This window comes from Rhodococcus sp. CH91 (genome assembly GCF_022554085.1).
Taxonomy (GTDB): domain Bacteria; phylum Actinomycetota; class Actinomycetes; order Mycobacteriales; family Mycobacteriaceae; genus Rhodococcus.
This window is the reverse complement of sequence record NZ_JAKFYR010000001.1, coordinates 459,673-574,199: the sequence shown is the minus strand read 5'-3', so window position 1 is coordinate 574,199 and position 114,527 is coordinate 459,673. Positions and strand designations below refer to the sequence as shown.

The window sequence follows — 114,527 nt, the reverse complement described above, 5'->3', positions numbered from 1 at the left end:
GGATCGCGATCCGCGCCGTAGGCGGCAGGCTATCGAGGACGACGGTCGACGGCACGAACATCGACTCGGACGAAGCCACGTGGACACCGTTCACCCACACGTGCGCGAGTGTCGCGAGTCCGTCGAAGGTCAGGCGCCACGGCCCGCAACCGGACACGTCGACGTCGGTGACGAACCACCAATCGCCGCCGTCGGGTGAGGACGCCCGCGCGGCGGCCGCACCCTCCGCGTCGCGGATCGCACCGGCTGCCGTGCCGGGTATCCGTACCGGCAGCCAGTGCTCGTCACCGGGAAGGCCGTCGGGATGATCGACCGAGGCGGGATCGACGCGGACACAACGCCAGCGGGCATCGTCGAGCAGATTCATGTGCCTCGGTCCCGTCAGCGCAGGCCGGTGGCACGGACGACGGTCGCCATCGAGTCCTCCCACGCGGCGGCCATCGCGACCAGCTGGTCGCCGGGGTCGACGTCACGTCCCCGCGCCGCGCGCGCCATACGGAACTGCACGTTCTTCGCACCCTCGGCGACCGCACGGAATCCGACCGATGCCGCCCCTGCGCCGGGATATCCGTGGCCGTCCATGTAGAGACTCACATCGGCGGCGAGTTCGGCGGTGGCACCGCACTGGCGGAGCACTCCGAACGTCCACGGGTGGAAGACATCCATGCCACCCGCACGGATCCGTTCGACGTCGGTGAGCACGCGGGTCCCGAGTTCGCGGACCGGATTGGACACGGCGCGCATGCGCAGATGCCGCAGCACGATCGTGTCGAAGGCGTCGCACTGCGGCGGTGCCGCCTCGAGGCGCACCTGCTCGACATAGGGCGGCCAGACGGGCACCGCCTCGTCGAGACCGAACACTCCGCGGAAGTCCTCACCGGTGAGCACGTGGTAGCCGCTGTTGTGGAAGTACTCGAGCGCTCCGGCGTCCCGGTCGATCAGGTTCGGCACGATCGTGGTCTTGGAGTGCTTCTCGCGATAACCGGTTCCCGCGGTATCGGGCAGCCAGTAGGCGTCGACTTCGATCGTGGACAACAACCCGGCAGCCGCATTGTCCTCCAGATGACTCACGGGCCGACGCCATACGTTCATCTCGGCCACGTCGATCCTGTACAGGGCCAGCAGGTCCTCGGGGCGGAACTTGAGGAAGGTCCATTGCGTCCCGTCGAATCGGGCCGAGAACGCACACGCTGCGGCGGGAAGGGGATCGTGGCCGAGCGAGTGCAGCACCTCGACCCACAGGTCGACGTAGCAATTGGTCTCGGTCCAGATCCGATCGGCGGCGTGCACGGCATGCGGCGTGTACCCGTCGACGCGGACGTCGATGAGCCGATCGGTCACGGGAACAGCCTGTCTCGCACCTGCCCCGGCCAGAGGTCGACATCGAGACCGTGGGTTCGCAAGAGCGCCAGCGCGATCCGTTCCATACCGAATCCGACACACGCACTGTGGGCGACCTGCCCGTCGACGGTGGTGATCCCGAAGGTCTCGCCGAAATGTTCGCGGTGGCAGTTGCACGAGACGACTGCGGTGCCCTCGTCGAGGTCGCCGTAGAGACGCACCGTCAACTCGGTCTTCAGGTTCTCGGTGCGTTGATTGACCGCCAGCATCCGGCCGGCGCGCCCGAAGAAGGGATCGTTGGCGGGTACTGCGGTCGCGTCGAGACCGAGCGAGCCGAGTACCTCGAGACCACGTTCGACCCACGAGTCACGATGCTGCGCAGCGTCTGCTTCCGTGCCGATGCGGACGAACTCGTGCATCCGGAACGCCTGCATGCGCGCCGGATCCACCGCCGGCTCGTGCCGGAAGCAGTAGCCGTAGACGTCGAGCAGCTCTCCCCCCTCGCGCAGGGCACCGGCGTACCGCGAATAGGCGGGATGGCATGCGGCGGAGACGAGCACTGTGTCGGCAGGTTCGAGCCACGAGTCCCACGCTTCGCCTCGGGAACGTGCCGCGAGCAGTTCGGCATGTTCGGCGTTGCTGCCGGCGAAGGTGTTGACCGCACCGGTGAGGTGCGGGAAGGAGGCGATGTAATCGGTGCGCTCGAAGCTCGTCCTCGGAAAGACCGGCGGGAAGCGAAGTTTCGTCGCGTCGCTGCCCGGACCGGCGGCGACCACGACGCGGTCGACGCCCTCCACGATGTTCTCGAAGGTGCCCGACCGTCCGTAGAGCCCGGGGACACCCGTCTCCACCAGGAGGTCGGCGTCGAGCAGCTGCTGCCGGAAGTCGGCACGTGCGCGGTCGAGTTCGGAGGTGGTGCCCGTCGTAGCGGTGGTTGTCACAGCGTTCCTCGGTAGGCGATCGACAACTGGGCGGAGTTGTTCATGATGCGGTCGTTGTTCACCATCACGGCGGCGCCGTGCGCGTCGCGGAGGTGGCGGCCGAGAGAGTACTGCGAGTCCTCCCGGTACCCGGCGATGCCGCAGATGAGCATCGCACGGTTCACCAGATCCACGACCAGCGTCGAGGCGGTCACCTTGAGATTGTTCATCGCAAGCGAGAAGCCCATACCGGAGAGTGCCTCGGAGCGGTCCGTCCCGTCCAGGGTCGAGGTCGCGGCGTCGAAACGCGCGGCGGATGCGGCGACGACGTCTGCGAACTGCTGATGCACCGCGGCTGCTTCGGCGAGTCGCAGCGCGCCGGGCGGGGTGATGCCAGGACTGCGACGCGCCGCCGACCGCACGAACGAACGCGCCTTCTCCATCGCCGCGTCGGCGATTCCGAGCCACACCGCGGACCACACGCAGTGCGAGACCGGAAGCATGGTGCGCGACGAGATCTCGGCGTAGGGCGTGCCGACGACGAGATCGGCCGAGGTGGTGGCGGTGAGGACGAAACCGGGACTGCACGTTCCCCGCAGGCCGAGGGTGTCCCACTTCCCGGTGGGCTCGAGCGACAGCTCGCCGCGTCGGCACACGACGAGAACCTGGTCGCTGGGCGGGCTGTCGGGGGTGCGACGGGCCGTCACGAGGATCACGTCGGCGTACTCGCCGTACGAGATGACGGGAGCGTTCTTGGTGAGCGACACCGTGTCCCCGTCCCGGGCCACGGCACAGACGCTGCTGCGTACATCACCGCCGGTGCCGAGTTCGGTGGTCGCCGACGCGATCAGGTAATCCTGTGCCACTGCTTCCGCGACGAACGCGGCGACTCCCGGAGTGGAATGGCGGACCAGCGACAGGATCTGCGTCTGGTGCATCGCGAAGATCATCGCGGTCGAGGCGCAGTACCGGCCGAGGATGCGCGCGACGTCGCACAGCTCGCCGAGGGTCGCGCCCTCACCACCCTGCTCGACGGGCACGGCACAGTTGAGCAGATTGTGGGCACGCAGCGCGTCGACGGCCTCGTGCGGGAACCGGCCCTGCCGGTCCACGTCCGCGGCGGCGGGCCCGGCGCTCTCATGTCCGACGATCTCGGCCCGGACGAGCAATGGCGGCTCGGCGTCCTCCACGACGGACAGTGGCGCGGACACCGGACTCACGCGACGCCCAGTTCCGTCAATGCCGAACGGATGGCTCCGACGCTCCCGAAGGTACTCTTGCGCAGCAGTTCGTCCGGGAACTCGATGTCGAAGGCGTCCTCGAGAGCGAGCATGACGTTCACGCTCGCGTGGGAGGTCAGGCCGAGTTCGTAGAGATCGGCGGCGGGGTCGAGGCCTGCCGGGTCGACCGCCAGCTTGGCGTGCTCGCCGAGGACCTTGCGAATCACCTGCTCCGTCATGGCTGTACTCCACTTTCTGCTTCTCCGACGCGGGTCGCCACGACCGTCGCGATGGCGTATTCGGGCTCGTGGGATATCGAGACCTGGAGGTCGGTCAACTGTTCATCTCGTGCCAGGGCAGCCGCGTTACCGGTCAGTTCCACGGTGCATCCGCCCCAGTTCTCGCGGTGGATCTCGATGCTCCGCCACGGCACTGCGTGGTCCCGCGGACGCAGGACCTTCATCACGGCTTCCTTCCCCGCGAAGCGCGCCGCGAGTCGTTGCGCGCGCCCCGGGCCGGTGCACACCGACAGTTCGTGTTCGGTGAACAGACGCCGAAGGTAACGGTCGCCGAACCGGTCGATGCTGCGAGCGACCTCGCGTACGGTGACGACGTCGCAGCCGATGCGTGTCGTCGCGAGACGGGGGCCGCTGCCGTCGACGTTCATGAGTTACTCCTCGGGATGCGGTGCACACGGTAGCTGCCGGCGGACCGATCTACACCTGCCGAATATCTCCGGCCTGTGGAACATCCCGGAAATCACCCCGGTTTTCACCCGATTCCCGCTGTGGATGCAGACGCGAAAGGCTCCGACCTCGACGGTCGGAGCCTTTTCGTCGCTCGTGGGGGTTACGCCGATGTCGGCGCAGGCTGCCTGTTGTTGTTCTTCTTCTTTTTCGTGCCCTTCACCTGCGGCGCCGGTTCCTTCCGTCCGTCGTCCTTCGCCTCGTCACCGGCCTTCGCCGACGCGGTCACCGGGGTGAGCTCCTGCGCGTAGTAGAAGTGCGGGCGCCGATGCCCGAGGAAGGAACCGCACCACGACAGGACCGCGATGTACCGGTTGCGGAAACCGACCAGGTAGACGAGGTGGACGGCGAGCCACAGCACCCATGCGATGAAGCCGGTGAGCTCGATCTTCCCGACCCGTGTGATCGCGCGGAAGCGGTTGATGATCGCCATGCTGCCCTTGTCCTTGTACTGGAAAGGGGTGCCCATCGCGATCTTGCCGGTGATCATCTTCGCGACATGGCGGCCACCCTGCATCGCGAAAGGCGACTGGGCGGGCAGGTTGTCGAGCGTGACCATGTCGCCGATCGCGAAGATGTCGTCGCTGCGTCCGACGGTGAAGTCCGGGTCGACGAGCAGGCGACCACCGCGAACCGTCTCGCAGCCGGTGCGCTCGGCGAGCACGTCGGCGAAGTCGTTGGCCTGGATGCCGGCCGACCAGATGATGGTCTCCGCGGTGAGCCGGCGGGTCTCCTCGGTCGTCGGCGTGGTGAGCGTGGCACCGTGCTCGTCGATGTCGGTGACCATCGTTCCGAGGACGACGTCGACGCCACTCTTCTCGAGCGACGTCTTCGAGTACTCGCTGAGTTTGCCGCCGAACGGAGGCAGCACCTTGTCGGCGCCCTCGACGAGGGTGACGGTGACGTCGTCCGCGCGGATGTTGCCGATGGACTCGGCGAAGTACCGCTGTGCGAGTTCCTTGATCTGACCTGCGAGCTCGACGCCCGTCGGGCCGGCACCCACGACGATGAAGCTGAGCAGGTTCTTGCGCCGCTCCGGGTCCGTGGTGACGTGAGCTTCCTCGAAGCACCGCACGATCTGGCGGCGCAGCCGCTCGGCGTCCTCGACCGTCTTGAGCGCGAACGTCAGGTCGGCGAACTCGTCGCGTCCGAAGTACGCCTGGCGCGCGCCGGTCGCGGCGACGAGGTACTTGTAGCCGAGACGGAGGCGTTCGCCACCGGCCTCGTAGACGACGATGTTCTCGTCGGGGAGCACGTCGACGACCCGGCCGAGGCGGACGTCGGCGTGGGGGTACTCGGCGAGGATCGCGCGCACCGAGGGGGCGATCTCGCCGGGCGAGAGGACACCGGTTGCGACCTGGTAGAGCAGGGGCTGGAAGAGGTGCTCGGTGGTCTCCGAGATGAGGACGAAGGGCGTGCCCGCCTTGGCGAGCTTCTTCGCTGTTGCCAGCGCCCCGAATCCGGAGCCGACGATCACCACGTCCGTCCGATCCATCCGGGTCGTCCCTGTGTCCGCACCGTCCATGCTGCGTAAACCTCCACGCGATAGCTGTCATCTCGGTCGATGTATGACCACCAACGTAAGGACGACATGCTCTCGATATCCAGTAACCTGGGATATTCGAAAAACTGTTATCTGTTCTGCTCATGAATACAGATGGCATGTCGTCCCTGGAGGAGCGATGGATTTCCGTCAGCTGCGCTACTTCTTCGCCGTCGGCGAGGAGGGCAGCTTCTCTCGTGCTGCCCAGCGATGCTTCATCTCGCAGTCGGCCATCAGCCATCAGATCGCGAAGCTCGAGCAGGAGCTGGGAACCTCACTCTTCGACCGCACCACCCGCTCGGTCAAGCTCACCTCCGCCGGCCGGCGGTTGATGCCGATCGCCGCGGAAGTGCTCAGCCTCGAGGCCAAGGCCCTCGAAGTGGCCCACGAACCGCGGGAGAGCATCCGGATCACCGCGAACATGAGCTTCGCCTCGCAGAGCCTCGATGCGATCTCGAGCGTGCGCGAACGTCACCCCAAGCTCGACGTCGAGTTCGTCATCAAGGACTTCACCGACCGCGTGAATGCGGTGGCGTCGGGAGAGGCCGACCTCGCTCTGATCCGTGGAGAGGTCGACCGTCCCGGTCTGGAAGCGATACGGCTGGGCATCGAAGAACTGGTGATCGTCACCTCGAGCCAGCATCCACTGTCGGCATTCTCGACCGTCGACCTCAGCGACCTCGCCCACTATCCACTTCTGTTACCACCACGCGGCAACCAGGTACTGCTGCACCGAGTCGTCGAGGACGCCTTCGTCGAGGTCGGTCGCCGCGTGCAGCTCGGCCCGCCGATCGCCAGCGATCACACGGCCACCCTCGAAGTCCTCACCAACCCCCGGGCATGGACCGTGCTGTATGCCGGAACCGCAGCCGAGACACCCCGCAAGGGCCTCGAGTTCATGCGCGAGATCCACCACCGCCTGCAGGTGCCGGTGTGCGGGGTGGTGCGGAGCAACAGCACCCCCAGCCCCGAACTCGAATTCCTCATGCACGCACTCGCGCACTCGATCGTGCCTCCCACCGACAGCGCGCCGTGACCGCATGCTGTCGCTACGCCGCGATCGGGCCGGGCCTCAACGCGAGGTGAGGCCAGTCGGCGATGTCACGCCGCATCTGCCGGTCGTGCGTCGCCAGAGCCACCGCTGCATCGGTCGCTCCCAACGCGTCGGTGAGTTCGTCCACCAAGGTGATCGACAGGTGGTTGGTGGGCTCGTCGAGCAGCAGCACGTGCGGCCTCGCGGCGAGAACCATCGCCAGGTCGAGCCGCCGCTGCTGGCCCATCGACAGGTCGCGCACACGCTTGTCCAGATCCCGTTCCGTGAACAGGCCCAGTTCGTCGAGGTCGACGGCGTCTTCCCCGGAAACGAGACCCGCGACGACGAGCGAGCCCACATGCGCGTCGTAGACGTCGCGGACCCTTCCCGCCGAAGGCGCGGGAGATTCCTGGGCGAGCCGGCCGATCCGCACCTCGGGATCGCTCTCCCTGGTTCCGGAGGTCGCCTCGACCTCGCCGGCGAGTACTGCGAGCAGTGTCGACTTGCCCGCCCCGTTGGGGCCGGTGATCACGAGGCGCGAGCCCGCGCCCACGGCGAGTGTGACCGGCCTGAGGAGCCGGCCTCGCACCGTGACGTCCTCGACGCGCACGAGAGGCGTGTCCGGATCGATCCCGTCCGCGTCCGCGCCGAGGACCGGCATCGAGAAATGGAGCGGCGGAACGGGTACCGAGAGGGCGTGCTCGTCCAGTGCGTCCTGCCGCCGGCGGACCGATCGGACGAGCGCAGGGGCACGGGTGGCCCGCTGGTGCTTTCCGGTGCCCTTGTCCGGCCGCCATCCCGTCACGAGACGGTCCTGCGCCGATTCGAGATCGGCGGCCAGACGTGCTCGGTCGGCCTGCTCGCGTGCGTATTCGTCGACCCACCGCGCATATTCGGCTTCGCGGCCCGTGCGGAAACCGCGATAGCCACCGCCGTACAGACGCGGACGGCCGTCGCGGCTGGGATTCAGATCGAGAATCGAGGTGGCGACGTCCGTCAGCAACGCCCGGTCGTGGCTGACGAGAACCACTCCGCTGCGGGTGTGTTGCAGACGTTCGGTGAGATAGTCGAGACCGGACGCATCGAGATGGTTCGTCGGCTCGTCGAGCAGCAGGAAATCGTGCTCGGCACCGAGCAACGCGGCCAAGCGCACCCGGTAGCGCTGCCCGACCGACATCTCGTCCAGCAACCAGGACCGGTCGGTGACCGCACCGAGCGCTTCGAGAGCGGTGTCGACGCGACGATCGGCACCCCATGCACCGAGCCGTTCCGCGACCTCGAGAGCTGCCGCATATGCCTCGGCTGCGCCCGGACGCTCGTCGGCGAGCAACTCCGTGCTTTCGTCCAGCGCGGTCAGAGCCGTACGTACGGCCGTGAGTTCGATGTCGATGAGATCGCCGACGGTGCGCCCTTCGGCTGTGGTCATCTCCTGCTCGGCGATGCCGAGGGAACCGAAGCGCCGCACGGTCCCCGAGTCCGGTTCGAGCCGGCCGGCGAGCACGTGCAGCAGCGTGGACTTGCCCCGTCCGTTCTCGCCGACGATGCCGAGACGTGAGCCGGGCGTGACGGTGAGATCGACGCCCTGGAGGACGGGATGTCCGCCGCGGGCGAGGTGCACGTCCACGACGCCGAGCTGGGCGTGGGAACGGTGGGGCAGGGAAATACCGGCAGTCATTCTTCCTCCGGGTGGAGGCGCACTCGTCCCGACGTCAGGGATGGGAGGGAGGCGCTCGCCGACGGACGGCCGATGGGCCGACCGCATTCGGTACGGCTCGCACCGCTACCTCGGATCACGTCCGAGGAGCGGAGCTCGTCAGTTGAAGATGAGTGCCTGGATCACGCTGTCCAGGGTACCGAGCGCATGATTACCGTCAATCGATTTTCGCGTGCGCGGACGTCATCGCGATCGATCGGCGCACAGGATCGTCGACCGGAACCTACGGGACGGCCGGTCCTGGGGCTTCCGTCGTTGCACGCGCATCAGCGGTGAGGAAATCCCGCAGAGATGTCGCCGGGCGCCCGGTCACCATTTCCACGGTGCCGGTCACCCTGTCTTCCTGACCGGCGCGGATGCGGGCATCGAGTCCCGCGAGCATGCGGGCGAATTCCGGAGCCAGACCGGTGTCGACGAGTCGTTGCACCATCTGTTCCGTTGTCAGGTCGATATGTTCGACAGGTCGGCCGTGCACGTCGCTCACCACCGCCGCTGCATCGGCATACGAGAGAGCTTCGGGGCCGGTGAGGATCAGTTCCCCCTCGATGGGGTCCTCCGCTGTGAGTGCTTCGACTGCCACCGCGGCAATATCGGCCGCATCGATGAATCCGAGACGGCCGGCACCGGTTGCCGTGATGATCTGCCCCGATGTGCGGATGCCCTCGGCCAGGGGATGATCTCCAACGAAGTTCTGCATGAACCACGAGGGCCGAAGAACCGTCCATCGGGGGACAAGTTCCGATACGAGCGAATGGATCTCGCCGAGCCCCGGGTCTCCCTTACCGACAGCAGAGGACCCGAGTTGCACCACCCGCTGCACTCCCCGGTCCACTGCCGACTCGAGGAAGGGGCGTACCAGGGGTGCCGGGTCTGCGACACCGACGGGCGCGACGAGATACACCGCGTCGATGCCGTCCAGAGTGGCGTCGAATGTCGAGACGTCGCCCCAGTCGAACCGCACTGCACCGTCCGCGGGCACCGGGTGGCGACTGGCGGTTCGCACGCGCAGGCCCCGGTCCCGAAGGCCTGCTGCTACATGCGTTCCGGTGTTGCCGGTGGCTCCGGTGACCAGATAGTGCTGCTCATGGTCGGTACTCATATGTCGTCCTTTCACAGAGGACGCTCCTCGAGAGGTCTCAGCGGAGCAACGATCTCGACGGGATGACCGTCGAATCAAGAGAGTGATAGATCACTCACCAAGGGAGAGGGAGCAGGGCTCGCGATCACGCACCGGGCCCGTCGGGTCAGCCCCGGACGAGACGCCGCTCCCGCTCGTCCGAGGAGGAGGGCAGAATCTTCGCGGCTCGGAGCGCGTTGTCGTATTGACTCCACGCAAGGTACTTCCGGATCTCGACGTCGCTGAGCCCACGTGCGCCCAGGTTGTCGACCTGCCGTCGATAGCATTCACGCACGGCTTCGCCGATGGGTTCGATACTCGAGGCGGCCGTCGCATGGAGCAACACCATCGCTGCATCCGGATCGCCGTCCAGGCCCGCACCTTCGGGAGCGAGGAGAGCATCGATCACCTCGCCGGGGGCGGCGTCGCGGAACACACGGTCGATCGCAGCGTCGATCCGGGATTTGACCTCCTCGAGCACCGCGACGAAGAGCGCTTCCTTGCTGGCGAACAACCGGTAGAGATATGCCTGCGAAATCCCTGCCGCGTGCGCGATTTCGGTGGTGTTGGCACCCCAGAATCCACGTTCGGCGAAGATGCGGATCGCCTCGCGCAGCACATCGCCTCGACGCTCGTCCGAGGTGCTGAGAGTGCGGGACCGTCCAGGCATGTGAGTAATTTACCGCTCACACTTTCGACGTGTCAATCGGATCCTTTCGACGGGGTACAGCAACTCGGGCCGACGAGCCGAGAGACTCGATCCTTCCGGCCGTCACTCGTGCAAGGATGCAGGGTGCAGCAGTCGACGAGGCCGCAGGAGGCGCGCATGGAGCACATCGAATCGTCGTTCACCGGTGGTGGAGCCGTTCCGATCGTGTACGACGTGTGGTCGCCGGACGCCCCCACGGGCGTGCTGATCCTCAGTCACGGCCTCGGCGAGCACGCGCGTCGTTACGACCATGTCGCCGAACGGCTCACCGGTCTCGGCCTGGTCGTGTACGCCCCCGATCACCGTGGCCACGGACGTTCCGGCGGCAAGCGTGTGCATGCGCGGGAGATGCGCGAGTTCACCGACGACCTCGACACCCTGATCGACCTGGCGACCCACGACCATCCCGGCTTGCCGGTGTTCATGCTCGGACACTCGATGGGCGGTGCGATCGCTCTCGCCTACGCGCTCGATCATCAGGACAGGCTCACGGCACTCGTGTTGTCCGGACCGGCTGTGAACGTCACGTCCGGCACCCCCAAGCCGATGGTGGAGATCGGCAAGCTGCTCGGACGTTTCCTGCCGGGTGTGCCGGTGCAGAAACTCGACAGCAAGGCGGTGTCGCGCGATCCGGTGGTGGTAGCGGAGTACGAGGCGGACCCACTCGTGCACCACGGCCCCATCCCCGCCGGACTCGCGCGGGTGCTGGTGCTCAACGAACAGAGTCTCGAACAACGCCTTCCGAAGTTGACCCTGCCCGTGCTCGTCATGCACGGAACCGATGACGCCCTCGCCCACCCGGCCGGAGCGCAACTCGTCGCCGATCGGGGCGGTTCGGAGGACTTGACGCTGAAGTTGTACGAGGGTTTGTTCCACGAGGTGTTCAACGAGCCGGAGAAGGATCGCGTACTCGACGATCTGACGGCGTGGCTGAAGGCCCGACTCTCCGCCTGAGAAGATGGACTCGTGTCCACACGTATGCCGGTCGCCTTCTTCGGCCACGGAAGCCCGCTCAACGCTCTCGAATCGAATCGGTACACCGAGGCGTGGGCCGCATTCGGGCGTTCCGTTCCGCCGCCGCGCGCGATCCTGGCGATCTCCGCGCACTGGTACATCAATGCCACAGCGGTGACCGCGATGCGATCGCCCCGGACGATTCACGACTTCTTCGGGTTCCCGCAGGATCTGTTCGACGTCGAGTATCCGGCGCCGGGTGCCCCCGAACTGGCCGAGGAGATCGCCGATCTCGTGCACCCGACGTGGGTCGGCACGGACGTCGATTCGTGGGGCATCGACCACGGCACCTGGTCGGTCCTCACCCACGCGTTCCCGGATGCGGACGTCCCGGTGGTGCAGCTCAGTCTGAATGCCTACAAGCCGCTCGACTACCATCTCGATCTCGGCGCCCGCCTCGCCGGATTGCGTGACCGCGGGGTGCTGATCGTCGCGAGCGGCAACGTCGTGCACAACCTCGGTGCCATGGATCCACGACAGCCGGGGGCCGGTTTCGACTGGGCACACCGCTTCGACGAGGACGTCCTCACCGTCCTGCACGATCGTCCCGGAGATGCGGCGGCGCTGCGCGAGCACGCCGACTACCGCCTTGCCGTGCCGACACCCGACCATTTCCTGCCCCTGCTGTACGTCGCAGGTCTCACCGCCGAGGCGGGAGAGTCTCCGACGACCCTGGTGGACGGTGTCGAATACGGATCGTTGTCGATGACCTCCTACGCCGTCGGAGCGAACGAGCCCTCCCCCGAGGCCGGCGGCCACGGTGCCGCACTACCCGAGACGCCCCCGCCGGCCGACACCAACCTGTAGGGCCGGTGACGGCCGGTCAGGCGGACTTGTCGTCGTCGACGGCGATCACCGTGCGCCGTGCGAAACGGGTGCTGAGCCCGATCAACTCCATCGCTTCGGGAATCACCCGTGCCAGTACCGGCCAGGCGTGGATCTGGCCACGCCACAGGTGTGTCTCCACCACATTTCCGGCCGACGCGAGACGTTCGGTCATGATCTCCACGTCGGGCCGGGTCAGTTCGTACTCCGCGGCGCACATGAACATCGGCGGGAACAGAGCCGGATCGGCATCGACGGGATTCGTCTCCCCTTCGATCGCGTCCTCACCGGCCAGCCATCGCGGCCGGATCCTGCCGAGCGCCTTGATCGGCAGATAGGCGTCCTTCGCCATATAGGCGGCGTCGTGTGTGTCGAGGTCGAGATTCAGCAGTGGCGAGTAGCCGATCACCGCGGCCGGTCGCTGGATTCCGCGGCGGGCGGCGATCTCGGCGACCTTCGCCGCGAGATAACCCCCGGCGGAGTCGCCACCGACGACGATGCGAGTGGGATCGTCGGCGACGTCGAGCAGCGCGACGTACGCGTTCATCGCGTCCTGGACCGAGCCCGCGATCGGCACGGCGGGAACCTGCCGGTAGTCCATGGAGTAGACCGGGGCACCGGAGTCCAGCGCGAGCTGGACGCACAGCTGGCGGTGGGTCGACGGGCCGCAGAAGATGAAGCCGCCGCCGTGGAAGTAGAGAATCGTGGCGTCCTCGAGCGGATCGTCCACCGGTTTGGGCGAGATGATCCGTTCCCCGGGGACCCCACCGAGTTCGGTTCGGGTGATGTGCACGGCGCGAGGCCGGGGGCCGAGCTTGTCGACCACCCACGACAGCCGCCCGAGCAGGGCAATTCCGAAGTCGTTGCTCGGCCACAGACTCAGGATGGGCTTGAACAGGATCCGGGCCACCCACAGAATGATCAGCGCGACCTTGCTGCTGCGATCGTGCCAGGTCACCGCATCGGTTCGCATGTGAACACACTAGGTGACGCATGCAGCCCGCGGCGGAGTTACCCGGCGGGGATGTCGATCATCCGATCCGTAGCAACGGAACGAGCAGCTCCTCGTCGGTGAGGGCACCGTGCTGTCCGGGCAGGTTCGACATCACCTGTTCACCATGGCTGCGGATCACCGACGTCTCGCCGTGTCCGACGGTCACGATGTCGCCGATGCGCCCGCGCAGCGCGGGGGCCGGGTCGGGTCCGAACAGCCCCGCCGCGATCACCTCGTCGCGGCTGCCGACCCACGCGTCGTCGCCGAGTTCGTTGCGCCACCGTTCGAGAACGCGGTCGACGTGCTCGGTGTAGATGTGCCGGCATCGCGGTTCCCCGGCGATCATCGTGACGTCCTCACCGAGACCCGGTGTGTCGTCGAAGTCGATCCGGCGTCCGCGCGAGGCGTCGATCATTCCGTGATCGGCGGTGACGAGCAGGCGGGTGTCGTCGGGCAGTGCCGCCGCGAGTTGCTCGACGAAACGGTCCACCACGGTGAGTTGTGCGAGCCATGCCGTGGATTCCGGCCCGTAGAGATGACCGAGTGTGTCCACCTCCGAGAGGTAGCAGTAGACGAGGCTGCGATCACCCGCGTGTACTGCGGTGACGACCTGGGCGAGCAGGTCCCCGTAGGCGGACACCCCGACGAAGTGACCGCCGCGCAGAACCGCGCGAGTGAGACCGCTTCCCTCGAATGCCCGAGGCACGACGGTGGTGACGGCGAGACCGGCAGCGCAACCGCGTTCGAACACCGTCGGGTGCGGTTGCACACTCTCGGGCACGAGATCGTCGCGCTGGTCGATCGCGGTTCCGGCGAGCGTCCAGCGGAGCCAGTTGACCGAGGCATCGATCTCGTCGACATACGACTGGTAACCGGTGATGCCGTGCAGTCCGGACGGAAGTCCCGTGCCCAGGGAGGCGAGGCTGACCGCGGTGGTCGTGGGAAAACCTGCGCGCATCGCGGAACCCGGCACCTGCGTCAGGAAAGGTGCGGCATTCGTGTTGCGATGCAACAACTCCCATCCCATACCGTCGACCAGGAGCACGACCGTCCGGTCGGCCGGCGGAAGATCGAGTCGGTTGTCCTCCCCGGTGACCCCCGCGGACGAGAGCACCGACGGCATCAGGTCGGCGAGTGTCGGCTCGGCGTAGACGTTGCGCAGCGGCAGGCTCATGACCCGAGTATGGGCCACACGTCCACGCGCGGTGTCACTTGATGTCGGAGCCGTGCTTCGTCAGCGGTGTGACCTCGACGTTCATGTAGGGGAACAGCGGCAGGCCCCACAGGATCTCGTGCAATTCGTCCGCCGACTCGACATCGAAGATCGAGATGTTGCTGTACCGGCCCACGATGCGCCAGATGTGCGGCCACTTGCCCTGACGCTGCAGATCCTGGCTGTACGCCTTCTCCTCGGCGATGGTCTCGGCTCGCACCTCGGGATCCAGATCGCGCGGGATGTCGACGTCCATCCGGACATGGAACAGTGCCATGATTTCTTCTCCTTCTGTTCTGGCGGGGACGCCGTTTCGCGAGGACCGGTGGTTCAGGACCGCGCGTACTTCCGCACGACGTCCATGTCCAGTTCGACGCCGAGGCCCGGCCCTTCGGGCAGATGCACCTGCCCTTCGGCGTACTCGAGGGGCTTCTGCAGCAGTTCGACGGCGAACAGCTGCGGCCCGAACAGTTCGGTGCCGTGGTCGATGCCCGGCTCGGAGCACGCGAAGTGCACGGAGGCGGCGGTGCCGATGGGGCCTTCGATCGAGGTGGCCCCGTGGCAGCGCAGGCCGGCGGCCTTCGCCACGGCGACCACCTGCTTGCTGCGTTGCAATCCCCCGCACTTGGTGGTCTTGAGCGCCACGACATCGGCGGCGCCGAGCCTGGCGACCTCGTACGCGTCGTGGGGGGTCCGAACGGATTCGTCGGCCATGACCGGCGCGGGAATGCGACGGTTGATCTCGGCGAGAACATCCAGTTGATCTGCGGGCGTGGGCTGTTCGATGAGCTCGACTCCGCCCTCGACGAGCTGCGGGACGTAGCGCAGCGCGGTGAACCGATCCCAGCGCGCGTTGACGTCGATGCTGAAGCCGACCTCGCCGTCGAACGCTTCGACGATCCTGACGACACGGTCGGTGTCGACAGCGGGATCGAGCGCACCCATCTTGAGTTTGAAGCTGAAATTCAGGCGCTGTTCGCGCTTGTGCGTGACCTCGTCGACGATCTCCTCGAGCGGTGCAGCGCCGAGCGCCCAGCGCACGTCGACACCGGTGCGGAAGATCCCCCCCAGCAGCGATGCGACCGGGATGCCGAGGCTGCGCGCCCAGGCGTCGTGCATCGCGACGTCCACTGCGGCCTTGGCGAACCGCGCGTTCGCGACGATGCGCTCGATATCGACCATGACACCGCTGATTTCGTCGACGCCGCGCCCGATGATGTAGGGGCCGATGTAGCGATCGACGATCTGCTGCATCGTCTCCACCGATTCGCCGCCCCACCACGGTCCCCCCGGCACGACACCCTCACCGTAACCGGTGACACCGTCTTTCGTGGTCACGGCGACGAGCAGGATCGGTTGCGTCTCCGAGGTGGTGGTGGCGAACTTGTGCGGCCGGATCAACGGGACGTCGATGATCGTCGTGGTGACGGACGCGATCTTCAGACCGGGGTCGGACATCGGAACTGCTCACAATCGATTCGGGGTGTGACGGACGTGCATGCAGGCCGTGATCGGCACGAATGCCGGTGCCTCCGAGAAGCACCGGCATCCGTGCGGCGGATCACGCCTCCGGATCGAGCACGAAGTTGTAGGTCACTTCGGCGATTCCGTCGGCGTTGGCCTGCGGATCCAGGACGAGTTCGGGCTTGACCGCCGTCGCGACGTCGTTCTCGACCCAATCGCCCCCCTTGAAGTACAGCTGGGTGGTGATGGAGCGTTTGCCGGGAGCCTTCACCATCAGGTGCAGGTGGGCGGGACGCCACGGGTGGCCGCCGTAGGACTCGATGAACCAGCCGGTCGGGCCGTCGGACGGGATCTGGTACGGGGCAGGCTCGAGGGTGGTGATCTCGAAGTGGCCGTCCTCGTCGACCTCGACGGTGCCGCGCAGGTTCCACTCGGGGATACCGGGGGCGAACTGCGAGTAGTAGCCCTCTTCGTCCGCGTGCCACAGCTCGACGGTGGCGCCGGGCAAGCCGTTGCCCGCGAGGTCGGTGACCTGCCCCTTGAAGATGAGCGACGGTGCGAGCGCGTCCTTCTCCCGCATCGGCATCGTGCACTTCGACGGGAGCCACGGGCTGTTCGGCACGTAGTAGGGGCCTTCGATCGAGCCCTTGGTGCCGGAGAATCCCTTGCGGGCGTAGTGCACCTTCTCGATCTCGTGCTCGAGGAAGACGTCGAGCCACAGCGGCCACTCACCGTATTCGCCGACGTCGATGAGCCACTGCTTGAGCACGCGGTACTCGTCGTAGGTCACCTGGTGCTTGTCGACGATGCCGGCGAGCGCGTCCAGCACGTCCTTGTAGATCGCCGACGCCCGCTCGACGGAGGTGTCCGACGTGACCCGCTCGGACTTGAACTTGTCGGTGGCCGCGTTGCCGGACCCGTGGGCGGTGGGATTCTCCATGGTGGTCATGGCTCTCCTCCTGGGGCTGAACTCGTCTGAAGTGTGGGGCCGGTGCGGCACGGGGTTGCGAATCACCGGTTGTACGCTCTGCGTACATACGAATCGCATTGCGTACGGCATACTGTGCGTGGTGTCACATCACTTGTCAACACCGGATCGGGCAGCATCAACGAGTACGCAGGTAGGAGGCAGGATGCCGGAGATCGAACCAGGGAACAGCCCAGGTAACGACCGTGACTTCATTCAGAGCATCGAACGCGGTTTTGCGGTATTGCACGCCTTCGACGACAAGGATCCGAATCCCACGCTCGCCGAACTCGCCGCCAAGACCGGCCTGTCGCGCCCGGCGGTCCGGCGGATCCTGCTCACCCTGCAGAAACTCGGCTACGTCACCTCCCGCGGAACGCGATGGTCTCTCACTCCCCGTGTGCTGAGCATCGGCCGGCACTACACCGAGTCCCATGCCCTCGTGGACTCCGCGCTGCCCAGGCTCGTGGAGATCGCGGAGCACACCACCGAATCCGCATCGCTCGGAGTTCTCGACGGCACCGAAGTCGTCTACGCCGCTCGCGTTCCGGTACGCCGGATCATGAGCATCAACGTCTCCGTCGGCACCCGGGTGCCGGCCTACGCGACCTCCATGGGCCGCGCACTGCTGGCATGGGCGCCATCCGAGGTGGTCGATCGCGTACTCGACGAGACCCGCTTCGACCGGCTCACGAGCGCCACCATCGACAACCCGGACGACCTGCGCACCGAACTGGCCGAGGTCCGCACTCGCGGTTACGCCATCACCGCCGCAGAACTCGAGGACGGACTCATCTCGATCGCCGCGCCCGTCTTCGATCCTTCCGGGTACGCGGTCGGTGTACTGGCGTGTTCGACGTCGACCGGCCGGCACACCCCCGCCTCGTTCCGCGATCTCGCCGCGAAGCGAGTGACGGACTGCGCGGAGCGACTCAGCATCGAACTCGGCTACCGCCGCCGCTGAGCGCGTCGGCCTCACCCACACGGCGATCGACGCAGTCGAGAGTCTTCCGGCCCTTTTCGCGGGGTCCTAGGTATCCCTAGGCATTTGCCTGGCGTGACCGCAGACACATGCTGGCATGGTGGATGTATTGCCGGGCGCACACGACCGAGCAGGACCGGGCGACACTGCCCGCCGTCTCCTGCATCCGCGTCGACGCAGCCCGTCCGTCCCGGAACGACGCCGATACCTGGAGGACCCCCATGACCGACATCGCGGAGCACGTGCGCGCTCGACTCGACGGCGCTCTCGTCGAAGACCCGGCAACCGGGCGGTACCAGATCCGCCGCGACGTCTTCACCGACGAAGAGATCTTCGAACTCGAGATGAAGTACATCTTCGAGGGCAACTGGGTGTATCTCGCGCACGAGAGCCAGCTCCCGAATGCCGGCGACTACTTCACGACCCACATCGGACGGCAACCCGTCGTCATCACGCGCGACAAGGACGGTGAGCTGCACTGCCTGATCAACGCGTGCAGTCACCGCGGTGCGATGCTGTGCCGTCGCAAGACGGACAATCGGGCGACCTTCACATGTCCCTTCCACGGCTGGACGTTCCGCAACAACGGAAAGCTGTTGAAGGTCAAGGATCCGCGTGATGCCGGATACCCCGAGCAGTTCAACACCGACGGCAGCCACGACCTGCGGAAGGTCGCCCGTTTCGAGAGCTACCGCGGATTCCTGTTCGGCAGCCTCGAACCCGACGTCAAGTCGCTCGAAGAGCATCTCGGCGACACCACGAAGATGATCGACATGCTCGTCGACCAATCCCCCGAGGGGCTGGAGGTGTTGCGCGGCTCGTCCACCTACACCTACGACGGCAACTGGAAGCTGCAGGCGGAGAACGGCGCCGACGGTTACCACGTCTCGGCCACCCACTGGAACTACGCCGCGACCACCGCACGCCGCACGGCGGGTGAGTCCTCCAACGAGACCAAGGCGATGGACGCCGGTACCTGGGGCAAGCAGGGCGGCGGCTACTACTCGTTCGATCACGGTCACCTGCTGCTGTGGATGTGGTGGGGCAACCCCGAAGATCGACCGCTGTACCCGCGAAAGGACGAGCTGGCGAAGGAATTCGGCGAGAAGAAAGCCGAATTCATGGTCGGGGCGTCGCGCAACCTGTGCCTCTACCCGAACGTCTACATCATGGACCAGTTCTCGTCGCAGATCCGGCACTTCCGTCCGGTCGCCGTGGACAAGACCGAGGTGACGATCTACTGCATCGCCCCCAAGGGTGAGAGCCCCGAGGCCCGCGCCAATCGGATCCGCCAGTACGAGGACTTCTTCAACGCGACCGGCATGGCCACCCCGGACGATCTCGAGGAGTTCCGCTCCTGCCAGAAGACCTATCTCGCCACGGCCGCTCCCTGGAACGACATGAGCCGCGGCGCGACCCACGTCCTCGACGGGCCCGACGAGGTCGCGAAGGATCTCGGTATGACGAAGGTGCTGTCGAGCGGGGTGAAGACCGAGGACGAAGGCCTGTATCCCATCCAGCACGGTTACTGGCTCGAGACGATGCGCGATGCAGTCGCGGCAGAACAGTCCGCAGCCGATCCCGCTGCGGCAGAACAGTCCCGGTCCGGCTCGTCCGCACTGATCTGAGAGGAATGTCGAATCATGACTGCCGTACACGAATTCACGCAGACCGACATCGAACAGTTCCTCTACCGAGAGGCACGACTGCTCGACGACCGCGAGTTCGAGAAGTGGCTCGACTGCTACCACCCCGACGCCGAATACTGGATGCCGGCCTGGGACGACGACGGTGAGCTCACGGAGAACCCGCAGACCGAGATCTCGCTGATCTACTACCCGAACCGCGGTGGCCTCGAAGACCGCGTGTTCCGCATCCGTACCGACCGATCGTCGGCAACCTCGCTGCCCGAACCACGCACCGGTCACAACATCACCAACGTCGAGATCCTCGAGCGTCGCGGCACCGAGATCGACCTGCGCCACAACTGGTTCTCGTTGTACTTCCGGTACAACACCACCGACACCTACTTCGGAACGACCTTCCTCACGCTCGACGTCTCGGGTGCGCAGCCGGTCATCAAGAAGAAGAAGATCGTGCTGAAGAACGATTACATCCACCACATCGTCGACGTCTACGTCGTCTAGTTCGACCCCGATCACGAAAGGAGGCACGTGCCATGACATATCAGGTGGCATTGAGCTTCGAGGACGGGGTCACCCGCTTCATCGAGGTCAAGCCGAACGAGACCGTCGCCGACGCCTCGTACAAGGCTCGCATCAACATCCCGCTCGACTGCCGCGACGGTGCGTGCGGAACCTGCAAGGCATTCTGCGAATCGGGCAGTTACGACGGCGGCGACTACATCGAGGATGCGCTCACCGACGACGAGGCCGAGAAGGGCTACTGTCTTCCGTGCCAGATGACACCGGAATCGGACCTGGTGCTGCAGATCGCGAGCACCTCCGCGGTCGCGAAGACCGCGGCCGTCACGTACACGGCGACCATCACCGATCTGCGCCGCTACTCCGAGAGCGTCGTGGGGTTCACGGTGGAGATCGGCAACCGCGACGACCTGGTGTTCCTGCCCGGCCAGTACGTCAACATCGGCGTACCGGGCAGCGACGACGGTACCGGCAGGCCGACGACCCGTTCGTACTCGTTCAGCACCGGCCCGCACGAGAACTCGCTGGGCTTCCTGGTGAAGATCACCGAAGGTGGTCTGATGTCGGAGTACCTGCGCGACCGCGCGCAGGTCGGCGACACCCTCGAGTTCACCGGCCCCTTCGGTAGCTTCTTCCTGCGCGAGCGCAAGCGCCCGTCGCTGTTGCTCGCCGGCGGCACCGGCCTTGCGCCGCTGCTGTCGATCCTGTCGAAGATCGAGGCCGACGGGTCCGATCATCCGGTGCACCTGATCTACGGTGTCACCTTCGACCACGATCTCGTCGAACTCGACACGCTCGAGGAGTACACGAAGCGTCTGCCGAACTTCACGTTCGACTACTGCGTCGCCGACGAGTCGTCGTCCGCACCCAACACCGGATACGTGACAGGTCTGTTCGAGCCGTCGCACTTCAACGACGGGGATGTCGACATCTACCTGTGCGGTCCCCCGCCCATGGTGGAATCCGTCCGTAACCACCTGTCCGAGAACGATATCGATCCGGCGAACTTCTACTTCGAGAAGTTCAACACCTCTGCGACTCCGGGCGGAGCGACCGCACCGGTGGCGACGGACGCAGAGAAGGCCGCTGCGGAGAAGGCTGCCGCGGAGACCGGCCGCCCGGTGGCGCTGGAGAACCCGGCTCCCGGCAACTACGAGATCGGCGAAGAGCATCCGCCCGTCGCCGAATCGGACGAGCAGTTCGATGCCCGCATGGCTCTCGAGCTCGGCGTCGTCGAACTGACCATCGGCCGGCTCACCCCCGAGCAGCTCGTCGAGTTCCGGATCCTCGCCGAGGCGTCCGGTGTCTCGGTCGAAGGTGATCACTTCACCGACGCTGCGGTGTTCACCGACACCAACGCGGCCTTCCACGAGTTCCTCTTCCGCTGCTGCACCAACCCCGTGCTGCTCGAGGCCTACGACAAGCTCGAGGTCACCCGGCTGATGAAGCAGGTCCTGCGCGACGCGCAGTGGATCGAGGAGCATATCGTCGACGAGCACCTCCAGCTGGTCGAGGCATTCGAGAAGGGCGACAAGGCCACCGCGCGCGATCTGATCGTCGCGCACTCCCGCCACGCCAAGGAGACGATGCGCCGGGCGATCGCCGGCACGGTCACGGCAGGTGTGTCCGCATGACCGGTACGAGGATCTTTCCCGGCCGGTTCGGCGGTCGGTGCCTGACGATCACGGGGGCCGCGCAGGGCATCGGCCTCGAAGTCGCGACACGGATCGCCGCCGAGGGTGGCGAGGTGGTGCTCGTCGACCGCTCGGAACTGGTGCACGAGGTCGCCGGGAGACTGCGCGACTCCGGCGGTAAGGCCCATTCGGTGACCGCGGATCTGGAGACCTTCGAGGGTGCGGACGAGGCGGTCTCGTACGCGATCGGAACCACCGGCCGCATCGACGTGCTCGTCAACGTCGTCGGTGGAACGATCTGGGCGAAGCCGTACGAGCATTACGCGCCCGAGGAGATCGAGAAGGAGATCCGGCGCTCGCTCTTCCCCACGCTGTGGACGTGTCGTGCCGCGGCTCCGTACCTGATCGAGCGACGTGCCGGAACGATCGTGAACGTCTCGTCGGTTGCCACGCGCGGCATCAACCGCGTCCCGTATTCGGCAGCGAAGGGCGGCGTCAACGCGATCACCGCATCGCTCGCCTTAGAACTGGCGCCCTACGGGATCCGCGTGGTGGCCACTGCCCCGGGCGGCACCGCCGCACCGGAGCGGCGAATCGCTCGTGGCCCGTCCCCGCAGACCGAGCAGGAGAAAATCTGGTACCAGCAGATCGTGGACCAAACCGTCGGTTCCTCGCTGCTCGCGCGGTACGGCACGCTCGAGGAACAGGCCGCCGCGATCTGCTTTCTGGCTTCCGAGGAGGCCTCGTACATCACCGGCACAGTCCTGCCCGTCGCCGGAGGCGATCTGGGCTGATCCTCGTCGTCGGGCCTCACCGGAGGCGCTCGTCCACCGGTGAGGCCATTTTTCTACCCGAGTTCAGAAGTGACTCCCCTCACAGACCGGAGTGTCCCATGACCGATGCCACGCAGACCTGGGCAAGTCCGCAACACAAGCGCAGTGTCATCTGGATCGTCGCCCTCGCCACCGTCGCGATCATCTTCGACGGCTACGACCTCGTCGTCTACGGCACCGTCCTTCCCACTCTGATGGCCGATCCGAGCCAGCTCGGTGAGATCTCCGCCCAGCAGGGCGGTGCGCTCGGCTCCTACGCCCTCATCGGGGTCATGGTCGGCGCGCTGCTGACCGGCGCCTTCGGCGACCGCGTCGGCCGCCGGAAGATGATGCTGCTCAACATCGTCTGGTTCTCGGTCGGCATGGGCGCGGCTGCCTTCGCCACGAGCATCACGGCGTTCGGCGCACTCCGCTTCTTCACCGGCATCGGTGTCGGCGGTCTGGTCGCCACCGCCGGTGCCGTGGTCGCCGAGTTCGCTCCTCCCGGCAAGCGCAATCTCTTCAACGCCATCGTCTACAGCGGTGTCCCGGCAGGCGGTGTCATGGCGTCCCTGCTCGCCATTCTGCTGCGCGACGCCATCGGCTGGCGGGGGCTGTTCCTGATCGGCGCGCTGCCGCTCGTCGTCCTGCTTCCGCTGGCGCTGGTCAAGCTCCCCGAATCGCCGGCCTGGCTGCAATCGCGAGGACGCGTCGACGAAGCCCGGGCCGTGTGCACGAAGTTCGGCTTCCCGCTACCGTCGACGGCGCCTGCCGCCCCGGCCGAGAAGATCGGATTCGCAGCACTCGCCACCCGCAGATACGCGCTCGGCACCTCACTGCTCGGCATGATGAGCTTCGCAGGTCTGCTTCTCACCTACGGCCTCAACACGTGGCTTCCCAAGATCATGGCCGACACCGGGTACAACGCCGACGGGTCCCTGGCCTTCCTGCTCGTCCTCAACGGCGGAGCCATCCTCGGAGGCCTGCTCGCCTCGAAGGTCGCGGACAGGCGCGGCCCTCGGTCGGTCATCGTCACCACCTTCTTCCTCGCCGCGGTGGCCCTGGTGCTGCTCACTCTCGGGTTCCCGCTCCCGGTACTGCTCGCCGCGGTGGCGGTCGCCGGTGTCGGCACGATCGGCACACAGGTGCTCATCTACGGTTTCGTGTCCAACTACTACGACACCCCTGCGCGCGGCGCAGGTGTCGCGTGGTGTGCCGGCTTCGGCCGGCTCGGCGGCATCGTCGGACCGGTCATCGGCGGTCTGCTCATCGGTGCGGGCCTCGCGAACAACATCAATTTCCACATCTTCGCGGGAATCGCCCTCGCCGGCGGGCTGGTCACCTACTTCGTGCCCCGTCCGGTCACCGAAGCCACGTCGACCCGCAGTTCCGGAGCACCCTCGCCGACTACCGTGGACGCGTGACGGACACTACTGTGCTGATCGGCCGGAACTCGGAGTTACTGCACCTGACACGCCTTCTCGACGAGGCGCGAACAGGAAATCCCGTGCTCGCCCTCGTCGAGGGCGCGGCCGGGATCGGAAAATCCTCCCTGGTGACACACTTCGCCGCCGGCCACGACGACCTGACCGTGCACATCGCCTCCGGTGCCCGGTGGGAGGCCGGCCGCCCCTGGTCCGTGCTCGAACAGCTTCTCGGCGAATCCGTCTCGGCGGACGAACCGGTGGACGCGGCGCACATCTTCCTCGACCGCCTCGCCGGGACGGCCGCCCTCGTCGCCGTCGACGATGCGCACTACGCGGATATCGAGTCGCTGCAGGCACTCTCGTCCTCGATTCGGCGGGCGCAGGGGCGGCCTCTTCTCATGGTCTGGATCGTGCCGGACGTCCTTCCCGACGACGTGGACCAGGCGACGGTGGAACTTCTCGCGGGCAGCCACCGCATGGACACCGTTCGCCTCGGTCCCCTGACACCGACCGACATCACGCAACTCGCCCTGGGCCGCACCGGTGTCGGCTTGTCGGCGTGGACCGCGCGCCGGTTGCAGGAACACACCCTCGGCAATCCCCGTTCGGCCCTGCAACTCCTCGACGAGATCCCGCGCGCCGAATGGTATCGGTGGCAGGCACGCTTCCCCGCGACGAAGCAGCACGCCGCACGAGTGGGCCGCATCCTGTCCCGATGCTCGCCGGACACCCGGGCGCTCGTCGAAGCCGTGGCCGCGCTGACCACCGCCGCCGTGCGGGATTCGGCCGAAACGCTGCCGCTCGTCGCCGAACTCGCCGAACTCGGTGACCCCACCGCACCGCTCGACGAAGCCCATCGACTCGGACTTCTCACGGTCCGGGAACAACGCGGCGTGGTGTCGCTGTCGTTCCCGGATCCGATGACCGGTGCCGCCGTCGCCGATCTGATCGGCCCGGCACGCTGGCACAGCCTCCACGCGCGGGCCGCGTCACTCGTCGACGACGAGGGCGCCGCACTGTTCCATCTCGTCTCCGCGACTCCCACCGGGAACGAAGAACTCGCTGCCCGTCTCGACTCCTATGCCCGCCGCTGCGCCGCCGACGGCGCATGGTCACAGGCAGCCGAGGCATTGATCACCGCGAGCCGCATCACCCTCGACCGGGATGCACGGTCGCTCAGGATGATCCGCGGGGTCGATGCACTGACGGGCGCTGCGGATCTGCCTCAGGCCCAGGCATTCGTACCGGAAATCGAGAGTGTGCCCAGCGGGCCGGTGCGCAACGCGGTGCTGGGATACCTCGCGCTCCAGAAGGGACGAGCAGCCGAAGCCCACCGCCTGCTCACCGAGGCCTGGTCGATGATCGACGACCCGGGCACCGAACCCGAACTCGCTGCAACCGTTTCGCAACGCCTGGTGCTGCATTCGCTGGCCCGCCTGCGCGGGGACGACCTCGTCCTGTGGGCCGACCGGGCGTCGGGTTCTCTTCCGGACACCGCTCCCCCCGTCGTCGAATCACAGGCCATCCGCGGACTCGGACTGGCGATGACCGGTCGTATCGACGAGGCGATGGAGTCGTACGCCGCACTGTCCGACAACATCAGGCTCGGCGCGCAGGGTCAGCGCATCCGCATGGCCGAAGGATGGCTCGCGCTGACCTGCGACCGCCCCGATCTCGCGCGAGCCGAACTCGAGGCGGCAGAACCGACCGCCTATCGGGGAGGATCGCTGCGCATCTCTCTCTGGGCGCAGGCGTGGCTCGCACGAACGCAGTTCGCACTCGGTGCGTGGTCGGATGCCCTCCTGACCGTGGATCGCGCTGCGGCACAACTCGAGACGACGCAACTCGACCTGCTGCGGCCTCTCGTCCACTGGACCGGAGCCCAGGTCCACGCACTGCGCGGGAACTGGGACGCAGCGCGCGAGCACGCGCATCGGGCTCGCGCCGGGAACAACGACTATTCGCTGATGCTCGTACCGGCCTGCCTGTGTCTGGCACAGTGCGCCGACGTCGCATCGGACTACACGAGCGTGCTGCGCTACCTGCAGCCGATCGTCACCATGCGTGATCGGGGTGCGATCGACGAGCCCGGACACTGGCCGTGGCCGGATCTGTACGGCAACGCTCTCGTGCTCACCGGGCGGGTCGACGATGCCGACGAATTTCTCCGTCCGCACGAGGAACTCGCTGCAGCACGCGGTCACCGATCCGCCGGGGCACGCCTCGGTTGTGTCCGCGGCCGTATCCACGGCGCACGGGGCGACCTCGACGCCGCCGGCGATGCCTTCGAGAAGGCACTCGACGATATCGACACGCTGCCGCTGCCCTACGACCGTGCGCGTATCAATTTCGCCTACGGTCAGACCTTGCGCCGCGCAGGACGCCGGCGTGACGCCGATGCGGTGATACGCACTGCGCGCGAACTGTATTCGTCGCTCGGTGCTACCTCGTACGTCGAACGGTGCGACCGGGAACTCAAAGCCGGCGGACTCCGTGCCGGAGACGACGACACCGGCAACGACCGTACGGCCTCGACGCTCACTCCGCAGGAACGTGCGGTGGCCACACTCGTCGCGGCGGGCCATACCAACAAGGAGGTCGCCGGTGAACTGTTCCTGTCCGTCAAGACGGTGCAGTACCACCTGACCCGCGTGTACTCGAAATTCGGCATCCGCTCGCGCAGCGAGCTCGCCGCGAAGTTCCGGCAACAGAATCGAGGTTGACGAACGATGACCGCCGTGGGGGATCGTCCCGCCGCCGAGGCAGATCTGTTCGAGAGGCCGGTGCGGCCCGTCGCCGGACCGCGCGATGTGCTGCGCGACCTGGGGCCGCGATACGCCGCGAACGGTCTGATCGGTCTCGTCTTCTCGTGTACCGGTCCGGTCGCGGTGATCCTCGCGGCCGGCGCCGCCGGTGGGCTGAGCGCACAGCAACTGGCATCGTGGATCTTCGGTGTGTTCGTGCTCAACGGGTTGCTCACGATCGTGATGAGCGTCGTCTACCGGCAACCCCTCGGGTTCTTCTGGACGATCCCCGGCACGGTGCTCGTCGGCGGATCGCTGACCCATCTGAGCTGGGCGGAGGTCGTCGGGGCATTCTTCGTCACCGCTGCGCTGGTCACGGCACTGGGGGCATCGGGTCTGGTGCGCCGGGTGATGGAGGCACTACCGATGCCGATCGTCATGGCGATGGTCGCGGGTGTGTTCCTGAAGTTCGGCATCGACCTCGTCACGGCGCTCGGTTCCGATGTCGGCATCGCCGCGCCGATGGTGATCGTCTTCCTTCTGCTGAGCTCCGTCGCAGTACTGGCCAAGTGGATGCCGCCGATCCTCGGAGCACTCCTCGCCGGGGTGGGCGCGGTCGCGCTGTCGGGCCGGTTCTCGCCGTCGGGCACCGACAGCGCGGTGTTCGCCGCGCCGGTCTTCACCGCCCCGCAGTTCACCTGGCCGGCAATCCTCGAACTCGTCGTGCCACTCGCCATCACCGTGCTGGTCGTGCAGAACGGCCAGGGCATCGCGGTACTGCGTTCGGCGGGCCACAACCCGCCCGTCAACGTCTCCGCGGTCGCGTGCGGTCTGTGGTCCTTCCCCGCCGCGTGTGTCGGTGCGGTGTCCACCTGTCTCACCGGGCCGACCAATGCCCTGCTCGTCGCGTCCGGGGAACGCGCGCGTCAGTACACTGCGGCGGTCACGTGCGGCACTCTGGCGATCGTCTTCGGTTCGTTCGCGCCCCTGTTCGTCCGGTGGATGATCGCGGCACCCGCCTCGTTCGTCGCGACTCTCGGCGGCCTGGCGATGCTCAAGGCCCTGCAGGGCGCGTTCGTCGCCGGATTCGCGCACAAGCACACGATGGGCGCGCTCGTCGCGTTCGTCGTCACCGCCTCGAACCTCACCCTCTGGAACATCGGGGCGGCGTTCTGGGGACTCGTGGCGGGCGTGACGGTGTCGTGGCTGATGGAGCGGCCGGATTTCAGCCGCTGACACCGGCCCCGACGTACGCGGCGAGGTGTTCGCCGGTGAGAGTGGATCGTTTCTCCACGAGTTCGGCGGGTGTGCCCTCGAAGACGATCCGGCCCCCGTCGTGACCCGCACCGGGACCGAGATCGACGATCCGGTCGGCGTGCGCCATGACGGCCTGATGATGCTCGATGACGATCACCGACTTCCCGGAGTCGACGAGTCGGTCGAGCAGACCGAGCAACTGTTCGACGTCGGCGAGATGCAGACCGGTGGTGGGCTCGTCGAGGATGTAGATCTCACCCTTCTCGGCCATCGCCGTCGCCAGTTTGAGGCGCTGCCGCTCGCCGCCGGACAGGGTGGTGAGAGGTTGCCCGAGCCGCAGATATCCGAGGCCCACGTCGGCCAGGCGCTCCAGGATCTTCGACGCGGCCGGTGTACGCGCCTCGCCGTCGGTGAAGAACTCCTGGGCCTGCGCGACGGACATTCCGAGCACGTCGGCGATGTTCCGGTCCGCCAGCGTGTACTCGAGCACCGCGGCCTGGAAGCGCCGGCCCTCGCAGTCCTCACAGACCGATTCGACGGTGGCCATCACACCGAGGTCCGTGTAGACCACTCCGGCACCGTTGCAGGTGGGGCAGGCACCCTCGGAATTGGAACTGAACAGCGCCGGTTTGACGCCGTTGGCCTTCGCGAACGCCTTGCGAACGGGTTCGAGCAGACCCGTGTAGGTCGCGGGATTGCTCCGCCGCGAACCCTTGATCGGACTCTGGTCGATCGACACCACCCCGTCCCGGCCGGCCACCGAACCGTCGATCAGTGAACTCTTTCCCGAGCCCGCCACACCGGTCACCACGACGAGCACACCGAGCGGGATGTCGACGTCGACGCACTGCAGATTGTGGGTGTCGGCACCGCGGATCTCGAGCGCACCGGCGGGGGTACGCACCTCGGACTTCAGCGAGGCCCGGTCGTCGAGATGCCTGCCGGTGAGGGTGTCGGCATTCCGCAGTTCGTCGACCGTGCCCTCGAAGACGACCTGCCCTCCCTCGGTGCCGGCGCGCGGACCCAGATCGACGACGTGGTCGGCGATCTCGATAGCCTCCGGTTTGTGCTCGACGACCAGCACGGTGTTGCCCTTGTCGCGCAACTGCAACAGCAGGTTGTTCATGCGGGCGATGTCGTGCGGATGCAGACCGATCGTCGGTTCGTCGAAGACATAGGTGACATCGGTCAGAGACGAACCGAGATGACGAATCATTTTGGTGCGCTGCGATTCTCCACCCGACAGAGTTCCGGTGGGTCGATCGAGCGACAGATAACCGAGCCCGATCTCGGTGAAGGACTCGAGCAGATGCCGGAGTCCGGCGAGCAACGGAGCGACCTGCGGAAGATCCAGTCCGCGCACCCATCCGGCGAGATCGCTGATCTGCATGGCACACACGTCGGCGATGCTCTTGCCGTCGATCTTCGACGACCGGGCTTCGGGGGCCAGGCGCGTGCCGTCGCACTCGGGGCACGTCGAGAAGACCACGGCCTTCTCGACGAATGCGCGGATGTGGGGTTGCATGGCGTCGAGATCCTTGGACAGGAACGATTTCTCGATCTTGGGGATGAGACCTTCGAAGGTGACGTTGACGCCGTCGACCTTGACCTTGGTGGGTTCCTTGTAGAGCAGGTCGTGGAGCTGCCGCTTGGTGAACTTCGCGATCGGCTTGTCCGGATCGAAGAAGCCGCACCCGCGGTAGATCCGGCCGTACCACCCCTCCATGCTGTAACCGGGGATCTTCAGGGCGCCCTCGTTGAGCGACAAGCCGTCGTCGTAGAGCACCGCCAGGTCGAAATCGGAGACCGAGCCCTTGCCCTCGCACCGGGAACACATGCCGCCGAGCCGGTTGAAGGTGACCTTTTCCGCCTGCGTCTTCCCTCTACCCTTGTCCACCGTGACCGCACCGCTCGCCCGCACCGACGGCACGTTGAACGAGTACGCGTTGGGCGGGCCGATATGCGGCTGTGCGACCCGGCTGAACAGGATGCGCAGCATCGCATTGGCGTCGGTGGCGGTCCCCACCGTCGAGCGTGGATTCGATCCCATCCGCTCCTGCCCGACGATGATCGCCGCGGTGATGCCGTCGAGCACGTCGACGTCCGGGCGGGCCAGGGTGGGCATGAATCCCTGCACGAACGCGCTGTACGTCTCGTTGATCAAACGCTGGGATTCCGCGGCGATGGTGCTGAACACCAGGGAACTCTTCCCCGAACCGGACACACCGGTGAAGACGGTCAGACGCCGCTTCGGGATCTCCACGCTGATGTCACGGAGATTGTTCACCCGCGCGCCGTGCACGCGGATCGCAGCGTGGGTGTCGGCGGCGTGCACTTCGTGGGACGGTGCGTCCTTCGTCGAGGTCATGCGGAACTCCCGGAGGTAGAGGGGGCGGACCGGAGCGGTCCTCGGAGGGTAGGCCGGATCACTTCGTGGAGCGCCCCCTGCGACCGGGTCAGCGCAACTCCTGGATCCGGACCATGTTTCCGGCGGGATCGCGGAGAGCGCAGTCGCGGATACCGTACGGCTGGTCGGTGGGTTCCTGCACGACTTCGGTGTCGCCGGCCTGCAGCTGTTCGAAGGTCGCGTCGAGATCCTTCGTCGCGAGAATGATCGACGCGAAGGTGCCCTTGGCCATCATTTCGGCGATGGTCGCGCTTTCGTCCTCGGTGATGCCGGGGTCGGCGTCCGGTGGGTACAGAACCAGTGACGTACCGGGAGTGTCGGTGCGGCCGACGGTGATCCACCGCTTGCCGCCGTAGCCGACATCGTTGAGAACGTCGAAGCCGAGCGTGTCGCGATAGAACGCGAGGGAGGCCTCGGGGTCGGTGTGCGGAAGGAATGTCGATTGAATGGTGATGTCCATGCCGATCACGGTAGGACCGGTGGGGCCGTCCGCGCTTCTCGATTCCTGATCGGTCTGGTGACGTTCTTCGCCACGCACGACGGGATCCCCTCCACTGTTCCCGATGCCTGCCTGCGGTACACGCTCGGCGGTACCCCGACGAGCTCGGTGAAACGGGTGCTGAAGGTGCCGAGCGACGAGCACCCCACTTCGAAACACACCTCGGTGACGGTGAGATCGCCACGCCGCAGCAGGGTCATGGCCCGCTCGATACGGCGTGTCATGAGATACGCATAGGGCGACTCGCCGTAGGCGATGCGGAACTGGCGGCTCAGATGCCCGGCCGACATGTTCACGCCCCGAGCGAGGGCCTCGACGTCGAGAGGTTGCGCGTACTCGCGATCGATCCGGTCGCGCACGCGACGCAGGAGGGCGAGATCACGCAGACGCTGATCGGTGACGGGTCTACCGGGCACGTACCGATGGTGCCACGAAGCGGCGTCACGATCGCGTTCTCGTGGATGTCCACAGCGAGATAGGGGCGCGAGGATTACGAGGGCACAAACACGACGTGTCGGACACGGAAAGCTGACAACCTTGTGCACAGCTGGTCTCTACGGACGAAAGGTCACCGATGGCTCGTGCGGTTCGCGTCGTTGTTCTCGGAGCGGGATCGTGGGGAACCACGCTCGCGTCGCTGTCCGCGCGCAACACCCCGACGACGTTGTGGGCCCGGAGCGAGGACACCGCCCGGGAGATCGACACGGAACACCGCAATCGCCGTTATCTCGGAGAGCGCCCCCTTCCTCCCGGCCTGCGCGCGACCGCCGATCTCGTCGAGGCCGCGCGCGAGGCCGATGTGCTGGTGGTCGGCGTCCCGTCGCATGCGATGCGCAAGACACTCGAACAGATCACGAACGAGGTGCGCGCGTGGGTGCCGGTCGTCTCCCTCGTCAAGGGTCTCGAGCCGGGTACTCGGCTACGCCCGACCGAGGTGATCGCCGAGTGCTTTCCGGGGCATCCCGTCGGCTTGCTGGCCGGGCCGAACATCGCCGGGGAGATCGCCGACGGGATGGCTGCCGCGGCGGTGATCGCGATGCAGGACGACGCAGTCGCCGCCGCACTGCAGCCGCTGTTCGCCACGTCGCTGTTCCGGGTCTATCGCAACACCGACGTGCTCGGATGCGAGCTGGGTGGCATTCTCAAGAACATCGTGGCGATCGCCGCCGGAATGGCCGAAGGGCTCGGTGTCGGCGACAACACCCGGGCGATGGTCCTCTCACGCGGCCTTGCGGAGATGACCCGCCTCGGCGAGGCCATGGGCGCGAACCCCCGGACCTTCGCCGGCCTCACGGGCATGGGTGATCTCATCGCCACGTGCATGAGCCCGTCGTCCCGGAACCGCAGGATCGGGGAGGCACTGGCCCGTGGGCTCAGCATCGACGAAGCCGTGGAAGCTCTGGGACAGGTCGCCGAGGGGGTGCGGACCGCACCGACGGTCATGGAACTCGCCGACGAACACGACGTGGAACTACCGATCGCAGCCGAGGTCGCCGGGGTGGTGACCGGGAAGCGCACACCGACCGACGCGTACCGCGGGTTGCGGCGCGTCGCCGCGGGTGACGAGGAGGACATCGTCTGACCTTCTCTACTGCTTTCTCGGATGAACCCTAGAAAAACGAATAATGGGCTGTCGCCACCACGCTGCGGGCTGAACGAACGTTAGATGAAGAGCTGTGCCATCGTGGGTGCCATGACTTCCGCCGCCGACACGCTGTCGTCCCTCCTCGACACCCGTTTCAGCTGCCGTGCGTTCCTGACGAAGCAGGTTCCGCGCGACGACATCGAACGCATGCTGCGCATGGCCCAGCGCACGGCCTCCTGGTGCAATTCGCAACCGTGGCAGGTCCACCTCGTCAGCGGCGCGGCCGTCGACCGCCTGCGTGACGCCGTCTACGCTCAGGCGACCTCGGGGAACATGGACCCCGACATCCCGGGCCCGGCCGAATACCGTGGCGCCTATGCCGAGCGGCGACGCAGCGCGGGCTACGCCCTGTACAACGCCGTGGGAATCGCCCGCGACGACTATCAGCGCCGCACCGAGCAGATGCTCGAGAACTACCGTTTCTTCGGCGCACCGCACGTCGCGATCGTCACCACCGACAAGGCGCTCGGCGTGTACGGAGCCGTCGATTGCGGCGGCTACGTCGCCACTCTGCTGCTCGCTGCCGAATCACTCGGCATCGCGGCCGTCCCGCAGGCCGCGGTCGCGATGACGTCCACCGCACTGCGGCAGGAACTGAGCATCGGCGACGATCGCGACATCGTCTGCGCCATCTCGTTCGGCTATGCCGACGAGGCGCATCCGGCCAATACGTGCCGTACCGACCGGGCGTCGCTGGACGACACCGTCGAGTGGGTCGGCTGACCCTCGGCCGTTGGTCGCGGCGCAGATCGACCGGTCAATCGTTCTGGGCGCGCAGATAACGCCCGAAATGAGGAACCGTGAATCCGATGAACCCGCGTTCGGCGGAGTAGATCAATCCCTTCTTGATCAACCCGTCGCGCGCGGGCGACAGCGAGGCCGGTTTGCGGCCGAGTTCCACGGCGATCTTCGATGTGGCGACCGGTCCGTCGTCACCGGCCAGATCTGCCATCGCCCGCATGTACTCGCGTTCCGCAGGTGTCGCGCGTTCGTATCGTGAGCCGAAGAAGCCGACGGCGAGTTCTTCCTCGGCCGTGGGCGCCGCAACCCGCACGTCGTCGTCCGTGATCGGTGAGCCGGCCGCGACATCCCATGTCGCCTTGCCGTAGGCCTGCACGAAATACGGGTAACCGTCGGCAGTTTCGTACAGCAGGTCGAGCGCCTGCTGCGTGAATTCGACGCCTTCTCGTTCGGCGGGCGCGATGAGGGCATGGTCCGCCGCCGCGCGATCGAGCCGGTCGATGCGGTGGTAGGTGAACAACCGCTCGGAGTAGGACTTCGACGCCGAGAGCACGGCGGGCAGATGCGGCAGGCCGGCTCCGACGACGATCAGCGGTGCCGTGTCCTGGCTCAGCTCGTGACAGGCCCCGCAGATCGCGGAGACGTCGTCCGCTCCGAGATCCTGCATCTCGTCGACGAACAGGGCGATACCCACACCCACATCGCGCGCGAGTCCGGCGGCGTCGACGAGCAGCTCGACGAGATCGATCTCGATGTCCCCGGAGTCCGCACGTCCCTTCACGGCCGGAGCGTCGATACCGGGTTGCCAGCGTTCACGCATGCCCTTGTCGGCGGTGGCCCGCAACGCGAAGGATTTGAGCACGCCGAGGAAGTACTCGACCGATTCCGGATCCGGGTGTGCCGCAGCGATCTCCCGCACCGCCATGTGCAGCGCCGACGACAGCGGACGTCGGAGCCCCTGGTCGGGGCGGGCCTCGATCTTTCCGGTGCCCCAGCTCTTCGCGATGGCCGCGGAACGCAGGTGGTTGAGAAGTACGGTCTTTCCGACACCGCGGAGGCCCGTGAGCACGACGCTGCGTTCGGGTCGCTCCCGTGCGATGCGTTCGAGGACGACGTCGAACGCGGTGAGTTGCTTCTCACGACCGGCGAGTTCGGGCGGGCGCTGTCCCGCGCCCGGGGCGTACGGGTTGCGGACCGGATCCATCCGTCGATGCTAACGAGCGCTGCACTCTTCTCCGCGTTCATCGAGGCCGTGTCGTAGGCGGCGCGGCATGCACATATGCGCATTGGAGACTTTGACATTCATTTTCGATAAAGGCTATTCCTTTGACCATGACAACGCTCTCCCGCTACGGCGGCGCCGCCCTCACGGCAGTCGCCGCAACACTCGCCACCGCATGCGCGGGCACGACCGAGGCCGTGCCCTCCGGGTCGGCCACGCCCACCACACCCGCAACCGCTGCCGCCGAGGTATCGACCGCCGAACCCCGCCTCGCCCTCACCTACGACGGGGGCATCCTCGTCGTCGACGAAGACGACCTCACCGTCGTCGGTGATGTCGAGCTCGATGGATTCAACCGCCTCTCCCCCGCCGGGGACGGACGCCACGTGCTGATCTCCACCGAGGGCGGTTTCCGCGCTCTCGACACCGGCAGCTGGTCGGAGACCCACGGTGACCACGGCCATCACTATTCCGGCGCACCCACCCTCACAGACCTGACATTCGAGGCGGAGAAGCCGGGGCACGTGGTGCCGCACGGCGGTCTCACCGCGCTGTTCGACGACGGCACCGGACGCATCGAGGTATTCGACCCGACCGACCTCGCCTCGGCGACCGGCCTCCCCGCTCTCGACGGCCTCACACTCCCCGAAGCACATCACGGCGTGGCCGTGCCGATGCCCGGCGGCGGGATGCTCGTCACTCTCGGAGACTCCGAGAAGCGCACGGGTGTAGCACTTCTCGACGAGAGCGGTACGGAGATCGTTCGCAGCGAGGAGTGCCCCGGTGTCCACGGTGAGACGATCGCGGCCGACGGCGTCGTCGCTTTCGGTTGCGAAGACGGCATGGTGATCTTCCGTGACGGATCGTTCACGAAGGCATCGGCGCCCGACCCGTACGGCCGGATCGGAAATCAGGCCGGAACCGAGGAGTCTCCCGTCGTACTCGGCGATTACAAGACCGATCCCGAGGCCGAACTCGAACGCCCCGAACGTGTGGCCCTCGTCGACACCCGCACGGCATCGATACGCCTCGTGGACCTCGGCACGAGCTACACCTTCCGCTCGCTCGGCCGCGGACCCGGGGGTGAAGCACTCGTTCTCGGCACGGACGGCAACCTCCACGTCATAGACCCCGAGTCCGGTGAGATCGCACGGAGGATCGCGGTGATCGATCCGTGGACCGAACCCGAGGAGTGGCAGTCACCCCGGCCGGCGCTCGAGGTGCGCGAGGGAACGGCGTTCGTCACCGACCCCGCCACGAACTCACTGCACGCCGTGGACGTGGATTCGGGCGAGATCCGCTCGGCCGGCCTGCCCCGCACGCCCAACGAGATCAGTAGCACCGAGTAGCAATGCATCAGAGTATTCGGCTTTCTAGCTCTAGAGATAGAAAGCCGAATACTCCTCGGGAGACAACGACCACACAGGTGCTGCAACGTGATTCATGTCACTCTCAACCGGGCGAAACGGTAATCTTCGTCAAAACGCTTGCAGAGAAGCTGTTCTCGACGTCCCACCTCGAAGACAACGATTGTGTAACGTGGCCAGGCATCTGTTTCCGACCGGGAGGTAGCGCCCGTGCTGTTGTCCGAAGCCCGTTCCCGACCTGTTCGATCCCTGCTGATCGCCATAGGTCTGACGGTTTCGGCCCTGGCAGTCGCCGGTTACCTGCGCGACGCGCTGAACGAGTACCTCATGGATCTCGACGTCTTCCGCGACGCCGGGTGGGCATTCCTGCACCACACTCCCCTGTACACCGAGGGCTTCTTCAGCCATTCCGGATTCCGGTTCATCTATCCCCCCTTCGCGGCGTTCCTGTTCGCGCCCATGGCACTCGTGGGAAGTACCGCGCTGCAGGTGGTGTGGACCGTCGGGCTCATCGCTCTCGTGTGGTGGGTGCTGAAGGTCGTCTACCAGCGCCTCGACATGTCCCGTCCGAGCCTGATCGCGGCGGCCTCCCTCGGCGCCGTGCTGTGGCTCGAGCCGTTCCGGTCGAACTTCACGTTCGGGCAGATCAACATCGTTCTCATGGCCCTGGTGGTCGCCGATCTCCTCGGGGTGATTCCGAAGCGTTTCCGCGGTGTCGGTATCGCTCTGGCCGCCGCGATCAAGGTGACACCGGCAGCCTTCGGACTGATCTTCCTCCTCCGCCGCGACCTGCCCTCGGCGGTCCGCGCATTCGGCGCCTTCGTCGCCACCGTCGCCTTCGGATACTGGTTGCGTCCCGACTCGACCGTCTACTTCTGGACGACCGAATTCTTCGCGACCGACCGTGCCGGGGATCCCAGCTTCTTCCGCAACCAGGCCTTGACCGGTTTGATCGCGCGCTTCGATTTCCCGGACGGCGTCGCCAAGGGGCTGTGGCTGGTCGGGGCCGCGCTGATCGTCGCGGGTACGGCATGGGCCGCCTACCGGTTCCTGCGGGCCGACGAACCCGTGGTCGCCGTCGCGCTCGTGGGCCTGGCATCGCTGCTCGCCGCCCCCATCGCCGTCACCCATCACTGGGTGTACGCGCTGTTCCTCGTGCCGCTCCTGGTCGCGCCGGCCTACCGCCGCTGGTGGCCGGTACTGCTCCCCGCCACCGTGGTCTTCCTCGTCGGGCCCAACCATCTGCTGCGTGAAGCATCCTCCGGTGGCTGGGTCGAGCAACTGCTCCTCGAGGTGCTGGGAACCTCGCAGTGTCTCGCCGCGATCGCCGTCTTCGTCGCCGCGATGTTCGCCGCGCGCAGTCGCCGGCCCCGGCTCGCCTCCGAGGTCGTCGCCGAGCGCGAGAAGAGCACCCCGGAGACGGATCAGGTCCAGAACGCCGACGCGACGAGGTAGAGGCCCGTCCCGGCGACGGTGCTCAGTGCGGCGTTGCGGCGCCACAGATGCACCGCGATCGTGCCCGCGAGACCGACGATCGCGGGCAGCCAGGTCGACTCCCCCACATCCCGCAGCGTGTACATCACGAGGATCACCATGACCCCGGCGGGCATCGTGCGACCGAGGAAGTCGACGAAAGCCGAGTTCTTCAGCGTCGCCAGCGCGAGGAACGGCGCCGCGCGCAGCGCGAACGTCACGGCGAACATCACCCCCAGAACACCGAAGACGTATCCGATACCGGGCACCGATTCAGGCACGGGCCACCTTGTTCCGGTAGACGAACCGGACGAACAGGCACACCACGAACAGGCCGAGCCCGACGACGAGCATCTGTTCCTCGGCCACCAGCAGTGCGACGAGACCACAGACCAGCGCGATCACCGGTGCCGGCACGTCACGGTCCGCACGGAAGGCGTCGATCGCGAGAACTGCGAACAGCGCCGTGAGGGCGAATTCGAGTCCGGAGAGCCCCTCGGGAAGCACCGCCCCGATCAACGCGCCGACCGTGCTCGACACCACCCACATCACCTGGCAGAGCACCTGCACCGTGAGGATCCGGGTACCCGAGAGCGACTCGCGTGCCTTCGGTGCGACGATCGCGTACGACTCGTCGGTGAGCGCGTACACGCCGTAGAGGCGCCCGAGGCGGCTACGGATCCGGTGCAGCGGGAACGACAGCCCGTAGAAGACGTGACGGAAGTTCACGAGCAGCGTCGCCGCCGCGACCGACGCGAGCGGAGTGACCGCCGCGATCAGACCGATCGCGAGGAACTCCATCGACCCCGCGTAGATGACGGTCGAGAAGATCGGCGCCCACCACCATTCGAACCCGCCCTGGGTGAGTACGACCCCGAATGCGAGTCCCAGCGGAATCAGCCCGAGACCCACGGCCCACGAGTCCGCGATACCCGCGCGAACGTCGGGAGTGCGGCTGTCGGGCATGCTCATCAGGCTATCGCCGGGCCCGAAGCCTCTACGCCCGGCCCGAAGGAAGGTGATCTGTGTCTACTTCGTTCACGGAGGCGGTGTCCGGCGCGTGGCAGGCCGTGTCGACCGTCGACGAACCGGCTCCGACGGCGGTGGTCGCCGGAACGGCGATCGTCGCGCTCGTGCTCGTGACCGTGCGGCCGCTGTGGCTGAAGACCCGTCATGTCATCACGCAGGCGCACGAGGGGTCGCACGCGCTCGTCGCCGCACTCGTGGGCCGAAAGCTGTCGGGGATCCGTCTGCACAGTGACACCTCGGGGGTGATGGTGTCGTCCGGCAATCCGCGAGGCCCCGGCATGGTCGCGACGACCTTCGCCGGGTACACCGGCCCGGCCGTGCTCGGTTTCGCTGCGGCGACACTGCTCACACTCGACCGGCCCGCCGCGGTGCTGTGGTCGATCCTCGCTGCTCTCGCGGTGTTGCTGCTGCTGATCCGCAATCTCTACGGCTTCGTCTCGGTCGTCCTCGCAGGTGCACTGGTGGGCGCCGCGGCCTATTTCGGAGACCCGGTCGTGCGATACACCGCGGCCTATCTGATCACCTGGATTCTCCTGCTCGGCGCGACCCGCCCGGTTCTCGAACTCGCCCGCACCCACATGAACGGCCGCGGACGGGGTTCGGATGCCGACCAGTTGCGCGACCTCACCCGCATACCGGTCGCGGTGTGGATCGTGCTCTTCGCACTCGTCACCGCCGGTACCGCTTTCTACGGCACGGCGCGCATCGTGGTGACACAACTGTCCTGACGCTCAGGGCGTCGCCGATGTCTCGCCGTAACGGTCGAGCAGCACCCTGCGCAGGATCTTTCCGCTGGGCAGCCGTGGAACGTCGCCGAACTCCACCGTGCGCGGCGCCTTGAAGTGTGCGAGGCGTTCACGGGTGTAGCGGACGAGGTCGTCCGCGAGGGCGTCGTTCGCCCGTACGCCGTCCACGGGTGTGACGACCGCGTGGACGCGCTGACCCATCTCCGTATCGGGCAGACCGACGACGGCCACGTCGAGGACCGCAGGGTGCATCGTGAGCACGTTCTCGATCTCGAGGGGATAGATGTTGACGCCTCCGGACAGGATGAGGTCGGTGCGCCGGGCCGAGAGGTACAGATAACCGTCTTCGTCGAGGTGCCCGAGATCGCCGAGTGTGCTCCAGCCGTGGCCGTTGTAGGCCGCGGCGGTCCTCTCCGGGTCTCCGTGGTACTCGAAATCCGGACCGCCGCTGATCCACACGGTACCCACCTCGCCCGGTCCGAGTTCGGCACCCGTCTCGTCGCAGATGTGCACCCGGCCGAGGGTGGGCCGGCCGACGGACCCTCGGTGCTCGAGCCACTCCGGTGTGGTGATCATGAAGAAGCCGTTGCCCTCGCTGCCCGCGTAGAACTCGAGGATCTTCGGGCCGAACCAGTCGATCATGTGCTCCTTGATCTCGACCGGACAGGGCGCCGCCGCGTGGATCACCACCTGCAGACTCGACACGTCGTACCGTGCGCGGGTCTGCTCGGGCAGTTTCAGCATCCGCACGAACATCGTCGGCACGAACTGGGCGTGGGTGACGCGGTAGCGGTCGACAGCGTCGAGTGTCCGCTCGGCGTCGAACGTCTCCATCACGAGGGCGGTGCCTCCGTTGCGCACCGTTCCCATCGTCCAGCCGAGCGGTGCGGCGTGGTAGAGCGGTCCGGGGCTGAGGTAGACGGTGTGCTCTCCGAACCCGAAGGCATCACGCATCGTCGAGTCGATGGCCAGCCCCGCGCCGAAGGGGCGCCGGTCAGCGTGGGCAGGATCCCTTTGGGCCGACCGGTGGTACCCGACGAGTACAGCATGTAGTACCCCTCGACTTCGTCGCCGACGGGCGTGGGGGGCAGCGTCGCGAGGCTGTCGGCAAGGATCTCGGCACCGCTCGGGGAGTGGTCTCCGGTGGTGAACCTCGCTTCGAGCAGAGGGTTCCCGTCGGCGACCACGGCCCCGAGGTGATCGAGCCGAGCCGAGTGCACGAGTATCCGTGCACCACAGTTCTTCACGACGTAGGCAGCCTCGTCCTCGGTCAGGTGCCAGTTGACCGGCGTGTAGAGCAGACCCGTCCGTTGCGCGGCCCACACCACCGGAAAGACGTCGAGGCAGTTCTCCATGAGGATCGCGATGTGATCACCGGGCCGCAGACCGTGTCGCCGGAACAGGTGGGCGATGCGGTTGGACGACGACTCGAGCCGGCGATAGGTGAGAGTCGCGCCGTCCTCGACCATGACGATCGCCGGTTTGTCACCGAAGGCGGCAGCGAGATCGGTCGGATTCATCGACGGCATCGTCATCGGTCGCTCTCCTCACGGACGTCGCGACAAGTATTACCTGTATAACCTTCTCGTTTCCAGGCTTCGGCGGGAACTTTCCGGGTTTCCGATCCGAACGGCAGGGTCCACAAACGACCTTCGACATGGTTAACTACGTTGACGACCACATCGAAGGAGCGTCATGGACTTCGCGCTGAGCGACGAACAGGTGGCCCTCGGCGGAGCCGAGCGCGCGTGGCTCGCCAAGAACGACCCGATCGCCGCGCGCAGACCGGGCATCGACGCCGGGCCGGCCTGCCTTCCCGCCGAGGGACTCCGCCACCTCGCGCACTCGGGATCGATCGGACTGCTCACCCCCGAGACAGGCGGCACCCACGTCGATCTGGCCGTGCTCGTCGAGGAACACGGACGGGCAGGAAGCGCCGTTCCCGTCGCCGAACCGGCGATCGCGGCGAGTCTTCTCGAGATGATCGGTCATCCCGCGGCCGCAGCGGCAGAGGCAGGCGAACGCATCGTACTGCCCGCCCTGTCGTCACCCGAGAAGACCGGCCTGCACGCACGATTCGACGGGGACGCACTGACCCTGAGTGGCACGACGGCACCGATCACCGGCCTGATCGACGCGCACGACCTCCTGCTGGTCGCGGTCACCGACACCGGCGCAGAGGTCGCGGCGGCCGTACCCGTGGAGACGCTCACCGTGCGGACGCTCGAGACGCTCGATCTCACCCGCTCGTGGGCCGTCGCCGATGTCGACGTCACCCTCCCGGAGGACTCGTGGGTCGCCCTGCCGGCCGGCACCGTGGCCTTCACCCATGATCGGCTCGCCGCCTTTCGCGCCGTCGACGCTCTCGGTGCTGCCGCGCGCCTCGTCGACATGAGCGTCGACCATGCCGGAAACCGAAGTCAGTTCGGGAAGACGATCGGAAGTTTCCAGGCGGTCAAACACCACTGCGCGAACATGGCGACCACGACGGAGGCGTCCCGCGCGGCACTCTGGGCCGCTGCCGTCGCACTCGACGGGGACGATCCCGTGGCACGCGCCCGAGCGGTATCCGCCGCGGTCGCGTTCGCGTGTTCCGGAGCGTCCACCACCGCCCAGACGGCCCTGCAGGTGCACGGCGGTATCGGCTTCACCTGGGAGCACGACGTGCACCTGCTGCTGCGTCGCATCAAGGTCGACGAACTGCTCGACGGTTCGGTCTCGTACCACCGCCGCCGGCTCGCCGTCGCCTGAAACACAGAAAAGGGGGCGGGATCCATCGGGATCCCGCCCCTTTCCCCGTCGCGCTACCGGGCGCGGGACGATTCGATTTCGTCCACCATCTCCAGCAGTCGACGGCGGTCGACCTTGAGGGAGACACTGCGTGGCAGGGCGTCGACGGTGTGGATCTCCACCGGAATCTCGTAGGCCGTCAGACGCGTACGCAGGAAGCTCTTCAGTTCGTCGACGTCGATATTCTCGGCGCCACCGACCGTTTCGACGACCGCGACCGGCACCTGTCCGAGACGGTCGTCCGGTCTGCCGAAGACCGAGGCGTCGAGGATCGCCGCATGGGCGCGCAGCGCGTTGCACACGATTTCGGGCTGGATCTTGAAGCCGCCCCGAACGATCGCGTCGTCGGCCCGGCCGTCGATGTAGAGGAATCCGTCCTCGTCGAGATGCGCGAGATCGCTGGTGCGCACCCAGTCGCCGACACCGTTACCGGTCTGCGGCGAGCTCACTTCGAGGCGACCGGTACTCCCTTCGGGTAGGACCGTTCCGGTCTCGTCGACCGTCCGCATCTGCACCCCCGGGAAAGGGCGGCCGACACTACCGCGCTTGTGCTCCCACCACTGCGTGATCAGAGGCTTCGTCCACCCCGCTACAGCACCACCGAATTCCGTTGCGCCGTACATGATCATGATGGGGATGCCGTAGCGGGACGTGAATTCGTCGGCCAGTTCCGGACTGACGAAGGTGGTCCCTGCCGTGATCGCCCGCAGGCTCGCGAGTTTCTCCTTCGGCACGCCTGCGTCGAGGACCGATCGCATCGCCGCCGGAGGAAGCCCTGCCACGATCATCCGGTGTCGGTGGACGGCATCGGCCCATCCTTCGACGGTGAATCGTGGCATCAGCACGATCGGGCGTGCCTCCGACAGCGCCTGGATCACCCCCCACAAGCCACCGATGTGCACCATCGACAGGGAGATCAACGCGACGGGGCCGGTGAACGGCTCGTGGTCACCTCTCCCCTTGCCCGTGTGACCGTGGACCGCCGAGAGTGCGGCCTCGAGTTGCCGCCACGTCAGTGGCACACGCTTGGGCGGACCGGTGGTGCCGGAGGTGAACATCTCCACGGCGACCGGATCCTCCTCGTCCGGACGCTGCTGGATCGGAGCGTCGCCGACGACGTGCCGCGCATCCGGGCCGTCCACTGCGAGTCCGACGATGCCCGCCGCGGCGAGGGGTGCGGCGAACTCCTCGTCCGCCCAGTATTCGTTCGCGGCGAGGATCACGTCCGGACGAGCCCGCAGCGCGTCCTCGACGATCCTGCGTGCAGGCTGTGCCGGATTGAGGGTGAGCAGCACCCGGCTGCGGCCGAGAATTGCGACGAATGCCGCGACGGATTCGGTCCGGTTGCTCAGCACCACACCGATCCGGCTGCGGGGTCCGCACCCGAGTCGCGCGAGTTCCTCGTCGATCCGCTCGGCCGATCGCCGCACCTCTCCCCAGGTGCGCCAGACCTCGTTCTCCTGCACCATGTTCGCACTGTCGGGAACGGTCCACAGCAACGCCAGTGCTTCTCTGATGCCCGTCATCGCGGAGCCTCCTCTTCGGTCGACCCGAAGGTGTGTTCGTAGTGCCGGCCGGGAATCCGGACGGAAGCGCATCAGCGCGGCAGACCGAGGCCTCTCTCGGCGATCATGTTGCGCATGATCTCGGAGGTACCACCGGCGATGGTGTATGCGCGGGCGTACAGGAATTCGTCCTGCCAGCGTCCTCGGTCCACGACCGCCGGATCCCCTTCGACGAGGATCCCGTCCTCGCCGGCGAGCTCGAGAGCGAATCGGGCTGTTTCGACGCCGATCTCGCTGAACATCAGTTTGGCCATGGCCGCGTCATGGGGGCGTTCGGCACTGCGCGACCAGCGGCCGATGTTCGCATACACCAGCGCCGACAGTGCTTCGACCGACGCCTGGAGTTCGCCGATCCTCTCCTGTACGGCGCCGTCCTCGATCGCGGGCCGGCCGTGCCGGATCGTCCTGCGGGCGAGATCCTTCAGTGCATCGACATCCTGGCGCAGCCGTACCGCCGCCGACGCCACCGCGCTGCGTTCGTGGGCGAGACTCGAATTCGCGATCAGCCAGCCGTTGTCGAGATCACCGATGAGCGAGTCGTGTCCGACGGGCACGTCGTCGAGGAAGATCTCGTTGAAGTCCGACGTACCGGTCATCTCCCGGAGCGGTCGTACATCGACACCGGGCGCCCGCATGTCGACGAGGAATGCACTGATCCCACGATGTTTCGGGGCCTCCGGGTTGGTTCGCGCGAGGAGATAACCGTAGTCGGCCCAGTGTCCGTTCGTCGTCCACACCTTCTGGCCGGTGACGGTGAACCCGCCCCCGTCGGCCGGTACGGCTTTCGTGCGCAGCGACGCGAGGTCGCTGCCGGATCCCGGCTCACTGAACAACTGACAGAAGACGAGTTCGCCCGATCGGATGCCCGGCAGATACTTCTCCCGTTGTTCCTCGGTGCCGAAGTCGATCAGCGCGTGCGCGACGAGCAGTCCGGCTCCCTGCACCGCGGCCGGGGCCCGGCCGCGTGCGAGTTCCTCACCGACGACGACGTCCTTCTCCGGTGAATGCGCTGCTCCGGCGCCGCCGTAGCGTTCCGGCCAGTCGGCACCGATGTATCCGGCCTCGAAGAGCGTGCGGGTCCACTCTTTCAGCGCCGCGAGCTCTTCGGCGTCGTCGGCGCTGCGCACACCCGCCTTCACCGGCACATCCGGTGTGTGGGTCTCGACGAACTCGCGTACTTCCTTGCGGAACTGCTCGAGTTCCGGCGTCAGTCCGTAGTCCATGTCAGCGCACCTCGTAATCGCGCGTGGGAACCTGGGATCGGTCGACCTGGGCCAGCCCTATCGGGTTGCCGAGATCGGTGTACATCATCCCGGTGGCGAGAGCATGGGATCGCGTGCGGTCCTTGGACTCCCAGATCGCGCGGATGCTGCCCTGGATCGCGGCCGGTGGTTTGGCGGCGATTCGTTCCGCGAGATGCTGCGCGCGGTCCCACAGTCCGTCGCGGGCGACGATCTCGCTGACGAACCCGATCTCGTGAGCCCTCTTCGCGGACATCCGTTCGTCGAGACCGAGCAGCACCATGCGCAGCACTTCACCGATGGGGATGCGGTGCGCGAGACCGATGGGTTCCAGTGCGGCGACCATGCCGTAGGAGACGTGCGGGTCGAAGAACTGGGCGTCCTCGCTCGCGACGATGATGTCGGCCTCGTTCAACCAGTAGAGCGCCCCGCCGGCGACCATGCCGTGCACCGCGCACACGAGCGGTTTCCAGCAGTTGTTCTGCTTGGGTGACAGGTCGACACCGGGATCACGCCGGCTGAAGACGTTGTCGGACAGGAAAGTTCCCTCGTGCACGTCGACACCGGTACTGAAGGCACGCTCACCGTTGGCCCGGAGGACGACGACGTGCACGTCGTCGGTCTCGGACGCGTAGTGCCACAGCTCCCGGAACTCGGCGCGCATCGTGTCGGTGAAGGAGTTGAGCTTGTCGGGGCGATCGAGAGTGATGGTCAGGACGTGGTCCTTGACCTCGGCGATCACCGTGGTCGTGCTGCTCAGATCCACGAGCCCTCCTCGAGACGTTCGCACCGCATGGCATCGTCCTCGCTCACCGCCCGCGAGGCCGGAGCGTCGTTCACGACGTCGTCCGGCTTCCGGCCGCGCGCCGCGTGTCCTCGCGCAGTTCGGCGTCGCGCTCGAGCATTCGTGCGGCGAGCTGCTCGAACTCCGCAGGCGCTGCGGGCAGCTCGACCGGGCCACCGGCACGCGAGGGCAATGCGATGGTCGCCGTGGCGGGACAGGTGACCTCGCCGCGCTGGCTGGTGCCCCGCAGTTCGATGTCGACGAGATGGCGTCCGTCCTCGACCCTCTTGCCGACGACCTCACCGGTGAAGGTGTGGGTGTCGCCGAGATAGTTGAACTTGCGCATCTGGCTCGACATCGACTCGAGCCAGGCGTCGTCGCCCATCCAGTCGGTGAGATAGTGGCTCAGCCAGCAGTCGCGCATCATGCCGTAGTCGTAGGCGGCCGGCAATCCGATCGAACGGGCGTAGCCGCTGTCCCAGTGGATCCGCTGGGCGACGTCGGGCACTCCCTGCTCGTTCGGGATGTAGAACGGTGCGATGCGCAGGCGGTTCTTGTACGCGAGGCGGCTCGAGCAGGGTGTGTAGGGTGCGAAACCGTATCCGCCGGAATGGAAGACGATCATGTCGGTGGTCGTCAGCGGCCCCTTGGCCATCGTCCCGAGGTGCTCGCCGACCTCCACCTCCTCCCAGTGCCGGCTGCTCGCACCGCGCACCTGCTCGTGTGCGTAGATCTCGTCGATTCTCGCGATGTCGTCGGGAGTGTAGGAAACAGGCTCGATGGCGTCGTACTTCTTGCGCTTCTTCGATTCGTGCCGTTCGGTGTGGATCGTGATGACCCGCTGGGTCTGGACGACCTCGGCGCGCTGATTGAACTGCACCTGGAGGCCTGTGATGATGAGCGACCGCCCGGCGAACTCGGACTGCTTCTCCTCGACCTTTTCCGTGCCGTGGAAGGCGTACAGGAGGTCGCCGTCGAGTACCGGCCGGTACCAGTGGGTGGTGGTGCCGGAGACGAACACGTGGATACCCCGGAAGGACGGCCGGCGCTGTGCGCGTGGGACGGGTTCGGCCAGCAGCTCCTTGCGCACACCGATATTGATCATCGGTGGGGCGATCTGACCGCCCCAGCGGCTCCCGGCCCCGTACTCCTCGTCCGTGAACAACGGATTGTCGTCTCCGTAGCTGCGCGCGAAGTTGCGCATGATGTCCGGTGAGACGCGGGTGTACTGCTCCCGCTGGGTCATCGCGTGATAGACACCGACGAGATCCCGCGCCCGCGCGATGTCCTCGTCGCGGAATGTGTAGATCTCCGAATCCTTCTCGGTCTTCTCCGACGTGGTCATCGACTACCTCCGTATAGGGGACTACGCCCGACGCGAGCGGTCGCATCACCACAGTAGGGCAACCTAGTTATACATGTAAAGACCCATGGCCGTCAGGCTCTGTCCGGCAGCCGTCAGCTGCCAGTCGCTCGACCACGTGCCGCCGCACCAGTTTTCCCGTCTCGGTACGTGGCAGTTCGTCCCAGTAGACGATGCGGTCGGGTGTCCTGGAACCCCGCAGGGTCTCCCGCACGAACGATCGCAACTCCTCGGCGTCGACCGACCGTTCCGGCCGCAGCACCACCACCGCCTCGATCCGCTGGCCCCACTCCTCGTCGGGAACCCCTACGACCGCCGTATCGGTCACCGCGGGATGACGCATGATCACGTCCTCGATCTCGGCCGGGGCGATGTTCTCCGCCCCACGGACGATGGTGTCGTCGCTGCGCCCACCGAGGAAGAGATATCCGTCCTCGTCGACGAATCCGGTGTCTCGGGTATCGAAGAATCCACGTTCGTCGACGAGTCGTCCGACACCGGCGTATTCGGCCGAAACCTGCTCCCCCCGAACCCAGATGCGGCCGGGCACCCCGGCTCCGACGGCACGATCGTCCGTGTCACGGATCTCGAGGTCGATACCGGGGATCGGGCGGCCCACCGATCCGAGGCGGGCGCGGACCCGCTCGTCGGTGCTCGTCATCGCCGCCCGATGATCGTCGGGCCCCAGGACGGCAATCGTCGAACTGGTCTCGGTCAGCCCGTAGGCGTTGACGAAATCGACCCGCGGCCACACGGTGAGGGCGCGTTCGACCACCCGCCGGGGCATGGGCGCGCCACCGCTGGCGAGGGAACGCAGCGCGGGAACATCGGAGTCGGCGCCGGAGTCGAGGATTCGCGCGAGCATCGTCGGGACGATGAGGGCGTTGGTGATGCCCTCCTCGCGGACGGTGTCGAGCCATTCGGCCGGGGTGAACTGTTCGAGTACCACCGCCCTGCGGCCGGCATAGAGATTCGTGAGCACGTTGGCGACCGCGGCGATGTGATAGGGAGGCACACTCACGAGCGCCGCGTCGGCCTCGTCGGCCGATGCGAAGTCCACGGCTCCCAGCACGTACGACACGAGATTGTGATGGTGGAGCAACACGCCTTTCGGCGCCGAGGTGGTGCCGGAGGTGTAGATCACCACGGCGGGTGCGTCGGACTCCGGCTCATCGTCCGCCCTCGCATTTCCTGTCCTCTCGAGCAGGTCGAGCCAGGCTGCCGGCGTGAACACGCCGGATCCGTCACCCGCGTCGTCCGCGACGACGAGCGCACCGGCGTGATGGGAGAGCAGCGCATCGGTCTGCTCCCACCCCAGCCGGTAGTTGATCGGCACGAGCGGGACACCGGCCCGCGCCGCCGAGAACAGCGCCACCGGAAAGGCCGGTCCGTTGACGGCGCGATAGACGAGGGCATCGGCGCCGGCGTCCCGGATCGCGGCGGCGCCGGCGACGGACAGCTCCTGCAGGCGCCGGGCGGAGATGCCGTCGTCGCGACGTCCCACCAGAATGCGGTCGCCGAGACCGTCGGCAGCCATGTCGAGCAACATCGTGAGGTTCATGGAAGTCCTCGTCGCGGATCCGATCGTGCGCCGGATGGTTCGGAGTGGGCGTCAGTCGGAGGCAGGCAACGGCTTCGCCGCCTTCAACGACAGCGGAACCCCGTCGACGGCGAGAGCGCCGCGTCCGGGTGTGGTGCACAGGAGTTCGAGGTCGCCGTCGGCGTCGGTGTATCTCTTGCCGAGCGCCGTGGGCCCGAGATGCGCATCGCCGATCGCCGTGCCGTCGCCCGTTCCCTTCCTGCCCGGCACCATCTCGGCACCTCCGCAGGTCAGGACGACCTCCTCGTGCGGTGCTCGCACGATCACCACGGCGGTGGCGTCGACGCTACTGGCCCAGGATCGACCTACTTCGAGTTTCACGATGTCTCCGATCGAGCGATGCTGTGCTGTGACTTCCCAAAGTAGCGTGCGTCACATAGTTTAGATAGTGCTACAAGTGAACCGATGTCGCCACGGCCGAGGAGTACCTTCCATGCCACTTGCGCTCACCGACGACCACCGTGCCGTCGCGGATGCCGTCCGGTCCTTCCTCGACGGCCACGGCGCCGCGACGCTCGCCCGGCAGGTGACCGACGATCCGTCCGCCGACACGGGGCAGCTGTGGAAACAGCTCGCCGAACTCGGATGGCTGGGTCTTCATCTTCCTGCCGAATTCGGAGGCGCGGACGCCGCGCTCCCCGAGGTCGCAGTGGTGGCCGAGGAACTCGGCAGGCTCGTCGTTCCCGTCCCCTACCTCGCGAGCGTCGCGATCTCGGCCGCGCTCGCAGCCGAGGGTGACGATGCGATCCGCTCCGAATGGCTCCCCGGCTTCGCCGACGGTTCGGTGGTCCCGGGGCTCGGCCTGTCCGGATCGCCGACCGTCTCGGACGGTGCGGTGAGCGGTGACGCAGGCCTCGTCGTGGGTGGGCTCGGGGCGACCCTGCTCGCCCTCACTGTGGGCGCCGACCTCGTCCTCGTGGATCCCGCACATCCGTCGGTCTCCACACTCCGGGCCGACACCTTCGATCCGACCTCGGCATCGGCCCGAGTGCTCCTGGACGGGACTCCCGCTCTCGCCGTCGTCCCGGGCGCCGGCGGGTACGCGAACCACGTCGCACGCGTCCTGGCCGCCGCAGAGGCCTCCGGTGGGGCCCGCGCGACCCTCGAGTCCGCCCTGTCCTACGCGAAGGTCCGCGAGCAGTTCGGACGCCCGATCGGGTCCTTCCAGGCCGTCAAGCACCATCTCGCCGACATGCTCGCGACCAGCGAACTGGCGACGGGCGTGGCGTGGGACGCGGCACGTGCGGGAGCCGAGGGTGAACAGGCACGACTCGCCCTCGACGTCGCCCGGATCATCGCCTTCGATGCGTACATCGCCAATGCCCAGCAGAGCATCCAGATCCACGGCGGTATCGGTTTCACCTGGGAACACGAGTGCCACCTGTTCCTGCGTCGCGCCCATGCCCTGCGGATCCTGTTCGGTGAACCGACCTCGGCACTCGATTCCCTCACCGAGTCGGGCAGTGCGGGGTTGCGCCGCCACTACGCCGTGGACCTACCCGCCGAGGCCGAGGAACTCCGCGCTTCGGCGCGCGAATTCGTCGCGCGTTACACGTCGACCCCCGAATCCGAGCGACGCGCGCTGCTCGTCGACTCCGGCTATCTCATGCCGCATTGGCCGCCGCCCTACGGTCGCGGCGCCCCACCGGTCGAACAACTCGTGATCGACGAGGAGTTCACCGAGGTCGAACCTCACGGACTCGGCATCGGCGCCTGGATCCTGCTGACCCTTACCCAACACGGCACCCCGGAACAGATCGAACGCTGGATCCGCCCCGGATTGATCGGTGAGCAGGTGTGGTGTCAGTTGTTCTCCGAACCCGGTGCGGGTTCCGACGCGGCAGCGGTGTCGACGCGGGGGGTGAAGGTCGACGGTGGCTGGCGGGTGACGGGACAGAAGGTGTGGACCTCCGATGCCCAGAACTCGACTCGCGGTCTCGCGACCATCCGTACCAACCGCGACGTTCCGAAACACAAGGGCATCACCACGATGGTCGTCGACCTGACGGCCCCGGGGGTGACCGTCCGTCCGCTGCGGGAGATCAGCGGTGACGCCGCCTTCAACGAGGTGTTCTTCGAGGACGTCTTCGTCCCGGACGAGGACGTCGTGGGGGCCGTCGACAACGGCTGGACGGTGGCACGCGCGACGCTCGGGAACGAACGCGTCTCGATCGGTGGGGGCAGGACCGACGAGAACTATTCCGCCTACGCACTGCTCGGCCTCGCGGCGAAATACGCGCCCGGCGACGTCTCCGTGACCCGCCGGATCGCGGCGCTGATCGCGCGGGAAGAAGCCTTCGCGATCCTCAACCTGCGACAGATCGTGCGCGCCGTCGCCGGAGGCGATTTCGGCCCCGAAGGCAGCGTCACGAAGATGTTGCTCGCCGAACACACGCAGCACGTGGGAGAACTCGCGATGCGGATCGCCGGTGACGCGGTACTGCTCGGAGACGAGCCGACATGGACCCATTACTACCTGCTGGGCCGGGCGATGACCATCGCCGGCGGCACCTCGGAGATCAACCGCAATGTCATCGCCGAACGACTGCTGGGACTGCCTCGCGAGCACATCGCGAACTAGCACGAGAAGCCGGCCACGACTTCCTCCACGGCGAGGTCCCGCAAGGCGTCCGGACGCGCGATGCGGGCCTCGTCGGCGATCGCCCGGCGGAGCAGCAGATGTGCGGGATGCTCCCAGGTGAACCCGATACCGCCGTGGATCTGGATGCACGCCTCCGAGTTGGTCACCGCGGACCGCAGTGCTGCCGCGGTCGCCAAGTGCACCGCCACACTCGTGCCCGGATCCTGCCGGTCGTCGTCGGCTGCCGACAGCACCAGGCCGCGTGCCCCCTCGGCAGCGACGAGCATATCGGCGCAGCGATGCGAGATCGCCTGGTAGGAGCCGATCGGGCGGCCGAACTGTTCGCGCTGCCTCGCCCACTCCACCGCCATCGCCAGAGCCCGGTTCGCGACGCCCACTGCGTCCGCGGCGACCAGCAGCTCGGCCGCCCGGAACACCGACCCGAGCACGGTGTCGGCCCGGACACCCGAGGCGAGCACGGTCGCGGCGGCATCCTCGAACGAGACGATGCCGACGGTCGCCGTCGGATCGATCGAATCCTGCTCGGTGACGGTCACTTCGGACCGGTCGACCGAGAGCAGTACGGTCTCCCCGGTGGCACCGTCCTTCGCCGGAACCACGAGCACCTCGGCGGTCGGCGCTCCCGCGACGCGCTCGACACGGCCGGTGAGCCGTCCGTCGCGCAGCACGGGCGCCGCCGCGATGTCCCAGCCGGGATCGGTGACGGCCGCGACGAACGCAGCGGGAACACCCTCGACGACCCGCCGCGCCGGCTCGTCCGCACCTGCCGCGACCAGGATCTCGAGCGCGACGGCACAGGGGACGAGAGGCACGGCTCCGAGATGGAATCCGATCTCCTCGACGGCGACACACAGCATCCGCAGAGACTGCCCACCACCGCCGATCTCCTCGGGAGCCGAGAGTCCCGGGAGTCCGAAACCGACCAGGGTCGACCACAATTCGTCGTCGTATCCACCGGATGAATCGGCTCGGGTGAGACCCCCGAGATCCACCTTCCGGGAGAGGATGTCGCGCAGGATCGTACGGAGATCGTCCTCGCCCGCTGCCGGTGGGGAGAGTGGGTGCCCCGGCACGACGGCCGGTTCCCGGGTGCCCTCTCCTCTGTGCGAGGGAAGACCGAGGACGTTCTCGGCGATCGTGTTCCGCTGGATCTCCGAAGTCCCCGCCCCGATGGTCGCGGCCCGGGACATGAGATATCCGTAGGTCCAGCGGCCCTTCTCCACGACACCCTCCGAGCGGGTGCCCAGAACGGCCGCCGAGCCGGTCAGCCTCAGGGCGACACGGTGCAGGTGCTGCTCGAATTCGGCTTTCACCAGACGGTTGATCGACGCGACTCCTCCCGGATCACGCCCTGCGAGAACGGCATCCAGAGCACGTGCACTGTTCGTTGTGATCTCGCGTACTCCGGTCTCGATGGTCGCGAGTTCCTGCCGGATCAGCGGATCCTGCGCGTATCCGCGGTTCACGGCGAGGCGGAAGACCTTGTCCACGGTCGACCGGTACCGGAACTCGTCCGCAAGGAAGGCGGTGGCTCGCTCGTGACCGAGCGAGGTGCGCATGATCGACCATCCCTGTCCTTCCTCCCCCACCCGGTTCTCCACCGCGACCTCGACATCGTCGAAGAAGACCTGGGCGAAATGGTGCCCGCCTGCGGCGTCGCGCAGGGGGCGCACCTCGATACCGGGCGAGTCCATCGGGACGAGCAGATAGGTGATGCCCGCCGTGGCTCGCCCGGGCGGGCCGGTGCGCACGAGGGTGAAGATCCAGTCGGCACGGTCGGCCATCGTCGTCCAGATCTTGCTGCCGGTGACCCGGTACACGTCCCCGTCCCGGACGGCGCGCGTGGACAGCGAGGCGAGGTCGCTGCCGGCGCCGGGCTCCGAGAACCCTTGGCACCAGAACTCCTCGGCGCGCAACAGGGGCTCGAGGAAGCGCTGTTTCTGTTCGGCGGTGCCGTGGACGATGATCGTCGGTGCGACGATGAACGACAGCGGGCACGGATGTCGCGGTGCCCCGGCCTCGGTGATCGCCCGGTAGTAGTCGAGCTGATCCTCGAGCGGCAGCCCCATGCCGCCGGCCTCTTCGGGCCATCCGGGGGCCGCGAGGCCGTGGTCGACGAGTTCGGACTGCCATGCGATCGCGGCGTCGAAGCGTGCCCGCGACGTCTCGGGGCGGGGACGCCGCCGGTAGTCCTCGAGCAGAGCGGTCAGTCGCGGGCGCCAGTCGCTGTGCGCACCGGATTCGAGTGTCACCGTGGACTTGCCTTCCTCCACGTCACCTCCCAGGTGAGTGTTGCAGTTCGGACCGGAAACCGGCTGTGTCTCAGTCGGACTGCGACCGGCGCCGGGCGTAGCGGGCGCCGATGTCGGCACCGTCGGCGCGATAGGTCGCCGCGGCTTCGGATTCGAGTGCGAGGGCGTGCGCGAGCGAAGTACCCGCACCTTCCTTGAGCAATCGGAGCATCCGCCGGATCGCACCGGGATGGCCCGCCGCGATCCGATGGGCGACGGCCAGGCTGCGAGCCATGAGTTCGTCGTGCGGGACGACCTCGTTCGCGAGTCCGATGCGCGCGGCCGTCGCACCGTCGATCGGTTCCCCGGAGAGGATGAACTGGATCGCGGCGGGCAGACCGACCATCCGGGGCAGCATCGCGCTCCCGCCCCAACCGTTGAGGAGGCCGATCTGCGCGTGCGTGTCGGCGAATTCGGCACGCTCCGACGCGATGATGAACGAACAGTTCACCGCGAGTTCGTAACCGCCGGTGTAACAGGGACCGTTGACCGCAGCGATGACGGGCTTGGAGATGCCACGCAGCACGTGTGTGGGGGTCGGCCCCTCCGCGGCGGGAGGGGGACCCGACAGTGCCTCGGGCAGATCGACACCCGCACAGAAGGAAGTGCCGGCTCCTGTGAGGACGACGACGTTCACCTCGTCGTCTGCGTCGGCGCGCCAGAGTTCCTTCTTCAGCGCCTTCCGCATCGCACGATCGATCGCGTTGCGGCGCTCGGGCCGGTCGAGGGTGAGAACGGTGACGCTGCCCTGGCGCTCGACCAGCAGAGGCGCATTGCCGGTCCGGTCGTCGTCCGCGGTGCCGGTTCGTGGTGACATCGGTTTCCTCACGGGACGGGAACGGAGTCGGTGACCTCGACGACCAGTGAGCGCAGCCTCGTCTCGGCTTCGGCGGCGATCCGCCGGACCAGGTCACCTGCCGCGGGAATGTCGCGGATGAGCCCCTGGGACTGTCCGACCGTCCATATCCCTGCTTCCGGATCGCCGTCCTCGTAGACGGTGCGTCCCCGCGAACCGGCCACGAGATCCTTGACGTCCCTGAACCGTCCACCCTTGGCGAGAATGTCCACGACCTCCTCGCTCACCGTGTTCCGCGCGGTGCGCATGGTGTTGCGCAGCTGCCGGAAGATCAGTTGCGTGTCGAGTTCGCTCGCGCCGACGATCTGCTGCTTGATGCGTTCGTGGATCGGGCTCTCGCGGGTGCACATGAAGCGCGTGCCCATGTTGATACCGTCGGCGCCGAGGGTGAGAGCGGCGGCGAGGCCGCGACCGTCGGCGAAGCCGCCCGACGCGATGAACGGGATGTCGAGGGCGTCGGCGCACGCGGGGATCAGGACGAGGCCGGGGACGTCGTCCTCGCCCGGATGGCCGGCCGCCTCGAACCCGTCGATGCTCACCGCGTCCACGCCGATCCGCTGGGCCTTGAGCGCGTGCCGCACGCTCGTGCACTTGTGAATGATCTTGATGCCGTGCTCTTTCAGGTGCTCGACGTGTCTCGTCGGGTCGGAACCGGCGGTTTCGACGATCGTCACACCCGAGTCGATGATCGCTCGGCGGTATTCGGCATAGGGAGGCTGATCGATCGCCAGGGTGAGGGTGAGATTGACACCGAACGGCTTGTCCGTCAGCTCACGGCATCTCCGGATCTCCTCGCCGAGGGCGGCGGGGGTGGGCTGCGTCAGTGCCGTGATGATGCCGAGGCCACCTCCCTCGGAGACCGCGGCGGCGAGTTCCGCGCGTCCGACCCACATCATGCCGCCCTGGACGATCGGATGATCGATCCCGAATTCCGCTGTGAACCTCGTGTTCAGCATGGATGCTCCTGTAAGAGGCCGAGACGAGCGATACCTAGGTAACATAGTTCACTATGTGAGCATCAGCAAGCGCGTTCGCCGCCTCACGCCGGGCCGCAGCAGCCGGTTACCTGTGAGTACGATGGGCCCGGAACTTTCACCAAGTAGTCGAAGTCAGCTCGGAGCAGGAGGCGTTCCCGTGAGCGACGAAGTGTTGGCACCCGGATTCGACGCCCGTTCCCTGGGGGGTCGAGCGATCCGGACCCCGAAGACCGCCGAACTGGTGGCCCGCAAACTTCGCCGGATGATCATCGACGGGGAACTGAAGGACGGCGACCACCTTCCGCACGAGGCGTCGCTCATGGAGCACTTCTCGGTGAGCCGGCCGACGCTGCGCGAAGCGGTCCGTGTCCTCGAGGCCGAGCGGCTCGTCGAGGTACGTCGCGGATCGCGATCGGGCGCACGCATCTGCGTCCCGGGTCCCGAGGTCGTGGCCCGGCCGGCCTCCCTGCTGCTCGAACTCGCCGGCGCCACCGTCTCGGACGTCTACGTCGCGCGGGAGGCCGTCGAACCCGCCGCCGCACGGCTGCTGGCGGAGACCGGCAACGAGGAGGCATTCGACGAACTCGAGCGTCTCGTGGACGAGACCATTCCGTCGTCGTTCGCCGACGGCACCTTCGGGCAGGCGGCCGCACTGTTCCATCTCCGCATGGTGCAGCTCGCCGGCAATGCCTCGCTGGCACTGATCGCCGGGATGCTGCACGAGATCTACGAACGGCACACCACGAACGTCACACGCGAGAGCATGCAGCGCGACGCGGAGAAGTACGAGGACCATTACAGGCTGTTCGTCCGCTCCCAGCGCAAGCTCATCCGCCTCCTGCGTGCGCGCGACGGCGAGGGTGCCTTCGCACACTGGCAGAAACACATGGCCACGGCACGGGAGCTCGTCCTCGCCGGACGTGAGGACACCGAGGTCCGCGACATCCTCGACTGACGGAAGTCGTTGCTGCGGGTCAGTTCTCGACATCCATCGCGACGGCCCTCACCGGCGCTCCGTCGGCGCCGGCGAACGGGATCGGCAGCAACGACACGAGAGGGTCCGCGAAGTCGACCTCCTCGAGGTTGCGCAGATTCTCGCAGATGATCGCGCCCGCCTCGGCGAGCACGTGATGTGCTGCGAGCAGTTCGCCGCCGGTGGGATCCACGCTCGGCGCGTCGATACCGATCGCCCGGACCCCACGGTCGAGCAGCCACCGGCACGCGCCGACGCTCAGCGCCGGATGTTCGAAGTAGTGATCGGTCCCGAAATACTGCGACCATCCGGTCAGCACCAGCGCGATGTCGCCGGGGCCGAGCGCGCACTCCCCCCACAGGTCCGGGCCGACGAGCGCACCAGGTCCGGCACCCGCCCGTACATCCAGCACGACACCGCGGCCCACGAAGACCTCCGGCGCCACCGCATCGATCGCGGCGCCACCGCGGCGCACGTGCCGGGGCGCGTCGACGTGCGTGCCGGTCTGCGATCCCATGTCGATCCGCGTCAGCTCGAACCCGTCGGCGCCGAGGGTGGCGTGCGGGGTGAACGTCGGCGCCGGATCTCCCGGATAGACCTGGATATCCGGCGAGACGACGTGGGTCAGGTCGACGATCCGCCGCACACGCATGACGTCGATGCTAATCGCCCGTCGATACCGCCGGCCGTCAGCCGAAGTCCACCTGCCGGTGCGCGTTCGCGAGGGCGGTGACCACGCCGGTACCGAAGGCGCCGAGACGGTCGAACAACACGGCGGTGCCGACGGCGATGCCCTCGCTGCTGATGTGATTGTCGGCTTCGATTCCCACCTCGGGCCCCTCCGGCAGCCGGGACAGCGCAAGGGTGACGTCGGAGTTGATGTAACCGACCCCCTTGTCCGACCAGTTGGTCACGAAGGAGGTGCCCTCACCCACGGTCGCGGTGTTGACGAAGGGCGACATCTCCTCACCGACGATGATCGGCAGCTGCCGCGACCACAGGCGTTTGCGGGCGGCGTTCTGATGTTCCGAACGCACCCGCGTCCAACCCGGTCCGTCGCTGCCGTACCACGAGGAGAATTCGAGCGGGCCGGGCTGTCGTTCGAGGTGGGCGGGCGGCGGGGTGGGGGACTCACCTCGCGTCCACACCGAACCGGGAGGCGGTGCCGACGTGCGCAGGAAGGTCAGTGTCGCGCGCGCCGAGATCTCGCCGGCCTGCATCAGGTTCGCGTCGGCGACCCGGATACGGTTGCCGTCGCGCACGCGGGTCGTGGTGAAGGTGATGGGCTCGTTGCGTACCGGCCTGAAGAGATCGAGCGTGAACCGGGAGGGAACGAAACCCTCGACGGCATGGCTCATCTCGAGTTCGCGTGCCACCAGACCGCTCACGCACGGCCCGTTGAGCATCTTGTCCGACCAGGGGCTGGCCGCATACTTCGTCGGCAGGTAGACACCGTCGTCCTCGGTGAAATAACCGCGGTCCTTGCGCTCGTGCATCCGAGGATTCTCCCAGCACCGGCCACAGCGCGGTCATCGGGATGCTCCAAGATGGGACCGTGCACGTACACGAACCCGATGCGACGCCCACGCGAACTCGCCTGATCGTCGATGTCGACACCGGCATCGACGACGCCCTCGCCCTGCTCTACCTGGTGGCGAGTCCCGACGCCGAGATCGCCGCCGCACTGTGCACGGCGGGAAACGTGCCCGTGGACCAGGTCACCGTCAACACCCTGTCCTGGCTGGAAGTGTGCGGCCGGCCCGACATCGAAGTGGCAGCCGGTTCGCAGCTTCCCCTGGTCGCACCCTTGATGACGACGGAGGACACCCACGGCCCGCAGGGTGTCGGCTATGCGGAGCTGCCCCCACCCTCGCGGTCACGATCGGCCCGGTCCGCCGCCGAAGCGTGGGTCGAACTCACCCGTGAACAGCCGGGAGAACTGACCGGACTCGTCACCGGACCGCTCACCAACCTCGCGCTCGCGCTCCGTATCGACCCCGACCTGCCGTTGCGGTTGCATCGCCTCGTGATCATGGGCGGCTGCTTCCACCACCCCGGTAACACCACACCCACCTCGGAGTGGAATGTCGCGGTGGATCCGGAAGCCGCCAAGGTCGTGTTCGACGCATTCTCGATCGTGCCTCCGGAGAGACGGCCGATCGTGTGCCCGCTGGATGTCACGGAGTCGATCGAAATGTATCCCGAGCACGTCTCCCGCATCGCGGAGATCGTCGGCCTGGCACCCTCCGGGGAACTCTCACCGGACGCCCCGCGCGGGACACGGTCGACGGCCGAGGCGCCCCTTGTCCGCCACATCACCGACGCGCTGCGCTTCTACATGGAGTTCCATCGTGATCAGGGCATCGGATTCCTCGCGCACGTGCACGACCCCTTCGCCGCCGCGGTCGCGCTCGGAGCGGTGCCCTACACGACGCGGCCCGCGACGGTCGACGTCGAACTCGACGGCCGCCTCACCCGTGGCACGACGGTGGCCGACCGGTCGGGTATGTGGAAGCGGGCGCCGAACGCCGATATCGTGGCGGGTACACGCCCGGCCGAGTTCTTCGACCACTTCGTCGAGCGGGTCGGATCGTACATTCGCGACTTGAACCTACCCCCGAGTAAGAACTAGCGTCGACGGCGCACAAGTTCGGGGACAAGGAGATAAAGCGTGGCACAGAAGGTGCGCGTCCAGTATTTCGACGATATCGACGGGCAACCCATAATGGACGGTCTTGCCCAGTCGTTCCGAATCAGGGTGGACGACGACGAGTACGAACTCGATCTTCGGCCATCCAACGCCGACAAGTTCCTGGCGGTACTCCGCCCGTGGCTCCACGAGAAGGCGTCCGCGCAACACGGTCCGGCCGCTCACACGATCACGCCGAAGAAGACTCCGGCGAAGGCCCGCACCCGGACGTCGGGTGCTCACAAGACGATTCCGCCCACGCGCTCTCCGGAGCAACTCGCCGCGATCCGTCATTGGGCTCGCAACAAGGGTTACGACGTCAGCTCGCGAGGCCGCATCCCGCGGCACATCCTCGAACAGTTCGAGGCTGCCCACTCCTGAGCATCACCACCGCCGCCTCCCGGGGCGGACGATTTTCACCGACGACCGGCGCTGTCTCGTCACGCGACGAGATGGTGCCGGTCGTCGCGTCGGATGGTGACCGCAGCGACGATCACGCCGACGACCACACCGATGACGGTGTCCGCCACCCGGTCGACTGCGATGCCCGGGCCTGCGTGCTGACCGAGACCGGTGAGCAACAACGCCATCGTCGTGACCCCGACCGAGGCGAGTCCGTAATTCCGGGTCACCGTGAGTTCGGTGAGCGTCTGGAACAGCACGGCGGCCGCGACCACCGGCCAGTAGCCCGGGTCGAGGGCCAGCAGCACGGCAGCGATCATCGCCCCGCCCACATTTCCGAGCAGACGTTGGATGGCACGCTGAACGGTGTTGTGGTAGTTCAGACCTTGCAGGGCCGCCATGGCACCCATCGCGGCCCACAGCGGGTGATCGAGTCCGATCAGCGCGGCGAACGACGCGGCGAGCAACGACGCGACGAGCACCCGGGCCGATCCGAGCAGAACGACACGGTCGAGCAGACGGCCGCATCCTTCACGGACGAACCCGGGCGGTGTCGGCAGTACCGGGCGCCCATCGACCTCGACACGCGGAATCTCGATGTCGCGTCGTGCTTTCCGAAGTTCCGCCTCGAATCGGACGAAGTCGTCGCGGCGCGCTCGGTAGGTGTCGTGCGGCCCGTTGTCGAGCACCGTTTCGGCCGCGTCGAGCAGGGCGAGCAGTTCGTGGACGTGGGCATCCGGACGCCCCGGGGCATTCAGCGCGACGGTCTCGCGGGCCTTCCGGATACTCCCTCGCGCGGCGGGAACCGCTTCGGCACCTCGGGTTTCGAGGGCGGAGACCGCTGCCAGTGCACGCGCGACCGCGAGACGAGCGGGCGTGTGGGGATGCGAGAGCGCCGGCAACATCGCGACGACGAATCCTGTCGCCGCACCGATGGCCGCCGCGGCGGCGACCAGACCCACGTCATTCCATCCGTCGGCGAAACCGGTTGCGCCGGCCGCCGCGAAGATGAGGATCACGGGGCCGGGACCCACAAAGGAGAATGCCGTGAACACCCAGTACGCGACGGCCGATCCCACCGAGAGCACGACGATCTGCAGCGACAGCGGAGCGCCCATCGCGCCGAGCGCAGCACCGAACGCGGTGTACCCGACGATGCCGAGGCCGATCCACGGAAGCCGTACCGCCAGAAGCGGATACGGTTCGTAGCGCAGAAAGGCACTGGTGAGCGCACCGAGCGCCGCGAAACCGGCCACCTGCCCGTAACCGAGCAGACCGCCGCCGACGAGAGCGAGCAGCGTCGCGCACCCCACACGGAGCGCGACGGCCACGGTCGGATCGCCGCGACGCACCTCGAGGGCGTCCTTCCACGCGGTCGCCGACAGTGAATGCGCGAGCGCTCCGTGGGCGTGACGGAGCCGGGAACGGTCTTCGAGTCGGCGGGCAAGCATCCACCCACCATATTGTTTTACTGGTGAATTATCTATGAAGTTGTTTTCCTTCTGCAGTTAGACTTGCCACATGCCCTCCGAGACACCTCAGCCCGATTACGTCGATCGCGTACGCCTCGGATGGACCGCCCGGTACCCGGACCTCGACGTCCGTCCCATCGACGTGATCGGGCGCATCACCCGCATCGGGTCGCTCGCGCTCACCTACTTCGATCGGGAACTCGAGGGGAGCGGCATCAGCCGCAGCGAATTCGAGGTACTCAGCGCACTCGCCCGCAGCGATCATCCGTTGCGCGCCAGCGAGGTCACCTCCATCACGGGCATCTCCGGTGCGTCGACCACGAAGCACACCGAACGACTCGCCGGACTCGGCCTCGTCGAACGTAAACGACTCGTGCGCGACGGCCGCGTCGTGCTGCTCACCCTCACAGACGAAGGGCGCGCACTCGTCGAGAAGGAATTCCCGCGGCGCCTGGCGCGCGAGAAGCAGATGCTCGACGGACTCGACGACGACGAGATTCAGGCCCTCTCCGACCTGTTGCGCAAGGTCGTCCGCAACGTCGAGAACCACTACCCGGCCTGATCCCCGGAGATCAGGGCATCTCTTGCGTCTCGGCCCGTTCGATCTCGCTCACGGCCCGGCGCAGATACGGCTCGGGCGCCACCCGACGCGCGGCGACGAGATCCGCGACGACGAGCACACCGGCAGCGAGATACTGCCCGGCGCTGATCGTGGGGCGCTCGGCGTCCGGATCGGACACACCGAGCGCACCCGTCAGAACGGTCACGGCGGCATCGGGTTGCAGAGACGGCAACCACCGCAGTCCCGACCGGACGCAGCGTTCGAGCACTGCCTGGACGTCCTCACCGGACAGACCGTCGGGATGCAGCTCTTCGAGCAACTCCCGGACCATGCCCGCGTGCACGGCCGTGACCTGCTCGTAGGGCAGGTCGACCAGTACAGAGATGGCCTCGTCGAAGGCCTCGGCCGACTCGCTGCGGGCAGCGGCGAGGGCATCGGCAGTGGCCGCCGCGATCTCCCGTGGCGTTCTCGGCCAGTGGTCGGGCCACACAGCGATCTCCTGTCCTCGTCCCGGACGCCCGGTCACAGGCGTTCCTGCAACGCGAGTGCGTCGTGTGGGGCATAGCCTTTCATGTCGTTGTCGAAGTACACGTAGACGTCCCTCCCGTCGCGCACCCACCCGCCGATCCGCTCCGCCCACACATCGAGGACATCGGGCGTGTACCCGCTCGCGTACAACTCCTTGTCACCGTGCATCCGCACGTAGACGAAGTCGCTCGTGACATCCGTGAGGAAGGGGAATCTGCCGGCCGTGTCGGCCACGACGAGCCCGATATCGTGGGCGCGCAGCAACTTCACGGCTTCGGGGGTCGCGAGAGCCGGGTGCCGCACCTCGACCGCATGCCGCAGGGGACGTTCGGCATCGGTGTCCACCCACGCCCTGTCACCGGTGAGTGTGTCGGTGTGCCGACGGGCGAGTTCGGCCGCGGCCGTGGTCGTGCGCGGTAGCCGCGTGAAGAACTCCCGGAGTCTGCCCTCCTCGAAACCGAGAGTGGGAGGTAGCTGCCACAGGAACGGCCCGAGTGTCGGTCCGAGGGCGAGCACGCCCGAGGCGAAGAAGTTGGCCAGTGCGTCGTCGACGCCGGCGAGTCGCTTCATGTGGGTGACGAATCGTCCACCCTTGACGGCGAACACGAAGTCGCCACCGGGCGCGGCGTCCCTCCAGGTGAGGTAACTGCTCGGTCGCTGCAGCGAATAGAACGACCCGTTGATCTCGATCGAATCGAATCGCTGCGCGGCGTATTCGAGCTCTCTGCGCTGGACCAGCCCCTCCGGGTAGAAGTCACCGCGCCAGCTCGGATAACGCCAGCCGGATATCCCGATCCTCGCCGTGGCCACGATCCGAGCGTAACCTCGCTCACCGATTCGGCACGCACGGCTGCACGACCGCACATATCCTCTGGGCTACAGGAGCACTTCGCACACCAGGAGCCGTCATGTCCACGAGCTCGGTTTCGCCCACGGATCCGTTCCGGTCGTTGCTGAAGCAGATCTGGTGGGTGGTGCTGCTGCGCGGCATCCTCGCGATCCTCTTCGGCGTCGTCGCCCTCGTCTGGCCCGGCATCACGGTGTGGGCGCTCGTGGTGGTCTTCGCCATCTACGCCGTCGTCGACGGGATCGTGCTGATCGTGCAGTCCGTACGGGACAGGGCCGAAGGATGGGGCTGGTGGCTGGCGATGGGCATCGTCTCCGTCATCGCCGGTCTCGTGGCTCTCTTCTGGCCCGGCATCACCGCGTTGGCGCTGCTGTACGTCATCGCCTTCTACGCCATCCTCTACGGCATCACCGGCATCGTCGCCGGAATCCGGTTCCGCAAGGTCCACTCGTCCGGATGGGTGTGGTCGGTGCTCGCGGGCGTCCTCGCCGTCCTGTTCGGCATCGTGCTGCTGATCTTCCCGGGCGAGGGCATCCTGAGCCTGATCGTGCTGCTGGCTGTCTACGCGATCCTGTTCGGTGTGCTGCTGGTGGTCCTGGCGTTCCAGGTGCGCAGCACCGCGAAGAAGGCCGGTGTCGTCTGAGCGCCGGCCTCCCTCCGTGTCAGGCGTTGCGCAGACGCCCCCACGCGTGCCAGCGGTCGATCTCGATCCACGCGTCCACACGCTTGCCTCGCCGATCGTGGTACGGCTCGCCCGTGTAGTGCCGCGCGATCCGGTCGATGTCCTCCAGAGAGGGATCGTCGGCGAATTCGACGACCCGCCCCTGGATACTCACGTGCGTGACCCAATCCTGCGGGTCCATCGCCGACAGGCTCACCCGTGGATCGTTGCGCAGATACTCGAGGCGCTTACGGCTTTCGTCCATGTTGACGAGGATCCGGCCGTTCTCGAAGAGGTACCAGGTGGGAACGGAGACGGGCTGCCCGTCCGGGCGCAGGGAACTGATCGTGGCGTAGTTGGGCTGTGCGAGGAACTCGGCGACGGCCGCGGGCATGGGTCGTTTCGGCACTGCACTCCCTTTCGAGGTGGCGGATGAGCTTTCCGTACCGAGACTAGGCCGCGGACGCCGGGGACGCGGTCATCGATATTTCGGATTCGCAACCTTCAATCGGCTCTCGGCCAGCCCCCTGATCACCTCGGCCACCTGCTGGTCGTCGATGCGAGCATGTCCTGCGCGCACTCCGAGCGCGAGTTCGCTCTCCGCGCGGTAGCCGAGCCCGGCGAGCCGGACCCGGTACGTCTCACGCACCGCGGGAGCGACCGAGGCCTCCCGTGCAACGATTCCCAGCATGTGCGCCGCGACCCGGCTCCGGTAGCGGGTCTTCGCGTCGGCACCGGATCCGACCTCCAGGACGAAAGCGCGGACCGCATCGAGCAGCTCCTCCGCCCGCGGCGTTCCGAGGAGGTCGTCCGTATCGGGGGCGGGGGTGGTCGTGTCGTCGTAGGGGGCGACGCCGAGCAGATCGAGCAGGTCGTGTTCGCACTCGGCGACGCGGCGTCCGATGGCGAGCAGTTCGAGGATGTTCTCGTCCCCCGGGGCCGCGGACGCCTGCATCCGGCAGATCACCGCCCACCGCAACGATCCGTAGACCTCCCACCAGTGGACGACCTCGGGGTCGGGGCTTCGCCCCGATTCGTCGGCGTAACCGCGGAACAGGTCGTCGCGGGAACCGAAACCACCGACCGGGTGGGGTGACCCGAAACGCCACGTCCGGGTGCACAACCACCCGAGGTCCTCCATCGGATCTCCGACATGCGCCAGTTCCCAGTCGAGCACCCCGCGTATCCCGTCCGCGTCGACCAGCAGATTCCCGTTCCGGAAGTCGCCGTGCACGAACGCCTTCCCGGTCGCCGGCGGGCGATTGCGGGTCAGCCACGCGAAGGCCGCCTCGAGGGCCGGCACGGGCGCCCCGGTAGCGACGTACTCGTCGAACAGGAAGGACAGCGGATCGTAGTCGGGGAGGTTCGGTACGGCCCCGACGTCCATGCGGTGGATCCGGGCGAGGATGCGGCCGAGTTCGTAGGGCAACGCGGCGCGGACGTCGTCCAGTTCGTCGTCGCGCAGCAGTTTCTGCGGCAGTGCCTCACCGGGCACCCGCGACATCACGAGATAGGCGCCGATCCCGGGACGCGGCTCGTCTCCGCTGCGGTCGACCACCTCGGGCACGGGCACACCGGTTCGTGCTGCTTCGTCGAACGACGCCGCTTCCATCGCGATCCTGCCGGCGTCCTCGCGTCCGGGTGGGTCGCGGCGCAGGATCAGCTCACGCACGGTGCCGCCCGCCGACACTGCCGTCAGCGCCCACGTCTCCCGGCTCGCGCCACCGGTGAGCCGCTCGATGCGCCGCAGCGTCCACCGGCCACCCAGTACAGACGAAAGACGTTTCGTCAGTTCATCTTTCATTTCCCCGCTGACGCCACCCACCGCAACCTCCCCTGCTCGGTTTCCTGCGGGGGATACTTCCACGGCGATCCGGGACGTGCGAGTACTTCCGCCGCAGCCGTCAGGCCGCGAACCCTACCGCCCCGATGACCGGGATGATCGTCATGAAGACGATGGCGATCACGAAGAGGGCGATGGTGATCTTCCTGTCCCACCGTGAGCGCGTCCCCGTCGCGGCGAGCATGAAGAAGACGAACCCCACACAGATGGATCCGATACCGATGATGACGGGTGTTTCCAGCATGCCTCCATCATCACCCATGCCGTTTCCGGTTCTCGGCCGGTCTGCTCCCCCGACCGGAAGCGTCGGAACGGAATGCGCCGTGGAAGGTCATCGGCACGTGATGGCGCAGTTGCACCGAGGCGACGGGCCCCTCGTCCGGCCGATCCGCCCGCAGGACGACGAGCGTACTGCTCTTGCGCGCGGGCCGGTGTTCCAGGGTCAGCAGCCACCCGTCGCCCTCAGCGTCGCCGCCCGGCGCGAACAACGGCTCGCAGACCGTGTTGTCGGCCTCGGCCGTGTATCGGCTCGACGAGCCCGTGCGGTGGTCGACCGTGGTGATCGAGTCGGGATTCCCACCCGGGGTCGATGCAGACGCGGTGTAGCTGAAGCGATGCTCGGTGGTCGCGAAGCGCTGATCGAGCTGGGGGAACTCACACCCGTGATCGTCGAGCACGGTCGTGTCGACACGGCGGGTCCGGTGGTCGACGGACAGTCGGGTGAGAGTGCCACCGAAGGCCGGTCCGGCGTCGCCGCGAAAGTTGCGGAGGTGGCCGTTCCACCCGGTCCAGCCTCCGGCCGGGTCGTGCACGACGAGTTCGACGACGGTGCGGTCCCCCGCCTCGTGGGCGTTGGTGACGTGGAAGTGGAAGAGCGCGTCGTGCTCGAAGACCGTCGGGCTGCCCCCGTCTCGCGGCACCAGCACGATGGTGGTGCCGAGCTCCGGCCGGTACGACAGCGCATCGTCGAACGGGCGCAATCCCAGCGCGACGGGAACGGGATTGCGGACCACCAGCGGGCCGAGCACGAACACCATGTGCCGTTCGGTGAGCGCGAAGTCGTGGACGAAGCCGAGCTTGGGGATCGGGATCGTCGCGAGCCCGTGGAGCCGTCCCCCGCGATCGAGCCGGTAGCAGCGGATCACGGGGCGCGGGAAGAAGTCCAGCCCGAAATTGAAGACCTCTCCCGTGGCCGGGTCGGTCTTCGGATGTGCCGAGAAGGCGCCCAGCCTCTTCAGTGCACCATCGAACGATTCGGGGCCGTAGGTCTGCAGCGTCTCTGCGTCCAGCCGATGTGGACGTCCACCTTCCCAGAGGGCGTAGAGCACCTCGTCGTGCACCAGCACACCGGTGTTCGCCAGGTTCTCCGGGAACCTCAGCGCATTGGCGAGAGGGCCGCCGAGACGTTGTGTGCTGAAACCTTTCGGAGGACGCCTGGTGTCGGTGGTCCTCCCGAAACTCTTCGTGCGCACGTACCGGTTCCGGTAGTGGATGCCGTCCGGGCCGATACGGATCCGGGAGACCATGCCGTCACCGTCGAAGATGTGACCGAGCGGATGCCCGTCGATGTCGAGTCGCCCGGGCCCGATCCGGTAGAGCGAACCCCGCAAGCCCGCCGGGAAGACGCCCTCGATGTCGCGCAGCTCGTAGTCGAACTCGCGATGCTGGGAATCCCACGGTGATCGCCCGAGCTCGTGAACGGTCTGCTCCGACTCCCCCGTTGCAACAGTCATGTACCGACAGTCGCACAGTTGAGACACATTGGGAATATCCGTCTCACTCCGGACCGGAGATTTCCCCTCGATAGGCTGGGACCGTGACCAACGGCGACGACGTGATTGCAGCGGCTCGGACAGTGGTGCGGCGGGTCGGCGTCGGCGCCCTGAGCCTCGCAGCCGTGGCCCGGGAAGCGGGGATCAGCCGGGCGACCATCTATCGCCGGTACGCCTCGAAGGAACGTCTTCTCGGCGTGATCGTGGACCACGAACTCGACACACTCGAGCGCCTCGTCCTCGGCCGCCTGCGATTCGCCGACGAACCGCAGCAGACCATCCACATGCTCGTACGCGAGGTCCTGGACTACAACGCCGGCAACGACGCCCTGCAGGCCGCCCTGCGCATCGACGGCTCGGCCCTCACGCCTTGGCTCATCCGTTCCGAACACGGAAACACGCTGGTCGACATCGTCACCGACCGAGCTCTCGTCCACGTCGTCGATTCGCCCCTGGCCCCCCATCTCGGGCCGACCCCGGAGGCGGCCGTGGAGTTCATGGTCGGCGTGGTCTTCGCTCAGCTGCTCTCCCCGGCCCGGCACATGACCCACGCGGACATCGCCGCCTACGTCACCGCGGCGATCTACCGTCCGTGAGAGCCCGGATCAGCGGTTGAGCTGTGTGATCCGTCCGGTCAGAAGCGTGGCGAAAGCCGTCCACGCCGAGTACGGAGCCAGCGCCGCCCCTGCTGCCGGGCTCGCCTCCGCGGTCCTCCGCGTCAGATCTGCCGTGCTGACAGCGAGCGCGGCAGCCACCAGGGTGGAAGGCAGCAGCCGGTGCCACTTGAAGAAGACCCACGACCACGACGCATTGAGAACGAGATTCGTGGCCAGCGCCGCGATGTAGTTACGTCGGCCCACGTGATCGTCGGCGTCGGTGTACTCGTCGATCGCGACGGCCGAGGTCACCGCGATATCGGCGTACAAGGCCGTCCACACGATCGGAAACGCCGCGGCCGGAGGCTGGAAACCCGGCTTACGGAGCTTGCGGTACCACCGGGAGTTCGTGTCCTGGGAGGCGATCGATCCGACGATCGCGGTGGTCGTCGTGGCAGCGGCGGTGGCGAGCACGGTGCTGAGCTTCATGTCGTGACGGCTCCTGTCGAGGACGGGTGCCCGTCGACTACCCGAGCCGGCCGAGTGCGAAACGGCGGCCGGGTCGCCCCCGCCCGCAGGAGCGCGCCGCAGGAACGGACCACCGGCTCACACGGCTACGCGGCGTGCGGGAGCGGTAGCAGCGTGACGTCCGGCCAGGAAGCCGAAGGTCATCGCCATGGCGATGGGTGAACCACCCGACGGGTAGAGGTGACCGAAGATTCCCGCAGCCACCGTACCGGCCGCATACAGCCCGGGCAGCGGCGTGCCGTCCCGCCGAAGCACTTCACCGTGACGGGTGATGCGGGGCCCGCCCGTGGTACTCAACGTTCCCGGATATACGCGCAGCGCATAGTAGGGCGCCGTCTCGACGGGAGCCATCGCGCGGCGTCCGAACTTCGGGTCCTCGCCCCGCTTCGCGAAGTCGTTGTACTCCGCCACCGTCGTCGCCAGGTTCACAGCGTCGATGCCCAACCGCTGCGCGAGCCGGTCGAGGTCGGGTGAAGGATGCAGCCAGTCCGGATCCGGATCGCCGGGGGCCGCCGAGAGCACGGCCGTCTGCGAACGCGCGGTGGCATCGAAGATCAGCCATGCCGCACCGAGATTGGGCAATCCGGGGCCTCGGGTGTCGAAATTGCCGAAGACCTTCGGGAAGTCGTTGTAACGGGTGTGTTCGTTCAGGAACCGTTCGCCGCGGGCATCGACGATCAGCGAGGAAGCATGCGTACGTATCGGCAGTCCCGCTTGCGCCACCGGCGCATCGTGATCGGTCACCGTCGGGTCGTAGGCGACGGCGGTACCGAAATAGGACCGCATGTTCGCCACCGAGGCACCGGCCTCCAGCGCCATCTGCAGTCCGTCACCGGTATTCGTGGGGGCACTGACGGGCACGACGTCGTATCCGATGAAACCCCGGACCGAATCGGGATCCCACTCGAAGCCCCCGCTGGCCAGCACGACGGCCCGCCGGGCAGCGACCGTGCCACCGTCGGTGCGCACTCCGACCACTTCGTCGTCGGCGAGGACCAGACCGTCGACCGGACTCGACGTCCGGACGACCACTCCCCGGTCCACGAGACCACGGAGCAATCGCGCCACCAGCGCGACACCTTTGACCCGCACATCGTCGGTCGTGCGCCGGGCGATCGACCCGGCCAGTTCCCCGGGGTCCTGCGGCGCCCGTTCCTCTGCGTGAGTGGTCCTCTCCCCCAATATGTTCAACGTCGAACGGATGGGCAGAGCATCGGCGTGGTCGGGGAGTTCGTCCCGGACCGCGAACGGCAGTGCCTCGACGGCACGGCCGCCGGCGGTCCGGCCCGGCAGATCCTCGAGGTGGAGGTAGTAATCGGGGAATCCGGGGATCGCGGCCGTTTTCAGAGGAGTGCGCTCCTCCAGATAGGCCAGCATCTGCGGCGCGGTCTCCACGAAGACGTCGACCAGTGCGGGGTCGGGAACATCGTCGTCGCACAGTGCCCTGATGTATGCGAGGGCATCGGATCGTGAGTCGGTCCCGCCCAGTTCGCCGACATGACTGTTGGCCGGGATCCAGGCCGCACCCCCCGACAGCGCCGTCGTCCCGCCGAGGCGGTCGCTCTTCTCCAGCAGCAGCACCGACGCACCACCGTCGGCGGCCGTCACTGCAGCGACGAGACCGGCTGCGCCGCTTCCGACCACGACGACGTCGAACGTCTCCTGCCACGGATGCCGGGCGGCATCGTCGATCACCTGGTTGCGCACGAGCCGACCTCCACTGTCGTCGAATTCCCGGTGCGCGCGAGGGCCGCCGACGCCCCGGCACGCCGGCCGAAGAAGGTGCAATCGCCCAGTGAGGCACCACTCACGTAGCCGGTGGCGGGGATGCCGGACGCGATCCGGCCGGCTGCATAGAGGCCGGGCACCGGTAGACCCTCACGATCGAGGACCACCCCGTCCGGGTCGGTCCGGAGACCGCCCAGAGTGAAGGTACGAAATCGCCCGCGCGCATCGAGGGCCGCGAAGGGTGACCGGAGGGGTTCGAGCCATCGCCCGGATTTTCCGAACTGCTCGTCGCGACCGGCTTCGGCCGCCCGGTTGTAGGCCGCTACGGTCTCGACGAGAGCACTCACCGGCAGACCGGTTTCCTCCGCGAGTTCCTCGACCGTTTCGGCGACGACATGGGGCTGCACCGGGCCGCGGAATTCTTCTGCGGCGTCGAAGATCTTCTCGTCGAAGACGAGCCAGACCCGTCCGTCCCGGCGGAAGAGGCCGTGTTGTCCGACCCGGCCGAGATAGGCATCCTCGTTGATGAACCGCCGGCCCTCCGCATCGACGAGTATGCCCGGCTTGACCAGAGCGGGAGGGACCGAGAACGCGGCTTCGCCGGCATCCATGTGTACCGTCGCGGCTCCGACCGCCATCGCGGCGCGGAGCACCGATCCGTCGTTCTCCTCCACCCCGAGTTTGTCCGTGCCGACCAGGGCCGGAGCATGCTCGGAGAGCAGCCGGTCGTCGTGGATGAAGCCACCGGCTGCCAGTACCACCCCGCGACGCGCCGCCAGGTGCAGATCCTGCCCGAACCGGCGGGCGACCACTCCGACCACCGCCCCACGATCGTCGACGACCAGGCGCCGCACGCGCGTGTTGTTGCTCTGCTCGACGCCGAGTTCGGCTACGCGGCGGGCGAGCACCTGCATGAGCAGGAACCCACCGGCACTTCCATGGCGCGACGCCGTCGGTGCGGCCGGGCAGTGTCCGCGGGGCGCAGGCTTCACGAGGTCGGCGAAAGGCGCCGCGTCCTCTCCTCCCGAGAACATCAACCCGTCGTCGTTCCACGGCTCCGCGGTAGGAGCCGACCAGAAGGAGGGTGTGAACGGCACACCGCATTCGACCAGCCAGTCGTAGTGCGCCACACTGCCTTCGCAGTAGATCCGCACCTTCTCCTCGTCGGCGTGAGGACCACACGCCGCCATGAGGAAGCGGGCCATCTGTTCCGGCGAGTCCTCGAATCCGCATGCCTTCTGCAGTGCCGTTCCGCCTCCGAGGTAGATGAGGCCACCCGACATCGCCGAAGTGCCACCGGATTCGCCGGCGGCCTCGAGGGCGAGCACCTCGGCGCCGGTGGTGCGCGCCTCGATCGCTGCCGAGACGCCGGCGGCACCGCACCCGACGACGATCACGTCGACCTGCCGGTCCCACGCGGCGATCTCGGACTCCTTCAGGGCTGCGAAGTCGTTCACCGGACTCCTTGTCTACGGGTCGGTCGGTCTGGTCGGTCGGCGGATCAGTCGGAGGAGGGAAGAGGCTGCGGAGGGCGTTCCGGAAGAGCGCGGTCACCCAGACTCAGCGAACCCGGGCCCGCGGAAGTGCACACGACCTCGAGGCCGGTCTCCTCGTCCCAATAGCGTTTACCGATGATCGTGCCGTGGTCGTAGCCCGCAGCGGGCCCCGGGCGGGATTCGACCTCGCTGCCGGCGGCCAGCATCGCCGTTCCGCCGCAGCGCAGATCGATATCGGACTGCGGTCCCTTGACCACCACGATCGACGTCGCGCACACCGCGCTGATGTAGCGCTGACCCGAACGAACCTGCATCTCGTACCTCCGATTCACGCCACGGATGTGGCAACTGGGCGGGTCAGGAACTCCATGACCACGCGCTCGAACTGTTCACGCTTCTCCGTCATCGCCCAGTGGCCGCACCCCGAGAAGACGTGGAGCTCGACCTCGCGCATCTGACGCAGGGGAAGCCACGCCATCTCCAGCGGGGTGACCCGGTCGTCACGGCCCCAGGTGATCAAGGTCGGAGCTGCGATCTTGGGCACCTGGGCCCACAACGGGATCTCCTCTGTGGGGCGTTTGCTCTTGCCGCCGATGTGGGAGAAGAAGAGACGGAGCCACTCGACGGCGCCGGGTTCCATCGCGTTGCGCCACCGTTCCTCGATGAGCTCCTCGGTGATGAAAGCCTTGTCGCTGACCATCGTCTTCATCCACGCGACCAGTCGCTCGCGCGTGGGGTCCTGGGCGAACTCGACCAGACGAGCGAGCCCCTCGGGCGGGGAGGGCGCCGAGATCGCGGCACCGACGCCGCCCGGCCCCATCAGCACCAGCTTGTCGAGACGGTCCGGATGATCGAGTGCGAAGCGGGCCGCGACGCTGCCGCCCATCGAGTTGCCCAGCACATGCGCCTTCTCCACGCCCAGGTCGTCGAGAAGGGCGGCGATCGCGTCCGACGAGATCCGGTGATAGGGACGATCCATCTCCGGACGCGGGCTCCGGCCGAAACCGGGCTGGTCCGGGATGATCGTGCGGAAGTGCTGCGAGAACAGCGGGAGGTTGGCGCCGAAATTGCCCCATCCCGAGACACCGGGTCCGGAACCGTGCAGCATGACGAGGGTCTCACCCTCGCCGGCGATGTGGTAGCTCAGCGGAGTGACGCCGTCGAACGTGCGTCGTGTTCCTTCACGGGTCGTATCCACCGTGTGCAGCATCTGGTCTCCTATCGAGGTGACGAACGGGTCAGGGAGCGGTCGGATCCGCGGCGACCACCGGTAGCAGTACCGCCGACGCCGCCACACCCCCGGAACGGACGGTCTGGGTGCGCACCGCGCCGTCGATGCCCCCGACGATCGGGTGACGTGGCGACGAACTGCCTGCGATGTGCACGCGGATGCGGTGACCCGCCCGGAAACGTTGTGCGGTGGCTCCGAGGCCGATCCGTAAGGGGGCGTCCGCTGTCGCGGTGCCCGCAGGGACGTGCAGGTAGCCGTCGCAGACGTTGTAACTGCGACCGTCCGGATGGACGTCGCTGAGCGTGATCGAGTAGTCGGCCTCGACGGCACTGCCGTCCACCCACAGTTCGGCGTCGACCCAGCCGATGACGTCCAGATCCTCGGTGAGTTCGGGGCCGGTGAACACGACCACGTCGTCCCGTCGCTGCACGTCGGTCTGCTCGACCGGGCCGGCCGGGCAGACCGCTTCGGGGGTCATGTGCGCGCCGCCGAGCGTGGGCACGGGATTCTCCGGGTCGTGCCGCCAGCTGTCGGAGACCTCCACCGCGGGTACTTCCCAGGACAGGCTGCCGTCCTGCCGGGTGGCGGTGCCGTTCCCGGCCAGGTGCAGACGGCGTACCTGCGCCTCGGCCGGAGGCCACTGCGGATAGTCGCGCCAGGCGTTCTCCCCCATCATGAACAGCCGGACGCGTTCCGGATACGGCCACGCCGCGGGCTCACCGTCCAGAACGCTACGGAAGAAACGGATCTGGAGGTTGTCCATGTCGAACATTGCGCCGGTACCGAAGTAGAGGTCGCCGATCTTCAACTGGCCCAGGGTGCTGCCCCGCGGAACGCGGTGTGCCCACGGACCCATGAGCAGGAACTGCTGGTCGCGCACCGATTCGGGGGCGCGCGTGGTCATGCCCTCGAAATTGCGCAGGGTGCCCACGTGCGCCTGGTCGTACCACGAGCTGAGGTGCAGGACCGGCATGTCGACATCCGGATAGCACGACTCCACCGACAGAGAGGTCCAGATCTCGGAGGCGGGATCGTTCGCGGCGGCCCAGTCGAAGAAGAACGGGGCGATGTCGCCGAGGACCGTCTCGCGCAGCTTCTCGACGGGCGCGGTCCGCGCCCAGGGAGCCAGATCGTTGACGGCTTCCCGTGCCTCGCGTGCGGCGGAGGGACGCAACTCGCCGCGTTTGATCATCCGGTGCGCGATGCCACCACCGAGGGCGTTGAGCGAGACACCCAGCAGAGCGCCGAGTTCGAAGGCGCCGCCACGATAGCTGCGACCCTCGTAGTAATCGCTGCTGGCCTGGAACGGAGCGAGGGCCATCAGTCCTTCGGGTGAGCGTTTGGCAGCCTGCCACGCAGCGGCGGCCATGTACGAACTGCCGTACATGCCGACAGCTCCGTTGCACCAACTCTGTTCGCGCACCCACGCCACCGAGTCCTCGCCGTCCTGGGCTTCGGCGGTGAAAGGGTAGAAGTCGCCGTCGGAACGCCCTCGCCCGCGAACGTCCTGGACGACGACCGCGAAACCGGCGGAGGCCGCCTTGATCGGGTCGAGCACCACCCAGAGACCGGGGTCGAAATCCTTGCTGTACGGCGTGCGCTGGAGCAGTGTCGGGAAGGGGCCCTCGGCTGCGGGACGGTAGAGATCGGCCCTCAGGATCGTGCCGTCTCGCATCGGCACTTCGACGTTCCGCTGGACGATCAGATCCGAACTGTGCGTTCCCATACGAGCGAACCTAGAAGTCGCGGAGGGCGGCCGACAGAGTTCTGTGCCGGGGGATGAGACCGGATTCCGCCGTCACCACGGATCCCGGCACACCGCGCGACCCCTCAGACGTAGCCGCCGTCGAGACGCAGCACTGCCCCGGTGGCGAAGCTCGACGCGTCACTGGCGTAATACAGTGCCGCACCGACGATCTCCTCCGGGCGACCACCGCGCTGCAGGGCCATCGTCCGTTGTGCCCGCTCCTCGAATTCCTCCATGTCCCACGCCTCGGACACTTCGGTCAGGAACGGCCCGCACAGGATCGCGTTGACCCGGACGGACGGACCGAAGGCGTGGGCGAGACCCTCTGTCACAGCATTCAATCCGGCCTTCGCGGCCGCATAGGGCAGAGCATGTGGTCTCGGCTTGATCGACTGGGTCGAGGTGATGTTGACGATCGAACCACCTCGGCCTTCGGCCATCCGGGTGCCGGCCAGCACCGACAACCGGAAAGGACCCCGCAGATTGACGCCGATCACCTTGTCGAACAGGGCTTCCTCGACCTTGTCCAGACTCGGATACAACGGCGAGAGTCCCGCGTTGTTCACCAGCACGTCGAGTTGACCGAACCGCTCGTGCACCGTCTCCATCAGGCTGTCGCACTGCGACCAGTCACTCACGTTGCAGGCATACGCACCGGCGTCGACGCCGTAGCTCTCGCGCAGCTCCGCCGCGACCTCCTCGCACGCGGCCGACTTGCGACTGGCGACGATCACGTTCGCGCCACGTGCCGCGAAGGCATGGGCCATCTGCAGACCGAGGCCGCGCGTACCTCCCGTGATCAACACCGCCTTGCCGCGGACGTCGAACAGCGGGTCGGTGGGGACGTGCTGGGGAATGGTGGTCACGAGACGATTCTTTCTGCGCGGTGGAACAGGGCTTGGCTCATCCGATGCAACCGCGCGCCGACGGCGGGGTCGGCCAGTCCCGCGCACGAACGCGCGTGGGTTCCTTCGAGGATGACGCCGATCTTGAAACAGGCGAGCACGATGTACCAATCCACGGCGCTCACATCGAGTTCGCTGGTGGCGGCGTACCTTTCCACCAGCTCATCGGCCCGGGGAAGCCCGTCAGTGAGGTAGATGGGCCCGGCGGTTCCGATCGGTTCGCCGGCAGACGGCCAGGTCGCCAGGAACCGGCCGAGGTCGAGAAGTGGATCACCGATGGTGGCCATCTCCCAGTCGACCACCGCGAGGACGCGGGCATCGCGCTCCGAGAAGATCAGATTGGCGAGATGATAATCGCCGTGCATGATGCCGGGCCGGAAGGTGGCCGGCCGCCGAGCTCGTAGCCATTCCACGATGCGCTCGAGACCCGGAAGTTCCACACCCTCGTAACCATCCAGGGCGCCGAACGATTCGAGCTCCCGCAACCATCGAGGAACCTGACGTTCCAGGAAGCCGTCGGGCTTCCCGAATTCTCCGAGACCGACGCTGCGGTAGTCCAGGTTTCCCATCGTGGCGAGGACATCCATCGCATGGAACGCGATATCACGCCTCAGATTCCGATCGTCGACGAATCGGGCTGGGAGGGTGACGGCGGGGTTGAATCCGTCGACCATCTCCATGACGTAGAAGACCCACCCCGTGACACTCTCGTCGGTGCATGCCGCGACGAGACCGGCGTGCGGGACGGTACTCCCGGCAAGTGCGCCGAGAATCTCGACCTCTCGACGGAGCACCGCGTTGCTGCTCGCGCGCAGATGCAGGGGCGGGCGACGAAGCACCAGGTCACGACCTGCATGCGTGTACCGGATGAGGATGTTCTGCGTGCCCCCGGCGAGCACCTCGACGGGACTGCCCGGGTCGGGTCCGATTTCCCGGCCGCGGAGCCACTGCGCGAGCCGATCCCAGTCCGCGAGCCGGGGATCCGGATCGCCGGTCGCGGTCGCCACCGCGCCGGACGGCAGTCCGGACCCACTCACGTCGCAGCCCTGTCCACCATGTGCCTCGCGGCGAGGTACCCGAAGACCATCGACGACCCGATCGGGGCACCGGGACCGGGATAGCAGGATCCCGTCCACGAGGCCATGATGTTCCCGGCCGCGTACAACCCGGGGATCGGCGTACCGGACTCGTCGAGAACCCGGGCATGCGGATCGGCGCGAAGACCACCCTTCGTACCGAGATCACTGAGGATCATGGGCAGGGCGTAGAAGGGACCCGTCTTCAGCGGCGCGAGCGCCGGATTCGGGTCCACCTCCGGATCGCCGAAGAACAGGTCGAACGCGTTGCCACCTCGACCGAAGTCCTCGTCCACGCCGGTCTCGGCGAATCCGTTGAACCGCTCCACCGTCTCCACCAGATTGTCCCCCGGAATGCCCAGGGCCGCAGCGAGCTTCTCCAGGTCGTCGCCGCAATACGCGAACCCGCCGGCGAGCCACTCCTCCGGAACAGGGGCACGCGGCGGCTCACCGTTGAGCCCGTAGCGATCGACGTACGCCTGATCGACGATGAACCAGGCCGGCAGGGTCAGGGTGCCGTTCAGTACCCCGGTGCGGAATGCCCGGCCGATGCGGTCGTAGGGAAGCGATTCGTTGCAGAAGCGGCGACCGTCCTGATCGACGACGATCGAACCGGGGTGACCCCGCTCGCGCACCCGGAAGGACGGGCCGAGCGGAGTCCGGAAGGCCGGAGTCCACCAGGCTTCGTGCAGCAGGTCGGCACCGGCACCGATGCGGCGGGCCTCCGCCAGCACCTCACCGGTACTTCCGGGAGCGCCCATCTGCCAACCGGATTCGACGGGATGGCCCTCCCGCTTCCGCAGCTCGATGTCGTGGTCGAATCCGCCGGCGGCCAGCAGGACACCGGCGCGGGCACGGACGCGCACGTCACCCTCCGGCCCCCCGAGCCGGGCGCCGACGACGGCACCGTCCCGGGTTTCGAGTTCGACCAGAGGCGACTCGAGTTCGATCCGCACACCCGCACGCACACAGGCCTGGATGAGACGTCCCAGCAGCGCGCGTCCCCCTTCCACCCGGCTACCCGTGTCGTGGCCGCCGCGGATCAACGGCAGTTCCGGCCGGATCAGGTGGATCAGGTCGCCCAGCGCCCAGGCGGGCAGCGGCTTCGGGAAGATGGCGCGGCCCTGGGGCTTGTAACCGGGTGCGTCCGGGTAGTAGTCGGGGAATGCGCGCCAGTAGAAATCGAGGGAATGGTCCTGGAGCAGGAAATCGATCATCTCCGGCGCGGCATCGAGATATGCCGTACGCAGATCGGCGAATCCGGTGTCGTCCGTCGTCGCGGCGACATAGTCACCGACCTCCTCCCGGGAATCGGGGAAGGCAGCGGCGGAGATCTTGTTCAGCGGCAACCACAGTCCGGCTCCGGCGTAGGCGGCTGTACCTCCCAGATACTCGGTCTTCTCCGCGAGGATCACGTCGAGACCGAGAGTGGCGGCGGTGAGAGCGCCTGTCAGGGCGCCTGCACCGCCGCCGACCACGAGGACATCGCACTCGAGCGACGACGTCATGCACTCACCTTTCTGTGCCCCCAGTAACTGGTGGCCGTGGTTTCGTAGGTCGGTGTCCCGGGCTCGATCAGGCGTCCTTCGCATCCCACCTCGATGGTGAAACCGTCGGGCGTCGTCGAATAGAACGAGACCATCCCGTCGTTGCTGTGCCGGCCCAGCGAAAGGCGTTGCGGGATACCCGAGTCGAGCGCACGATCGTAGACACGGCCGACATCGTCGATCGAACCGACCTCCACCATGAAGTGGATCAGCTGAGCGGGCCCGGGCCGCTTCATCAACGCCACGGTGTGGTGGCGACGGTTGCAGCCGAGGAACGTGATCCGTTCGTCGCCCCGCGTGCCGTCCGGCCCCATCGCACGCATGGTGTTGCGATCGACGAAACCGAGAACGTCGCGGTAGAAGGTCAGTGCGTCGCCGGCTTCGGGACCACCGAAGACGACGTGACCCATTCCGAGATCACCGGTCACGAACTCGCGAACATGCCGGATTTCTAGCGGGTCGTGCACCAGCGACGGGCCGCTGTACAACTCGAGCGGCATCCCGAACGGGTCGTTCAGCAGCCGCATGTCCCGCACCCGACGGGCGTCGCATTCCGCGGAAGTTGCGCTCCGGATGTCGAATCCGCGTGCCGTCAGGTCGTCGGCGAGAGAGTCGAGCACGCCGCGGTTCTCCACTTCGAAACCGATGCCCGCGACACCGCTCGCGTCCCCGGGAACGATCTCGAGGCGAGCGGCGTGCTCGTCCATCCGGAATGCGACCCCGCCCTGGGGAGACCGCTGAGCGGTCATCCCCAGGACGTCGGTCCCGAAGCGAGTCCACGCGTCGACGTCGACCGAGGTCAGACGGAGATAGCCGAGCGAGTGGATCGTCATCGATATTTCCTTGTCACCGAGCGAGGGTCTGCATGGCGTCCTGGAACCACTCGCAGTCGGTCGGGTAGTCCTCGCGGGCCAGCGGAACCTTCAACTCTTCGACGCTCGGGCCGACCTGCTCGGCGATCTTGTCGAGTGCGGCGAGATCGAAGCCGTACAAGTTGGCGCAGGTCTCGCCGAGCAGACGGCGGGCGTCAGCCTCCTCGACGTCGGCCAGCGCGACCCGCAGATGCTCCCGGGTGTAGGGTGCGGTGCCTTCACGGTGCGGATAGTCGCTGCCCCACATCACGTTTCCGGGTCCGAGGCCGAGGGCCGGCTGGACCTCGCCGGGGCGGATGACGCTCGCGCCGACGAAGCAGTTGCGGGCGAAGTACTCACTCGGACGCAGCGACAGCTTGTCGAACGCCTGCTTGACGAACATCTCGAGCCACGGCCGGTCCGAGACGGCAGCGAACTGCACTTCGAGCTTGTGCAGCGTCTCGAGGACCCACTTGACGCCCTGCTCGGTCATCGAGAACTTCAGGTTCGGGAACTTCTCGAAGACGCCGCCGATGAGCATGTGCGAGAGGGTGCGGTTGGTGAACAGACCGAACTCGTAGAGCATCACGGCCGAGGTTGCCGGATCGTCCGGGTACTCGGGCTCACCCGAACCGGAGTGTGTACCGATGACCAGACCGGTCTCTTCGACGGCGCGCCAGACCGGATCGTAGTGGTCGGTGTAGTGCGGCAGGACCGTCGGATGGTTGGGCGGGCTCGCCGGGATGACCACGCCGCCGATGACGCCGGTCTCCGCGGCCCAGTGGATCTCCTTGACCGCGTCCTCGACCTTATGGGGGAACACCTGGATCATGCCGCGTCGCTGGACCGGCAGCTCGTTGCAGAAGTCGACGAGCCAGCGGTTGTGTGCCTGGATGCCGGCCCAGCGGCGGTCGTACTGCTCCTGGGTGGTCGGCAGCGGCACGACGTTGACGATCGACGGGAAAAAGGGCGGGATGGTGTTCGGGAAGATCACCTCACCGACCACGCCGTCCTCTTCCATCTGCTTGCGACGGAGTTCGCTGTCCCAGTTGCGGGCGGCCGTGTCGTTGACCAGGTCGTCCCAGGGGCTCGAGTACGCCTTGGCCCACTCGTCGAACTCTTCGTGCCAGCTCGAGGCGAGGTACTGCTTGTATTCCCACAGATCTGCGCCGGCATGGGTGTCGGCCGAAACGATGGTGTAGTTCTTCTTAGCGCTCATGACTTGTCCTTTTCACTCAGACGATCGATTCGCTCGGGCCCAGCCCCATGGCGTTGTGCGCCCAGCTGTGCAGGGTTCGTTCGTTCGTATTGATGGTGTGGTGCTTGGCCGTGTGCGCGTCCCGCCAGAAACGGGCCATCGGGTTGTCTTCGCGGATCACCGCGGCACCCTGGCGGTCGTAGATGTCGTCGATGGCCGCAACACACCGGACGGTGCCGAGCACTTGATCCCGGCGTGCCGTGGAACGCTGGTCGGTTGTCGGGGTTCCACCCGCCATCAACGTGTCGTAGATGTCACCGATGTTGCCGAGCAGCTGCCTCCGGCACGCATCGACGATGCTGGCGGCTCCACCGAGAGCGGCCACCGAGTACGGGTCGGCGTCGAGCATCTTGCCGTGCGCCCGGCTGACGCGGGTGCCTTGGTACTCGAGCGCGAGGTCGATGAGGCCCTTCGCCATACCGACGACGGGGCTGGTGATTGCGCTGGGAAACAGCGTCGTGAACGGCATGCCGAACAGCGGTGAGATGTTGAGTGCGCGCCCCGGTGCGTCGTTCGTGTAGACCTGTGTCTTCGTCAGCGCCCGGTAATCCGGGACGAAGGCACCGTCGATGACGATGTCGTTGCTGCCGGTGCCGCGCAGACCCACTGTGTGCCAAACGTCCTCGAGGACGTAGTCGGTACGCGGCACGACCACGTTGTAGGTGGTCGGCGGGCCGTCCTCGTGCATCTCGAGAGCTCCGAGGATGGCCCACTGGCAATGGTCGCTACCCGAGGAGAAGCTCCATCGACCTGTGAGCTCGAATCCGCCGGTCACTCGCGTCAATTTGCCGCCGGGCATGTAGGACGAACTGGTCCAGGTGTCCTGGTTCTCTCCCCAGATCTCCTGCTGGAGCTTTTCGTCGTAAAGCCCGAGCTGCCAGTTGTGTACACCGACGACGCCGGTCACCCATGCGGTGGAACCGCAACGCTCGGCGATCGCAAGGACTGCCTCGTAGAACGCTACCGGGCTTGCTTCGTATCCACCGAATGCCTTGGGCTGCAGCAGTCGCATCACACCACTGTTCGCGATCTCCTTGACCGTGGCGTCCGGGAGGCGACGCTCGGCATCGGCCTGAGCGGTACGTTCGCCGATACCGGGAAGCATGTCCTCTACGGCCTCCAACACGGTGGTTACCGCAGCCTCGTGACCGACTCCTGAATCTGGATGCGGGTCGCCTCTCCTTGGCATCTTTCCTCCTCTGTTCCGGGCTGCGCGATATCTGGACAGTAAGCGCATGCGCGGGGGTTGCAGGAGGGGAAGGTGCCACTGGATGAGATCCGGTTCACACGGACCGGAGAATCGGAACGAGGATACGAAAACTACTACGGTGCACCGGGAACGAACGCAATCACACCCACTCGATGACCGAATCGAGTGCCATCGCGTAGTGCGTTTCGACGTACTCGGCGAGATCGGCCATGTGTCGGATCATGAGCTGCTCGGCGAGGGGTCCGTCACCTGCCGCTACGGCCTCTGCGATGGCCCGGTGTTCGGCGTGGATCTCGGGCCGGTCCGCCGGCTCCGTACTGGGACCTTCGGCGCGAATGAACTCCCGGTAGATCTGGCCGACTGCGCGCGCGAAGAGACTGAGCACCGGATTGGCGACCGAGTAGCACGCGATCAGGTCGTGGAAACTACGCGCTTGTGCACGGAAGTCGGCTCCGGGAGCGGGATCTCGTGCGGTGACATCCAGAAGTTCCTGACGGGCTTCCGGGGACCCTCCGGTCGCCAGTTCTCGCACCAGGATCGGCTCGAGGGCCTGTCGTGCTCCGATGATGTGCCGGTAGGTGACGCCCATGATCTGGCAGTACAGGCGGATCACCGAACTGAACTCGGCGCCGTCGCGGTCGTTGACGACCGGCCCCCCGTTGGGACCCGGCCTCACTTTGATCAGGCCGATCGACTCGAGCATGCGCAGAGCCTCCCGGACGGAGGCGTAGCCGACCCCGTAGTGCTCGGCCATGGAAGCCACCGCGGGAAGCCGGTCGCCCGCGCCGAGACCCGATTCCACGATGTCGGCCACCACCTGACGCGCGGTGTACTCCGACATCTTCTGCGGACGCCGCAGCGGTGCGGCAGGACCCGACTCGCCACGAACCGGCTTCCCCACAGTGCGCTTCTTCGCCTCTTCAGCAGGCATCTCTCTCCTCTGATCGCTCGAGCGACCAGGGCGAGGTTCAGGCCTGCAAGGAGTCGAGAACCTCTGCGGTGTGCTGTCCGAGGGTCGGTCCGGGACCGGTCTTCCGACCCGGCGTCTCGGACAATCTCACGGTCAAGCCCACTTCCCTGATGTAGCCCCAGTCTGCGTGCTCTAGGTGTTCGAAAACGTGACCCGACGCCACTGCCCATTCCTGCCAGAAGAACTCCGGCATGAAGGGCGTGTCCCGGGCCACCTCGTTGGCGATCCTATGCGAGTCGAGCCATGCCGTTGCGGAGGTCGTGTCGAGAGTGGACAGATATGTCTCCAAGGAGACGCCCAGAGCCTCCACACACCGCAGACCACCCAGATCGACGCCGGCGGACTCCAGTCCCTCCCTCAGGCGGTCCTGCGCGCGCTCCCCTACCGCCGCGACGCAGACCCACCCATCGGTGGTCTCGAACAGGCGGTAGGTCGGCGACAATCCCAGTTGGCGCGCGTCGAGCCTGGCGGTGTCCAGTGGCTTGTGATCACCGTCGGTCATGTGCTCACTCACCGCGAACAAGCTGGCGTGCAACTGCGGAGCCAGAACGAACTGTCCCTCCCCGGTGCGGGCCCGATGCTCGAGTGCCATCAGGATGCCGGTGGCACCCAGGAAACCGCCGTAGTAGTCCTCGCTCGCCCGGGCGCGGCGCACGGGCTTGTTGCCCGTGCCCGAGGCGACGTACATGAGTCCGGTCAGCGCCGAGAGCAGCGGTGCGAAGCTCTTCTCCATCGCCCACGGACCGTCTGCGCCCCAGCCCGGCTGGTAGCAGTAGATGAGATCGGGCTTGAGCCGACGCAGCGTCTCGTAGTCCACGCCCAGCTTCTCGGCCTTACCTGGCCGCTGATTGTGAACGACCACATCGGCGGTCTGCAGCAGGCGCAGGAAGTGACCCTTGCCCTCCTCCGTCGTGAGGTCGAGCACGATGGCTCGCTTGCCGCGCTGACACGCCTCGAACGGATCGGGCAGCGAGCGCATCGTGTCGCCGATCGGCGGTTCGATCTTGATCACGTCCGCGCCGAGATCCGACAGATATTTCGCTCCGTAGGCCGCCGCCATGAACTGACTCAGGTCGAGAACACGGAGTCCCGACAACGGATGGTCCAGGTTCTGCCCCGGCTCCTCGGTCTTCGGCTCGCGAGCGAGCAATTCGGCCAGCTTCTCCTGGTCCCGGCCGACGGCAGGAGCCGGAGCAGGAAGGTCGGGCACGGCGGTGGAGAACTTGATGACCGGCGCGACCTGCCGCAGCGTCCCGTACTCGTCGTCGGGCATGTCCATCACCAGGCCGGCGTGCCGCACCTGCTCGTGCTCGAGAATCTCCCCGGGGCGCAGCACGGGCACGACAGCCACGTCGCGCGCACGAAGGAGCTCGAGCCATTCGTCGCGAGGACGGGTCTTCCAGATCTTCGGCACCTCCTGGCGGGCGATGCGGAATTCCTCCTCGTCGAGCGGTACCGCCATCTCGACCTTGCCGGTCACCGTGCGGAAATGCTCCCCCACCCCGAGCACGTCCATGGCGGCCTTGAACGCCCCGTTTCCGCCGGTGTGGATCATCAGGTACTCGCCGTCACCGCATTCGAACAGGTCGATGAGCACGCGACGGTGACCGAAATGGCCCTTCTCCTCGGTGTCGAGGTAGGACTCGTCCTTCGAGGTGAACCACCAGTTCATCGGAGCCTGGCCGAGCACACCGTCGAGGATCGAGACATCCACGCGCTGCCCGCGCCCGGTGATACGGCGGGCACGCAGACCGGCGAGGATGCCGATGGCGCCGAGGAAGCCCGTCGTGTATCCGATGCTGGGATGCCCCAGGAAGATCGGCCCCTTCCGGTGTCCCGGTTGCTCGGCCATGAAGCCCATCCGGGCGGCGACCAGCGCCTCGTAACCGGGCCGGTCCTGCCAGGGGCCGGACCGGCCGTACCCCGTGGAGGACAGGTGCAGTAGTCGCGGGTTGAGGACGCGGAGATCGTCGTAGTCGAGTCCGAGTTCCTTGCTCCGCGTCACGCCGTACGACTCGATGAAGACGTCCGCGCGGCGGAGAAGCTGGCGCAAGGTTTCGGCGTCGGCAGGGTTTTCGGGATCGAGCACGATGCTCCACTTGCCGCGATCCCACATCTTGCGTTCCGGAGCGGCGGCGTCGGTGCCACCGCCCGGCCGCTCGACCTTCACGACATGCGCGCCATAGTCAGCCAACAGCAGCGAGGTGATGGAGGACGGCATCCCCCATGAGGCATCGATGACGAGCAGTCCGTCGAGCGGCCCGGGCATGTGAGTACTCCCCTCTTACTTCGAAACCAAGGTCGGGATATGCGCTTCTCGCGCCCAATCCGGGATCTCCGGGACCTTCCAGTCGAACATCTTCTCCGCGTTCTTGTAGAGGATCATCTCCGCCTCGTCGTCCGGGATGTCGGCGAAGAGTTCCTCGACCTTCGGCTGGGTCTCGTCCCAGATGCAGTTGGCGTGCGGGTAGTCGCACTCCCAGAAGATCTTGTCCAGACCGATCTCGTGGCGGTTGGCCAGGCCGTACGGCTCGTCGATCATGCAGAACCACATGTTGCGCTTGCAGATCTGCGAGGGCGTGAGGCTCTGATCGAGGTCACCCCAGTACTTGTGCAGGCCGTACTGACGGTCGGCGCGCTCGAGAGTGACGGGCACCCAGCCGATTCCACCCTCGGAGTACACGAGCTTGATCTTCGGGTACTTGCGGGCCACCGGCCCGTACATCATGCCGACGGCGTGGGTGATGGTCTGCGTCATGCTCAGTGCGATCTCGAGCGCAGCAGACGACTCCGGCGGCCGGTACGCCTTCCAGCCACTGGATGCGATGTGCATGCAGACCGGAATTCCCTCGGACTCGCAGATTTCCCAGATCGGGTTCCAGTAGTCCGAGTAGTAGGACGGCAGACCGAGATTGCTGGTCTCCTCCGGGATGGTGATCGCCCGGAAGCCGCGTTCGAGATTGCGCTTGATCTCCGCGACCGCCGCTTCGATGTCCCAGAGCTGGATGATCGCCATCGGCACGTACATCTCGGGTGCGACGAGATGCCAGTCGTACATGAAGTCGTTCCAGGCCTTCACGCAGTAATCTGCGAGTTCCTTGTCCTGGAAGTTGATGAACAGAGCACCGCCGAAGCGCGGAAGGGTCGGGAAGCTCAGGCTCGACATGATGCCGGCCCGCTCGAAGTCCGTCTTACGAGCAGCCGCGTCGTAGCAACCCGGGATCATGTCCTCGAATCGCATGGGCTCCCTGCCCCACTCCTCCTGCGGCTTGCCGGCGACGGCGTTGAGGCCCAGGTAGGTGTGGCGGGTGTCCTCGTACATCCAGAACTCTGCACCGTTCTCGTCCTCGAGAACGCGTGGGGCGCGGTCCTTGAACCGCGCGGGAACCCGCGAAGTCCAGGTGTCGCGCGGTTCGACGATATGATCGTCGACGCTGAAGAGTTTGCGCATTGGCCTTCCTTCTTCCTTGGTTGGTTTCGGAACTAGTTGGCTCGATGGGATTGTGCGGCCGCGAGTTCCGCTGCCAAGTCGTGGAGCCCGAGCTCGGTGAGCACGCCGGCGGTATCGGCGCCGAGTTCCGGTGCTGCGGTGAGTCCTGCGCCCCGTTCCCGGCGCCGGCGGGCCATGGCCTCGGTGCCCGGATGGGCACCTTCGACGGGGACGACCGCGACAGGGCTCAGTGGGAGAACGTACGAACCCCGGGGTAGCGCGAGCGTGGTGCTCACTCCGAGATGACGGGCGTGATCCGTGTCCACGGCCTCACGAACGGTGCGCACCATCGCGGCGGGTACGCCCGCGCCGGCGAACAGGGCCTCCCATTCGTGTGCCGGACGTGTCGCGAGAGAAGCTGCGATCACTGCCGTTTCGTCGTCGCGACCGGCGCCGTAGTCGGCACCTCGTTCCCATGATCCGGTGGTCCGGTAGGACTCCGGAAGGCCCACGATGTCGACGAATCGTTCCCAGTACTTGCGTTCGATGGGGCACACCAGCAGAACCCGGCCGTCGCTGCACACGTACATCCGGTAGCGCGACCCCATCGCCTGGAAAGCCGGGCGGGACGGCAGGTCGTTGAGACCCGCCTGCGCCTCGCGCCACATCCACGCCAGTGCCGCCTCCCAGATGGAGACGCTGACGACCTGGCCGGGCTCTCCACGTAGCCGCCGCAGGAGGGCCGCCTGGATTCCCAGGGCCGCCCAGAGACCGGCGAGGGCGGTGCCGTGTGCCTGATAGGAGGCGGGGACACGGGGCATTCCGTCGTGCCATTCGACCTCGACGAGTCCCGCCATGACGTCGGGCTGCAGACCGTGGGCCGGCAGCGCGGACCACGGTCCGTCGTCGCCGTATCCGGTCACGGAGCAGTACACCAGGCCCGGATCGACGGCGAGCAGCGTCTCGGCGTCCAGGCCGCGCTTGCGTGCGTCCTCCGGTCGTGCACCCACGATCACGACGTCGGCCCATTTCGTGAGTGCGTCGACCACGAGCGGCCATGTCTCGGAACGCCGGTCGAGCGCGATGCTCCGGGTGCCGGCATTGAGCGCATGGTGCACATCGGAGGTGCCGGCGAACGGATTTCCCACCTGACGGTTGCCGTCACCCCCACGGGGGTTCTCGACCTTGACCACGTCGGCACCGAGGTGCACCAGTGCCCGGCTTGCCATCGGACCGCTGAAATGCGTGGAGAAATCGACTATCCGCGGCCAGCCACGCCCGGTACTCCCGGGTGCAGGGTGGGTGGATCGCAGACCTTCTGAGGACATCCCGATCCCCCTTCCTTCGTTCGCCGAGATCGGATGTGCTTCGGACACAGGTGAGTTGTATCAGTGGGAGAAGGGCAGTTTCACCAGCTTCGTCCCATCTCGTGAAATCGGGATTCACGACGCCGGATTCGACCGGCCGGGACGCGCAACGAGGACGGCCCCGCTCACATGCGTGACCGGGGCCGTCTCCGAGGTGTCCGTCGTCAGTTCGTCATGAATGCCTCGTCGAGCAGGATGATTCCGTCGACGGTCGGCTGGGCACCGTAGACGTCGGGTGCCCACGCGACGAAGTTGATGCCGGCTCCCCACAGAAGCAGCGGCTGGTCGGTGTTGACGAGGTTCTGCACCTCACCGATCGCGGCACGCTTGGCTTCGTCGTCCGGGGCGGACACGACCCGGGCGAGCAGTTGGTCCATCTCCGGGTCGGCGTACCCGAGGATGTTGTTCGTGGACTCGCTGTGCAGCGCGCTGAACAGCCGGATCTCGGGGTCGATGTCCGAGACGGTGTACGAGCCGAAACTCATGTCGAAGTCGCGGTCCACATATCGCCGCTTGACCAGATCGGTGGTGCTGCTGGCATATTCCACCGAGGTGTCGAATCCGGCCGCGTTCATCTGGGCCTGGACGGCCAGCGCGAGCTCTTGCGAGTCGGGGTTGTTGACGCTGAGGAAGGTGATCTTCCCGTCGTACCCGTCGGCCTTCGCCTCGTCGAGCAATTGCCGCGCCTTCTCTGCCGACGGCGTGATCCCGGTGGTCTCACCGTGCCATGCGGACCACGACTGGAACAGATCGGTACCGGGCAGGCCTTCGCCTTCGCGCACCCGCTGGTCGATCACCTCGGGGTCGACGGCGTAGGCGATCGCCTGACGAACGCGCGGATCGGCGGCCGGGCGGCCCTCGGCGGAGTTGAGCTGACCGACCATCTTCAGACTCGCGGCCTCGGCGTAACCCGGGAACTCCTCGAGCGCGACGTTCACGGTTTCGGCGTTGCCGAGATAGGCCATATCGATGCCGTCGGTCCGCAATGCGTCGACCTTGGGCTGGTCGCCGGCGATGGCGACGAACTTCAGTCCGTCGAGGTGGGGTGCTCCGCCCCAGTAATCCGGACGGGCCTTCAGTTGCAGCTCCTGCTGGGGTTGCAGGCTGACGACGGTGAAGGGCCCGGCACCGATCGGGGTGAAGGTGTCGCCCTGCTGCGAGCTCGGCGCGACGATCATGCCGTGACCGTACGAGAGCATGGCGGGGAAGGTGCGCCACGGCTGGTCGAGGGTGAACACGACGGTCGACGGATCGACTGCCTCGACCCCCGTCACGACCTTCTGGAAGAGCTGGGAGTGGGCACCTTTCAATCGGTTGTACCGCTCGATGCTGGCGACTACGGCGTCGGCGTCCAGCGGAGTTCCGTCGCTGAAGGTCACGCCGTCACGCAGCGTCAGCGTCCAGCTCAGCTGGTCGTCGCTCTCCTCGATCGACTGCGCGAGTTGCGGCTGGAAGCTCTGCGACTCGATGTCGAACCTCACCAGGACGTCGTACACCGCGGCCATTTCGGTGCCGCCGGTCGGACCGGTGACCTGAGTCATCGTCGGGTCGAGGTTGGTGACCGGTGCGAGTCCGGCGAAGATGAGCGTCCCACCCTTCACCGGCGGCCCGCCGTTCCCCTGGTCGCCGACGATGCCGTAGGCCAGTTCCTTGTCGTCCGACACGGCGTCCGTGCCCGGATCGTCGCTGCCGTCGGCTGTGGCGCAACCGGTGAGTGCAACGGCACCGATCACGACCGTCGTCAGTAGCCGGCCGATCCCTTTCGAGTATCTGCTCATGAACAACCTCCTGGAGTGAGGATCGGCCCCCACATCGACGACGTCGCCCGATCCGCTGCGTCGCCGACTCTATACTTCACTATCCTTGTGTAACAATAGCTTTCGTTGACGCATCGATCGCGGAGTGTACGACCGTCACAGCACGTCCGAGTGCACCGACGTGCACACGGACCGCCTGCGACCCGGCCCTTCCGCCGAGAGCCCGTTCGTCGGGTGTACGTCTCGGCGGCCGTCTCGCCGTATCGCCAATGCGTACCGCAGCATCGCCCCCGCGGACAACACCGGAATCGGCGGACGAGTGGACGGTGAGTGCCGGGGAACCCACCCGCGGCCACGAGAGCAACCGTCCGCGCCGCCGGGACCGCGGGCTGTGGAGTACCGTGCCGGCAAGTCCCACCGCCGGGCAGAAGACCCGCGCTGCTACCGGGCGGATATCGGGGTAGATTCGGGACGCGGTCGTCGCCCGAAGACTCGCACGAGAGCCACCGACGACGGGAGTCCGAGCACTATCGGCGTCTCCCACCAGGCATTATCTTCTCCGACGTCATGTCGGCGAACCATCGGCGAGAGTGCCCGCCCGAGTCCCGTCGCGGGCTCGCGCCGGGTGCGGAACACGGCGAGCCACGACGCGGCCCACCGTTCGGCGGGCGAGATCTCCCGCTGCTTTCCCGGACACCGCCCACCCCGGGTGGCCCGGCCGTCCGCCGCGTCCGAAGGCCTCGGGAGACGCGTCGATCTCCGAGGAAGTCGATGCCATTGAATGGGACATGTGCGCCCGGCTTCGGATGTGTCGAACGCTACATTCGAGGCGCACCCGGTCGGGCGACGACGGGCACTTCGTCCCCGCGACCCGGCACCTGCACGGTCCGCGGAGACGCGCACCCGGAAGGACGAACGACGGTCCTGCCGGGTGACGGTTCGGAGCCTCGGGGAAGATGCCCGCGGTGCAGCACGCTTCCGATTCCGTGTTCCGACAACGGGATCGCCGTACAGAAGTCCGGCCGTTCATGAAACAGAGGAAGGAGGCGGTGACGCGGTGGCGCGAACAGTGATCGACAAGACGATCGAACTGGTCGTCGTGCTCTTCATCGTCAGTCTCGGCACGTTCGCCCTCGTATCGCTCATCCCGGGCGATCCGTCGGTTGCCGTTCTCGGTGAAGGCCGCGCACCCGAGGAGTACGCCCAGGTTCGCGAGGAGATGGGTCTCGACGACCCCTTCCTGACGAGATACTGGGGCTGGCTGTCGGGGGCATTGCAGGGCGATCTGGGTCAGTCGATGGTTCCGCCGCAAGGTGCGGTCACCGACAGCATCGGCGCGGCATTGCCGGTGAGCGTGCAGTTGGCTCTGATGGGCCTCGTCATCGCGATCGTCGTCTCGGTCCCGCTCGCGATGTACTCGGCTCGCCACCAGGGTGGCTGGATCGACCGCATGATCAGCGCCGGCACGTTCGGGATCCTGTCGATCCCGAGCTTCCTCGCGGGTCTGCTGCTGATCATGGTCATGGTCAACTACCTCGGCTGGTTCCCCCGCTCGCAGTGGGTGCGGATCTCGGAGGACCTGGGCCAGAACCTCTATCACGCCTTCCTGCCCGCCCTCACCATCAGTCTCCTCGAGATGGCGATGTTCACGCGCATCCTGCGAAGCGATCTCGTGACCACATTGAAGGAGAACTTCATCCTCGTCGCCAAGGCGAAGGGCATGTCGAACGCCCGCCTGCTGTTCAGCGACGCACTGCGTCCCTCGTCCTTCTCGCTCATCACGATGATCGGTGTCGTGATCGGATCGATGATCGGTAGCACCGTCATCGTCGAGACCCTCTTCTCGTTGCCGGGGATGGGTTCGCTCATCGTCCGGGCCGCGCAGCAGGGAGACATACCGATGGTCCAGGGGGCCGTGCTGGTGATCGCAGCCATCTACGTCATCGCCAACGGCGTCATCGACATCTCCTACGGATACCTCGACCCAAGGAGCCGACGAGCACATGTCTGAGACGACCCTCGAGATACCGGCCGACACCGGCCGTCCCCAGGAAGACTCCGCTCCCGAGACCGTGGTCGAACCTTCGAATGCCGACGAACGCCGGCATCTCTACCGCCTGGGAACGTGCCTCACCGTTGCCGGTGTGATCGCCGTGGGCCTCGGCCTCGCACCGCTGCTCATCATGCCGGTCCGCATCTCTCTCTTCCTGATAGGCCTCGTAGCGCTCTACACCGGATTGCGAAGGCTCGGACTGGCTCGATTCGGATCCGATTTCGATCTGACCTTCATCCTGTCCTGCACGTGGCTGGCCGCCTTGACCGCCGCAGCGCTGCTGGCTCCGCTGCTCCCTCTGGCCGAGCACGAGAACACCGCACGGACCCTCACCGAGCCGAGCTACGCAACCCCGAGCCTGTTCTCGGAACATCCACTGGGCACCAACAATTTCGGCCTGGATCTGCTCGCCCGGTCGATCTACGGTGCTCGGTACTCACTGGTGGTCGCCGTCTCGGCGGTGTTGATCGGCATGATCGTCGGTGGTGCGATCGGCATCCTCGCCGGATACTTCGGTGGCAAGCTCGACCGGATCGTCGGTGTGCTCACCAATTCGCTGCTCGCGGTTCCCTCGCTGATCCTGCTGATCGCACTCGCCTCGGTGCTCGAGCCGAACCTGCGCAACATCGCGTTCGCATTGTCGATCCTGGCGATTCCCAGTATGGCGCGTATCGCCAGAGCCAATACTCTCGTCTTCTCGCAACGCGAGTTCGTTCTCGCGGCCAGAGCCATGGGCGCCACCAGGATGAGGGTGATGCTGAGGGAGATCGCTCCCAATGTCGTCCTCCCGCTCGCGTCGATGGGAATGGTCCTCATCTCGGCGATGATCGTCGCGGAAGCGTCGCTGAGCTTCCTCGGGCTGGGCATTCAGCCCCCCACTCCGACCTGGGGGAACATGATCTCGGAAGGCCAGGGCACCGTGTTCGAGCAACATCCGCACATCGTGTGGGCCCCCGGCCTGTTCCTGTTCCTGACGGTGTTCTCGTTCAATCTCGTCGGTGAGAAGGCGCAGAAGCGCACCGGCGGTACCCGGGAGGTGAAGCTGTGAGTTGCCACGAGCCGCTGTTGACGGTGAACGAGGTGTCCACCCGGTTCCGGACCAAGCGGGGCCATCTCAGAGCAGTGGAACGGGTCTCCCTCCAGGTCGAGGCAGGCGAGACCCTGGGACTCGTGGGCGAATCCGGCTCCGGGAAATCGGTTCTCGGACAGACCATCATGGGACTCGTCTCGCACGGCGGCAACACCACGGTGACCGGTCAGGTGCTCTTCGAGGGACGCGACATGCAATCCCTCTCCCGCAAGGATCAACAGCGATTGTGGGGCAAGGACATCGCGATGGTCTTCCAGGACCCGATGTCGGCACTGAACCCGTTCAAACGGATCGGCACGCACATCACCGAGTCGCTGCGCGCCCACCTCGGGTTGGACAAGAAGCAGGCACGCGAGCGGGCGATCGAACTCCTGCGCAAGGTCCGCATCCCGGAACCGACCCGGCGCATCGACCAGTATCCTCACGAGCTGTCCGGCGGTATGCGCCAGCGCGTGGTGATCGCGATGGCACTGGCCTGCGATCCCAAGCTGGTGATCGCGGACGAGCCCACCACCGCCCTCGACGTGACCGTGCAGAAACAGATCCTCGAACTGCTCGACTCGCTCCGCACGGAGACACGTATGGCGGGGATCCTCATCAGCCACGACCTCGGAGTCGTCTCCGGGCAGACCGATCGAGTGGCCGTGATGTATGCCGGACGTGTCGTGGAGACGGCTCCGACCCGCCAGTTGTTCACCACCCCACGTCATCCCTACACGGAGGCGCTGCTGGCCGCGGTCCCCCGGCTCGAGCAGGATCCTCATACCCGCCTCGAATCCATCGAGGGTGGCCTCCCGGACATGACGAGGCCGCCGGCGGGTTGCGCATTCGCATCCCGCTGCAAGTACACGCAACAGAAGTGCCGGGAGGTCGTACCCGGGCTCAGTGCCTCCGCGGACACCGCCGGCGCCCGCCATCCCCACGAGGTGGCCTGCCACTTCCCCCTGGGCGGGCCTGCTGTGGCCGAACTCGGCATACCCACCGTGGCGGCCGTCGACGATCGCGTGCTGGAAATGGAGGCAATCTGATGGCCGGTAGCGGAGTTGCGCACCTGCGCGCGGAAGACGATCCCGTACTGTCCGTGAAGAACCTGGTCGTGGAGTTCCCGGCCGGACGCCACCGGACGGTCTACGCGGTGTCCGACATCAGCTTCGATCTGCTGTCGGGCGAAACCCTCGGTATCGTAGGCGAATCCGGATGTGGCAAGTCCACCGCCGGCCGCGCGGTGATGCAGTTGCCGTCACCGAAGTCGGGCAGCGTCGAGATCGACGGTACGGAGCTGACGACCTCGAGCCCGTCCGAACTGCGCCGGATCCGATCGAAACTCCAGATGATCATGCAGGACCCGATCTCGTCGCTCAATCCGCGGCGCAAGGTCAAGCACCTGGTGACCGAGGGGCCCCGGATGTGGGGGCGGCAGAACAAGGACCAGCTCGAGAGGCGGGCACGCGAACTCCTGCGCGCTGTCGGGCTCGATCCGGACATGGTCTGGGAGCGCCTGCCCGGAGAACTGTCGGGCGGTCAGTGTCAGCGGGTGTGTATCGCCCGCGCGATGATGCTCGAACCGAAGGTGCTCATCTGCGACGAACCGGTCTCCAGCCTCGATGTCTCGGTCCAGGCACAGATCCTCAACCTCCTCGAACAGACGAAGAACGAGTTCGAGCTGACCATGATCTTCATCGCCCACAACATGGCGGTGGTCAAGAACATCAGCGACCGCGTGATGGTGATGTACCTGGGCAAGGTCTGCGAGATCGCACCCAGCCGCGATATGGAGCACCGGGCGCGCCATCCGTACACGCGCCTGCTGCTGGCGTCCATCCCCGATCCCGACATCCACCGCGGGGAAGCGGAGGCCACGCCGCGGATCGAGGGAGACCTTCCGTCGCCGCTGAACCCCCCGTCCGGATGCCGCTTCCGTACCCGCTGCCCGCTCGCGACGGAACGGTGCGCGGAGGAGGAGCCACTGTTGCGCGAGATCGACGACAATCATGTCGTCGCCTGCCACCACGTCTGACAGACCTTCCGGTGGCCGGATCTCCGGCCACCGGGGGGTAGGTTCACACCTACGCGTACCGCATCTCCGCACTGCGGCGGCCTGCACCGAAACGCTCGTCGAGCATACGCAGGATCATCTTCCGGCTCGTCAGGATCTCGTCGCGTGCGACCTCCGCCTGAACTCGACGCTCGGCGGGAACCGACCACTTGTCCCACCAGGTCTCGAGTGAGGGCTCGGGGGCTCGGACGGCGACCGAGAAGATGAGATGGACGGAGTCGGGCCCGTCGGCAGGCCGTGTCTGGATCACGAAGTCCGACTCCGGGAAGAGCACCCACAGCCGGTCGTCGGCGATCTCGATCCGGCAGTCGTCGGGCAGTTCGACGCCCGCACGGAACGACTCGGCCAACCGGTTGTCCAAACTGACGCGAACTGGTTCGGAAGGACAGACCATGGGGCGAACCTCCAAGCGATAGTGGATGAACGGATGTCCGGCAGCGGGAGGACCCTCACCTGCCCGGTGGTACGAAGCGGATGACGAGCCGGCCGTCGGACGGTCCCCGACCGCGCGTCACAACGCGCGCAGGTAGTCGGCCGGGTCGGTCTGCACCGATTCCTGCCCGTCTCCGACGCGCCGGGTGCCACCACGACTCGCCGGCACAGCGGGAATCAATCGGCTCGCAATGGATTCGGCAGTCTGCCTGGCGATACGAGCGTGCGCTTGGAGCGTCGCGCGGTTGGTGCTGCCGGGCCCGGTGATGGATACCGCCCCGACGACCCCGGAGGACGACAGGATCGGAGCGGCCACACAGGCCAGGCCACTGACGGAATCACCGAAGTCTGTTGCGATTCCGGTGCGACGAGCGGTCTCCAGGATCGATGTCAGGCTGGGTGCGCCCGGGCGGGTGGGGATGGTGGCAGCATCGGCGATGACGCGGCGCCAGGTGGCCTCCGGCTGTGCCGACAGGAGGGCGCGCCCGATCGCAGTTCGGTAGGCCGGTAGACGTCCTCCGATGCGCGTCGGGACGTCGCTGCGCGCCGGCCCGACCTTGTCGATGTAGACGACCTCGTCACCGTCCAGGATGCCCAGGTGCACGATCTGCGCACACTGTTGCTGTGCCTGGTAGAGCCACGTGCAGGCCTGGGCACGAAGACGGGCGGCATCGGCAGCGAGACCCCCGACCTCGAACAGACGCAGCCCGATCCGGTAGCCGGCGGACACCCGTTCGATCCAGCCGACGTCGCGCAGCTGCTCGGCCAGGCGATAGACGGTGGAGCGGGGCAGACCCGTGCGCGCAGTCAGATCGTCGAGGGAGAGGGCGCGCCCGTCGTCGAACGCGTCGATCACCACCGCGGCACGTCCCAGCACTGATCTGTGCCCTCCGGATCGACGTGGGACAGTGTCCATTTCGAGGTCTTCGGGGGTGTTTTGCAAGACGGTCATGGCCACTCCTAGACAATCATCATCATTGCTTCGATATATGCATAGAATATGCGGAATGTGATCTACGTCAAGCCGAGAGGAAGCGAAAAGCTCCTCTTTCCGTCGGGAACTGCGGGAATCCGCCAGGGTGCCGGGGTCGTGCCCGGACGCCGAATCATGCCCCGGGAGAAGGTTACCTACCGGTAGTCTTCGGACTCGGGGCCGCGACCACCACATGTCTTCGTGGTCGACCAGCCGACGAGCTCGTCGGCGAAACGCTGGAAAAGCGTTGCGAAATCGGTGATTTCCTGCTCGTCGAAACTCTCCAGGCGGTCGGTGATCAGACCGCGGAACTGCCGCTCGATCCTCCGGGCGGCGCTGCCACCCTCGGGCGTGACGGCAAGGATCGTCACGCGGCGGTCGTCGGTCGGAACAGTGCGCTCCACCAAGCCTTCTCGGACCAGACCCTCCACCAGGCGGCTGGCGTGGGAAACCCCGAGATTGCTGGCCGAGGCCAAGTCGCCGAGCCGTCGGGGCCCGTGCTGATCGAGCTCCCGGAGCATGGTGTACGCGGGGCGTTCCAACCGAACTCCGGGGATGCCGGTATCCACGGGATACACCCCTGCGGCCGAAAAGGCGCGGGCGGCGCGCACCCAGGCGTCGAGAACATGGGAGACGGCGACGTCCCGGCCCTCGACCTGCATTCTTGTGTCTGCGGTCACATGTGAAGCAGACCACAATTCTTTGTTCAAGGCAACTATTGCGGCCGGAAACTTTTTCGTAGAGAGAATTTCCTGGCGTTACAACGCGACATGGGTGCCGAAGACGCGGCGATGGTAGGTCAAGGGAGTGCCGTCCCCGGTTTCCACCGAGACCACGCGACCGAGAGCGATGATGTGGTCACCGCCCTGCACGGAGTCGACGAGATCGCAGGCCAGCCAGCTCACGGCGCCGTCGAGGCGCGGCAGGCCCGAATCCGGTTGCCAGGAGACACCGTCGAATTTCCCGATGCCTCGGCTGGATGCGAACTTCAGGGCGGTCGCCGCCTGTGAGACGGACAGGATGTTGATGCCGAACCGGCCCGCGGAACGGACCGCGGTGAGCAGGGTCGAACGCCGGTCGAGGGAGACCAGCACCATCGGGGGGTCCATGGACAGCGACGAGAACGCGCTCACCGTCGCTCCGTAGTGGTTGTCTTCCCAGGTGGTGGTGACCACCGAGACCGGAGTCGCCACAGAGGCCATGGCCTCACGGAAGGTGTGCTGGATACCGGTGTCGAGTTGCGCAGTCATAGCCTGTCTTCCGTTTCGTCCTCATGGCGGCACGACTCGGGACCATGCCGCGCTTCCGAAGAACCGCACGGGCTGTCTCCGTGCGGCCGTCTCTGCGGGGATCCTCCCCTTCTCGATGGATGGCCGGCGGCTCCACGGGGCTCCTTCGCAGGAGCGGCCGTCGCCTCAGGATGTCGTGGCGCGCGGCCGGTAGCATGCCGCCATCAGGCCTGCGGTCGCGAGCGCGCCCACCGCGACGGCTGCAACTGCCCAGGTCAAGCCGAAGGCGTTCACACCGAGCAGATGGTCGAGCGACCACCGGCCCGGCCCGATCAGCGCAGGGACGACGGCCACCATCGCCACCAGGATCGTGTACTCCCATCCGCCCTCGAACACGAAATATCCCTTACCGCGATGATCGGTGAAGGTCGCGACCAGCATCAGACCGATGAAGGCGGCAGATGCCAGCGGTGTGGCCAATCCCAGCAGAAGCAATGCGCCGGCGCCGATTTCGGTGAATGCTGCGATGCGTGCGTGCAGCCGACCGGGGCGCAGGCCGAGCGATTCGAACCATCCTGCGGTGCCGTCCAGTCCCCCGCCTCCGGCGATCTTGTTCACGCCGTGCGCCATGAGCATGCCGCCCAGTGCGACCCGCAGCACCAGCATCGCCACGTCCAGTTCCGTACTCACTCCGCTCCTTTCGACTCGTCACCGAGCCCGTCCGGAATGGCTAGCGCCATTCGATGACCCGGTCGAGGAGCTCGGGGATCCGCTCCTCGCAGTAATCGTTGATGTCCTGTTGATGCTCGTACGACAGCCGGTGCGCGTCCTCGGGACGGCCCTCGATGATGGCGGCGGCGATCTGTCGATGTGCCTCGACGAAGTCGTCGTGCTTGGGTGAGAGATCGATCGCCGCGAGCACCTGCTCACGGAAGATCGCCGACATCGCGCTCGCCGACGTGCTGAGGACGAGGTTGCCACTCAGCGCGTAGACCGTCTCGTGGAATTGCGGTGTCGCACGCCAGATCCCGCGTGGCCGTACCGCGTCCTCCGGTTCGGCTTCACCCTCGCCGAAGGTGACCGACAGCTGACTTCTCGCCTGTTCCGGGTCGGAACGCCGGGCTGCGAGGTCGGCCAGCCACGGTTCGAGCGCGACCTTCGATTCGGCCAGTTCACGATAGGTCGCACCGGCGAGCCGGTAGTACAGTGCGGAAGTGCGCCCCAGATCGGAGGCATCGACCGCGGCCATCACCGGGCCGCCGCCGCGACCCTGCTTGACGACGACGAGCCCCTGGGCCTCGAGCAGTCTCAACGCCTCGCGAAGGGTGGTTCGGGCGACACCGTAGTTCGCCATCATCGTGACTTCGGAAGGCAGCACATCCCCCGGCTCGACGCCGTCCTCGATCATCGCTTCCACGATCTCGCGGGCCAGCACCTCGGCGAGTTTGAGCGGCCGCATCCGTCGCGGCAGCGGCTTGAGCAACGTCCGGTTGCCGCGCTGCACGCGCTCCCCTTCGACTCCGGTGGGTAGTTTCATGTGCGACTCCTCGCCTCGGGTTCCTGCTTTCCCTACCCCCAAGGTCTCATGCGTTGAGCGCGACCTGTTCCAGGAGTGCGGCGAAGTTCTTCTCGGCGTCGGCGCGCCGGGTGGGCACGTGCTCGCTGGGAACCTCGTGCGGCTCGTATTCGCGCAGCAGCAGGCGGGCCACGGTGACCTTGTGCACCTCGTCCGGACCGTCGTACAGACGCGCTGCGCGAGCACGACGGTACATGTACTCGAGCGGCAGGTCGGACGAATATCCCAGCGCCCCGTGGATCTGGATCGCACGGTCGAGGACGTCGTACAGGACGCGGCCGCCCCAGAACTTGATCAGGCCGATGTCGAGGCGGGCATCGCTGTAGGGGCGCCCCTCGTCGTGGAGGCGATCCATCCGCCATGCCGCCTGGAGGGTGAGCAGGCGCGCAGCCTGCATCGCAGCGTACGACTCGGCGACCCAGTCCTGGATCATCTGCTTGTCGCCGAGCAACGAACCGTGGGCGTTCCGGCTCACCGCACGCTCGCAGAGCATGTCGAAGGCTCGTCGGCTCTGTCCCAGCCATCGCATCGCGTGATGGATCCGGCCCGGGCCCAGGCGGCCCTGCGCGAGGGCGAAGCCGCCTCCCCGCTCCCCGATCAGGTTCTCCCGGGGCACGCGGACATTGCGATAGACCACTTCGGCGTGGCCGCCGTAGTCGTCGTCGCGGACGTCCGGCTCGGCCATGGTCGGGATGTTGCGTACGACCTCGAGACCCGGGGTCCCGGCGGGCACGAGGATCATCGAGAAAGCCTTGTGCGGACGGATGTCCTCACCGAATTCGGTTCGGACCATGACGATGTGGAAATCGGCCAGTGCCGCGTTGGTGATGAACCACTTGTGTCCGTCGATCACCCACTCGTCACCCTCGAGCCGGGCGGTGGCCTCCATCAGCTTCGGATCGGCCCCGGCGCCGGGTTCGGTCATCGAATAGCAGGAGGTGAGCTCCCCGGCCAGGAGCGGTTCGAGATAGTCCTTGCGCTGTTGCTCGGTGGCGCCGAGAGCCAGTAGCTCGGTGTTACCGGAGTCGGGGGCGTTGTTTCCGAAGATGTGGGGGGCCAGATGGGAACGCCCCAGAATCTCGTGCATGAGACCGAGTTTGACCTGGCCGTAGCCGGCACCTCCGAGCGACGGCGGCAGGTGGGCGGCCCACAGACCCTGCTCCTTGACCTGCTCCTTGAGCGGCTGGATCAGACGCAGATAGTCGGCTCGTCCCTCGCGCCCGCGGAAGCGTTCCCCGAGCGTCTCCAACGGGAGAATCTCCCGGTCGACGAACTCACGCATCCAGACGAGCTTCTGTTCGAACTCCGAATCGGTCGAGAAATCCCAGGCCATCGCACGGTCCTCATCGGTATGGGTGGCACATGGGCCACAGGAAAACGTCGGGCCGCCCCTCGACGGCTGTCGCTAACGTACCCAAAACCTCCAAACATGTCTATGTTTAGAGCGAAGACACATCCGCGTCATATCCGACTCCCTCCGGAGGACCGAGCATGAATCTGACGACGATCCTGGACATGGCCACTGCGAGCCACCCCGACCGCAACGCCCTCGGCTCCTGGTACGACGGCACCACCTACCTCGAACTGCGCGAACACGCCGCGCACGGCAGCCGAGTGCTCACCGACCTCGATGCCGGAACGGTGGTTTTCGTGGGCACCAACGGACCGATCCTGCCCGTCCTGGCCTTCTCCGCCGCCTGGGCAGGAATCCCGATCGCACCGCTCAACTACCGGCTCCCGGGCGATCAGCTCGTCGCCCTGGTGCGCCGTCTCGAACGACCCGTCGTCGTCGCGGACGACGACTACCTGCACACCTTCGCAGGCAGCGGGATCACCGCGATGTCCGTGGACGAGTTCACATCCCGCCTCCGGGCCGCAGAACCGTCGCCCGCTCCCGCCGAGGTCGACGAGGACGCGGTGGCCGTCGTCCTCTTCACCAGCGGCACCACCTCGGCACCGAAAGGGGTGCTGCTCCAGCACTCCCATCTGATCTCCTACGTGCTGCAGACCGTCGATCTGGGCAGCGCGCAGGAGACCGACGCGGCACTGGTGAGCACTCCGCCCTACCACATCGCCGGTATGGGAACGATTCTCACGAACATCTACGCCGGACGCCGGATGGTCTACCTGGCCGACTTCTCCCCTGCCGCGTGGCTCGACCTGGTGCGCGCCGAACGGATCAGCAGCGCCATGGTGGTCCCCACCATGCTGGCCCGGATCGTCGACCATCTCGACGGCGCACCCGCCGACACCCCCGATCTGCGGTCCGTCGCATACGGCGGCGCCCGGATGCCGCTGCCCGTCCTGGAACGCGCCCTGACCGCCTTCCCCCACACCGGATTCGTCAACGCCTACGGACTCACCGAGACCAGCTCGACGATCGCCCTGCTCGGCCCCGACGACCACCGCGCAGCGATGGCCTCCGACGATCCGGCGGTGCGCGCCCGGCTCGTCTCGGCCGGACGGCCCGTGCCCGGCATCGAGGTCCTCATCCGGACGGAGGACGGTGTGCCGGTCGCGCCCGGCGAGACCGGATTGCTCTGGGTCCGCGGCGCCCAGGTATCGGGCCGATATCTCGAGAAGGGATCGGTCCTCGACGAGGACGGCTGGTTCCCCACCAACGATCGGGCCCGCCTGGACCAAGCCGGTTATCTCTTCATCGAAGGCCGGGCCGACGACACGATCATCCGCGGCGGCGAGAACATCGCGCCGGCCGAGGTCGAGGATGCCGTCCTGACCCATCCGGAGGTCGCCGACGTGGCCGTCGTCGGCCTCCCCGACGACGAATGGGGAGAGCGGATCACCGCGGCCGTGGTCCGGGTCGCCGGCAGCGAGCTGACCGCCGACGACGTCCGGGCCTGGGCCCGGCAGCAGGTCCGGGGTTCCCGGACCCCGGACGACGTCGTCTTCGTCGACGACCTCCCCCGGACCCCGACGGGCAAGGTCGTGCGTCGTCACCTGATCGACGAACTCACCGCCACCACCGCTGTCCCGGAGGCGGTGCGATGACGGCGGGGCCGCTCAGCGGCATCCGGATCGTCGAACTCGCCGGACTCGGGCCCGCACCGTTCGCGGCCATGATGCTGGCGGACCTCGGCGCCGAGGTGGTCCGCGTCGACCGCCCCGGACGCCGGCCGCAACGACCCCACACCGACGTGCTGAACCGCAATCGCAGTCACGTCGTGCTCGATCTGAAGAAGCCGGAGGGGGTGACGGCTCTGCTCGAGCTCGTCGATCGTGCGGACGTCCTTCTCGAGGGGTACCGCCCCGGTGTCGCCGAACGGCTCGGTTTCGGTCCGGACCTGTGCCTGGAACGCAATCCCCGGCTGATCTTCGGACGCATGACCGGGTGGGGGCAGAGCGGACCGCTGGCCCACACCGCCGGACACGACATCGACTACATCGCCCGCACCGGGGCCCTGCACGCCGTCGGCCGGGCAGGTGGGCCGCCCCAGATCCCGCTCAACAGCATCGGCGACTTCGGCGGTGGCGGAATGCTGCTGGCCTACGGGGTGCTGGCGGCACTGCTCGAACGCTCGACATCCGGTCACGGCCAAGTCGTCGATGCGGCGATCGTCGACGGGGTCGCGGCGCTCATGGCCATGCAGTACGGCTTCATCGCCGACGACTACTGGCGCGACGAACGAGGCGTCAACACACTCGATTCGGGCGCTCCCTACTACGACGTCTACGAAACCGGTGACGGCCGGTGGTTCGCCGTCGGTGCCGTCGAGCCCCAGTTCTACGCCCAGCTGCTCGAGGCACTGGAGCTCACCGACCTGCCCGACCGCAGCGATCGGGCGAACTGGCCGACGATCCGTACCGCCTTCGCGGCGCGCTTCGCCGAGCGGACCCGCGACGAATGGACGGAGATCTTCGAGAAGTTCGACGCCTGCGGCGCCCCCGTACTGTCCCTGCTCGAGGCTCCGCACGACCCGCACAACATCGCTCGCGAGGTGTATGTGGACATCGACGGAGTCGTTCAGGGTGCACCGGCCCCTCGCTTCTCCCGGACCCCCGCAGCCGCGGTGCGGCCGGCAGGCCCGCCCGGGCGAGACACCCTGGCCGTACTCACCGAGTGGGGTGTGGACGAACCCGGGAAGCTGATCGAATCCGGTGCCGCCGTCGACGACTCCGACTGAATACGAGGCGGACCCCCCGACCGCGGTCCCACTGATCGGCACGAGCGCGTTCCACCTCGCGACGATTGCCGAATAGGTTGCCTCCCATAACATCAGGCAACGCCGAAGCGAGGTGCCCGAGATCGTGGACACAACGACGCCCACCGATCCGGCCGTGGTCGAGATCCGTAATCTCCGGAAGAGCTTCCGACGCCGGGACGGCGCCGCGATCACGCCGGTCGACGACATCTCCCTCGAGGTGTACGCCGGCGAGTTCGTGGTGCTGCTCGGACCCAGCGGGTGCGGCAAGACCACACTGTTGCGCTGCGTCGCCGGGCTCGAGCAACCCGACAGCGGAAGGATCGCGATCGGCGGACGCACCGTCTTCTCCTCTGCACAAGAGGTTCTCGTCCCTCCCGAACGACGATCGGTCAGTGTCGTCTTCCAGAGTTACGCACTGTGGCCGCATCTGACCGTGTTCAAGAACGTCGCGTATCCACTTCGGCGTCGCCGGCTGGGTACCGCGGCCGTCGCCGAGCGGGTCGCACACGTCCTCGAACTGGTCGGGGTCGGGCATCTGGCGCAGCAGTATCCGGGCCGGCTCAGCGGCGGCCAGCAACAGCGGGTCGCGCTGGCCCGCGCACTCGTGGCGGGCAACGATCTGGTCCTCTTCGACGAACCGCTGTCCAATGTCGACGCCAAGGTCCGTGATCAACTCCGCGGCGACCTGCTCGAGATGCAGCAGGAACTCGGTTTCGCAGCCCTGTACGTCACGCACGACCAGACCGAGGCCATGGAACTCGGGCATCGCATCGCCACCCTGCGTGAAGGGGTGATCGAGCAACTCGCTCCGCCTCGGGAGGTCTATCTGCAACCGGCGAACCGGTACGTGGCCAACTTCGTCGGACGGACCAACGAGTTCGACGGTCCTGTCACACGCATCGACGGCGACGTGATCGAGTTCAAATCCGCGCTCGGGCCGATGCTCGGGGTCGCGAACCGCGAGTTCGCGGTCGGCGATCACGTCCTCGGAGTCGTTCGGCCCGAAGCGATCCGGCTCACGGACGAAGCACCGGGTTCGGGGATGAACGTGCACTCCGGTAGGGTGCACTCGGTCGTCTTCGGCGGTGCACAGGTACGGATCCGGGTGGATCTGGGCGACGAATCGATCGAGGTGTGGCGTCCCAGCGACGGCCCGGCACCCGATCCCGGCACCACGGTGTGGGTCGGCTTCGACGCCACCAACTGCTGGCTCATGGACGGCACGGAATTGTCCGGCGACGAGCGGGGCGACCGGTGAGTACGCCACCGTCCGTCGCGGGCCTTCCGGCGCCCGCGTCCGAGCCGTCCGGGCCACTGCGGACGTCCTTCCGCTCCGCGCTTCGGCCGCAAGGGATCCGCTACCGGCCGCTGCACGCGGTCACGGCCGTGGTCACGCTCGTGTTGTGCCTCCTGCTGCTCTACCCGCTGACCATCATGGTCTGGCGCACCTTCGTGCTCGGCGGCGACGTCATCGGCTTCGACGACCTCGAACGCGTCTTCACCGACCCTCGCACCCGCTCCGCCGTCACCAACACGGCCGTCATCCTGTTCACCGCCGGACCGCTCGCTCTGGTCGTCGGCGGTATGCTCGCGTGGCTCAACGAGCGGACCGATGCGCGATTCGGACTCGTCGGCGAACTCCTTCCCATCGCTTCCCTCCTGGTGCCACCGATCGCGGGTTCGATCGCCTGGACCTTCCTCCTTTCGCCCAACAGCGGATTCGTCAACGTCCTCATCCGTGATGTGCTCGGCGCGATCGGAATTCATCTCGGGAGCGGACCGGTCGACATCTTCAGCTGGTACGGCGTGATACTCGCCTACACGGCGTACATGGTTCCCTACGCCTACCTACCGCTGGCGGCATCGCTACGTTCCCTCGACCCTGCGCTGGAAGAAGCGGCCCGCATGTCCGGCTCCTCCCCGTTGCGCACCTTCGTCACGGTGACCCTCCCGGCCGTCAAACCTGCTGCGCTGTCGGCGGTTTTCCTCGTCACCGTGGTCTGTCTGGGTATCTATTCGGTGCCGAGCATCCTCGGTACCCGGTCCGGTATCGACGTGATGTCCACCCGCATCGTGCAGTCCATGAAGTTCTCGTACCCTCCGGACACCCGCGGCGCGCTCCTGCTCGGACTGGTGATGCTCCTGGTGATCGGGGTGGTCTGGCTGCTCCAGGCACGCAGTGCTCGCAGTGGGAACTACGCCCGGATCTCCTCGCGAGGACAATCCGATGCGGTCGTGTCGCTGGGCCGGTGGCGCACACCGGCCCGACTGGCGATGATCGGCTATCTCCTGCTGATGTCGGTGATTCCACTGGTCGCGCTGTTGTTCGTCTCGGTTCAGCGTTACTGGACCCCGGACGTGAAGTGGGACGAGCTGGGGCTGCAGAACTACCGCGCGCTTCTGTCCAGCAGCGGACCTGCCGGTGAAGCCCTGCGCAACAGCCTGTGGCTGGGCACCGTCGGTAGTGTGGTCGGCGTTCTCGCCGCCGTGTTCGCGGCACTCTATCTGTACCGCAGTACTTCACGACTGGCCCGAGTCGCCGACGGTGTACTCAAACTGCCCGGCAACATGTCGCACATCGTGCTGGCCGTCGCCTTCGTGCTGGCCTTCGCGGGCGATCCCTTCCGACTCGGCAATACCCGCTGGCTGCTACTCATCGCCTTCATCGCGGTGTACCTCTACCAGGCGGTACTTCAATCCTCCGATGCGCTCTCCCGTGTGGGTGACGACCTCACCGACGCCTCCTACACCTCCGGCCACGGCGAGGGCCGGACGCTGCGCTGGATCATCCTGCCGCTCATGGCTCCCGGCCTCGTCTCGGCCGGGATCCTGTTCTTCGTCCACATCATCGGAGACGTCAACGCTGCCGCGATCCTCGCCGGCTCACGGAATCCGGTCGTCGGCTCGACGCTCGTCGATCTCTACGAGGGCGGCGATCACGCGCAACTCGCAGCGCTCGCGGGCATCCTCAGCCTGATCTCGGTGGCGTTCGTCCTCGCGGCACTGTCGCTCGCCCGATTCCTGACTCGTCGGCGCTAGATCCCGTCACCCACACACCGGAGCTTCCGTCCATCCCGAGAGAGGTACACCATGCCGTCATCGATCCGACGCCGATCGCACGTCTTCGGCGCCCTCGGCACCATCCTTCTTCTGCTCGCCGCGTGCGGCGAGAGCAGCGTCGCAGGTCCCAGCCGGGCGATGGACTCCTTCGACGAGGTCGTCGACGCTGCCCGGGAGGAAGGCAGTGTCGTCGTCTACAGCGCCTACAACGCCGAACTCACCCAGAGCCTGGCCGATGCCTTCGAGGCCGAATATTCCATCGACGTCCAGGTGGTGCGCCAGGCCAGTGCCGATCTCGACGCACGGTTCGCTGCCGAGTCCGAGGCCGGCTCGGTGGGAGCCGACGTCCTGTGGCAACCCGATCCGGTCTTCGCCGAGAGCGCCGCCGCGAACGGGTGGCTGGCTCCGCTGGATGCGGCGCAGATCCCCAATCTGGAACGGGTCGACGCGGCCGAGCGGACCGAATACTCCGTGCCGGTACTCGAACAGCCTTGGGGCATCGCCTACAACACGGACCTGATCACCGGGAATCCCCCGGCATCGTGGGAAGACCTCGTCACCGGTGATGCGCTCGAACGCGGACTGCTCGTCGCCGCACCTCAGAACAGCGTCGCCACCGCCGGTGTCTACAACTTCTGGCTCGACACCTTCGGCGAGGACTACTTCGCCGACCTGCGCAGCACCCAGAACTACTCCATGGGTGACTCGGTGAGCAACGCCATCCAGCAGGTCGCGGCCGGGGAGGTCGGCGCATTCGTCCCCGCTCCGCTCAGCACGGTGTCGACCGTGCAGGAGGCAGGCGCTCCCGTGCGGGTCGTGGTTCCGGACAAGACCACCGGTTTCGCCATGCTCGCCTCGATCGGCAACAGCGCGCCCCATCCGAACGCGGCGCGACTGTTCGTCGACTTCCTGCTCTCCGATGCCGGACAGGCGATCGCGGTCGGCGATCTTGCCGTCCCGGTCATCGACTCGGTCACCTCCGGGGTCTCGCGACCGGCGGAGTACGTGCCGACCGACAATGCCGCGACCGCTGCGCGGCTGGACGAGATCGTCGGGCTGGTCACGCCGTGACGTCCGGCGCGATCACCTTCGGGGTCAAGCTTCCCAATCTCAGCCCGCTCGCGTCGCGGGACTCGATCCTGACCACGGGGACGGTCGCCGAACGCCTCGGTTTCACCGCCGTCTGGGCCAGCGACCACGTGGTCTTCACTCCGACCACGGAGCACGATCATCCGGACCGGCGATTCCCCGTCGGCTTCGACACCCCCGCCGTCGATCCGCTGGTCGCGCTCGCGGCGGTAGCGGGTGCCACGGAGCGCGTCGAACTCGGCACGTCGGTCCTCGTCCTCGCCAATCGCAATCCGGTGGTCGTCGCGAAAGCCTGGGCGTCGCTCGATCTGCTCGCCCCCGGACGCGTGCTGGCCGGCATCGGGACCGGATGGCAGGAAAACGAATTCCACGCCCTCGGAGCCGGTGACCGTTTCCGTCGTCGCGGTTCGGCCACGGTCGAGTTCATCGACATCCTGCGAACCTGCTGGAGCGATCCCTCCGACGGGTTCACCGGCGAGTTCTGTTCGTTCGGTCCGATCCATTTCGCCCCGCGCCCCGCCGCCGGGATCCCGATCCTGCTCGCGGGGAGAAGCGATCGCGGGCTGCGCAGGGTCGCGAGTCACGGCGACGGTTTCCACGGTACGAATCTGAACCCGGCCGCGGCAGGAGAGGCGATCGCGCGGATCGAGAAGTACGCCGCCGCCTGCGGACGGGCGACGGCCTCCCGCCGCTACACCACCTTGTGCGAGCTGGATCTGCGCGACCGGCCCGTCGGACCGGACGAGGACCACGGCGGCATCCATCTGGTGGGTACACCCGAACAGGTCGCCGAACGCATCCGCGCGTTCGACGCTGCGGGCATCTCTCATCTGGCGTTACGGGTGCGGGCGCTGTCCGGCAGCACGCGTAAGGAGATCTCCAACAGATTGTCGGTGCGAGCCGGGGTGGAGCAACTCGAACGGTTCGAGGCCGAGGTCACACCGTTGATCGCGTGAACGCTCGGCCTCGGACCCGTTGACGAATCCTCGACAGCGAGGTCGGCTACTTGCGGCCGGCCTGCCACTGCATGCCCCACCCGTAGGCGCGGTCGAGGTCGGACTGGCTGCCGTCGACGTACTGGACCAGACGCTCGACGGTGATGCCCTGCCCCGTGTTCTGCAGCATCGCGATCGCGCAGATGCGCGCGCCGTTGTTCGGCGAGTCCAGACGCACCTCGATCTGCGGGCCTGCCGGCGGAGTGAGCGTCACGACACCGTCCACAGCAGCCCAGTTCGGTGCGCCCTCGTAGATCATCGCGAAGATCAGCACACGCTTGAACAGTTCCGGTCGTTCGAGGTTGACGGACATGTTCTCGCCACCACTGACCGAACCGGTCCGATCGTCACCGTCGAGGTGGATGTAGGGCGGGGTGTGCAGCGAACCGAAGCTGTTGCCGAGCGCCTGGATGACGCCCTTCGAGCCGTCGGCGAGTTCGTAGAGGCACCCGAGGTCGAGATCCACGCCGCCGCTCGCACCGGTGAGCTTCGCGAGGAATCCCTTCTTCTGTTCGCCGCGCGACCAGTTCAGGTTCACTCGCGTCACACCCTGGCCTGCTCCGCCCTTCGAGAGGCTGACCGTCGGGGATTCCTTGGTGAGATTGATCTTGCCGAGGTTGACGCCACCGGCGTTCTGCTCGGGCTTCTTGTTGTAATCGATGGCCATATCGTGCCTTTCGTCGGAGCGGATACGAAAATGCCGATGGGAGTTGCTCGTCCCGTGAATCTCGGGTCGAGAAACTCCCATCGGCGGTGTGATTCGAACAGTCGAGGATCAGGGAATGCTGGTCTTCACGGCGTCTTCGCCTTCCCTGGCCGCGATCTTGCGGTTGCGGTAGACACTCGACGCGAAGGCCGCACCGATCAGGGCCACACCGACCAGGCCGGTGATGACCTCCGGCACGTGGGTGCCGATCGAGTACAGCAGGATCAGCGCGAGTGCGCCGATGGCCCAGTGCGCTCCGTGCTCGAGGTACACGTAGTCGGAGAGCGTGCCCTTGCGCACCAGGTAGATGGTGATCGAGCGGACGAACATCGCGCCGATGAAGCCGAGGCCCAGGGCGATGATGATCGGATCGGAGGTGATGGCGAACGCGCCGATGACACCGTCGAAGGAGAACGACGCGTCGAGGACCTCGAGGTAGAGGAACAGGAAGAAGCCGGCCTTACCGGTCGCCTTCGCGAGGCCGCTCGGGCCGCCGCTGGGCTCTTCGCCTTCCTCCGGGATGTGGAACATCTCGCCGAGACCGTTGACCCCGATGTAGGTGATCATGCCGAGCGCACCGGCGATCATGACGGTCGAGACCTTGTCGTCGGGAGCGATGACGGTGGCCGTGACGAGCAGCAGCGCCGTAGCGACGACGACCTCGAGCTGGTCGAGCTTGCCGGCCTTCGCGAGGGGACGCTCGAGCCACTCGAGCCACTTGATCTCGCGCTCTTCGAGGATGAAGTGCAGGAACAGCATCAGCAGGAACATGCCGCCGAAGGCTGCGATCTGCGGATGCGCGTCGGTGATCAGGGTTTCGTAGCTGGGGCTGCCGTCCGGGAAGTAGGCGGCGCCGTCGGCAGGCGGATTGAGCGCCAGGTTCAACGCGTCGACCGGTCCGAGCCCGGAGGCCACCCACACGATCGCGAGGGGGAAGATCAGACGCATGCCGAAAACGGCGATGAGGATGCCGATGGTGAGGAAGATCTTCTGCCAGAACTCGCTCATCCGGCGCAGCACGGTGGCGTTGATGACCGCGTTGTCGAACGACAGCGACACCTCGAGGATGCCGAGGATCACGCAGAGGAACAGAGCCTGGGGACCGCCGTAGAGGAAGGCGACCACCAGAGAGACGACGGTGACCGCGAAGGAAACACCGAATATTCGCAGAACCACGAAGCGTGGCCTTTCTCGTAGGAATCAGAGCGTTGCAGGGTGGTTACTGCAGATGTTCGGTTGCACACCCTCGGGTGATCCGTCGGGGTGAACCGGAGCGCCGGACCCGGCCCAGGTGCAAGGCGACCGGAGCCGGATCCGGCGGACTACGAACTAGACGTTGACGCCGTAGTCGCGAGCGATGCCCGCCAGACCGGACGCGTAGCCCTGGCCGATGGCGCGGAACTTCCACTCCGCACCGTTGCGGTACAGCTCGCCGAACACCATCGCGGTTTCGGTCGACGCGTCCTCGGACAGGTCGTAACGAGCGAGCTCGTTACCGTTCGCACGGTCGACGACGCGGATGTACGCGTTGCGGACCTGGCCGAACGACTGGCTGCGCGAGTCGGCATCGTAGATCGACACCGGGAAGAAGATGCTCTCGATGTTCGCCGGAACGGCGGCGAGATCGACGTTGATGACCTCGTCGTCGCCCTCACCCTCGCCGGTGCGGTTGTCGCCGGCGTGCTCGATCGCGCCGTCGGGCGACTTGAGGTTGTTGAAGAAGATGAAGTGCTGGTCGGACACGACCTTCTTGTCGGCCCCGGTCGCGATGGCGCTGGCATCGAGGTCGAAGTCGGTGCCGGTGGTGCTGCGAACGTCCCAGCCCAGGCCGACGGCCACTGCCGTCAGGTTCGGAGCTTCCTTGGTCAGGGAGACGTTTCCGCCCTTGGTCAAGCTGACGCCCATTCGGGGGTCCTTTCGATCGTTCCAACGGTCGACGTACCGGAGTGGGCACGCCCGGTGTGCGTGTCTCTCCACAGTAGTAGCTGTCACGGGGTACGCCCATATCCACTATGCCCGGTGCCGCACACTCCTCCCGCGACCGAACAGCGACCGCCCACCCTGCAGGAAGCACGACGAATCGGCCGGGTGGTCGCGTGCCCAGTACCATTCGGTCCTGTGGCGAGCCGATGGACGCGCCGCCTGTTCGGCGGGGGAAACACCGAAGATCCCGCGGCTCGTCGTGCCCATGACGCGATGGTCGCGGCATTCCTCGACATGGACCGGCGCCAGTCGGTCATCGAGGCCGGTGTCGCCGCCTCCTACGAGTTCGAACCCGAACGGCATCTACTCCGCGAATGGGAGCCGATCCGGCAGGCCTGCTATCGCGCAGGCGAGACGTATCTCGAGCTGGCCGTGACGGATCCGGACCGGCCGCTCGCCCCTGCCCCCGCCTACGAGCAGGCACTTCTGCAGATATCCGAAGCAACACGAACACTTGATGAATTCTTCGGAAACAATCGGGGGCATCTCGAACACATGACGGCCGTGGCGAATGCCGTGCCCGAGCTCGTGCACCGGATCCGAACCGAGGCGCAGGATGCACTGGCCGCCGTGCACGCACCGGATTCCGTTGCTTACACGCACTATCCCTCCGTCCGTTCCGCCACCGAGAACCTCGAGAAGGCGCTGAGCACGCTCGATGCTGCGCAGGGGGCAGGCGCGACCCGCGCGGCCGCTCTGCGGGCCGAGGGGGCCACAGCCGCCCTCCGCACCGCGCTGAACGAGGCCCCGAGACGCCGGGACGAAGCCGCACGCACCCTCGCGTCCGTGCTCACCAGGCTCGATGCCGTCCGGACACGAGCGGAGGGATTGGCACCGGCCTTCTCCGCCCTGCTCCGGGAGTTCAACGCAGCCAGTTCCGCCGACCTGTCCGGCAACGAGAAGCAGGCGAGAGAACTCCTCGCTCGTGCGGACGAGCAACTCCGGCGTGCGCGCGCAGCAGCCGACGACGGCCGGCCCGAGGAAGCGCTCGAGCTGGTCACGGCGATCCGCGCCGAACTGTCCCGGGCCGAGGAACTCGTCGACGCCGTCACCACGAGACTCGCCACGCTGCGCGTCGTCCGGCAGAATCCGGGGGCCAAGGTCGACGAGGTCCGGTTCCGCCTCCGTGACGCACAACACCTGGCAGTGCAACGCGGTCTCACCGCAGAATGGGGTTCCGTCCTCGACTCGCAGTTGAGCCGGATCGACCGGGCCGTCGATGCACTCACCGGTGTGCATCCCGACTACTGGGCCTATGTCAGAGACCTCGATGCGGTGTCGACCTTCATCGCAGGAGTGGTGGATCGAATGAGAGGACGGACCGACAGCGCATGACGGGTGCCACAATCACCGAGGTGCAGGCCATGCAGCACTTCCGGCATCTCGCCGGGGCGACACTGGAACGATTGTTCCTGCATCGTCCCGAGCCGTTCGGGCACAGCGACCACCGCGACCGTCTGGCGACCGCTCTCGGCGCCACGCTCTATGTGCCCGCGACACGCAGTGACCTCGTCGCGACGATCACCCGGCGCGGCGCCGAGGGCGTGACGTCGATGGTGCTCGACCTCGAGGACGCCGTCGCCGACGACGAGGTCGAGCAGGCCCTGCAGAATGCCGTCGCAACTCTCGACGCGCTCGCCGAGCGGGGCCCCTCGGCCATGATGTTGTTCGTCCGGGTCCGCAGCGCGGACGGAGTCCGGCGGATCGCGTCCGCGCTCGGTGCCGGCAGGGCCGTACTGACCGGCTTCGTCGTACCCAAGTTCACCGCTCGGACCGGTCCCGCCTTCCTCGACGCGGTGGCTGCGGCGTCGGCCTCGCTCGGCCGTCATCTCTACGCGATGCCCGTCATCGAATCGGCCGAAGTGGTCCACCGAGAGACCCGCGACGACGAACTGCGTGCGATCTCTCGTCTCCTCGCCGAACACCGCGACCGCGTGCTCGCCGTCCGCATCGGGGCGACCGACATGTGTGCCACCTTCGGGATCCGGCGCGACCGCGACCTGACGATCTACGACGTGCGGGTCGTCGTCGACGTGATCGCCGATGTCGTGAACCATCTCGGACGGACCGACGGAACGGGTTTCGTGATCACGGGCCCGGTATGGGAGTACTTCGCCGACCACGAGCGTATGTTCCGTCCCATGCTGCGTGCGACGCCCTTCGAGGAACAGGACGCCGTGCTGTTCCGGCAGCAACTCGTCAGCCGCGATCTCGACGGTCTGCTCCGCGAGATCGCCCTCGACCGGGCCAACGGCATCCAGGGCAAGACGGTCATCCACCCGTCGCATGTCGCTGCGGTGCACGCACTGTCGGCCGTCACGCACGAGGAATACCACGACGCGATCGACATCCTCGATCGCGACACCGGGGGCGTGCAGGCCTCGGGTTACCGCAACAAGATGAACGAACGCCGACCCCACCGCACGTGGGCCGAGCAGACGCTCCTGCGAGCGTCGGTATTCGGTGTCACCCGCAAGGGGATCACCTTCGTCGACCTCCTGACGGCGTTGGTCGAACGATGACCGGAGTTGTCGATATTCCTTGGGCTACGGCAGAACTCGGACTCGCTCTCGAGCACGTGGACTCTCCGTGCGGCGACACCGTGCCCGAACTCGTCCGGCCGGGACTGCGGCGCAATCCGCGTCGAGCGCATCTGCTGGTCTCCACGGTCCTCGGCAAGCACGTTCCCACCGACCCCGCAGCGGTACTCGGTGCCGGTCACCGGCTCGGGCGGCTCGTCGCAGCCGAGTTGGGCGATACGGCCTCGGAGGTGGTCGTTCTCGGATTCGCCGAGACCGCAACCGGTCTGGGTCACTGCGTCGCCGACGCGCTCGACGCGGCGTGCTACCTGCATTCGACGCGGCGCCGCGTGCCGGGAGCCGAGGTGCTCGCCGGTTTCGAGGAGGGGCACTCCCACGCCACCTTCCACCTGCTCCAGCCGACCTCCGGAGCCCTGTTCGCCAATTCGGCACCGCTCGTCCTCGTCGACGACGAGATCTCCACAGGAGCAACGGCTCTCGACGCAATCAGGGCGCTGCACCGCGACCATCCGCGTGAGCATTACGTGCTCGCCTCGCTCGTCGACATGCGTTCGGAAGAGGACCGCCGCCGCACGGCGGAGGTCGCAGCGGAACTCGGCGCCACGATCCGGCACGTGAGCCTGGCGAGCGGACGGGCCGTCGTACCCGACGATCTCGTCGCCCGCGTCTCGGCACTGCCCGAACCCGCACTGTGCCCGGTCTCCGACCGGCGGGGAGAAGTCCGGTTCGTCACCCTTCCGTGGCCGGCGCATGTGCCCGACGGGGGCCGGCACGGGATGCTCCGGGCCGACGCCTCCGCCTTCGATGCCGCACTGTCGTCGGCCACCGATGCCCTCGCCGCCGTGCGGGAGGCCGACCGGCCCGCCGTCGTCGTCGGACACGAGGAGCTGATGTATCTGCCGCTGCGACTCGCCGCCGCACTCGCAGAACGCGGCACACCCGCACGGTTCCAGACGACGACGCGATCCCCCGCCTACGTGATGGATGTCGAAGGATATCCACTTCGCCGCGGATTCCGCTTCATCGCACCGGAACACATCGACACCGGATTCGAGAGCGAGGTTCCGCGCTATCTCTACAACGCGCAATGGCCCACCCCGACCGGGATCCGGCCCGAACTGATCCTCGTGATCGATTCGCCCGCCGACACCGACCGACTCCGCGCGCCGGGAGGTGTTCTCGACGTGCTCACCGCCGCAGGCGAGGACGTGCTCGTCGCGATCGTCCCCGCGACCGATCCGAGGGCGTTGCGTACACACAGGGAGAAACGATGACCGTGCCACTCACCGGACCCGAATTCGGCTCCTACGCCGCCGACGAGGTGACGTGGCTGCTCAAGGATCTCTCCCACGTGGACCTCGAAGGCGACATCGCCGAACGGGAGGCGCGTATCCAGGCGGGCCTGGCGCACTACGCCGAGTCCCTGCCGATCGAATACCAGCCCGACGCCGCCTATCGCGAACTGTTCGACAAGGCGCTGGCCGCCACGGCCGGCCGCCTCGCGCACGCGGTCGGCACGGTCACCGAACTGCTTCTCGCCGAACGCGGAACGGACCTGACGCTCGTCTCGCTCGCCCGAGCGGGCACCCCGATCGGCATCCTGATCCGCCGATGGGCTCTGCACCATCACGGCCTGTCCCTGCCGCACTACTCGGTGTCCATCGTCCGGGGACGCGGAATCGACACCGCCGCTTTGGATCACATCACCGCTCGGCACGACCCGAAGTCCGTCGTCTTCGTCGACGGCTGGACGGGCAAGGGGGCGATCGCCCGTGAACTGTCCGCCGCACTCGCCGAATACGCCGCCCGCGGCGGTCCCGCCCTGTCGGACGATCTCGCAGTGCTCGCCGATCCCGGCCACTGCGTGCGCACCTACGGCACGCGGGACGACTTCCTCATCGCGTCGGCCTGTCTGAACTCCACGGTGTCCGGGCTGGTGTCGCGGACTGTGCTCAACGACAGGTGGATCGCACCCGGTGAGTTCCACGGTGCCAAGTTCTACTCCGAACTCGCACCCGACGACGTCTCGAATCACCTGTTGGACACCGTCGGTGCGGAATTCGACACGTGCGGCGATGCCGTATCGGCCGCGCGGGT

At 66.9% G+C, this 114,527-nt stretch carries 105 protein-coding genes and 1 pseudogene (2 of these 106 only partly in view); 38 read left to right on the top strand and 68 right to left on the bottom strand.

Annotation, left to right across the window (positions count from 1 at the left end):
- From MOM01_RS02705 to MOM01_RS02675, 7 genes are all read right to left on the bottom strand, one after another.
- Positions 1–367, bottom strand: the beginning of a protein-coding gene (locus tag MOM01_RS02705; RefSeq protein ID WP_241383836.1) for a glycosyl hydrolase 2 galactose-binding domain-containing protein. It extends 2,132 nt beyond the left edge of the window; the window shows 367 of its 2,499 coding nt (coding positions 1–367); its start codon is at positions 365–367; the stop codon falls past the left edge of the window.
- Positions 368–381: 14 nt separating this feature from the next.
- On the bottom strand, positions 382–1,341 hold the full coding sequence (locus MOM01_RS02700) for a DUF1839 family protein (RefSeq protein WP_241383835.1): 960 nt from the start codon (positions 1,339–1,341) through the stop codon (positions 382–384).
- Positions 1,338–2,282 carry an amino acid--[acyl-carrier-protein] ligase gene (locus MOM01_RS02695; RefSeq protein WP_241383834.1) on the bottom strand — a complete coding sequence of 315 codons (945 nt, stop codon included), beginning with the start codon at positions 2,280–2,282 and terminating at the stop codon, positions 1,338–1,340. The genes MOM01_RS02700 and MOM01_RS02695 overlap by 4 nt, the downstream gene beginning before the upstream one ends.
- Positions 2,279–3,481, bottom strand: a complete 1,203-nt coding sequence (locus MOM01_RS02690; RefSeq protein WP_241383833.1) for an acyl-CoA dehydrogenase family protein — start codon at positions 3,479–3,481, stop codon at positions 2,279–2,281. Before MOM01_RS02690 ends, MOM01_RS02695 begins: the two co-directional genes overlap by 4 nt.
- Positions 3,478–3,720, bottom strand: coding sequence for an acyl carrier protein (locus MOM01_RS02685; RefSeq protein ID WP_241383832.1), 243 nt, complete (start codon positions 3,718–3,720; stop codon positions 3,478–3,480). The genes MOM01_RS02690 and MOM01_RS02685 overlap by 4 nt, the downstream gene beginning before the upstream one ends.
- Positions 3,717–4,148: a holo-ACP synthase gene (gene acpS, locus MOM01_RS02680; RefSeq protein WP_241383831.1), complete on the bottom strand. Its 432-nt coding sequence runs from the start codon at positions 4,146–4,148 to the stop codon at positions 3,717–3,719. The genes MOM01_RS02685 and acpS overlap by 4 nt, the downstream gene beginning before the upstream one ends.
- Before the next feature lie 182 nt (positions 4,149–4,330).
- On the bottom strand, positions 4,331–5,722 hold the full coding sequence (locus MOM01_RS02675; protein WP_241383830.1) for an NAD(P)/FAD-dependent oxidoreductase: 1,392 nt from the start codon (positions 5,720–5,722) through the stop codon (positions 4,331–4,333).
- Positions 5,723–5,909: 187 nt separating this feature from the next.
- Between MOM01_RS02675 and MOM01_RS02670 the strand changes: the two genes are divergently transcribed.
- Complete coding sequence (locus tag MOM01_RS02670) at positions 5,910–6,806, top strand: LysR family transcriptional regulator (protein WP_241383829.1); 897 nt, start codon at positions 5,910–5,912, stop codon at positions 6,804–6,806.
- A gap of 13 nt (positions 6,807–6,819) precedes the next feature.
- Here the strand turns inward: MOM01_RS02670 and MOM01_RS02665 are convergent, their stop codons facing one another.
- The 3 genes from MOM01_RS02665 to MOM01_RS02655 form a co-directional block, all read right to left on the bottom strand.
- The gene (locus tag MOM01_RS02665) at positions 6,820–8,478 is read right to left on the bottom strand and encodes an ABC-F family ATP-binding cassette domain-containing protein (protein WP_241383828.1); all 1,659 of its coding nucleotides are present in this window, start codon (positions 8,476–8,478) and stop codon (positions 6,820–6,822) included.
- 262 nt (positions 8,479–8,740) lie between these two features.
- The gene (locus tag MOM01_RS02660; RefSeq protein WP_241383827.1) at positions 8,741–9,616 is read right to left on the bottom strand and encodes an NAD(P)H-binding protein; all 876 of its coding nucleotides are present in this window, start codon (positions 9,614–9,616) and stop codon (positions 8,741–8,743) included.
- A gap of 145 nt (positions 9,617–9,761) precedes the next feature.
- Positions 9,762–10,304, bottom strand: coding sequence for a TetR/AcrR family transcriptional regulator (locus MOM01_RS02655; RefSeq protein ID WP_241383826.1), 543 nt, complete (start codon positions 10,302–10,304; stop codon positions 9,762–9,764).
- A 156-nt stretch (positions 10,305–10,460) separates the two neighbouring features.
- On the opposite strand from MOM01_RS02655, the gene MOM01_RS02650 reads away from it, so the two are divergent.
- Entirely contained in the window at positions 10,461–11,297 is an 837-nt protein-coding gene (locus MOM01_RS02650) for an alpha/beta hydrolase (RefSeq protein WP_241383825.1), read from the top strand.
- A 24-nt stretch (positions 11,298–11,321) separates the two neighbouring features.
- On the top strand, positions 11,322–12,164 hold the full coding sequence (ygiD, locus tag MOM01_RS02645) for a 4,5-DOPA dioxygenase extradiol (protein WP_241384041.1): 843 nt from the start codon (positions 11,322–11,324) through the stop codon (positions 12,162–12,164).
- A 16-nt stretch (positions 12,165–12,180) separates the two neighbouring features.
- Here the strand turns inward: ygiD and MOM01_RS02640 are convergent, their stop codons facing one another.
- From MOM01_RS02640 to catA, 5 genes are all read right to left on the bottom strand, one after another.
- Positions 12,181–13,155, bottom strand: a complete 975-nt coding sequence (locus MOM01_RS02640; protein ID WP_241383824.1) for an alpha/beta hydrolase — start codon at positions 13,153–13,155, stop codon at positions 12,181–12,183.
- A gap of 58 nt (positions 13,156–13,213) precedes the next feature.
- Entirely contained in the window at positions 13,214–14,350 is a 1,137-nt protein-coding gene (locus MOM01_RS02635; protein WP_241383823.1) for an alkaline phosphatase family protein, read from the bottom strand.
- Between the two features lie 34 nt (positions 14,351–14,384).
- Complete coding sequence (catC, locus tag MOM01_RS02630; RefSeq protein WP_241383822.1) at positions 14,385–14,666, bottom strand: muconolactone Delta-isomerase; 282 nt, start codon at positions 14,664–14,666, stop codon at positions 14,385–14,387.
- Positions 14,667–14,719: 53 nt separating this feature from the next.
- Positions 14,720–15,847 (bottom strand): muconate/chloromuconate family cycloisomerase, encoded by a 1,128-nt coding sequence (locus tag MOM01_RS02625; protein ID WP_241383821.1) that lies wholly within the window; start codon positions 15,845–15,847, stop codon positions 14,720–14,722.
- Positions 15,848–15,950: 103 nt separating this feature from the next.
- Entirely contained in the window at positions 15,951–16,802 is an 852-nt protein-coding gene (gene catA / locus MOM01_RS02620) for a catechol 1,2-dioxygenase (protein WP_241383820.1), read from the bottom strand.
- 184 nt (positions 16,803–16,986) lie between these two features.
- Here catA and MOM01_RS02615 point away from each other — a divergent pair, with 184 nt between their 5' ends.
- From MOM01_RS02615 to MOM01_RS02580, 8 genes are all read left to right on the top strand, one after another.
- The gene (locus MOM01_RS02615; protein ID WP_241383819.1) at positions 16,987–17,784 is read left to right on the top strand and encodes an IclR family transcriptional regulator domain-containing protein; all 798 of its coding nucleotides are present in this window, start codon (positions 16,987–16,989) and stop codon (positions 17,782–17,784) included.
- A gap of 239 nt (positions 17,785–18,023) precedes the next feature.
- Positions 18,024–19,430, top strand: coding sequence for a benzoate 1,2-dioxygenase large subunit (gene benA, locus MOM01_RS02610; RefSeq protein WP_241383818.1), 1,407 nt, complete (start codon positions 18,024–18,026; stop codon positions 19,428–19,430).
- A 15-nt stretch (positions 19,431–19,445) separates the two neighbouring features.
- On the top strand, positions 19,446–19,949 hold the full coding sequence (gene benB, locus MOM01_RS02605; protein WP_241383817.1) for a benzoate 1,2-dioxygenase small subunit: 504 nt from the start codon (positions 19,446–19,448) through the stop codon (positions 19,947–19,949).
- 32 nt (positions 19,950–19,981) lie between these two features.
- Complete coding sequence (benC, locus tag MOM01_RS02600) at positions 19,982–21,601, top strand: benzoate 1,2-dioxygenase electron transfer component BenC (protein ID WP_241383816.1); 1,620 nt, start codon at positions 19,982–19,984, stop codon at positions 21,599–21,601.
- Positions 21,598–22,395: a 1,6-dihydroxycyclohexa-2,4-diene-1-carboxylate dehydrogenase gene (locus tag MOM01_RS02595; RefSeq protein WP_241383815.1), complete on the top strand. Its 798-nt coding sequence runs from the start codon at positions 21,598–21,600 to the stop codon at positions 22,393–22,395. Before benC ends, MOM01_RS02595 begins: the two co-directional genes overlap by 4 nt.
- 98 nt (positions 22,396–22,493) lie before the next feature.
- Complete coding sequence (locus MOM01_RS02590) at positions 22,494–23,837, top strand: MFS transporter (RefSeq protein WP_241383814.1); 1,344 nt, start codon at positions 22,494–22,496, stop codon at positions 23,835–23,837.
- On the top strand, positions 23,834–26,563 hold the full coding sequence (locus tag MOM01_RS02585) for a helix-turn-helix transcriptional regulator (protein WP_241383813.1): 2,730 nt from the start codon (positions 23,834–23,836) through the stop codon (positions 26,561–26,563). The genes MOM01_RS02590 and MOM01_RS02585 overlap by 4 nt, the downstream gene beginning before the upstream one ends.
- 6 nt (positions 26,564–26,569) lie before the next feature.
- A complete protein-coding gene (locus tag MOM01_RS02580; protein ID WP_241383812.1) occupies positions 26,570–27,820 on the top strand; it encodes a benzoate/H(+) symporter BenE family transporter in 1,251 nt (416 codons plus the stop codon).
- Here the strand turns inward: MOM01_RS02580 and MOM01_RS02575 are convergent.
- The 3 genes from MOM01_RS02575 to MOM01_RS02565 all read right to left on the bottom strand — a co-directional run bounded on the left by MOM01_RS02575 (position 27,810) and on the right by MOM01_RS02565 (position 31,163).
- The gene (locus MOM01_RS02575; RefSeq protein ID WP_241383811.1) at positions 27,810–30,209 is read right to left on the bottom strand and encodes an ATP-binding cassette domain-containing protein; all 2,400 of its coding nucleotides are present in this window, start codon (positions 30,207–30,209) and stop codon (positions 27,810–27,812) included. The genes MOM01_RS02580 and MOM01_RS02575 overlap by 11 nt on opposite strands.
- Before the next feature lie 88 nt (positions 30,210–30,297).
- Complete coding sequence (locus tag MOM01_RS02570) at positions 30,298–30,708, bottom strand: VOC family protein (RefSeq protein ID WP_241383810.1); 411 nt, start codon at positions 30,706–30,708, stop codon at positions 30,298–30,300.
- Positions 30,709–30,713: 5 nt separating this feature from the next.
- Positions 30,714–31,163, bottom strand: a complete 450-nt coding sequence (locus tag MOM01_RS02565; RefSeq protein ID WP_241383809.1) for a helix-turn-helix transcriptional regulator — start codon at positions 31,161–31,163, stop codon at positions 30,714–30,716.
- Between the two features lie 158 nt (positions 31,164–31,321).
- On the opposite strand from MOM01_RS02565, the gene MOM01_RS02560 reads away from it, so the two are divergent.
- Entirely contained in the window at positions 31,322–32,329 is a 1,008-nt protein-coding gene (locus MOM01_RS02560) for an NAD(P)H-dependent glycerol-3-phosphate dehydrogenase (protein ID WP_241383808.1), read from the top strand.
- Positions 32,330–32,440: 111 nt separating this feature from the next.
- The gene (locus MOM01_RS02555) at positions 32,441–33,115 is read left to right on the top strand and encodes a nitroreductase (RefSeq protein ID WP_241383807.1); all 675 of its coding nucleotides are present in this window, start codon (positions 32,441–32,443) and stop codon (positions 33,113–33,115) included.
- Positions 33,116–33,149: 34 nt separating this feature from the next.
- On the opposite strand, the gene MOM01_RS02550 is transcribed toward MOM01_RS02555, so the two are convergent.
- Complete coding sequence (locus MOM01_RS02550; protein WP_241383806.1) at positions 33,150–34,337, bottom strand: ATP-binding protein; 1,188 nt, start codon at positions 34,335–34,337, stop codon at positions 33,150–33,152.
- A 128-nt stretch (positions 34,338–34,465) separates the two neighbouring features.
- Here MOM01_RS02550 and aztD point away from each other — a divergent pair, with 128 nt between their 5' ends.
- Together aztD and MOM01_RS02540 are read left to right on the top strand one after the other, a co-directional pair.
- Positions 34,466–35,704: a zinc metallochaperone AztD gene (gene aztD / locus MOM01_RS02545; RefSeq protein ID WP_241383805.1), complete on the top strand. Its 1,239-nt coding sequence runs from the start codon at positions 34,466–34,468 to the stop codon at positions 35,702–35,704.
- Positions 35,705–35,932: 228 nt separating this feature from the next.
- Positions 35,933–37,177: a glycosyltransferase 87 family protein gene (locus tag MOM01_RS02540; protein ID WP_241383804.1), complete on the top strand. Its 1,245-nt coding sequence runs from the start codon at positions 35,933–35,935 to the stop codon at positions 37,175–37,177.
- Here the strand turns inward: MOM01_RS02540 and MOM01_RS02535 are convergent.
- Both MOM01_RS02535 and MOM01_RS02530 read right to left on the bottom strand, forming a co-directional pair.
- Entirely contained in the window at positions 37,147–37,476 is a 330-nt protein-coding gene (locus tag MOM01_RS02535) for a branched-chain amino acid transporter permease (protein WP_241383803.1), read from the bottom strand. The two genes, MOM01_RS02540 and MOM01_RS02535, sit on opposite strands and share 31 nt — an antisense overlap.
- Complete coding sequence (locus MOM01_RS02530) at positions 37,469–38,167, bottom strand: AzlC family ABC transporter permease (RefSeq protein ID WP_241383802.1); 699 nt, start codon at positions 38,165–38,167, stop codon at positions 37,469–37,471. Before MOM01_RS02530 ends, MOM01_RS02535 begins: the two co-directional genes overlap by 8 nt.
- 53 nt (positions 38,168–38,220) lie before the next feature.
- On the opposite strand from MOM01_RS02530, the gene MOM01_RS02525 reads away from it, so the two are divergent.
- A complete protein-coding gene (locus tag MOM01_RS02525; protein ID WP_241383801.1) occupies positions 38,221–38,952 on the top strand; it encodes a M50 family metallopeptidase in 732 nt (243 codons plus the stop codon).
- 3 nt (positions 38,953–38,955) lie between these two features.
- On the opposite strand, the gene MOM01_RS23275 is transcribed toward MOM01_RS02525, so the two are convergent.
- On the bottom strand, positions 38,956–39,924 hold the full coding sequence (locus MOM01_RS23275; RefSeq protein WP_308196955.1) for an AMP-binding protein: 969 nt from the start codon (positions 39,922–39,924) through the stop codon (positions 38,956–38,958).
- Between the two features lie 110 nt (positions 39,925–40,034).
- Positions 40,035–40,439: pseudogene (locus MOM01_RS23270) on the bottom strand (AMP-binding protein); the annotation flags it as partial.
- A 226-nt stretch (positions 40,440–40,665) separates the two neighbouring features.
- Here MOM01_RS23270 and MOM01_RS02515 point away from each other — a divergent pair.
- Entirely contained in the window at positions 40,666–41,721 is a 1,056-nt protein-coding gene (locus tag MOM01_RS02515) for an acyl-CoA dehydrogenase family protein (protein ID WP_241383800.1), read from the top strand.
- 53 nt (positions 41,722–41,774) lie between these two features.
- On the opposite strand, the gene MOM01_RS02510 is transcribed toward MOM01_RS02515, so the two are convergent.
- The 6 genes from MOM01_RS02510 to MOM01_RS02485 form a co-directional block, all read right to left on the bottom strand.
- A complete protein-coding gene (locus MOM01_RS02510) occupies positions 41,775–43,286 on the bottom strand; it encodes a class I adenylate-forming enzyme family protein (RefSeq protein ID WP_241383799.1) in 1,512 nt (503 codons plus the stop codon).
- 71 nt (positions 43,287–43,357) lie between these two features.
- Positions 43,358–44,548, bottom strand: coding sequence for an acyl-CoA dehydrogenase family protein (locus MOM01_RS02505; protein WP_241383798.1), 1,191 nt, complete (start codon positions 44,546–44,548; stop codon positions 43,358–43,360).
- A gap of 1 nt (position 44,549) precedes the next feature.
- The gene (locus MOM01_RS02500) at positions 44,550–45,332 is read right to left on the bottom strand and encodes an enoyl-CoA hydratase/isomerase family protein (RefSeq protein ID WP_241383797.1); all 783 of its coding nucleotides are present in this window, start codon (positions 45,330–45,332) and stop codon (positions 44,550–44,552) included.
- A 70-nt stretch (positions 45,333–45,402) separates the two neighbouring features.
- Complete coding sequence (locus MOM01_RS02495; protein WP_241383796.1) at positions 45,403–46,695, bottom strand: FAS1-like dehydratase domain-containing protein; 1,293 nt, start codon at positions 46,693–46,695, stop codon at positions 45,403–45,405.
- A gap of 67 nt (positions 46,696–46,762) precedes the next feature.
- Entirely contained in the window at positions 46,763–48,274 is a 1,512-nt protein-coding gene (locus MOM01_RS02490) for a class I adenylate-forming enzyme family protein (protein WP_241383795.1), read from the bottom strand.
- 51 nt (positions 48,275–48,325) lie between these two features.
- Complete coding sequence (locus MOM01_RS02485) at positions 48,326–48,634, bottom strand: hypothetical protein (protein ID WP_241383794.1); 309 nt, start codon at positions 48,632–48,634, stop codon at positions 48,326–48,328.
- Between the two features lie 112 nt (positions 48,635–48,746).
- Between MOM01_RS02485 and MOM01_RS02480 the strand changes: the two genes are divergently transcribed.
- Positions 48,747–50,894, top strand: a complete 2,148-nt coding sequence (locus MOM01_RS02480; protein WP_241383793.1) for an acyl-CoA dehydrogenase — start codon at positions 48,747–48,749, stop codon at positions 50,892–50,894.
- Here MOM01_RS02480 and MOM01_RS02475 read toward each other — a convergent pair.
- From MOM01_RS02475 to MOM01_RS02465, 3 genes are read right to left on the bottom strand one after another with little or no spacing between them, the layout of a single operon-like run.
- Complete coding sequence (locus MOM01_RS02475) at positions 50,891–53,188, bottom strand: acyl-CoA dehydrogenase family protein (protein ID WP_241383792.1); 2,298 nt, start codon at positions 53,186–53,188, stop codon at positions 50,891–50,893. The two genes, MOM01_RS02480 and MOM01_RS02475, sit on opposite strands and share 4 nt — an antisense overlap.
- 49 nt (positions 53,189–53,237) lie before the next feature.
- Complete coding sequence (locus tag MOM01_RS02470) at positions 53,238–54,023, bottom strand: enoyl-CoA hydratase-related protein (RefSeq protein ID WP_241383791.1); 786 nt, start codon at positions 54,021–54,023, stop codon at positions 53,238–53,240.
- Between the two features lie 8 nt (positions 54,024–54,031).
- Complete coding sequence (locus MOM01_RS02465; RefSeq protein ID WP_241383790.1) at positions 54,032–55,018, bottom strand: NAD(P)H-dependent flavin oxidoreductase; 987 nt, start codon at positions 55,016–55,018, stop codon at positions 54,032–54,034.
- 178 nt (positions 55,019–55,196) lie between these two features.
- On the opposite strand from MOM01_RS02465, the gene MOM01_RS02460 reads away from it, so the two are divergent.
- Complete coding sequence (locus MOM01_RS02460) at positions 55,197–55,994, top strand: FadR/GntR family transcriptional regulator (protein WP_241383789.1); 798 nt, start codon at positions 55,197–55,199, stop codon at positions 55,992–55,994.
- A 19-nt stretch (positions 55,995–56,013) separates the two neighbouring features.
- On the opposite strand, the gene MOM01_RS02455 is transcribed toward MOM01_RS02460, so the two are convergent.
- Entirely contained in the window at positions 56,014–56,664 is a 651-nt protein-coding gene (locus tag MOM01_RS02455) for a cyclase family protein (RefSeq protein ID WP_241383788.1), read from the bottom strand.
- Positions 56,665–56,701: 37 nt separating this feature from the next.
- Complete coding sequence (locus MOM01_RS02450) at positions 56,702–57,508, bottom strand: acyl-CoA thioesterase domain-containing protein (RefSeq protein ID WP_241383787.1); 807 nt, start codon at positions 57,506–57,508, stop codon at positions 56,702–56,704.
- Between the two features lie 41 nt (positions 57,509–57,549).
- Between MOM01_RS02450 and MOM01_RS02445 the strand changes: the two genes are divergently transcribed.
- Positions 57,550–58,644 carry a nucleoside hydrolase gene (locus MOM01_RS02445; RefSeq protein ID WP_241383786.1) on the top strand — a complete coding sequence of 365 codons (1,095 nt, stop codon included), beginning with the start codon at positions 57,550–57,552 and terminating at the stop codon, positions 58,642–58,644.
- 39 nt (positions 58,645–58,683) lie between these two features.
- On the top strand, positions 58,684–59,082 hold the full coding sequence (locus tag MOM01_RS02440) for a histone-like nucleoid-structuring protein Lsr2 (protein ID WP_241383785.1): 399 nt from the start codon (positions 58,684–58,686) through the stop codon (positions 59,080–59,082).
- A gap of 59 nt (positions 59,083–59,141) precedes the next feature.
- Here the strand turns inward: MOM01_RS02440 and MOM01_RS02435 are convergent, their stop codons facing one another.
- Positions 59,142–60,554, bottom strand: a complete 1,413-nt coding sequence (locus MOM01_RS02435; RefSeq protein WP_241383784.1) for an FUSC family protein — start codon at positions 60,552–60,554, stop codon at positions 59,142–59,144.
- Positions 60,555–60,624: 70 nt separating this feature from the next.
- Between MOM01_RS02435 and MOM01_RS02430 the strand changes: the two genes are divergently transcribed.
- A complete protein-coding gene (locus MOM01_RS02430; RefSeq protein WP_241383783.1) occupies positions 60,625–61,137 on the top strand; it encodes a MarR family winged helix-turn-helix transcriptional regulator in 513 nt (170 codons plus the stop codon).
- A 10-nt stretch (positions 61,138–61,147) separates the two neighbouring features.
- Here the strand turns inward: MOM01_RS02430 and MOM01_RS02425 are convergent, their stop codons facing one another.
- Positions 61,148–61,663: a hypothetical protein gene (locus tag MOM01_RS02425; protein ID WP_241383782.1), complete on the bottom strand. Its 516-nt coding sequence runs from the start codon at positions 61,661–61,663 to the stop codon at positions 61,148–61,150.
- Positions 61,660–62,475 carry a DUF72 domain-containing protein gene (locus MOM01_RS02420; protein WP_241383781.1) on the bottom strand — a complete coding sequence of 272 codons (816 nt, stop codon included), beginning with the start codon at positions 62,473–62,475 and terminating at the stop codon, positions 61,660–61,662. The genes MOM01_RS02425 and MOM01_RS02420 overlap by 4 nt, the downstream gene beginning before the upstream one ends.
- A gap of 98 nt (positions 62,476–62,573) precedes the next feature.
- Between MOM01_RS02420 and MOM01_RS02415 the strand changes: the two genes are divergently transcribed.
- Positions 62,574–63,155 (top strand): HdeD family acid-resistance protein, encoded by a 582-nt coding sequence (locus tag MOM01_RS02415; protein ID WP_241383780.1) that lies wholly within the window; start codon positions 62,574–62,576, stop codon positions 63,153–63,155.
- Positions 63,156–63,174: 19 nt separating this feature from the next.
- On the opposite strand, the gene MOM01_RS02410 is transcribed toward MOM01_RS02415, so the two are convergent.
- The 4 genes from MOM01_RS02410 to MOM01_RS02395 form a co-directional block, all read right to left on the bottom strand.
- The gene (locus MOM01_RS02410; RefSeq protein ID WP_241383779.1) at positions 63,175–63,582 is read right to left on the bottom strand and encodes a TIGR03618 family F420-dependent PPOX class oxidoreductase; all 408 of its coding nucleotides are present in this window, start codon (positions 63,580–63,582) and stop codon (positions 63,175–63,177) included.
- Between the two features lie 69 nt (positions 63,583–63,651).
- Positions 63,652–64,977, bottom strand: a complete 1,326-nt coding sequence (locus MOM01_RS02405; protein ID WP_241383778.1) for a phosphotransferase family protein — start codon at positions 64,975–64,977, stop codon at positions 63,652–63,654.
- A gap of 100 nt (positions 64,978–65,077) precedes the next feature.
- Positions 65,078–65,260 (bottom strand): hypothetical protein, encoded by a 183-nt coding sequence (locus tag MOM01_RS02400; protein WP_241383777.1) that lies wholly within the window; start codon positions 65,258–65,260, stop codon positions 65,078–65,080.
- 10 nt (positions 65,261–65,270) lie between these two features.
- Positions 65,271–66,749 carry a carotenoid oxygenase family protein gene (locus MOM01_RS02395; protein WP_241383776.1) on the bottom strand — a complete coding sequence of 493 codons (1,479 nt, stop codon included), beginning with the start codon at positions 66,747–66,749 and terminating at the stop codon, positions 65,271–65,273.
- Positions 66,750–66,832: 83 nt separating this feature from the next.
- Here MOM01_RS02395 and MOM01_RS02390 point away from each other — a divergent pair, with 83 nt between their 5' ends.
- Positions 66,833–67,384 carry a TetR/AcrR family transcriptional regulator gene (locus MOM01_RS02390; protein ID WP_241383775.1) on the top strand — a complete coding sequence of 184 codons (552 nt, stop codon included), beginning with the start codon at positions 66,833–66,835 and terminating at the stop codon, positions 67,382–67,384.
- A gap of 9 nt (positions 67,385–67,393) precedes the next feature.
- On the opposite strand, the gene MOM01_RS02385 is transcribed toward MOM01_RS02390, so the two are convergent.
- From MOM01_RS02385 to MOM01_RS02305, 17 genes are all read right to left on the bottom strand, one after another.
- Complete coding sequence (locus MOM01_RS02385; RefSeq protein WP_241383774.1) at positions 67,394–67,873, bottom strand: TspO/MBR family protein; 480 nt, start codon at positions 67,871–67,873, stop codon at positions 67,394–67,396.
- A 117-nt stretch (positions 67,874–67,990) separates the two neighbouring features.
- Positions 67,991–69,619 carry an FAD-dependent oxidoreductase gene (locus MOM01_RS02380; protein ID WP_308196954.1) on the bottom strand — a complete coding sequence of 543 codons (1,629 nt, stop codon included), beginning with the start codon at positions 69,617–69,619 and terminating at the stop codon, positions 67,991–67,993.
- A complete protein-coding gene (locus MOM01_RS02375) occupies positions 69,604–71,097 on the bottom strand; it encodes an FAD-dependent oxidoreductase (RefSeq protein ID WP_241383773.1) in 1,494 nt (497 codons plus the stop codon). Before MOM01_RS02375 ends, MOM01_RS02380 begins: the two co-directional genes overlap by 16 nt.
- A 44-nt stretch (positions 71,098–71,141) precedes the next feature.
- The gene (locus tag MOM01_RS02370; RefSeq protein ID WP_241383772.1) at positions 71,142–71,450 is read right to left on the bottom strand and encodes a hypothetical protein; all 309 of its coding nucleotides are present in this window, start codon (positions 71,448–71,450) and stop codon (positions 71,142–71,144) included.
- 14 nt (positions 71,451–71,464) lie between these two features.
- Positions 71,465–72,346 (bottom strand): alpha/beta fold hydrolase, encoded by an 882-nt coding sequence (locus MOM01_RS02365; RefSeq protein ID WP_241383771.1) that lies wholly within the window; start codon positions 72,344–72,346, stop codon positions 71,465–71,467.
- Positions 72,347–72,374: 28 nt separating this feature from the next.
- The gene (locus tag MOM01_RS02360; RefSeq protein WP_241383770.1) at positions 72,375–74,093 is read right to left on the bottom strand and encodes a CocE/NonD family hydrolase; all 1,719 of its coding nucleotides are present in this window, start codon (positions 74,091–74,093) and stop codon (positions 72,375–72,377) included.
- 104 nt (positions 74,094–74,197) lie between these two features.
- A complete protein-coding gene (locus tag MOM01_RS02355; protein ID WP_308196953.1) occupies positions 74,198–74,980 on the bottom strand; it encodes an SDR family NAD(P)-dependent oxidoreductase in 783 nt (260 codons plus the stop codon).
- The gene (locus MOM01_RS02350; RefSeq protein ID WP_241383769.1) at positions 74,977–76,056 is read right to left on the bottom strand and encodes a phosphotransferase family protein; all 1,080 of its coding nucleotides are present in this window, start codon (positions 76,054–76,056) and stop codon (positions 74,977–74,979) included. The genes MOM01_RS02355 and MOM01_RS02350 overlap by 4 nt, the downstream gene beginning before the upstream one ends.
- The gene (locus tag MOM01_RS02345; protein WP_241383768.1) at positions 76,053–77,603 is read right to left on the bottom strand and encodes an FAD-dependent oxidoreductase; all 1,551 of its coding nucleotides are present in this window, start codon (positions 77,601–77,603) and stop codon (positions 76,053–76,055) included. Before MOM01_RS02345 ends, MOM01_RS02350 begins: the two co-directional genes overlap by 4 nt.
- Positions 77,600–78,475: a VOC family protein gene (locus tag MOM01_RS02340; protein ID WP_241383767.1), complete on the bottom strand. Its 876-nt coding sequence runs from the start codon at positions 78,473–78,475 to the stop codon at positions 77,600–77,602. Before MOM01_RS02340 ends, MOM01_RS02345 begins: the two co-directional genes overlap by 4 nt.
- 13 nt (positions 78,476–78,488) lie before the next feature.
- Entirely contained in the window at positions 78,489–79,712 is a 1,224-nt protein-coding gene (locus MOM01_RS02335) for an amidohydrolase family protein (protein WP_241383766.1), read from the bottom strand.
- Positions 79,713–79,728: 16 nt separating this feature from the next.
- A complete protein-coding gene (gene hsaA, locus MOM01_RS02330; RefSeq protein WP_241383765.1) occupies positions 79,729–80,877 on the bottom strand; it encodes a 3-hydroxy-9,10-secoandrosta-1,3,5(10)-triene-9,17-dione monooxygenase oxygenase subunit in 1,149 nt (382 codons plus the stop codon).
- A gap of 223 nt (positions 80,878–81,100) precedes the next feature.
- Positions 81,101–81,892 carry a FadR/GntR family transcriptional regulator gene (locus tag MOM01_RS02325; protein WP_241383764.1) on the bottom strand — a complete coding sequence of 264 codons (792 nt, stop codon included), beginning with the start codon at positions 81,890–81,892 and terminating at the stop codon, positions 81,101–81,103.
- A 37-nt stretch (positions 81,893–81,929) separates the two neighbouring features.
- Positions 81,930–84,200: a CaiB/BaiF CoA transferase family protein gene (locus MOM01_RS02320; RefSeq protein ID WP_241383763.1), complete on the bottom strand. Its 2,271-nt coding sequence runs from the start codon at positions 84,198–84,200 to the stop codon at positions 81,930–81,932.
- Between the two features lie 15 nt (positions 84,201–84,215).
- The gene (locus MOM01_RS02315; RefSeq protein ID WP_241383762.1) at positions 84,216–85,382 is read right to left on the bottom strand and encodes an amidohydrolase family protein; all 1,167 of its coding nucleotides are present in this window, start codon (positions 85,380–85,382) and stop codon (positions 84,216–84,218) included.
- A gap of 32 nt (positions 85,383–85,414) precedes the next feature.
- Positions 85,415–86,689 (bottom strand): CaiB/BaiF CoA transferase family protein, encoded by a 1,275-nt coding sequence (locus MOM01_RS02310; RefSeq protein WP_277609085.1) that lies wholly within the window; start codon positions 86,687–86,689, stop codon positions 85,415–85,417.
- A 203-nt stretch (positions 86,690–86,892) separates the two neighbouring features.
- Positions 86,893–88,506, bottom strand: coding sequence for an ABC transporter substrate-binding protein (locus tag MOM01_RS02305; protein ID WP_241383760.1), 1,614 nt, complete (start codon positions 88,504–88,506; stop codon positions 86,893–86,895).
- Between the two features lie 1,036 nt (positions 88,507–89,542).
- Between MOM01_RS02305 and MOM01_RS02300 the strand changes: the two genes are divergently transcribed.
- Genes MOM01_RS02300 through MOM01_RS02285 form a run of 4 tightly spaced genes read left to right on the top strand, consistent with a single transcriptional unit; the run spans position 89,543 to position 93,645 of the window.
- Positions 89,543–90,496 carry an ABC transporter permease gene (locus MOM01_RS02300; RefSeq protein ID WP_241383759.1) on the top strand — a complete coding sequence of 318 codons (954 nt, stop codon included), beginning with the start codon at positions 89,543–89,545 and terminating at the stop codon, positions 90,494–90,496.
- Complete coding sequence (locus MOM01_RS02295) at positions 90,489–91,586, top strand: ABC transporter permease (protein ID WP_241383758.1); 1,098 nt, start codon at positions 90,489–90,491, stop codon at positions 91,584–91,586. Before MOM01_RS02300 ends, MOM01_RS02295 begins: the two co-directional genes overlap by 8 nt.
- Positions 91,583–92,656, top strand: a complete 1,074-nt coding sequence (locus MOM01_RS02290) for an ABC transporter ATP-binding protein (protein WP_241383757.1) — start codon at positions 91,583–91,585, stop codon at positions 92,654–92,656. The genes MOM01_RS02295 and MOM01_RS02290 overlap by 4 nt, the downstream gene beginning before the upstream one ends.
- Positions 92,656–93,645 (top strand): ABC transporter ATP-binding protein, encoded by a 990-nt coding sequence (locus MOM01_RS02285; protein WP_241383756.1) that lies wholly within the window; start codon positions 92,656–92,658, stop codon positions 93,643–93,645. Before MOM01_RS02290 ends, MOM01_RS02285 begins: the two co-directional genes overlap by 1 nt.
- 49 nt (positions 93,646–93,694) lie before the next feature.
- Here MOM01_RS02285 and MOM01_RS02280 read toward each other — a convergent pair whose 3' ends face one another.
- The 7 genes from MOM01_RS02280 to MOM01_RS02250 all read right to left on the bottom strand — a co-directional run bounded on the left by MOM01_RS02280 (position 93,695) and on the right by MOM01_RS02250 (position 99,227).
- On the bottom strand, positions 93,695–94,033 hold the full coding sequence (locus tag MOM01_RS02280) for a hypothetical protein (RefSeq protein ID WP_241383755.1): 339 nt from the start codon (positions 94,031–94,033) through the stop codon (positions 93,695–93,697).
- Between the two features lie 162 nt (positions 94,034–94,195).
- Complete coding sequence (locus tag MOM01_RS02275) at positions 94,196–95,068, bottom strand: IclR family transcriptional regulator (RefSeq protein WP_241383754.1); 873 nt, start codon at positions 95,066–95,068, stop codon at positions 94,196–94,198.
- A 176-nt stretch (positions 95,069–95,244) separates the two neighbouring features.
- Positions 95,245–95,769: a MarR family winged helix-turn-helix transcriptional regulator gene (locus MOM01_RS02270; protein WP_241383753.1), complete on the bottom strand. Its 525-nt coding sequence runs from the start codon at positions 95,767–95,769 to the stop codon at positions 95,245–95,247.
- Between the two features lie 78 nt (positions 95,770–95,847).
- Entirely contained in the window at positions 95,848–96,339 is a 492-nt protein-coding gene (locus MOM01_RS02265) for a flavin reductase family protein (RefSeq protein WP_241383752.1), read from the bottom strand.
- A 165-nt stretch (positions 96,340–96,504) separates the two neighbouring features.
- Positions 96,505–97,008 carry a DoxX family protein gene (locus MOM01_RS02260; protein WP_241383751.1) on the bottom strand — a complete coding sequence of 168 codons (504 nt, stop codon included), beginning with the start codon at positions 97,006–97,008 and terminating at the stop codon, positions 96,505–96,507.
- A gap of 40 nt (positions 97,009–97,048) precedes the next feature.
- Positions 97,049–97,855 carry a FadR/GntR family transcriptional regulator gene (locus MOM01_RS02255; RefSeq protein WP_241383750.1) on the bottom strand — a complete coding sequence of 269 codons (807 nt, stop codon included), beginning with the start codon at positions 97,853–97,855 and terminating at the stop codon, positions 97,049–97,051.
- Positions 97,856–97,901: 46 nt separating this feature from the next.
- Positions 97,902–99,227, bottom strand: coding sequence for an acyl-CoA dehydrogenase family protein (locus MOM01_RS02250; protein ID WP_241383749.1), 1,326 nt, complete (start codon positions 99,225–99,227; stop codon positions 97,902–97,904).
- 158 nt (positions 99,228–99,385) lie between these two features.
- Between MOM01_RS02250 and MOM01_RS02245 the strand changes: the two genes are divergently transcribed.
- The 6 genes from MOM01_RS02245 (at position 99,386) to MOM01_RS02220 (ending at position 107,162) form a co-directional block, all read left to right on the top strand.
- Entirely contained in the window at positions 99,386–100,903 is a 1,518-nt protein-coding gene (locus tag MOM01_RS02245) for a class I adenylate-forming enzyme family protein (RefSeq protein ID WP_241383748.1), read from the top strand.
- Positions 100,900–102,036 carry a CaiB/BaiF CoA transferase family protein gene (locus MOM01_RS02240; protein WP_241383747.1) on the top strand — a complete coding sequence of 379 codons (1,137 nt, stop codon included), beginning with the start codon at positions 100,900–100,902 and terminating at the stop codon, positions 102,034–102,036. The genes MOM01_RS02245 and MOM01_RS02240 overlap by 4 nt, the downstream gene beginning before the upstream one ends.
- A gap of 124 nt (positions 102,037–102,160) precedes the next feature.
- A complete protein-coding gene (locus MOM01_RS23265; RefSeq protein WP_241383746.1) occupies positions 102,161–103,315 on the top strand; it encodes an ABC transporter ATP-binding protein in 1,155 nt (384 codons plus the stop codon).
- Positions 103,312–105,096 carry an ABC transporter permease gene (locus MOM01_RS02230; protein ID WP_241383745.1) on the top strand — a complete coding sequence of 595 codons (1,785 nt, stop codon included), beginning with the start codon at positions 103,312–103,314 and terminating at the stop codon, positions 105,094–105,096. Before MOM01_RS23265 ends, MOM01_RS02230 begins: the two co-directional genes overlap by 4 nt.
- A gap of 51 nt (positions 105,097–105,147) precedes the next feature.
- Positions 105,148–106,188: an ABC transporter substrate-binding protein gene (locus MOM01_RS02225; protein WP_241383744.1), complete on the top strand. Its 1,041-nt coding sequence runs from the start codon at positions 105,148–105,150 to the stop codon at positions 106,186–106,188.
- Complete coding sequence (locus tag MOM01_RS02220) at positions 106,185–107,162, top strand: TIGR03619 family F420-dependent LLM class oxidoreductase (RefSeq protein ID WP_241383743.1); 978 nt, start codon at positions 106,185–106,187, stop codon at positions 107,160–107,162. Before MOM01_RS02225 ends, MOM01_RS02220 begins: the two co-directional genes overlap by 4 nt.
- Before the next feature lie 46 nt (positions 107,163–107,208).
- On the opposite strand, the gene MOM01_RS02215 is transcribed toward MOM01_RS02220, so the two are convergent.
- The 3 genes from MOM01_RS02215 to MOM01_RS02205 all read right to left on the bottom strand — a co-directional run bounded on the left by MOM01_RS02215 (position 107,209) and on the right by MOM01_RS02205 (position 109,812).
- Positions 107,209–107,868, bottom strand: coding sequence for a TerD family protein (locus MOM01_RS02215; RefSeq protein ID WP_241383742.1), 660 nt, complete (start codon positions 107,866–107,868; stop codon positions 107,209–107,211).
- Between the two features lie 108 nt (positions 107,869–107,976).
- Positions 107,977–109,083 carry a DUF475 domain-containing protein gene (locus MOM01_RS02210; protein WP_241383741.1) on the bottom strand — a complete coding sequence of 369 codons (1,107 nt, stop codon included), beginning with the start codon at positions 109,081–109,083 and terminating at the stop codon, positions 107,977–107,979.
- A gap of 153 nt (positions 109,084–109,236) precedes the next feature.
- Entirely contained in the window at positions 109,237–109,812 is a 576-nt protein-coding gene (locus MOM01_RS02205) for a TerD family protein (RefSeq protein ID WP_241383740.1), read from the bottom strand.
- A gap of 291 nt (positions 109,813–110,103) precedes the next feature.
- On the opposite strand from MOM01_RS02205, the gene MOM01_RS02200 reads away from it, so the two are divergent.
- The 4 genes in view from MOM01_RS02200 to MOM01_RS02185 are tightly spaced (at most 29 nt apart) and all read left to right on the top strand, a layout consistent with a single transcriptional unit that may run on beyond the window.
- Entirely contained in the window at positions 110,104–111,225 is a 1,122-nt protein-coding gene (locus tag MOM01_RS02200; protein ID WP_241384039.1) for a hypothetical protein, read from the top strand.
- 29 nt (positions 111,226–111,254) lie between these two features.
- Entirely contained in the window at positions 111,255–112,412 is a 1,158-nt protein-coding gene (locus MOM01_RS02195) for an HpcH/HpaI aldolase/citrate lyase family protein (protein WP_241384038.1), read from the top strand.
- Positions 112,409–113,704: a phosphoribosyltransferase family protein gene (locus MOM01_RS02190; RefSeq protein WP_241383739.1), complete on the top strand. Its 1,296-nt coding sequence runs from the start codon at positions 112,409–112,411 to the stop codon at positions 113,702–113,704. The genes MOM01_RS02195 and MOM01_RS02190 overlap by 4 nt, the downstream gene beginning before the upstream one ends.
- Positions 113,701–114,527, top strand: partial view of a cysteine protease StiP family protein gene (locus MOM01_RS02185; protein ID WP_241383738.1) — the 5' portion only. Its footprint extends 280 nt past the window's final position; 827 of the gene's 1,107 nt are visible here — the first part of the coding sequence; it begins with the start codon at positions 113,701–113,703; its stop codon lies beyond the right edge, outside the window. Before MOM01_RS02190 ends, MOM01_RS02185 begins: the two co-directional genes overlap by 4 nt.

What these genes read in the sequence shown, in the direction of transcription:
- MOM01_RS02685 (WP_241383832.1), bottom strand. Translation starts at nt 3,720, where the DNA reads ATGACGGAGCAGGTGATTCGCAAGGTCCTCGGCGAGCACGCCAAGCTG.
- acpS (WP_241383831.1), bottom strand. Translation starts at nt 4,148, where the DNA reads ATGAACGTCGACGGCAGCGGCCCCCGTCTCGCGACGACACGCATCGGC.
- MOM01_RS02675 (WP_241383830.1), bottom strand. Translation starts at nt 5,722, where the DNA reads ATGGATCGGACGGACGTGGTGATCGTCGGCTCCGGATTCGGGGCGCTG.
- MOM01_RS02670 (WP_241383829.1), top strand. Translation starts at nt 5,910, where the DNA reads ATGGATTTCCGTCAGCTGCGCTACTTCTTCGCCGTCGGCGAGGAGGGC.
- MOM01_RS02665 (WP_241383828.1), bottom strand. Translation starts at nt 8,478, where the DNA reads ATGACTGCCGGTATTTCCCTGCCCCACCGTTCCCACGCCCAGCTCGGC.
- MOM01_RS02660 (WP_241383827.1), bottom strand. Translation starts at nt 9,616, where the DNA reads ATGAGTACCGACCATGAGCAGCACTATCTGGTCACCGGAGCCACCGGC.
- MOM01_RS02655 (WP_241383826.1), bottom strand. Translation starts at nt 10,304, where the DNA reads ATGCCTGGACGGTCCCGCACTCTCAGCACCTCGGACGAGCGTCGAGGC.
- MOM01_RS02650 (WP_241383825.1), top strand. Translation starts at nt 10,461, where the DNA reads ATGGAGCACATCGAATCGTCGTTCACCGGTGGTGGAGCCGTTCCGATC.
- ygiD (WP_241384041.1), top strand. Translation starts at nt 11,322, where the DNA reads ATGCCGGTCGCCTTCTTCGGCCACGGAAGCCCGCTCAACGCTCTCGAA.
- MOM01_RS02640 (WP_241383824.1), bottom strand. Translation starts at nt 13,155, where the DNA reads ATGCGAACCGATGCGGTGACCTGGCACGATCGCAGCAGCAAGGTCGCG.
- MOM01_RS02635 (WP_241383823.1), bottom strand. Translation starts at nt 14,350, where the DNA reads ATGAGCCTGCCGCTGCGCAACGTCTACGCCGAGCCGACACTCGCCGAC.
- catC (WP_241383822.1), bottom strand. Translation starts at nt 14,666, where the DNA reads ATGGCACTGTTCCATGTCCGGATGGACGTCGACATCCCGCGCGATCTG.
- MOM01_RS02625 (WP_241383821.1), bottom strand. Translation starts at nt 15,847, where the DNA reads ATGTCCGACCCCGGTCTGAAGATCGCGTCCGTCACCACGACGATCATC.
- catA (WP_241383820.1), bottom strand. Translation starts at nt 16,802, where the DNA reads ATGACCACCATGGAGAATCCCACCGCCCACGGGTCCGGCAACGCGGCC.
- MOM01_RS02615 (WP_241383819.1), top strand. Translation starts at nt 16,987, where the DNA reads ATGCCGGAGATCGAACCAGGGAACAGCCCAGGTAACGACCGTGACTTC.
- benA (WP_241383818.1), top strand. Translation starts at nt 18,024, where the DNA reads ATGACCGACATCGCGGAGCACGTGCGCGCTCGACTCGACGGCGCTCTC.
- benB (WP_241383817.1), top strand. Translation starts at nt 19,446, where the DNA reads ATGACTGCCGTACACGAATTCACGCAGACCGACATCGAACAGTTCCTC.
- benC (WP_241383816.1), top strand. Translation starts at nt 19,982, where the DNA reads ATGACATATCAGGTGGCATTGAGCTTCGAGGACGGGGTCACCCGCTTC.
- MOM01_RS02595 (WP_241383815.1), top strand. Translation starts at nt 21,598, where the DNA reads ATGACCGGTACGAGGATCTTTCCCGGCCGGTTCGGCGGTCGGTGCCTG.
- MOM01_RS02590 (WP_241383814.1), top strand. Translation starts at nt 22,494, where the DNA reads ATGACCGATGCCACGCAGACCTGGGCAAGTCCGCAACACAAGCGCAGT.
- MOM01_RS02580 (WP_241383812.1), top strand. Translation starts at nt 26,570, where the DNA reads ATGACCGCCGTGGGGGATCGTCCCGCCGCCGAGGCAGATCTGTTCGAG.
- MOM01_RS02575 (WP_241383811.1), bottom strand. Translation starts at nt 30,209, where the DNA reads ATGACCTCGACGAAGGACGCACCGTCCCACGAAGTGCACGCCGCCGAC.
- MOM01_RS02570 (WP_241383810.1), bottom strand. Translation starts at nt 30,708, where the DNA reads ATGGACATCACCATTCAATCGACATTCCTTCCGCACACCGACCCCGAG.
- MOM01_RS02560 (WP_241383808.1), top strand. Translation starts at nt 31,322, where the DNA reads ATGGCTCGTGCGGTTCGCGTCGTTGTTCTCGGAGCGGGATCGTGGGGA.
- MOM01_RS02555 (WP_241383807.1), top strand. Translation starts at nt 32,441, where the DNA reads ATGACTTCCGCCGCCGACACGCTGTCGTCCCTCCTCGACACCCGTTTC.
- MOM01_RS02550 (WP_241383806.1), bottom strand. Translation starts at nt 34,337, where the DNA reads ATGGATCCGGTCCGCAACCCGTACGCCCCGGGCGCGGGACAGCGCCCG.
- aztD (WP_241383805.1), top strand. Translation starts at nt 34,466, where the DNA reads ATGACAACGCTCTCCCGCTACGGCGGCGCCGCCCTCACGGCAGTCGCC.
- MOM01_RS02530 (WP_241383802.1), bottom strand. Translation starts at nt 38,167, where the DNA reads ATGAGCATGCCCGACAGCCGCACTCCCGACGTTCGCGCGGGTATCGCG.
- MOM01_RS23275 (WP_308196955.1), bottom strand. Translation starts at nt 39,924, where the DNA reads ATGCGTGATGCCTTCGGGTTCGGAGAGCACACCGTCTACCTCAGCCCC.
- MOM01_RS02515 (WP_241383800.1), top strand. Translation starts at nt 40,666, where the DNA reads ATGGACTTCGCGCTGAGCGACGAACAGGTGGCCCTCGGCGGAGCCGAG.
- MOM01_RS02510 (WP_241383799.1), bottom strand. Translation starts at nt 43,286, where the DNA reads ATGACGGGCATCAGAGAAGCACTGGCGTTGCTGTGGACCGTTCCCGAC.
- MOM01_RS02505 (WP_241383798.1), bottom strand. Translation starts at nt 44,548, where the DNA reads ATGGACTACGGACTGACGCCGGAACTCGAGCAGTTCCGCAAGGAAGTA.
- MOM01_RS02495 (WP_241383796.1), bottom strand. Translation starts at nt 46,695, where the DNA reads ATGACCACGTCGGAGAAGACCGAGAAGGATTCGGAGATCTACACATTC.
- MOM01_RS02490 (WP_241383795.1), bottom strand. Translation starts at nt 48,274, where the DNA reads ATGAACCTCACGATGTTGCTCGACATGGCTGCCGACGGTCTCGGCGAC.
- MOM01_RS02480 (WP_241383793.1), top strand. Translation starts at nt 48,747, where the DNA reads ATGCCACTTGCGCTCACCGACGACCACCGTGCCGTCGCGGATGCCGTC.
- MOM01_RS02470 (WP_241383791.1), bottom strand. Translation starts at nt 54,023, where the DNA reads ATGTCACCACGAACCGGCACCGCGGACGACGACCGGACCGGCAATGCG.
- MOM01_RS02465 (WP_241383790.1), bottom strand. Translation starts at nt 55,018, where the DNA reads ATGCTGAACACGAGGTTCACAGCGGAATTCGGGATCGATCATCCGATC.
- MOM01_RS02455 (WP_241383788.1), bottom strand. Translation starts at nt 56,664, where the DNA reads ATGCGTGTGCGGCGGATCGTCGACCTGACCCACGTCGTCTCGCCGGAT.
- MOM01_RS02450 (WP_241383787.1), bottom strand. Translation starts at nt 57,508, where the DNA reads ATGCACGAGCGCAAGGACCGCGGTTATTTCACCGAGGACGACGGTGTC.
- MOM01_RS02445 (WP_241383786.1), top strand. Translation starts at nt 57,550, where the DNA reads ATGCTCCAAGATGGGACCGTGCACGTACACGAACCCGATGCGACGCCC.
- MOM01_RS02435 (WP_241383784.1), bottom strand. Translation starts at nt 60,554, where the DNA reads ATGCTTGCCCGCCGACTCGAAGACCGTTCCCGGCTCCGTCACGCCCAC.
- MOM01_RS02430 (WP_241383783.1), top strand. Translation starts at nt 60,625, where the DNA reads ATGCCCTCCGAGACACCTCAGCCCGATTACGTCGATCGCGTACGCCTC.
- MOM01_RS02415 (WP_241383780.1), top strand. Translation starts at nt 62,574, where the DNA reads ATGTCCACGAGCTCGGTTTCGCCCACGGATCCGTTCCGGTCGTTGCTG.
- MOM01_RS02405 (WP_241383778.1), bottom strand. Translation starts at nt 64,977, where the DNA reads ATGAAAGATGAACTGACGAAACGTCTTTCGTCTGTACTGGGTGGCCGG.
- MOM01_RS02400 (WP_241383777.1), bottom strand. Translation starts at nt 65,260, where the DNA reads ATGCTGGAAACACCCGTCATCATCGGTATCGGATCCATCTGTGTGGGG.
- MOM01_RS02395 (WP_241383776.1), bottom strand. Translation starts at nt 66,749, where the DNA reads ATGACTGTTGCAACGGGGGAGTCGGAGCAGACCGTTCACGAGCTCGGG.
- MOM01_RS02385 (WP_241383774.1), bottom strand. Translation starts at nt 67,873, where the DNA reads ATGAAGCTCAGCACCGTGCTCGCCACCGCCGCTGCCACGACGACCACC.
- MOM01_RS02370 (WP_241383772.1), bottom strand. Translation starts at nt 71,450, where the DNA reads ATGCAGGTTCGTTCGGGTCAGCGCTACATCAGCGCGGTGTGCGCGACG.
- MOM01_RS02365 (WP_241383771.1), bottom strand. Translation starts at nt 72,346, where the DNA reads ATGCTGCACACGGTGGATACGACCCGTGAAGGAACACGACGCACGTTC.
- MOM01_RS02360 (WP_241383770.1), bottom strand. Translation starts at nt 74,093, where the DNA reads ATGGGAACGCACAGTTCGGATCTGATCGTCCAGCGGAACGTCGAAGTG.
- MOM01_RS02345 (WP_241383768.1), bottom strand. Translation starts at nt 77,603, where the DNA reads ATGACGTCGTCGCTCGAGTGCGATGTCCTCGTGGTCGGCGGCGGTGCA.
- MOM01_RS02340 (WP_241383767.1), bottom strand. Translation starts at nt 78,475, where the DNA reads ATGACGATCCACTCGCTCGGCTATCTCCGTCTGACCTCGGTCGACGTC.
- MOM01_RS02335 (WP_241383766.1), bottom strand. Translation starts at nt 79,712, where the DNA reads ATGAGCGCTAAGAAGAACTACACCATCGTTTCGGCCGACACCCATGCC.
- MOM01_RS02325 (WP_241383764.1), bottom strand. Translation starts at nt 81,892, where the DNA reads ATGCCTGCTGAAGAGGCGAAGAAGCGCACTGTGGGGAAGCCGGTTCGT.
- MOM01_RS02320 (WP_241383763.1), bottom strand. Translation starts at nt 84,200, where the DNA reads ATGCCCGGGCCGCTCGACGGACTGCTCGTCATCGATGCCTCATGGGGG.
- MOM01_RS02315 (WP_241383762.1), bottom strand. Translation starts at nt 85,382, where the DNA reads ATGCGCAAACTCTTCAGCGTCGACGATCATATCGTCGAACCGCGCGAC.
- MOM01_RS02310 (WP_277609085.1), bottom strand. Translation starts at nt 86,689, where the DNA reads ATGTCCTCAGAAGGTCTGCGATCCACCCACCCTGCACCCGGGAGTACC.
- MOM01_RS02305 (WP_241383760.1), bottom strand. Translation starts at nt 88,506, where the DNA reads ATGAGCAGATACTCGAAAGGGATCGGCCGGCTACTGACGACGGTCGTG.
- MOM01_RS02295 (WP_241383758.1), top strand. Translation starts at nt 90,489, where the DNA reads ATGTCTGAGACGACCCTCGAGATACCGGCCGACACCGGCCGTCCCCAG.
- MOM01_RS02285 (WP_241383756.1), top strand. Translation starts at nt 92,656, where the DNA reads ATGGCCGGTAGCGGAGTTGCGCACCTGCGCGCGGAAGACGATCCCGTA.
- MOM01_RS02275 (WP_241383754.1), bottom strand. Translation starts at nt 95,068, where the DNA reads ATGACCGTCTTGCAAAACACCCCCGAAGACCTCGAAATGGACACTGTC.
- MOM01_RS02265 (WP_241383752.1), bottom strand. Translation starts at nt 96,339, where the DNA reads ATGACTGCGCAACTCGACACCGGTATCCAGCACACCTTCCGTGAGGCC.
- MOM01_RS02255 (WP_241383750.1), bottom strand. Translation starts at nt 97,855, where the DNA reads ATGAAACTACCCACCGGAGTCGAAGGGGAGCGCGTGCAGCGCGGCAAC.
- MOM01_RS02250 (WP_241383749.1), bottom strand. Translation starts at nt 99,227, where the DNA reads ATGGCCTGGGATTTCTCGACCGATTCGGAGTTCGAACAGAAGCTCGTC.
- MOM01_RS02245 (WP_241383748.1), top strand. Translation starts at nt 99,386, where the DNA reads ATGAATCTGACGACGATCCTGGACATGGCCACTGCGAGCCACCCCGAC.
- MOM01_RS02240 (WP_241383747.1), top strand. Translation starts at nt 100,900, where the DNA reads ATGACGGCGGGGCCGCTCAGCGGCATCCGGATCGTCGAACTCGCCGGA.
- MOM01_RS02225 (WP_241383744.1), top strand. Translation starts at nt 105,148, where the DNA reads ATGCCGTCATCGATCCGACGCCGATCGCACGTCTTCGGCGCCCTCGGC.
- MOM01_RS02215 (WP_241383742.1), bottom strand. Translation starts at nt 107,868, where the DNA reads ATGGCCATCGATTACAACAAGAAGCCCGAGCAGAACGCCGGTGGCGTC.
- MOM01_RS02205 (WP_241383740.1), bottom strand. Translation starts at nt 109,812, where the DNA reads ATGGGCGTCAGCTTGACCAAGGGCGGAAACGTCTCCCTGACCAAGGAA.
- MOM01_RS02200 (WP_241384039.1), top strand. Translation starts at nt 110,104, where the DNA reads ATGGTCGCGGCATTCCTCGACATGGACCGGCGCCAGTCGGTCATCGAG.
- MOM01_RS02195 (WP_241384038.1), top strand. Translation starts at nt 111,255, where the DNA reads ATGCAGCACTTCCGGCATCTCGCCGGGGCGACACTGGAACGATTGTTC.
- MOM01_RS02190 (WP_241383739.1), top strand. Translation starts at nt 112,409, where the DNA reads ATGACCGGAGTTGTCGATATTCCTTGGGCTACGGCAGAACTCGGACTC.